Consider the following 115,343-nt stretch of genomic DNA (forward strand, 5'->3'; position numbering starts at 1 on the left):
GGGCGGGTTTGGGCTTGCGGGAGACGGGGACCGCCTTTTCGGGTGTCGGCTTGTCGAGTGCCGGCGCGGCCGGCGCAACCACGGGCTTGGCAGGCTTGGGTGCACTGGCCTTGCGCGGCGCGCGGCGGCGCGTGACGACGGGCTTCTTGGCGTCCGTTTCAGGCGGGTCGGTGTCGGCCACGGCTATGCTCCCTCACAAAATGATCCCGCGGGCGTAACGCATCGGCATGCGATGCGCTCCGAAAATCGCGCGGCAGGCCTTACCGGAACGGCGGCTCGTCGAACGCCCGCAGCTTGCGGCTGTGGAGCTTGGCACCCTCCTGGCGAAGCTGCTCACAGGTTTCGATCCCGATCCGCAGATGCTCGCTGATCGCGCGTTCGTAGAAGCGGTTGGCCTGACCCGGCAGCTTCAGCTCGCCGTGGAGCGGCTTGTCCGAGACGCAGAGCAACGTGCCGTAGGGAACGCGGAAGCGATAGCCCTGCGCGGCGATCGTCGCCGATTCCATGTCGATGCCGACCGCGCGCGACAGCGAGAACCGCAGCGCCGATTTCGAATAGCGCAGCTCCCAGTTGCGGTCGTCGGTGGTGACGATCGTCCCCGTACGCAGCCGGCGCTTCAGGTCCTCGCCCGACTGGCCCGAGACGATCTCGGCGGCCTTGGCCATCGCCACCTGGACTTCGGCGATCGCGGGGACGGGAATCTCGGGCGGGAGCACGTCGTCCAGCACATGGTCGTCACGCAGATAGGCATGCGCGAGCACATAGTCGCCGATCCGCTGGCTGGGTCGCAGACCGCCGCAATGCCCAATCATCAGCCAGGCCTCGGGACGCAGCACCGCAAGATGGTCGCAGATCGTCTTGGCGTTGGACGGGCCGACGCCGATGTTGACGAGCGTGATCCCGGTGCGGTCGTCCGCCATCAGGTGATAAGCGGGCATCTGATGCCGCCGCCATGCGCTGTCCGAGATGATCTTGTCGATATCGTCCCCTGACGTGATCGTGATCCCGCCTGCGCCCGACAGCGTCGTGAAGCGGCTGCCTTCGCCAAGCTGGGTACCCGCCCAGCGAACGAATTCATCGACATAGCGGTGATAGTTCGTAAACAATACGAAGCGCTGCGCGTGTTCGGCGGGTGTGCCCATGTAATGGCGCAGCCGTGCGAGACTGAAATCGGTGCGCAAGCCATCGAACAGCGCGAGCGGGCGGGTGTCGTCCTGCGCGACCCACAGTCCGTCGGCGATCTCGTCACCGATATGCGCGAGCTCGGTGGCGGGAAAGAACCGTGCGAGCTCGGTCGCGGAGACTTCGTCGAGGCTCAGCGCGTGGCCGGGATCGATGACGTACGGGAAGGGGATCTCCTGCCGCCCTTCGACGGCTTCGACCTCCACGTCATAGTCCTCGATCAGCAGGGTGAGCTGTTCGGTCAGATAATCGGCGAAGATCGCGGGTTTGGTCGCGCTGATCCGGTATTCTCCGGGATTCACCATCCGCCCGAAGGAGCGGAGCGGGGTCGGGCGGTCAATGCCGCCTTTGTAGATCAGCCGGATTTCGGGATAGGCGAACGAGCCATCGCTGCGGCTTGCCGGATCGGGCACGGTGCCGTCGGCGATATACGCACTCATGGCGGACTGGAGCCGCGCGACGGAGGCGCGGTAGAGGCGGTCGAGTTCGGCGACCAGGTCGGATGCGATTGTCATCGCCCAGTGTTACGCGGGCGAGATTACGGAGGCAAGACTGGCGCGCGTGCGGCGCCAGCTCCGTCATTCCCGCGTGCGCGGGGATGACGGAGCGCGACGCGATCAGATCTCGCTAAGCAGGTACTCGGCGGAGCTCACCTTGAACTCACCGGGGGCCTCGACGTTGAGCTGCTCAACGACGCCGTCATTGACGATCATCGAATAACGCTGGCTGCGCGTGCCCATGCCGAAGCCCGAGCCGTCCATCGTCAGTCCGACCGCCTTGGCGAAATCGCAATTGCCGTCCGCGAGCAGCGTAATGTCGCCGGCACCGGCCGACTTGCCCCATGCATCCATCACGAACGCGTCATTGACCGATGTGCAGGCGACCTCGTCGATGCCCTTGGCCTTCAGCGCGGCTTCCTTTTCAACGAAGCCCGGCAGGTGCTTGGCAGAGCAGGTCGGGGTGAAGGCGCCGGGGACCGCGAAGAGCGCGACCCTGCGGCCCGCGAAGAAGGTCTCGGACTCGACCTGATCGGGGCCGTCCGCGGTGGCCTTGACGAGAGTGGTGTTGGGAAGCCGGTCGCCGACGCTGATCGTCATGGAAATTCTCCTGTCGCCGCGAGATCGTCCCGGGCGGACGGTACCTCGTATGGGAGGCGCGCGATTTCAAGCGTGGCGGCGGAGCCGTCGCGACGCTATGGTCTAGGGCATGGACAAGACGGCTTTTCTTTCCGGGCAACTCCTTCTGGCAATGCCGGGGATGAGCGATCCGCGGTTCGCCCGTGCGGTCATTGCAATGTGCAGTCATGATGAAAACGGCGCGCTCGGGATTGGCCTTGGGGCCACCGTCGACGGGCTTGGCTTCCACGACCTGCTCGACCAGTTCGAGATCGCACCCGGTGACGCGCCCAACGCCCCGGTGCATTTCGGCGGCCCGGTCGAACCCCGTCGCGGCTTCGTCATCCACTCGTGCGACTGGGGGGGGCAGGACACTATCGAGGTCGCAGGCCTCTGGGCCTTGTCGAGCACGATCGACGTGCTCCGCGCGATCGCGGAGGGGAAGGGACCGTCGCGATGGGTCGTCGCGCTCGGCTATGCGGGATGGGACAGCGGACAGATCGAGGGCGAACTCGCGCGTCCCGGCTGGTTCAACGTCGCCGGCGCCGCCGATCTGGTGTTCGACACGAACGCGGATGAGCGCTGGAGCAGGGCGTTCGAGCGGGCCGGCGTCGACCCGCGGCTGCTGGTGGCGGATACCGGTACGGCCTGACCAACGAGGCGCGCATCCGCGGGTCAAGATGACATTCTAGCGCGGCGAGGACCGTCCCGGGCGTCATATAAAGATATCTTTATATTTGATTTGGGCGGTCCGTTCCTCTATGCGGCCCTGCATCCGGCACGGGCATGAGGCCCGCCGATCAAAGATTTCCAGGAGATATCCTCGTGGCCACCACGCTCGCGCCCCAGAAGACGGACGGCAAGACCGATTACGTCGTCGCCGACATCAGCCTTGCCGATTTCGGCCGCGCCGAGATCAACATCGCCGAAACCGAGATGCCGGGCCTGATGTCGCTCCGCGAGGAATTCGGCGCAGCGCAGCCGCTCAAGGGCGCGCGCATCACCGGTTCGCTGCACATGACGATCCAGACCGCGGTGCTGATCGAGACGCTGACCGCACTCGGCGCCGACGTCCGCTGGGCGACGTGCAACATTTTCTCGACGCAGGACCATGCCGCCGCCGCGATCGCCGCGTCGGGCGTGCCGGTGTTCGCGATCAAGGGCGAGACGCTCGCCGACTACTGGAACTATGTCGGCGACATCTTCTCGTGGGATCGCGACGTCGAGGGCCAGACCGCCAACATCATCCTCGATGACGGTGGCGACGCGACGATGTTCGCACTCTGGGGCGCCAAGCTCGAAGCCGGCCACACGATGCCCGAGCCCGAGAATGAGGAAGAGGTCGAGATGCAGCGTGCGCTCAAGGCGTATGTCGCAAAGAACCCTGGCTATCTGACCGAGACCGTGAAGAACCTGAAGGGCGTTTCGGAAGAGACCACCACCGGCGTTCACCGCCTGTACGAGATCGCCAAGAAGGGCGAGCTGCCGTTCCCCGCGATCAACGTCAACGACTCGGTCACCAAGTCGAAGTTCGACAACCTCTACGGCTGCAAGGAATCGCTGGTCGACGCGATCCGTCGCGCGACCGACGTCATGCTCGCGGGCAAGGTCGCCTGCGTCGCCGGTTTCGGTGACGTCGGCAAGGGTTCGGCCCAGTCGCTCCGCAACGGCGGCGCACGCGTGATGGTTACCGAAGTCGATCCAATCTGCGCACTGCAGGCGGCGATGGAGGGCTTCGAGGTCGTGACGATGGAAGACGCCGTGAAGCGCGCGGACATCTTCTGCACCGCGACCGGCAACGCCGACGTCATCACCGCCGATCACATGAAGGCGATGAAGCCGATGTCGATCGTCTGCAACATCGGTCACTTCGACTCGGAGATCCAGATCGCCGCGCTGTCGAACTATGACTGGACCGAAGTGAAGCCCGGCACCGACCTGGTGAAGTTCCCGGACGGCAAGCAGATCATCATCCTGGCGAAGGGTCGCCTCGTGAACCTGGGTTGCGCCACCGGCCATCCGTCGTTCGTGATGTCGGCCTCGTTCACCAACCAGACGCTCGCGCAGATCGAGCTCTGGACCAAGGGCGAGAACTACAAGAACGAAGTCTATGTCCTGCCGAAGCATCTCGACGAGAAGGTCGCAGCGCTGCATCTCGAAAAGCTGGGCGTGAAGTTGTCGCAGCTTACCCCGAAGCAGGCCGGTTACATCGGCGTGCCCGTCGAAGGCCCGTTCAAGCCGGATCACTATCGCTACTGATCGCCCAGGCAATCTGAAGCGGAAAAAGGCCGCGTCTACCGAAGGGTGGACGCGGCCTTTTCTTTTGGATCTAACTGTTGCGCGGCGACTGATATGCCAGTCTTTCCGTTACATCTCGGTCGCTTGCGGTGCTTTCCTGACGTCCGGCTTCAACGCCGGGGCTGTGGCCGCCGCTGGCGTGGCGGGCGTCTTGCGCCGCACACCGTCGAGTTCCTGTGGCGCATCCGCCGGGGATGCAGCCTTGTCCGCTGCCGCGGGGGCCGCGCGCAGCGTCTGTCGCGCGCGCATGCACTGCGACGGATCGGGCCGGCGGACCTGCTGGCAGTTCCACAGCGCCTTTTCGTAATCGGCCGAGCGATCGCGCAGATAGCTGAACGTGATCGCCGCGCTCTGTGCCGGCGTCAGCGGCGTGGACGTTGCGGCCTTGGTTTTGTCGGCCCATGCCATGAACCGGCAAAAGGCGCGATCGCCGCACGCGATCGTCGCAAGCGTCGGGTAGGCGTTGGGGAGAACGCCCGGCGAGAAGGTCATCAGCACCGTATCGCCCTCGGCCGTCGCGAAGGGCGTCGAGGCGGCGTTCGCGCCGTCACCGGCGACCGCATCGTCGCCCAACACGAAGCCGAGCGCGGCGGATGCTTCGGCAATCGCGGCATCGGCTTCGGACAGCGCGGCGGCGGTGCGGTGCGCCTCCGAAATGGGCGCGAGCTGCGCGATGACCGGCTCGCCCTGCTCGAGCGCACGCCGGAAGGCTGGGGGCGTGCCCCACCAGCCCGACCAGCGGAAGAACAGGTGCGACCCGACCGCGACGATCTTGTCGAGGCTCGACTGCCAATAGGGAACGACCCAGTCGGTGTGGTAATGCGTGGCATAGCCGACCGGTCGATAGACATTGCCCGACAGCGCGGCGGCCGCGACGCTGCGCGCCCGGCGCCATGCGTCCTCGGAGGGCTTCCAACGAAGCAGCGCGCCGTCGCAACTGAAGCTGAACTGGCAACCCGTCGCCCGCGTCTCACCTTCGAACACCACCCCGCAGACGGTTTTCGGGAAGGCGGGATGCCGTAGACGGTTGAGCACGACCTGCGCGACGGCGCGTTCGCCGACCGTGTCGTCCCCCGCCTCGTACAGCGTGCCGGCGGCGAGGCAGTCGGTCGCGCGTGCGAGGTCGTCGGCGGCGCCGGCGAAGCGGAACGGCCGTGCAGCTGGGTTCGGATCGGTCGAGAACGGCACCGTGGCGTTGAACGCTCGCGCATCCTCGGGCGCGAGGTCGACGAACCGGACCGGCTCGACCGGGGGCAGCTCTGCCTGGGGCACGACGCGCTGCTTCGGCATCGCGGCGCGCGCCGGGTGGGGCAGCGCCGGGGGATTGGTCACGACGAGCGTCGGTCCGACGATCGCCGCAGCCGCGATCGCGAGTACCGACACGCGCAGATAAACGGCGCCACGCGCATCGGTCATCGTCGTCACTGCTCCGGAAGGAAGTCCGGCACGGACAGATAGCGCTCGCCGGTATCATAGTTGAAGCCGAGGACGCGGACGTCGTCGGGAAGATCAGGGAGCTTCTGCAGGATCGCGGCCAGCGTCGCGCCCGAACTGATCCCGACCAGCATGCCCTCTTCGGCCGCCGATCGGCGTGCCATGTCCTTGGCGACCGCGGCATCGACCTCGATCACGCCGTCGATCGCCTGGGTGTGGAGATTGGCGGGGATGAAGCCTGCGCCGATGCCCTGGATCGGATGCGGGCCCGGCTGGCCACCGGCGATCACGGGCGAGGCGGCGGGCTCGACCGCATAGACCTTCAACTCGGGCCAGTGCGCCTTCAGCGCCTCGGCGACGCCCGTGATGTGGCCGCCGGTGCCGACGCCCGTGATGATCACGTCGATCGGCGTATCCCGGAAATCTTCGAGGATTTCTTGTGCCGTCGTGCGGACATGCACGTCGATGTTCGCAGGATTTTCGAACTGCTGCGGCATCCAGGCGCCGGGCGTTTCGGCGACGCGCTCGCGCGCGCGTTCGATCGCGCCCTTCATGCCCTTCTCGCGCGGGGTGAGGTCGAAGGTCGCACCATAAGCGAGCATCAGACGCCGACGCTCGACGCTCATGCTCTCTGGCATCACGAGGATCAGCTTATAGCCCTTGACCGCTGCCACCATCGCCAGGCCGACGCCGGTGTTGCCGCTGGTCGGCTCGATGATCGTGCCGCCGGGCTTGAGGTCGCCGGCCTTTTCGGCGGCCTCGATCATCGCCAGCGCGATACGGTCCTTGATCGAACCACCCGGGTTCGACCGTTCGGATTTCACCCAGACTTCGGAATCGGGGAAGAGCTTCGACAGGCGGACGTGCGGCGTGTTGCCGATCGTGTCCAGGATCGAGGAGGCTTTCATGGCTTGGCTTCTCCGTGCTGTGGTTCGGTCTCTAGGATCTCGGGGGGATCAAAGGTCTTCGCCGCCCCGAGTTCCGGGAACAGGCGCGCCCAGCCGATCGTGACGGCAATAGCACCAACCCCGCCGAACACCACTGCGCCGACGGGGCCGAGCAGCGACGCCATCACCCCGCTTTCGAATTCGCCGAGCTCGTTCGAGGCCGAGATCGTCAGCTGCGACACCGCGCTGACGCGGCCGCGCATCACGTCGGGCGTGTGCAGCTGGATCAGCGACTGGCGGACATAGACCGAGATCATGTCCGCCCCACCCGCGACGATCAGCGCGACGAAGCTGAGGACGAAGGCGGGGTGGATGGGGAACCCCGCAATCGTGCTGGGGGTGAGCCCGATCAGCTCGACGATCGGCGTCGCGACCCCGAAGGTGAGGATCGCGATGCCGAACACGATCACCGCGACCAGCATCTTGACCCCGACATTGCGGCTCATCGGCCGAATCGAGAACCAGATCGCGGTGACCGCGGCACCGATCCCCATGCCCGCGGCGAGCACGCCGAGCCCCTGCGACCCGACATGCAGGATATCGCGGGCATAGACCGGCAACAGCGACGTGGCACCCGCCAGCAGCACTGCGAACAGGTCGAGCGTGATCGTCGCGAGCACGAGCCGGTTGCGGCGGACATAGGTAAACCCCTCGATGATCCGCGCGAGGGGGCGATGGTCGGTCTGCGCGGCGGGCTGTGCCACCGGGCCGATCAGGAACATGAACACCAGCGCGACGAGGAAGAGCAGCGTCGCCACGCCGTACGCGACCTCGGGATGGATCGCGTAGAGCAGCCCGCCGACGCTGGGGCCTGCGATCGTTCCGACCTGCCACGCGATCGAACTGATCGCGATCGCGGTGGGGAGCACCGCCCGCGGAACCAGATTCGGCGCCAGGGCCGAATAGGCTGGGCCGGAAAATGCGCGCGCGACGCCGAAGGCGACGGCCGCGGCGAACAACGCCCCGAGCGTGAGATGGCCGGACCATGTCAGCAGCCAGAGCGTCGCGGCGGTGAGCACCAGCAGCGTGGTCGTGCCGCGGACGATCCAGCGCCGGTCGAAGCTGTCCGCGACGAGCCCGGTGATCGGGGTCAGCAGGAACAGCGGCACGAACTGCGCAAAGCCGATCATCCCGAGCATGAACGCCGCCTGGCGGATGTCCATCGTTTCGCGCGCCAGGTTGTAGACCTGCCAGCCGATGACGATCGACATCGCGCTGACCGCGATCGTGCCGGCGAACCGCGACAGCCAATAGGCGCGAAAATTGGCGATCCGGAAGGGATGCTGATGCGGGTCGATCGTCGGGTTCATTGTCCCGGGCTTTAGGGGGTCGAGCGCGTGAAGGGCAACCGGAGCTTTGCTTGGGTTGGGGATAGGGGCGGGGGCGACGGCCCGCGTGTCGGGCACGACGGATCGAAGCTCGCGGGACAGTCGCAGAATCGCATACCCCAGACGGGAATTGATGTTCGGCCCCGTCCGCGCCTATAGGCTGCGGCAACTCCCCTACGGAAAACGAGGTTTCCCACATCGTGGCCAAAGCCCCCCCAGCACGTGCAATCGCCGAGCCCCCGATCACCAACCGTGAACGGCCGGCCGAACCCAAGCCCTATGAGGCCAGCAAGGACGAGCTGCTCGCCTTCTACAAGCAGATGCTGCTGATCCGGCGTTTCGAGGAAAAGGCGGGCCAGCTTTACGGTCTCGGCCTGATCGGCGGCTTCTGCCATCTGTACATCGGCCAGGAAGCCGTTGCGGTCGGCCTGCAGTCCGCGCTCGACGGCGAGACCGATTCGGTCATCACCGGCTATCGCGACCACGGCCACATGCTCGCCTACGGGATCGACCCGAAGGTGATCATGGCCGAGCTGACCGGGCGCGGCTCGGGCATCTCGAAGGGCAAGGGCGGGTCGATGCACATGTTCTCGACCGAGCATAAATTCTACGGCGGGCACGGCATCGTCGGTGCTCAGGTGTCGCTGGGCACCGGCCTCGCGTTCAAGCATAAATATTCGAACGACGGCGGCATCTGCATGGCCTATTTCGGCGACGGCGCCGCAAACCAGGGCCAGGTGTATGAGAGCTTCAACATGGCCGAGCTGTGGAAGCTCCCGATCATCTTCGTGATCGAGAACAACCAGTACGCCATGGGCACGAGCGTCAATCGCGCCTCGGCCGAGGACCAGCTCTATCGCCGCGGCGAATCGTTCCGCATTCCCGGCATCCAGGTCGACGGCATGGACGTGCTGGCGTGCCGCGGGGCCGCTGAAGAGGCAATCGCCTGGGTCCGCGCGGGCAAGGGCCCGGTCATCCTCGAGATGAAGACCTATCGCTATCGTGGCCACTCGATGTCCGATCCGGCGAAATACCGTACGCGGGATGAGGTCCAGGCGGTCCGCGACAAGTCCGACCCGATCGATCACATCAAGAAGCTGCTCGACGAGCAGGGCGTGACCGAGGCGGACCTGAAGTCCATCGAACAAGAGATCAGGAAGACCGTGAACGAAGCCGCCGATTTCGCCGAGCAGACCCCCGAGCCGGATGTCGCCGAGCTCTACACCGACGTTCTGGTGGAGTCGTACTGATGGCGATCGAGATCAAGATGCCCGCGCTCTCCCCGACGATGGAAGAGGGCACGCTCGCGAAGTGGCTCGTCAAGGAAGGCGATAGCGTCAAGTCCGGCGACATCATGGCCGAGATCGAGACCGACAAGGCGACGATGGAGTTCGAGGCGGTCGACGAAGGCACGATCGGCAAGATCATGGTTGCCGAAGGTACCGACAATGTGAAGGTCGGCACCGTCATCGCGACGCTGCTCGAAGAGGGCGAAAGCGCTGACAGCGCGCCGACCGAGGCACGCGCGGGCGAGGCCGCCAACGCCGCACCGAAGGAAACGCCGTCGGACGACAAGGCGCCGCCGGTTCCCGAAGGCGCGTCGCCTGCCAAGGCCGAGAGCGGGACGCAGCAGCTCGTCGCGTCGGCGGAGAAGGTCGGCAAGACCGATCCGGCGATCCCGGAGGGTACCGAGATGGTCAAGACGACCGTCCGCGAGGCGCTACGCGATGCGATGGCCGAGGAAATGCGCGAGGACGACCGCGTCTTCGTGATGGGCGAGGAAGTCGCGCAGTATCAGGGCGCGTACAAGGTCACGCAGGGGCTGCTCGACGAGTTTGGCGAGCGTCGCGTGATCGACACGCCGATTACCGAATACGGCTTTGCCGGCATCGGTGCAGGCGCGGCGATGGGTGGCCTCCGCCCGATCGTCGAGTTCATGACCTTCAACTTCGCGTTGCAGGCGATCGATCACATCATCAACTCGGCGGCCAAGACCAACTACATGTCGGGTGGCCAGATGCGTTGCCCGATCGTGTTTCGTGGTCCCAACGGCGCGGCGTCGCGCGTGGGTGCGCAGCATTCGCACAACTTCGCGGCATGGTATGCGAGCGTCCCCGGCCTGATCGTGATCGCGCCCTATGACGCGGCGGATGCCAAGGGCCTGCTGAAGGCGGCGATCCGTACCGACGATCCGGTCGTGTTCCTCGAGAACGAGCTGATGTACGGCCGCAGCTTCGACGTTCCCAAGCTCGACGACCATGTCCTGCCGATCGGCAAGGCGCGCATCGTCCGCGAGGGCAAGGACGTGACGATCGTGAGCTATTCGATCGGCGTGGGCATCAGCCTCGAAGCCGCCGAGAAGCTCGCCGAGGAGGGCATCGAGGCGGAGGTCATCGACCTGCGCACGCTGCGCCCGCTCGACACCGACACGGTGCTGAAAAGCCTCGCCAAGACCAACCGCATGATCATCGTCGAGGAAAACTGGGCAACCTGCTCGATCGCGTCCGAGATCGTGTCGGTGGTGATGGAGCACGGCTTCGACGACCTCGACGCGCCAGTGCTGCGCGTGACCAACGAAGACGTGCCGATGCCCTATGCGGCGAACCTCGAAAAGCTGATGCTGGTCGATGTCGCCAAGGTCGTCGATGCGGCGAAGAAGGTGACGTACCGGTAATCGGTGAGCTGTTGCTGATCGCTCCGACCGGGTTCACCGGTCGGAGCGATCATGCTGCGTAGGTCGAGCACAGACTCGGCGTGACTCCTGCAACGGCGGCCAGGGTCTGGTCGTTGCGTTCTCGCACATTGTACACCGCTTCGGCGCGCAGGACCGGAGCGCCGAAAAATCGCTGCGAGACGAGCGGCTGATATTTGTAGGTCACCTCGATGAAGATCAGCGCGGTTCCGGCGGCCGCCGTAATCTTGCGACTGGCCAGTCCCATATATTGCAGGCTTGCATCGGCCTTGCCCTTGTCCTGCAGGCCATAAGCCGGCTGCGAGGCACTGGTGTTCAGCGCCCCCGTGCACCGCTGCCAACGGATCCACTGCCCCGCCTTCGTGCCGGTCTGACCATTGGGTTCGACGCTCGAGATCACGACGCGGCCGTTATCGGCAAAGTCGATATCGGTCCCTAACAACTTCGGGCTGAGGAGGACCTCGTTGACATCGGCCTCGTTGATCGAATCCCGCACGCGGGCGACGTTGTCGGACGCGGTCGTGGCGATCTGGTTGACGCGCATCTTGGCGATCGACATGTGCGTCAGTTCGGCACCGGCGAGACCCAGTGTCAGAAGGAACGGCGCAACGATCGCGAATTCGATCATTGCGAGGCCGCGCGTGTCGGCAAGAACCCCTGGCCTTGCGGTGCTGTCGATCCTCGTCATGGCTTGGTACATACGACCGTCGGTGCCGCACGCGAGGTAAAGGGCTGGTTACGTACCAGCGTCGTTTCCGTAACTGTCCGGGTGCGCGTCCAGCCCATCAGCGGTCCGACCGGCGTCAGATTGGGGTATCTCACCGTCGCCGTGTAGAAGATGACGTCGTCCGCGCTACCGACACCGTCATCGCCCGGCGTCGCGTCGTAAATGCCATTGTTGTTCGCATCTTCGAAACAGTCCCCGAGATTGAACGTGCCCCGCGGGTCCGTGTCCGACGTGATCTTCTCGGGCTTGCCGACATTCGAGAAGTTGTAATAGCGGCGCGTCGACACGGTGACATATTCTGCCGGGACGACGGCGCGGACCTCGGCCTTGATCGTTGCGCTCACGTTGGCAGCGGTCGTGTTGCCGACCGTGGTCAGCCGTGATGCCTTTGCGAGCGCGCCCTGTACCATGGCCTCGACATAATTCTGATACCCGACCTCCAGGATCATCATCAGCAACCCGATCAGTAACGGTACGATCAGAGCGAATTCGACGATCGTTGCGCCCGCGACATCTGCCGCAATGCGCCGCCTTGCCGGCGCTAATTGCGCGATCACTGGCTCACCCGTAGCGATCCGACCTTGGTGCCGATTTCCTTGAACTTCTGGATGAGCGCGGCGGAGGTGGTGATGCCCGACGCCATGGAGGGCTGTGTCGCGCAATCCCGCATGTCGTTGGTCAGCGTGGTCGAAAACGCAATGACGTACAGCTGGATACCCTGCGCCCTGGCAGCATTGCAGGCCATGCGAAATCGCTGGAGATGGCGCGACAGCTGCGCTGCGGCGAGCTGGGTGGTATTGCCCGTCGTCGTTCCCAGCACGCGCTTGTCGCGCTCCTCCGCGCCATAGGTCGTATAGACGTCCAGGTAAGGCGACAGGTCGCCGTCGGTCATGAAGATCATGAACTTCCTGACCGAGAAGCCGCGAAGCTTTCTTGGATTGTCCGGATCGCTCTGATTGTTCGTTTCGGGCGTTGCCGATGCGAAGATGCCGTCCGACGAGATAAACCGGGCGCCCCATATCATGCCGATATCATGATAGGTGCCGCCAAGCGGTTGCAGATCATTAAGGTATCTCATGAAGCCAGCCTTGTCGCCGTAATATTCCTTCAGGCGGCTGGCCTCGCTGGCGCAGTATTTCGGGTCGGTATAGATGGCGCGCCGGTCGGGATCGAATTCCGTCTCGGGCCACCACGGCGCCCAACGGCTGGCGTCCGAGTTCGGCAACCGGTTGATGTCGAGGTCCCACGCGTCCGACGGTGCCGTCGTCAGCGATCCGCCGTCGATGGTCGTGTTGTTGGTCTGGCGCTCCTCGATGCACCCGGCCCATTTCGATGTCGCCGTGCTGGGCGATCCGCCAGGCGTCGGTACCGATGCGCCCGTCTTGAACGTCGCGGTGTTCAGCGTCGCCTGCTGGTAGGTCCAGTAGTTCGAGCAGACCCCCCAATAGCTTGAATAGCTGCCGTCATACGCGTTGCACCAGTTCAGCGAGCTGTAGACAGGTCCGCCGGTTCGGGCCCGCGTCTGATAGGGTGCGCTGTTGCGGATATAGCTCGCATCCTTGGCATAGACGAGCCTGCCGACATTGACCGTCGCATTATAGGGCACAAAGCCATAGCGAAGCCTCAGGTTGTTGTTGTGCAGCTGGTTCTGTGCAGACTCCAGGGTGTCGTAGAGGGACTCGGACGCATCGCGCAGCGCCTGCATCTTCGATCCGGATTGTTCGATCTCGCCGCAGGCGTCATTGGGGCGGCTCGTCGGGCAGTTCATCGATCCCGACATGTCGAGGACGAGCACGACGTCCGTGCCGACGAAATCCTGCGTCGCCGCGCAGGTGATCGACAGGGGCAAGGTGTTGAACCCGAAGATCTTCATCACCGTGGTCGGTATCGCGGTCGTCGCGGTGATCTGGACGGTACCAACGGCGGGAACGGTGACCACGGGAGTGAACGGGGTCGTGTCGAAGGCCCCGCTGGGGAAGTTGAAGTTAAAATAGTTTCTGGCTTCGGTTTCGACGTCGCTCGTCAGCGTCGGGCCCGCCAGCAGGCGCCGCGCCGCCAGCGAGCCCGCGTCGCAGGCCTGCTGCAGCCGGTCACGCGCGACATAGGCGCGTGACATGTCCAGCCCGGACCCGACCATGGCCAGCAGCGGCATGATCGCGAAGGCGACGATCACCAAAGTGTTGCCTTTGACGTTCCGTCGCAGACGCGCGAGGAACGTCAGCGCTGCAAATTTCGGGGCAATCGTCTTGGCCATGGATGTCCCAGTGGATCTTGATCGCGCACCCATGCCCGGCAATCCGGTAAGCCCGGCTCAAGAGATATGGTTAACGAGAGCGGGGGCGTGCCCTGCGGCGCGTTCGCAGCTATGGCGGCGCGATGGTCGACCCTGCCAACTTACCCAATCCCGAGCGCGCGCTTGCCCTGAGCTACGCCCCGGCCTCGACCCGGCCCGGGCTCGAGGCGCTGTTCGCGCTCGATACGGCGCTCGGCACGATCCTCAAAACGACGCGCGAGCCGATCGTCGGGCAGATGCGGCTGACCTGGTGGTATGAGGCGCTCGGCCGGCTCGACACCGCGCCGCCGCCGGCCGAGCCCGTGTTGCAGGCGCTCGCACGCCATGTCGTGCCGCAGGTCGGCAGCGCCACGCTCGCGACGATCGCCGAGGGGTGGGAGGCACTGCTTGAAACGCCGCTCGACGATGCAGCGGTCGAACGCTTTGCCCGCCTGCGCGGCGGACAGCTGTTCGCGGCGGCGGCATCTTTGCTGGCGGTGTCGGACGATCGCATCGCGGCGGCGGGCGAGGGATGGGCGCTTGCGGATCTGTCGCTGCGGCTGTCGAATCCGCAACGCGCGGCAGGCGTGGCTGCGATCGCGCGCGGGCGGCTCGACATGGCGCTCCACGGTCGCTGGCCACGACGCGCACGAGCGCTTGGCGCACTAGCATTGCTGGCGCGGGCCGATCTTACCGCGCCGGAGCAACCGGCCGGCAGCCCGAAGCGGGTCGGCCGCCTGCTGCTGCACAGACTGGTTGGATACTGACCGGTTCGTTTGAGATCGGCGCGCGGCGGGATTAGCCTTGCGCCTGGACGGGGACGTCCGGGGGTGGGGGAGACCGGGGATGTGGCGATACCTGACGGGTGGCGCGGCGCTGATCGCGCTGATCGGTGCGGCGATACTGGGTTTTGGCGGCAAGGTGCGATCCGGGCCAGTGCTGGCGCCACAACCGACCGCGCAGGCGCAGACCAAGGCACAGGCGGATGGCGGGACCGATCCTTTGCCGAGCATGGCACCGCGTGCGACCGATGCAACGCGCGAACAGCGGCGATTTCAACGGTATGACAAGGATCGCGACGGCGCGGTGACACGCGACGAATATCTGGTCGCGCGGCGCAAGGCCTATACGAAGCTCGACGTCGATGGCGACGGGCGGCTGTCGTTCGACGAATGGGCGGTCAAGGCGACGACCAAGTTCGCCGGTGCGGATGCGGACAAATCGGGCGCGATGACCGCGCCCGAATTCGCCACCACCGCGGTCAGGCGGAAGCCGTCGTCTCGGGCTGCCTGTCCGCCGGTTCCGCCGTCGTCTGAGGAGAGTTGAGCCACGCCGCCAGCGCCGCGCGGCCACGATCGGTGTACATCCGCTTGCGATCGGTCTTTTTAGTGCGGCCGGGGATCGGCGGGAACAGCCCGAAATTGACGTTCATCGGCTGATAGGTCTCGGCCTCCGCCCCACCGGTGATGTGGCCGAGCAACGCGCCGAGCGCGGTCGCAAAGGGTGGCGGCGTCAGCGTCTGGCCGGTCAGTTCGGCGGCGGCGAACCGGCCCGCGAGCAGGCCGATGCCGCAGCTTTCAATATAGCCCTCGCAGCCCGTGATCTGCCCGGCGAAGCGGATGTTCGGCCGCGATTTCAGCCGCAGCGTCGCGTCGAGCAGCTCGGGCGAGCGGATGAAGGTGTTGCGGTGCAGGCCACCCAGCCGTGCGAACTCGGCATTCTCCAGGCCGGGGATCGTGCGGAACAGCCGGACCTGATCGGCATGCTTCAGCTTGGTCTGGAAGCCGACGATGTTCCACAGCGTGCCCTGCGCATTGTCCTGGCGCAGCTGGACGACCGCATAGGGCCAGCGCCCGGTCTTGGGATTGTCGAGCCCGACGGGCTTCATCGGGCCATAGCGCAGCGTGTCGACGCCGCGCTCCGCCATCACCTCGATCGGCATGCAGCCATCGAAATAGGGCGTGTCCTTCTCCCAGTCCTTGAACGGCGTCTTCTCGCCATCAACCAAGCCCTGATGGAAGGCGAGATACTGGTCCTTGTCCATCGGGCAGTTGATGTAATCTTTGCCCTCGCCCTTGTCCCAGCGCGAGGCGAACCACGCCGTCTCCATGTCGATCGAGTCGCGGTGGACGATCGGGGCAAGCGCGTCGAAAAAGGCGAGCGCCTCGCGGCCGGTTTCGGCGCCGATCCCGGCGGCGAGCGAGGCGGCGGTGAGCGGGCCGGTGGCGATGATCGTCGGGCCGTCGGGCAGCGCGTCGATACGTTCGCGGACGAGCGTGATGTTCGGATGCTGGTCGATCGCCTCCGTCACGCTGTTCGAGAAATTGTCGCGGTCGACCGCGAGCGCGGAGCCCGCGGGGACGCGGTGGATATCGGCCTGGCGCATGATCAGCGAGCCGAGCGTGCGGAGTTCCTGGTGGAGCAGGCCGACTGCGTTGCTCTCCGCATCGTCCGAGCGGAAGCTGTTCGAGCAGACGAGCTCGGCGAGGCCGTCGGTCTGGTGCGCGGGCGTGGCTTCGCCGCTGCCGCGCATTTCGGAGAGGCGGACCTTGAGGCCGGCTTCGGCAAGCTGCCAGGCGGCTTCGGATCCGGCGAGGCCGCCGCCGATAACATGGATGTCGTGGGTCATTCCCGCCAGATAGCGCCGGACGCTTGCCGTGTCAGCGGTCCAATCCCACTTCGTTCTTATGAAGATCTTCACGATCGGCTATGAAGCCACCACGATGACGGACTTTCTTGCGGCGCTGACGCGGGCCGGGGTCGAGCGGGTGATCGACGTCCGCGCGCTGCCGCTGTCGCGTCGGCCGGGATTTTCAAAGACGTCGCTTGCGGCATCGTTGCGCGAGGCGGGGATCGATTACACGCATCTGAAGGCGCTCGGGACGCCGAAGCGCGGGCGCGACGCGGCCAAGAAGGGTGACGTCGCAACGCTGACCGCGGTGTATGACGAACAGCTGGAACTGCCCGAGGCGCAGGCGCAGGCGGCGATCATGCTCGCGCTCGCGGCGGAGAAGCCGAGCGCGCTGCTGTGTTACGAGCGCGACCCCTGCCATTGCCACCGGACCCTGCTGTTGCAGGCGGTGGGCGAGGGGGCCGAGGTGGTGGACCTGTTTACGTGATTTTCGGGAACCTCATTTATTCGCCATCCTGACGAAAGTCAGGATCTAGAGCCAGGAACGGCGCGGTTTAGTAACTCTGGATCCTGACTTTCGTCAGGATGACGGGGTTGTGGAGGAAGAGTGGCAGACCGTGTTGCAATGCAGCACCTGATCCGCTAGCAGGCCCGCATTCGCTTGGACCCGGTGCAATTCCGGGTGGCTATTCCGGCCGCCGATCCGCCGGACAACGCAACGACGCCATTTTGAACACCCGCGACCGACAGGGTCGCCGCGGTTCGTGCGTCCTATGCGGACACATCCATGACAATTTCTGCTTTTTCTCGTTACCGCGCCGAGTGGTATAGCGGCCCGACGGCCGCGCGGCGTGACATTCTCGCCGGCATGGTGGGTACTTTCGCGCTGATCCCCGAGGTCATCGCCTTTTCCTTCGTCGCCGGCATCGATCCCGAGGTCGGCCTGTTCGCCTCGTTCGTGATCGGCATCGTCATCTCCTTTGCGGGCGGTCGCCCCGCGATGATATCGGGGGCTGCGGGGTCCGTCGCGCTGGTCGCCGCCGCGCTCGTTCATGCGCACGGGCTGCAATATCTCCTCGTCGCGACGATCCTCGCGGGCATGCTGCAGATCGCGTTCGGGCTCGCCAAGCTCGATGTGCTGATGCGGTTCGTCTCGCGCTCGGTCCATGCGGGGTTCGTCAACGCACTCGCGATCCTGATCTTCTCGGCTCAGGTGCCGCAGATGGTGGGGGTCAGCTGGCAAGCCTATGCGATGATCGCGGGCGGGCTTGCGATCATCTATCTCGTGCCGCGGGTCTCGAGTGCGATCCCGTCGCCGCTGATCTGCATCGTCGTGCTGACCGCAATCGCGATGTGGTTTCCGATGCCGCTGAAGACGGTCGGCGATCTCGGGCGGCTGCCCGATTCGCTGCCGTCGTTCGGCTTGCCCGACGTGCCGCTCAGCTGGGATACGCTGCGCATCGTTGCCCCCTATGCGCTTGCGATGGCGGCGGTTGGGCTGCTCGAATCGATGATGACCGCCAATGTCGTCGACGAGCTGACCGAGACGCGCAGCTCGAAGGCGCGCGAATGCACCGGGCTCGGGCTCGCCAACATCGCCGCGGGCGCGTTCGGCGGGATCGCCGGGTGCGGGATGATCGGCCAGACGGTCGGCAATGTCCGCTATGGCGGCACCGGACGGCTTTCGACGATGGTCGCCGGCGTGTTCCTGCTCGTCGTGATGGTGCCGTTGCGTCCCTGGGTCGCGCAGGTGCCGGTCGCGGCGCTGGTCGCGATCATGATCATGGTGTCGATCAGCACCTTCTCCTGGGGGTCGCTGCGCGATCTGGTGCGGCATCCCAAGGTGTCGAGCGTCGTCATGCTGGCGACGGTCGTCGTCACCGTTGCGACCCACGACCTGTCGCTCGGCGTCGGGGTGGGCGTGCTACTGAGCGGCGTGTTCTTCGCGTGGAAGGTCACGCGGATGATGGACGTGGCGGTCGAGTACGACGCGGCGAGCGATACGCGCATCTACAGCGTGACGGGGCAGGTGTTCTTTGCCAGCGCGGATATCTTCGCGGACCGTTTCGACCTGCGCGAGGAGGCCAAGCATGTGCGGATCGACCTGACGGGGGCGCATCTCTGGGACGTCACCGCGGTCGGCGTGCTCGACGATGTGGTCGCCAAGCTGCGGCGGCATGGTGCGGTGGTCGAGGTCGTCGGGCTGAACCAGGCGAGTGCGGTGCTCGTCGACCGACATGCGCCGTTGATGCGCGATCTGGCGGCGTGATCGGGTAGCGGGGGCGGATAAATGACGGTCGTCGTTGCCGCCCCCTCCGTCAGGCTCTGCCTGCCACCTCCCCCGGGCGGGGGAGGATGGTCACGGCTTCAGCCGGCTACGGGCAGCTTAACCTGGCCGGCATCGTCGCGTTCGAGCGGGCTGTAGGACAGCACCGTCTCGAGCAGCAGTGGACCGTTATAGATGTGCGGGAAGAGCTGGCCGCCGCGCGACTCTTCCCATGTCACGTCGTCGCCGATCGCTTCGAGATCGACTGCGGCGACGTACAGGTCGGACTGGCCGGTGAAATGCTTGTCGACCGTCTCGGTCAGCTGCGCCGCGGTCGACAGGTGGATATAGCCATCGGCCAGATCGACCGGCGCGCCGGCGAAGCTGCCGCTTTCCAGCGACGCCAGCTGCTCGCCCGTCAGCACCTTGTAGGCGATAGGGTCGCGGCTCATTCGCCGTCCCCCTGGCCTTCGGTCGGATCGCCCGCCGCCGTGTCCTCGCCGATCGTCGCGCCGGTGTCGGGCGCCAGCTCTGGCGTTGCGTCAGCCAGGTTCACTTCGGCGTCTTCCTCGGTCTCCTCGATCCGCGCGGCCGAGACCACATGCTCGCCCTTCGCCACGTCGAACAGCTTCACGCCCGCCGAGTTGCGGCTGATGACGCGCAGTGACGCGAGCGTCGTGCGGATCAGCTTGGCCTGGTTGGTCACCAGCATCAGCTGATGGCCCTTGGCCGCGGCGAAGCTCGCCACGACCTGACCGTTGCGCGCGATGTTGTCGATGTTGGTGATACCCTGACCACCACGCCCCGTGCGACGATAGTCGTACGCGCTCGACAGCTTGCCATAGCCGTTCTCGCAGACCGTCAGGATGAACTGCTCGCGGTCCTTGAGATCGTTGTAGCGCTCGTCGCCCATCCCGTGATCGCCCTCGCGCTCGCCCTTCCAGGGGGCGAATTTGAGATACGTCTCGCGCTCTTCGGGCGTCGCGCCGACGCGGTGGAGGACCGACAGCGAGATGACCTCGTCGTCGCCCTTTAGCGTCACGCCGCGCACACCTGTCGAGGTGCGGCTCTGGAACTCGCGGACGTCGTCGCCGGCAAAGCGGATCGCTTTTCCGAGCCGCGTCGCGAGCAGGACATCGTCATGCTCGGTGAGCAACGCGACGCCGATCAGCTTGTCCTCGGAGCCTTCTTCAAAACGCATCGCGATCTTGCCGTTCGACGGCACGTTGGTGAACGCGTCCATCGCGTTGCGGCGCACCAGCCCGCGCTGCGTCGCGAACATCACGTGCAGACGGCTCCACTCGCCCAGATCCTCCGGCAGCGGGAGCACGGTCGAGATCGTCTCGCCCGGCGCCAGCGGCAGCAGGTTGATCATCGGGCGCCCTCGGGTTGCTGGACCACCCTCGGGCAGGCGCCAGACCTTGTAGCGATAGACCTTGCCGAGGTTCGAGAAGAACAGCACCGGCGTGTGCGTCGAGGTGACGAACAGCTCGGTGACGACATCCTCGTCCTTGGTCGACATGCCCGCGCGGCCCTTGCCGCCGCGTGCCTGAGCGCGGAACGTGTCGAGGCTGGTGCGCTTGATATAGCCCTGCATGGTCACGGTGACGACCATGTCCTCGCGCTCGATCAGATCCTCGTCGTCGATGCCGTTGGCGGCAGCGGCGATCTCGGACCGGCGCGGGGTCGCGAATTCGTCGCGGATCGCGATCAGCTCGCCGCGCATCACCTCGTACAGCTTGGCGCGGTCGGCGAGGATGTGGAGCAGTTCGGCGATCGATGCCGCGAGCGTCTTCAGCTCGTCGCCGATCTCGTCGCGGCCGAGCGCGGTGAGGCGGTGCAGGCGAAGATCGAGGATCGCGCGGACCTGCGGCTCGGACAGCTTGTAGATGCCCTCCTGCTGCTTGTCCTCGACCGCCTCGACCAACGCGATGTACGGCGCGATTTCAGCGACCGGCCATTCGCGCGCGAGCAGCTTGCCGCGTGCTTCGGCGGGGCTCGACGATCCGCGGATGATGCGGACGACTTCGTCGAGATTGGTGACCGCGATGACGAGGCCGAGCAACAGATGCGCGCGCTCGCGGGCCTTGGCGAGCTCGAACTTCGAGCGGCGCGTGATGACCTGTTCGCGGAACGTGATGAACGCGCCGATGATGTCGCGCAGGTTCAGCAGCTCGGGGCGGCCGCCGCGGATCGCGAGCATGTTGGCGGGGAAGCTCGACTGCGCAGGCGTGTGCCGCCAGAGCTGGTTGAGTACCACGTCGGGGGTCGCGTCGCGCTTCAGGTCGATGACGATGCGCACGCCCATGCGGCTCGATTCGTCGCGAATGTCGCTGACGCCTTCGATGCGCTTGTCCTTGGCGGCTTCCGCGATCTTCTCGACCAGGCCGTTCTTGCCGGTCTGGAACGGGATCTCGGTCAGGACGATCGAACGGCGATCACCCTTGCCCTCTTCGACGACGTGGCGCGAGCGGACGATGATCGAGCCGCGGCCGGTCTCGTAGGCGGACTTGGCGCCTGCGCGGCCGAGGATGATCGCGCCGGTCGGGAAATCGGGACCGGGGACGATCTCGAACAGTTCCTCGGTCGTGATCGCGCCATTGTCCATATAGGCGAGGCACGCGGCGATCACTTCGCCGAGGTTATGCGGCGGGATGTTGGTCGCCATGCCGACCGCGATGCCGCCGGCGCCGTTGACGAGCAGATTGGGGAAGCGCGCCGGCAGCACCGACGGCTCGCGCTCCGAGCCGTCATAGTTGGGCGTGAAGTCGACCGTGTCCTTGTCGAGATCGCCAAGCAGCGCGTTGGCGACCTTGCCGAGGCGTGCCTCGGTGTAGCGCATCGCCGCGGGTGGATCGGGATCCATCGAGCCGAAGTTGCCCTGACCGTCGATCAGCGGCACGCGCATCGACCAGTCCTGGGTCATGCGGGCCAACGCGTCGTAGATCGAGCTGTCGCCGTGCGGGTGATATTTACCCATCACGTCACCGACGATACGCGCCGACTTGCGATAGGGCTTGCCCGCGACGAAGCCGCTTTCGTGCGCGCCATAGAGGATGCGGCGATGAACGGGTTTCAGGCCGTCACGGACGTCGGGGAGCGCGCGCGCGACGATCACGCTCATCGCATAGTCGAGATAGCTCGACTTCATCTCGTCGACGATCGAGATGGTGGCAATGCCGGCTGGCTCGCCGCCGGTGGGTTCGGCGAGCATGGTCTCGTCGGTCAAATCTGAAGGCTTTCGGCTTGTTTCGGTACGATGACACACCTTAGCCGAGGGGGGACCACCTTACTACCCCCGCGCACGCGTACGCGCGGGGAGAGGAGAGGTTTCATCGGTATTTGCGGGTGATTGCCGGTTGTCGGCACGATGCGTTTTACCATCGTTCGCCGGGGTGACGGACTTCAAGGCGGGCGAAGGCCCGGGTCAGGGGGTAATCTCGACCCCGTCCCAGGCGAACAGCTTCCCGCTGTCGGGCGCACGGAGGCCGTCGATCACGTCGAGCAGCTGGACCGCCGCCCGGTCCGGCTTGAACAGCGTGCCGGGCGTCACATTGCCCTGGAACGGCTGCGACAGGCCGGTGTCGACCGTGCCTGGATGCAGCCCGACGACGATGCCGCTCGAATTGCGCCGCTTGTCCTCGATCGCGATCGTCCGGACGAGCTGGTTGAGTGCCGCCTTCGACGCGCGATAGCCGTACCAGCCGCCGAGCTTGTTGTCGCCGATGCTGCCGACCCGCGCCGACAGGACCGCGAACACGATCCGCCCCGCCTTGGGCATCGTCGGCAGGAAATGCTTGGCGACCAAAGCGGGACCGATCGCGTTGATCGCGAAGTTGTGCGCCATCCATGCCGGATCGAGATCGCGTATCGCCTTTTCAGGCCCCTTGTCGCCCGCATGGAGCAGGCCCGTCGCTACGATCACGAGCGTCGGCGATCCGACCTTCGTTGCAGCCGCGACAATGCTCGCTTCATCCTCCAGGTCCAGATGGCGATCACCATCGGCCGACCGCGAGAAGCCGTGGACGGCATCGAATGTGCCCTCGTCGCGCAGCGCCTCTTCCAGCGCTTTGCCGATCCCGCCCGAGGCGCCGATGACGACAGCGCTGCTCATCGGCGAACGAACCGCCACTGCGCGTCGGTACTGCCAGCCGCGTCATAGGCATAGCCGTCGGTGTCGAAGCCCTTCATCCCCTCGATTTCGTCGATGCGGTGCTCGAGCATCCAGCGCGCCGCCATCCCTCGCGCCTTCTTGGCGTGGAAGCTGACGAATTTCTGGGCCTCCCCCTCGCGGAAATCGAACGCGACGACGCGGATCCCGGCGGGCAGCTTGCCATCGGCCGCCGCCCAATATTCCTGGCTGGCGAGATTGAGGATCGTCCCCGAGCCTTCGGCCTCGACGTCCTCGGCCAGAAGCTTTGCGATCCGATCGCGCCACCAGTCGGTCAGCTTCTTCTGACGGGGCGCCCAGCGAGTCCCCATTTCGAGCCGATAGGGGCGCATCGCGTCGAGCGGTCGGAGCAGGCCGTAGAGCCCGGAGAGCATACGCAGATGATCCTGCGCATAGTCCACCGCCGCCTCGTCGAGCGTCTTCGCGTCGAGCCCGGTATAGACGTCGCCCGCGAACGCGAACAGCGCGGGGCGTTCGGGCAGCGTGTCGAAATCGCCGAACCGGTCGGCATTGAGCTTCGCGAGCGCCGGCGAGATGTGCATCAGCTCGCTCAGCCGCTTCTGCGTCAGATGCGCCGCCGCATGCGCGAGCGTCGTCGCCTCGTCGGCGAACCGCGGCTGGGTGGGGGTGACGGAGGGCAGGGCGGTCTCATAGTCGAGCGTCTTGGCGGGCGAGAGGACGGCGATCATGCGGGTCACCTAGCCGTGCAACCCGGCGCGTTCAATCGGCGTTCAGTGCGCGGGACACATAAGGCGTGTCTTCACCCTGATTCCCGCTGCTTGCTTGAACGCAATCGGCCACACCCATATAGCGTCGCGCCAAGTCGCAGATACGCACGAGGAGAGTTCCCGCATGAAGACCATTTCGAAACTCGCACTGGCCGCGGTGCTCGCCACCGGGGTGAGCGGCATGGCACTTAGCGTTCCGGCCATGGCCAAAGACAAGAAGGAAGAGGCCAAGGGCGGTCTCAAGCTGAGCCCCGAGGTCCTGAAGGCGGCGCAGGTCGCACAGCCCGCGATCGCCGCGAAGGATTTTGCCACCGCAGAGCCCGCGCTCGCGCAGATCGACGCAGCCGCGAAGACCGACGACGACAAATATATCGGCGCCGCGCTGCGCTATGATCTTGAGCAGCAGAAGCTGGCCGCCGCACAGGCCGCCAACCCCAATGCTCCGATCAACGAGACGGTCCTGGCCGGGCCGCTCGACGTGCTGATCGCCAATCCGAGCACGCCTGCCGACATGCGCGGGCGCTATACCTATCGTCGCGGCGCGCTCGCGTTCAACGGCAAGCAGTATCCGGTCGCGATCCAGTATTTCCAGAAGGCCAAGGCGCTCGGCTTCACCGATCCCAACCTCGACCTCCAGATCGTCAAGGCGAAGATGGAAAGCGGCGACGTGAAGAGCGGCCTCGCCGATCTCGACGCGTCGGTGACGGCATCGACCGCGGCCGGCCAGAAGGCACCCGAGGATTTCTATCGCTATGCGATCAGCAAGGCCAATGCCGCCAAGCTGAAGCCCGAGACGTTCGCCTGGTTGCAGAAATATGCGGTCGCCTATCCGTCCCCCAAGACGTGGCGCGACGTGATCGTGACGTTCGGTCTCCAGCAGAACGGCGTTGTCACGCTCGACGAGACGCAGAAGATCGACCTGTTCCGGCTGATGCGCCAGACCAAGTCGCTGGCTGATCAGAACGACTATCTTGAATATGCCGACAGCGTGAACCGTCGCGGTCTGCCGAGCGAGGCGCAGGCCGTGCTCAAGGAAGGCATGGCTGCGGGCAAGATCCCCGCGACCAACACCATGGCGAAGACCCTGTTGGCGGATACCGGCACCGCGATCCGCAACGACGGCCCCCTGTCCGGGCTCGAGAAGAAGGCGGCGAGCAACGCCGATGGCAAGCTGGCTGCCGGCACCGCTGACGCCTATCTGGGTCAGGACAATTACGCCAAGGCGATCGAACTCTATCGCCTCGCGCTCAGCAAGGGCGGCGTGAATGCCGACGACGTCAACCTGCATCTCGGCATCGCGCAGGCGAAGTCGGGCGACAAGGCTGGTGCGGCAACCTCGTTCGCAGCGGTGAAGACCACGCCGCGTCTGGAGACGGCGCAGCTCTGGACGGCCTGGATGAACGCTCCCGCCGCCTGAGCGGGTGGCAGAAATGGAAAAGGGGGCGGCAGCGATGCCGTCCCCTTTTTTTGTGCCCCGCGTCGGAGGGGTCGCCGCGGATGCAGCGTTGAGCTTGAGTCTAGTCGAGCGTGACGGGAATGCCCGACAGCGCCTTGGCGGTGCGGATCGTCAGCGAGGTCTTCACGCTGGCGACATTGGGGGCGGGGGTAAGGTGCGTGGTCAGGATTTCCTGGAAACTCTTCAGGTCGGCGGCGACGATCTTCAGGATGAAGTCGATCTCGCCGTTGAGCATGTGGCACTCGCGGATCTCGGGGATGTCGGCGATGTGCGTTTCGAACGCGGCGAGGTCGTGCTCGGCCTGGCTGCGCAAACTGACCATCGCGAAGACGGTGATCGGGAAGCCAAGGCGGCCGGCGTCGAGATCGGCATGATAGCCGCGGATCGCGCCCGCTTCTTCCAGCGCTCGGACGCGGCGCAGGCATGGCGGCGCGGTCAGCCCGACCTGGTCTGCTAGGTCGACATTGGTCATCCGACCGTCGGCCTGCAGAAGCGACAGGATCTGACGATCGATCCGGTCAAAACTCATTACGTGTAACTCCCATGAAACGCGTCAAACACGGCGATCGACCCTCCATAGCGATAAGATTGTTGCGGCGAAACGCAATTGTCCCACATCGCCACGGCATAACCATGCACGCCAATTCTGTTGTTCCTTCCAAGGCCGCCTCAGGGTATGACACCTTGATGACGCAGGCGGTGCAGCGTCCATTCGGGGAACTCCGTGCGCTTCGACGACAGCCTGAAGACCGTGCTATCTGCCGACATGGCCACGGATTTCGGTGCTCAATCGGCGTGGCGTCAGATGGTCGACCTGATCGGACGCGGGCGTAGCCCGGCCGATGCTGAGTCGCTGGCCCGGTTGCAGGCGCTGCGCAAGCTGGTCCCCGACACGGTTCGCGCGGCAAGCGCGCGCGCGCTGGCGTTTGCGAAGCCCGATGTCGCACTGGTAAGGTTCTTTGCCGAAGACACCTTGGCGATCGCCGCCCCCGTGTTGCGGACCGCGATGCTGCCTGCGGATGACTGGCTTGCTCTGCTGCCTCAGCTGACGCCGGCGGGCCGATCCGTTCTGCGGCATCGGAAAGATCTGCCCGACCCCGTCTGTCGCGGTCTTGAGAGTTTCGGATCGACTGATTTCGTCCTCGCGCATCATCCGGCGCCGTCCGACGTTGCTCCCGCAATCAACCCCGGCGGGCCGGCGGAGCCTCCGGCCGATGACGCCGTGCCCGCACCGGTCGTCGAGGCTCCAGCGGAATCGCCGTCCTGTCCGACCATGCCGCACACCGCGTCGCCCTTTGTCACGCTCGGCGCGATCGCGCGCGGTCTGCCGGTCGTGGCCGAAGCGCTGCGTCACGCGGCGGTACCGGCGACCGACGCCGCGCCCGAGCCCGTCGCGAAGCCCGAGCGGTTCGAGATTTCGGACCTCGTCAAACGAATCGACGCGTTCAATCGCGACCGGATCGTGCCTGACGCGACGGACTTTGCCGCGGAGGTTGCCGACAGCTTCCGCTACGAAACCGATCCGACGGGCGTGATCCGCTGGGTCGACGGCGTGTCGCGCACGGCGCTGGTTGGCGCCTCGCTGGCCTATGCCGCCGTTCAGGGTGAGGTTCAGATCGACGGAGTCGCGGCAGGCGCCTACCGGCGGCGCTCCGCCTTCGACGCGGCGCGGCTCCAGATCGGCGGTTTGTCGAGCGCTGCCGGTGCATGGCGTATTTCGGGTGTCCCGGCCTTCGATCCCGCATCGGGGCGGTTTACCGGGTTTCGCGGCACCGCCCGCCGGCCGCGGCGCGATGAGGTTGCGTCGCTCGGTGAGCCGTTGGCCGCGCCCAAGTCGCCGGTTTCCGATTCGTTGCGGCAACTGGTGCACGAACTGCGCACGCCGACCAATGCGATTGCGGGCTTCGCCGAACTGATCGAGACCGAATTGCTCGGCCCGGTCCCTGCAACCTATCGCGAACGCGCGGCGATGATCCGGAGCCAGGCGTCCGAACTGCTGGCCGCGATCGAGGATCTGGATACCGCGGCACGGATCGAAGGCGATGCGCTCGAGCTGCGCCCGACGATCGTGCCCGTCCTGCCGTTGCTCGACGGCGTGGTGCGTGACCTCGCACCGCTAGCGGCGTTGCGCGGCGCCCAGGTCGTCATCGATCCGTCGGCGGCCCATTGCGACATCGCCGGTGACGACCTTGCGGTCGAACGGCTGGTGGGGCGCCTGCTGGCGACCCTCGTATCGGCCTGCAGCGCGGACGAGATGCTGATGGTCGCGGTCCTGTGCTGCGGCGATACGGTGGCGCTGCGCTTCGATCGGCCTCGTGCGATGGCGGTGCACGACACGAACATCCTGCTGAGCATCGACAACGACCGCGGTCACGAGCGCGATGGTGCCCCGTTGCTGGGCACCGGATTTGCGCTGCGGCTGGCGCAGAATTTTGCGGTCGAACTGGGTGGGCACATGGCGTTCGAGTCCGAACACATCATCCTCACGCTACCCGCCGTTGCGGCCGAACGGATGGAGCGCGTTCTCGACCGGTTTCGGTGAACGACGCGCGGTACAGGCTGGCTTCACCGCCGGAGCCCATCGTCTGGCGTCCAAGTTTCGGACCGCGCTACACGCTGTTCGTCGATGTCGAGGAGCAGTTCGACTGGAATGCGCCATTCGAGCGCTCGGGACATTCGACAAGTGCAATGGCGGCATTCCCCGAGGCGCATGCGCGGTTCCGCGAGCAGGGCGTCGCGCTGACCTGTCTGGTCGATTATCCGATCGTCGACGACCCCGCCGCCGTCGAGATCCTGCGCGACGTCGGTGCCGATGGCCGGTCTGAGATCGGCGCGCAGCTGCACCCCTGGGTCAACCCGCCCTTTGGTGAGCCGCTGACCCCGGCGATGAGCTTTGCGGGCAATCTTCCCGAAGGCCTCGAAGCCGCGAAGCTCCGCTTTCTCACCGATGCGATCGCCACGGCGTTCGGTCGACGCCCGCGCGCGTATCGCGCCGGTCGCTACGGGGTTGGCCCGGACACGGTCGCGACGCTCACGGCGCTCGGCTATCGCCTCGATAGCTCGGTCCGGCCCGGCTATGACTATTCGGCCGAAGGAGGACCCGACTTTTCGTCGAGCGACTCGCGTCCCTGCCGCCGGGGCGCGCTTCTCAGCGTGCCGTTGTCGACGCTGTACGTCGGCGCGCTGCGTGGTCACGGTGCGGGACTGTACCGCGCGCTGGGGCGAGTGCCCTATGCGCGCGGTGTCGCGTCGCGACTGGGCCTGTTGTCGCGGATTGCTTTGACGCCAGAGGACATGCCGATCGGCGCCGCGCTGGAGGCGGTGACGATCGCGGTGGGCGAGGGGGTCGAACTGCTCAACTTTGCGTTCCATTCACCGTCGCTCGTCCCCGGCAATACGCCCTATGTCCGCGACGCCGCCGATCTGCGCGCGTTCCATGACTGGTGGTCGGCGATGCTGACCCGGCTCGACCGGCTTGGCGTGCGCAATGCGTCGCTCGACGAAATCCTGGAGAATGCCCGGTGACGACGCCCCCTTCGCGCTGTGGCTGGGCGGGGCACGATCCGCTGATGTGCGCCTATCACGACACCGACTGGGGCGTTCCCGAACGCGACGGACGCGCGCTGTGGGAAAAGCTGATGCTCGACGGTTTCCAGGCGGGACTTGCCTGGATCACCGTGTTGCGCAAGCGCGAGGCGTTTCGCGCCGCCTTTGCCGGGTTCGACCCGGAACAGGTCGCGCGCTTCGACGAGGCAGACATCGCCCGGCTGATGGGGAACGCCGGCATCATCCGGTCGCGTGCCAAGATCGAGTCGACGATCGGCGGCGCGCGCGCGGTCCTCGCGATGCGCGACGCGGATCTGAATTTCGCGACCTATTGCTGGTCGTTTACCGATGGCAAGGTACTGATCGGCGACGGTGCCAAGCTGGTCACGCAATCACCGCTATCGGCCCAAATCGCAGCCGATCTCAAAAGTCGCGGGTTCAAGTTCGTCGGTCCGACGATCGTCTATGCCTGGATGCAGGCGGTCGGGATCGTCAATGATCACGAAACCAAGTGCTTCCGACGCGCGGAGCTCGGCGGCTAGGACGCGACAGGTCGGCGCGGTCAGAACGCGCGACGGTGCTTTCCGCCATAGCGACGGCCGATATAGTCGCCGATGTGCGCGACCTCTATCGCCGCTTCGCGCACTGCGCCGTTCTGGCAAGGCATCGGGTCGCTGGCCGGTTCGGCGGCGCGGCGCTGGACCGTGGCGCAAAGCTCCTCGATGTCGGCGCGCGACAGGATGTTCTTCTCGCGCAACAGGCAGATCAGGCTTTGCAGGATGACGAGGTTCTTGTCCTCGGGATCGGCTTCGAGCCGTAGCGGCGTCGTCACTGTCTCTCTCCTTATGTTTATCCAGTGATGATATGCTCATGAGGTTCAGGCGCAAGGATTGATTTTCGCTGTGTTGCAAAGGCTTGCCGGTAACGGGTGACGCATCGCCCAACGCACCCTATCTGGTGGGGATGTACAAACCGAAAGCCGGTCTTCCGACCCGCCAGCAGATCCTGGACTTCATCGCGTCGTCGGACGTCCCCGCGGGCAAACGCGAGATCGCCAAGGGCTTCGGCCTGAGTGCGCAGGACAAGATCGGACTGAAGGCGTTGCTGAAGGACATGGCGGACGAGGGGTTGATCGACAGCGCCCCCGGCCGCGCGTTTCACAAGATGGGCGGCGTGCCCAAGGTCACCGTGCTGCGGATCGCCAACGTCGACGATGCCGGCAATGTTTGGGCGGTCCCCGAGCGCTGGGAGGCCGAGGGCGTGTCACCGCCGCGGCTGCGCGTGCGCGAACGCAAGCGCGGTGCGCTGGGGGTCGGCGAGCGGATCCTCGCGCGGACCGAGGAAGCCGGCAATGGCTGGACCGCGCATCCGATGAAGGTGCTTGCGCCCGCGTCCGAGCAGGTGCTCGGCGTACTGCGCGAGGAGGCGGGGCGGCTGTGGCTGACCGGCGTCGACAAGCGCGAGCGGCGTGAGTTCGCGGTTGCCGATGCCGGCGGCGCCGCGCCGGGCGATCTGGTGCTGGCCGAACTGGCGGGCAAGCCGCCGCGGATCGCCGCGCGGGTCGTCAACAAGCTGGGCGACCCGTTCGCCGCGCGCAGTTTCTCGCTGATCGCGATCCACAAGCATGGCATCCCCGACGTCTTCGCGGTCGAGGCGATCGACGAGGCCAAGCGCGTCGCACAACTTCCGCTCGGCGACGACCGCGAGGATCTGCGCCACCTGCCGATCGTGGCGATCGACCCGGAGGATGCACGCGATCACGACGACGCGGTCTGGGCGCAGGCGGACGAGGATCCGGCCAATGCCGGTGGCTGGAAGGCGATCGTCGCGATCGCCGATGTCAGCTTCTATGTCCGACCCAAATCCGAGATCGACCGCGAGGCGCGGCGGCGCGGAAATTCGGTCTATTTCCCCGACCGCGTCGTGCCGATGCTGCCCGAGATCCTGTCGGCGGACGTCTGTTCGCTGAAGGAAGGCGAGGATCGCGCTGCGCTCGCCTGTCACCTGGTGATCGGCAAGGATGGGTCGCTCAAGTCGTGGCGCTTCACCCGCGCGGTGGTGCGGATCGCGGCGAATCTCGCCTATGAGAAGGCGCAGGCCGCGATCGACGGGACGCTGGCGCTCGACATGACCGAGACGGTGCTGAAGCCGCTCTGGGGATGCTGGGCGTCGCTGGCAAAGGCCCGCGATGCGCGCGCGCCGCTCGACCTCGACCTCCCCGAGCGGCGGGTGGTGCTCGACGAAAAGGGGCGGATCATGTCGGTCGCACCGCGCGAACGGCTCGATGCGCACCGGCTGATCGAGGACTACATGATCGCGGCCAACGTCGCCGCGGCCAAGGCGTTGGAGGGCAAGAAGGCGCCGGTGATGTACCGCGACCACGAGCCGCCGAGCCGCGAGAAGCTGATGGCGCTGAAGGATTATCTCGAGACGTTCGGGGTGCCCTTCGCGCTGGGGCAGGTCATCCGGCCAGCGACGTTCAACCATGTGCTCGAGCGGATCGGCGACGCCGACTTCCGGCCGCAGGTGATGGAGCAGGTGCTGCGCACGCAGACCCAGGCCTATTACAGCCCCGCCAATCACGGGCATTTCGGGCTGGGGCTCGGCAGCTACGCGCACTTCACCTCGCCGATCCGCCGTTATGCCGATCTGATCGTGCATCGATCGCTGGTCGCGGCCTATGGCCTGGGGGCAGGCGGTCTGCCTGCCGAGGATGCAGCCGGGATGGAGGCGATCGGCGAGACGATCAGCCGACTCGAACGCCGCGCGATGGAGGCCGAGCGCGACACGATCGACCGCTATGTCGCCTCGTTCCTGTCCGAGCGCGTCGGTCAGATCATGGAAGTGCGGATTACCGGCGTCACCAATTTCGGATTCTTCGCGACCGTCGAGGGAATCGGCGGCGACGGGCTGATGCCGGTGCGCGACCTTGGCGGCGAGTATTTCCGTTTCGACGAGGCGGCGCGGACGCTGGTCGGCGAGGATAGCGGCGACGTCTATGCGCAGGGGCAGATGCTCGACCTCAAGCTCGCCGAGGCGAACCCGGTATCGGGCGCGCTGCGCTTCGAAATGCCCGAGGGGAAAGGGGCCGCGGGACCAGCACGCGCGCGCAAGCCGGGCCGCGAGATCAAGCGGCGCGGGCGTCCGGCGAACATCCGGCACCAGGGAAAGCGACGCTGATTGTGATCCCGTTGCCACAGATGATGCGGAAGCTTTGGCATAAGCCCGGCGAGGTGCTAACGGCGCGCGCATGACGACCGAATTGTCCCGCATCCGCAACTTCTCCATCATCGCGCATATCGACCATGGCAAGTCGACGCTCGCCGATCGACTGATCCAGCAAACCGGCGGTCTGACCGCGCGCGAAATGTCCGAGCAGGTGCTCGACAACATGGACATCGAGAAGGAACGCGGGATCACGATCAAGGCGCAGACCGTGCGCCTGGCTTACCGCGCGAAGGACGGCGAGGATTACGTCCTCAACCTGATGGACACGCCGGGGCATGTCGACTTCGCCTATGAAGTGAGCCGCAGCCTCGCCGCGTGCGAGGGCGCGCTGCTCGTGGTCGACGCGGCGCAGGGCGTCGAGGCGCAGACGCTCGCCAACGTCTATCAGTCGATCGAACATGATCACGAGATCGTGCCGGTCATCAACAAGATCGATCTGCCCGCCGCCGAACCCGAGAAGGTCCGCAAGGAAATCGAGGACGTGATCGGCATCGACGCGTCCGGCGCGGTGCTCGCATCGGCCAAGTCGGGCATCGGTATCGAGGACATCCTCGAGGCGATCGTCACGAAGATCCCGCCGCCCAAGGGCGATCCGGAGGCACCGCTGAAGGCCATGCTGGTCGACAGCTGGTACGATCCGTATCTCGGCGTCGTCATCCTCGTCCGCGTGATCGACGGCGTCCTGAAGAAGGGCCAGCAGATCAAGTTCATGCAGACCGGCACGATGCATCTGGTCGACCGGGTTGGCTGTTTCCGCCCCAAGATCGAGCAGCTGATCGAGCTCGGCACGGGCGAGATGGGCTTCATCACCGCGCAGATCAAAGAGGTCGCGCAGACCCGCGTCGGCGACACGATCACCGATGCGAAGCGGCCTGCGCTTGAGGCGCTGGCGGGCTTCAAGGAAGTCCAGCCGGTGGTGTTTTGCGGCATGTTCCCGGTCGACGCCGCCGAGTTCGAGAAGCTGCGCGAGAGCATCAGCAAGCTGCGCCTCAACGACGCGAGCTTCTCGTTCGAGATGGAGACGTCGGCGGCCTTGGGCTTCGGCTTCCGCTGCGGGTTCTTGGGCCTGCTTCATCTGGAGATCATCCAGGAGCGGCTGACGCGCGAATATGACCTCGACCTCATCACCACCGCGCCGTCGGTGGTGTACGAGATCGAGCTGACCCACCCCGATCCCGCGGGCACGACGCATATCGAGCTGCACAACCCCGCCGACATGCCCGAGCCGAACAAGATCGCAACGATCAGCGAGCCGTGGATCGAGGCCACGATCTACGTCCCCGACGAATATCTCGGCAGCGTGCTCAAGCTCTGCCAGGACCGCCGCGGCATTCAGAAGAACCTGACCTATGTCGGCGGCCGCGCGCAGGCGACCTACGAACTTCCGCTGAACGAGGTCGTGTTCGATTTCTACGACCGGCTGAAGTCGATGTCGAAGGGCTATGCGAGCTTCGACTATCACCAGATCGGCTATCGCGAGGGCGACCTCGTCAAGATGGGCATCCTGGTCAACGAGGAGCCGGTCGACGCTCTGAGCATGATCGTCCACCGCGGCACCGCCGAGGTACGGGGTCGCGGCATGGTCGAGCGGCTGAAGGACCTGATCCCGCGTCACCTGTTCAAGATCCCGATCCAGGCAGCGATCGGCGGCAAGGTGATCGCACGCGAGACGATCAGCGCGATGCGCAAGGACGTGACCGCCAAATGCTATGGCGGCGATGCGAGCCGCAAGAAGAAGCTTCTGGAAAAGCAGAAGAAGGGCAAGCTGAAGATGCGCGAATATGGGTCGGTCAGCATCCCGCAGGAGGCATTCATCGCCGCGCTGCGGATGGGCGACGACTCCTGATCGGGTGTTCTCTTTCGGGCTGACGTGACGGATTTGTCATCGTCCCGATCGTTCGCGGGCATGAATGGTGGTGCATGGCGCGCGATCCTGGGGTCGGATAGCGTTGGTCATGGCACTGCATCCTGTTTTCTACGACGCTAGCGGGCGGCGTCGTCGCCGTTTCGCATTGGGTGTCATCGCCTTCGTAGCGCTCGTTTTATTGTCGGTGGCGGTGTTCGCCGTGTCGATCGGCGCGGTCCCGGCGGCACCGTTGCTGCCGTTCGAGCCCGAGCATCCCGGGCTTCACCGCTTGCCCGCACCGCATAGCGGCGTGATCGGACGGGCGCAGCGCAGCATCGATTATTACGGCAAGGCGCTGTTCGGTGGCCCCACCGCGGGCGCCGGCAAGGCGGGTGCGAAGGGGGGCGTCGGACAGGCACCGCGCGCGACCAACCCGCGGCTGGCCATCGCCTTTTACGTGCCCTGGGACGGATCGAGCGTGGCGAGCCTTGCCCGGCATGTCGAACAACTCGACTGGGTCATTCCCGGCTGGGTGTCGGTGACCGGGGCCGACCACCGGATCACCGTGTTCCGCGATGTCGCGGGCCGCGCGGTGCTCAATCGCGCGATCCACCGCCCGGTGATCCTGCCCATGGTTCAGAACGCCAAGGACGGCGACTGGGACGGCGCGGGCAGCGCCGCGCTGTTTGCGGATGTGACCGCCCGGCGCGCCTTCCTCGATCGGCTGGTCCCGTTCCTCGCAGCGAACCATGCAGGCGGCGCCTTTTTCGATTTCGAGAGCCTGCCCGCGGGGGCGCAGGCGAACTACCGCCTATTCCTTGCCGAGGCGAAAGCGCGGTTCTCACCGCGCGGCTGGGTCGTCGCGATCGCCGCGCCGGTCGGGAACGCCGACTGGAACATGCGCGCCTATGCGCGCGTGACCGACAAGATCTTCCTGATGGCCTATGACGAGCACGAGACGAGCGGCCCGGCCGGGCCGATCGCATCGCAGCGCTGGTTCGCGCGGTCGGTCGCGGATGCCGCGCGCGGCGTCGCCCCCTCAAAGCTGGTCGTCGCGTTCGGCTCCTATGCCTATGACTGGCATGACCGTGGCGGCGATGCGCTGGGCGTCGAGGAGGCGTGGCAGGCCGCATCCGATTCGGGCACCGTTCCGACGTTCGACAAGGGCAGCGGCACCAGCAGCTTCGCCTATGCCGATGGCGGGACCCGGCATCAGGTATGGCTGCTCGATGCGGCGAGCGCGTATAACGAGCTGGCCTTTCTTCAAAAGGCGGGGGTTCAAAGCTTTGCGCTGTGGCGGCTTGGGTCGGAGGATCCGGCGCTCTGGTCGATCTTCGGGCGCGACCATCGCCGATTGCCCGACCTGCGTGCGATCAACACGACCCCGGCCGGGACGAATGTCGATATCGAGGGCAATGGCGAGATCCTGAAGATCGGGTCGACGCCGGTGTCCGGGCTGCGCGATACGGTCGCGGCAGCCGATGGGACGATCGCGGACGTCCGCTTCACGCGCATGCCCTCGCCCTACGTCGTCCAGCGTACGGGCTACAGCCCGCGGGCGCTTGCGCTCACTTTCGACGATGGGCCCGACGCCGAATGGACGCCGCAGATCCTCGACATCCTCAAGCGCAAGCACGTGCCGGCGACGTTCTTCGTGGTGGGCGAGAATGCGCTGACGCAGCGGAGCCTGCTCGAACGCATGGTGGCCGAAGGGCATGAGGTCGGCAGCCACACCTATACGCACCCCAATCTGGCCACCGTATCGGGGCGGCAGGTCGGGTTCGAGCTCAACACGACGCAGCGGCTGTTCCAGGCGTTCACCGGGCGATCGCTCCGCCTGTTCCGCGCGCCCTATTTCGGCGATGCCGAGCCGAGCACCGCGGACGAGATCAAGCCGGCGCTCGAGGCGCAGCAGCGTGGCCATGTGTCGGTAGGCCTGCACGTCGATCCCGACGACTGGAAGCGTCCGGGTACCGCGGCGATCATCGACCGCACGATCGCACAGGTCGTGGAAGGATCGCCCGAACGCAGCGCCAACATTATCCTGCTGCACGATGCGGGGGGCAACCGCGCGCAGACCGTCGCGGCGCTGCCGGTGATCATCGACCGGCTGCAGGCGATGGGCTATCATTTCGTGCCCGTCTCCGCGCTGGCCGGGCTGACGCGCGATGCGGCGATGCCGGTGATATCGTCGAGCGACCGGGTCGCGGCGGTCGCGGATCTTGCGCTGTTCAGCACGCTGGGTGGACTGGTAATCGGCCTGCGCTGGATCTTCGGGATCGCGATCACGATCGGCATCCTTCGCGCGCTCGCGCTGTCGGCGCTGGCACTGATCCAGGCACGCCGCGAATTGCGGACGGTGTTCCCGGCGATCGATCCGGCTCGATTCGTCACGGTGATGATCCCGGCGTTCAATGAGGAACGCGTGATCGTCCGCGCGGTCGAGGGCGTGCTGGCCTCGACCGACGTCGTGGTCGAGGTGATTGTGATCGATGACGGGTCGAGCGATGGCACGAGCCAGGCCGTCGCCACCGCCTTTGCCGGCGACGCGCGGGTGCGGCTCATGACTCTGGCGAACGGCGGCAAGGCGCGTGCGCTGAACCGCGGGCTGGCCGCGGCGCGGGGCGATATCGTGATCGCGCTCGACGCCGATACGCAGTTCGAGCCGCTGACGATCGCGCGGCTGGCGCGGTGGTTCGACGACCCGGCGCTGGGGGCGGTTGCGGGCAATGCGAAGGTCGGCAACCGGGTCAATCTGATCACCCGCTGGCAAGCGCTCGAATATATCACCGCCCAGAACCTCGAACGGCGCGCGCTCGCGCGGCTGAACGCGATGACGGTCGTGCCGGGCGCGGTCGGCGCGTGGCGACTGGCGGCAATTCGCGCGGTCGGCGGCTATCCCGATGATACGCTGGCCGAGGATCAGGATCTGACGATCGCGATCCAGCGCGCAGGGTGGACGGTCCAGTATGACCAGTTCGCGATCGCGTGGACCGAAGCCCCCGAGACGCTGCGCGCGCTTGCCAAGCAGCGGTTCCGCTGGGCGTTCGGGACGCTCCAGTGCCTGTGGAAGCACCGGTCGGCGATCGGCCGCAGCCAGCCGCGCGGGCTTGGCTGGGTCGGGCTGCCCCAGGCGATCGTGTTCCAGATCCTGCTGGCGGCGATCTCGCCGATCATCGACCTCGCGCTGCTCGTCAGTGTCGCGACGACCTACGTCGCGGTGTCGGCGCATGGCTGGGCACAGAGCAGCCATGATCTGCAGACCATGCTGACCTATTGGCTGGTCTTCACCGCGATCGACCTGCTCGCGGCGACGATCGCGTTCGCACTCGAGCGGCGCGAGCGGTGGAGGCTGCTCTGGCTGCTGATTCCGCAGCGGATCGGCTATCGCCAGGTCATGTACTATGTCGTGCTCAAGGCGCTCGCCCAGGCTTTGCGGGGGCCGATGGTCGGCTGGGGCAAGCTGGCCCGGACGGGGCGCGTGACGGCGCCCTCCGGGGCGGAATGAACCCCATGTCCGTTGTGGCGTTCAGCGGGCGGCATACTATAGCGCCGTGGTGATTGGCGGGCTCGAGGGGACATGATGAAGTATCCGGTATTGCTCGCCATGCTGGCCGTCGGCGGCGTCGCGACGGGCGCCGACGCCGCGCAGCGCGCGGCACCGCTCGTGCTGGCGGCGGCGAGCCTGCAGGAATCGATGACCGCGGCCGCCGATGCGTGGGCGGCGAAGGGGCATGTGCGACCGACGATCTCGTTTGCGGCCTCGTCGGCGCTGGCACGGCAGGTCGAGGCCGGCGCGACAGCGGACCTGTTCGTGTCCGCGGATGAGGACTGGATGAACGAGCTGGCAAAGCGCCGCCTGATCGTCCCTGCGTCGCGCGTGACGTTCCTGGGAAACCGGCTGGTCGTCGCGGCGGCGTCGGGGACGACGGTGCGGATCCCGTCACGCCCGCCTGCAGCGCTCGTGCGGGTCCTGACCGCAGGGCCACTCGCGATGGCGGATACGCCCGTCCCTGCGGGGCGGTACGGCCAGGAGGCGCTGGAGGCGCTCGGCGTATGGAAACAGGTCGCGCCGCGCGTCGTGCGCGCCGAAAACGTCCGCGCGACGTTGGCGCTCGTCGAACGCGGCGCGGCACCCCTGGGGATCGTTTATGCGACCGACGCCAAGGCATCGACGCGTGTCAGGATCGCAGGCGTATTTCCCGCATCGACGCATCCCGCCATCACCTATCCGATCGCCCGGTTGTCGACGTCGCGCAATCCGGAGGCCGAGGCGTTCCGCCGGTTCCTGACGTCGCGTCAGGGCAAGGCGATCTTCGTGCGTTACGGCTTTTCGGCGCGCTGAGTGACGGATGGGTTCGTCCTGACACCGGCGGAATGGGGGATCGTCGGTCTGTCGCTGAAGGTCGGCGCCGTCGCCATGCTGATCACATTGCCGATCGCGTTCGGCTTTGCCTGGCTGCTGGCGCGCGTACGGTTTCCCGGGCGGATCCTCGTCGATGCGGTGATCCACCTGCCGCTCGTCGTGCCGCCGGTCGTGACGGGGTGGCTGCTGCTGCTCGCCTTTGCGCCGAACGGGCCGGTCGGTGGGTGGCTGCAGTCGTGGTTCGGGGTCAGCGTGTTGTTCCGCTGGACCGGTGCGGCGATCGCAGCGGGGGTCATGGCGCTGCCCTTGATGGTGCGTGCGATGCGGCTGTCGATCGAGGCGGTCGATGCACGGCTTGAGAGTGCGGCGCGGACGCTGGGCGCGGGGCCGTGGCGGGTATTCTGGACGGTCACGCTGCCGCTGAGCGTACCGGGCGTGCTCGCGGGCGCGGTGCTGGGCTTTGCGCGATCGATCGGCGAGTTCGGGGCGACGATCACCTTCGTCTCCAATGTGCCGGGCGAGACGCAGACGCTGCCGCTGGCGATCTACTCGGCGCTTCAGCAGCCGGGCGCGGAGATGCTGGTATGGCGGCTCTCGGCGATTTCCGTCGCGTTGTCGCTGATCGCACTGGTCGCGTCCGAGCTCCTGACGCGGCGCGCGGGCAGGGGGCTTCATGTCCTTTGAGATCAACGTCCGCAAGCGTCTGGGCGATGCCGAGGTCGCACTGACGATGGCGGCGGGGGACGGCGCGACCGTGCTGTTCGGACCGTCCGGCGTCGGCAAGACCAGCATCCTGAAGATGGTCGCCGGGCTGCTCACGCCCGACAATGGCCGGATCGTCGTCGATGGCGTCACGCTGTTCGGGGAGGGCATTAACCTGCCACCGGAACACCGCCGTGCGGGCTATGTGTTTCAGGAAGCGCGGCTTTTTCCGCATCTGAAGGTGCGGGCGAACCTGCTTTACGGCGCCGGCCGAGACACGTCGGGGTTCGAGGAGCGGATCGGCTTCCTGGGGATCGGGCATCTGCTCGACCGCTGGCCGCGGTCGCTCTCGGGGGGCGAAGCGCAGCGCGTGGCGATCGGACGGGCATTGCTCAGCAACCCGCGCTTCCTGTTGCTCGACGAGCCGTTGGCGTCGCTCGACCGACCGCGCCGCGAGGAGATCGTCCGCGTGATCGAGCATCTGCGCGATACGATGCGCCTGCCGATCCTGATGGTGACCCACGACCCCGACGAGGCCGCACGAATCGGCACCCGCGTCGTACGGATGTAGCGCAGGCATGAAAAAGGCGGCCCGGGAAAACCCGGACCGCCCTTTTCCGTAGTTCGGTAAAGCGTTTAGCGCTTCGAGAACTGGAAGCTACGACGGGCTTTCGCCTTGCCGTACTTCTTGCGCTCGACGACGCGGCTGTCGCGCGTCAGGAAGCCTGCAGCCTTGACCGATGCACGCAGCACCGGCTCGAAGCGGGTCAGCGCCTGGCTGATGCCATGCTTGACCGCGCCGGCCTGGCCCGAAAGGCCGCCGCCCTTGACGGTGCAGACTACGTCATACTGACCTTCGCGCTCGGTGATACCGAACACCTGGTTGATGACGAGACGCAGCGTCGGACGTGCGAAATACACTTCCTGGTCACGACCGTTGATCGTGATCTTGCCGGTGCCGGGCTTGACCCAGACGCGGGCAACGGCGTCCTTGCGACGGCCGGTCGCATAGGCGCGGCCCTGCTTGTCGAGGATCTGCTCGCGGAGCGGCATCGGCTCGCGGACCGGCTCGTTCGAGACGGGCGCTGCGATGTCGCCTTCGCTGGTCGGCAGCGACTGTGCGGCCGGAGCAGCCGGTGCGGGCTGGTTGGTCAGGCTCGCGAGATCGGCGAGCGACTGGCGGTTGTCGGTCATTTACGCACCCACCTTGTTCTTGCGATTCATGCTGGCGATGTCGAGAACCTCGGGGTTCTGTGCCTCATGCGGATGCTCGGTACCCTTGAAGATACGCAGGTTGCGCATCTGCTCACGGCCAAGCGGGCCGCGCGGGATCATGCGCTCAACGGCCTTTTCGAGAACGCGCTCCGGGAAGCGGCCGTCGAGAACCTTGGCGGCAGTGATGCCCTTGATGCCGCCGGCATAACCGGTGTGCTTGTAATAGACCTTCTTCGCGGCCTTGTTGCCGGTGAAGCGGATCTTGTCGGCGTTGATCACGACGACGTTGTCACCGCAATCGACATGCGGGGTGAACGACGTCTTGTGCTTGCCGCGCAGGACGTTGGCGATGATCGACGCTGCGCGACCGACCACCAGATCCTCGGCATCGACGATATGCCATTTCTTCTCCACCTCGTGCGGCTTGGCCGACTTGGTGGTCTTCATGAGCGCCTTCATGGGGCTGAGACCTTTGCTGAAACGATATGCGCCGCCACGACGGACGGCGCTAACGAGGCGGCAATGGCGAAAAGAGGTGTTTAAGTCAAGCTTTCCGCCGGTTTCATGGCGGGTATTATAATACCTTGGGCGGATTGCCGAGGCGATGCGCGGCAAATACCATGGCGATCAGCAACAGCGCCGCGTTGGCTTGGTGTGCGACGGCGACAGGGATGGCGACACCGGTCATGAGCGTTGCGATCCCCAGAAAGACCTGAAGCGTGACGAGCCCGACCACCCAGAAGCCGGCGCGCGAACCATGCTGCGTCGCGCGGACCGCGAGCCAGACGAGCCCGGCGGCGGTGGCGAAGGCGAGCCACCGGTGAATGAACTGGACGACAATCGGGTTGTCGACGGCGTTGATCCAGCCGGGTGACAGCATCGGGACGCCGCCCGGGAACAGGCTGTCGCCCATCAGCGGCCAACTCGAAAAGGCGTAGCCTGCGTTGAGCCCTGCGGTGAACGCGCCATAGACAAGCTGGACGAACAGCAACGCGAACGCGGTGACCGCGATCGGCACGAGGCGGGCCGGGGCCGCAAGCTTCGAGCGGTGGAGTGCGAGGAGGTCCAGCGCCGTCCAGACGATGCCGGCGAGCGTGACGAGCGCGGTCATCAGATGGACTGCGAGACGAATGTGGCTGACGTCGGTGCGGACGGACAGCCCGGACTTCACCATCCACCAGCCGACAGCGCCCTGAAGCGCGCCGAGCGCCAGCAGCGCGCCGAGTCGCCAGCCATAGCCGACCGGGATTGCCCGGCGCAGCGCGAACCACAAGAGCGGGATCGCGAACGCCGCGCCGATCGTCCGTGCCAGCGCGCGGTGGAGATATTCCCAGAAGAAGATCGCCTTGAACCCGTCGAGCGTCATGCCGCTGTTGAGCTGGCTATATTCGGGGATCTGTCTGTAGTTCGCGAATTCCGCCTGCCACTGCGCAAGCGTGAGTGGCGGAATGATGCCGGTGATCGGCTTCCATTCGGTGATCGAGAGCCCCGAATTGGTAAGCCGCGTTATGCCCCCCACGATAACGATGCCGACGATCATCGCCGCAACGAGAAGAAGCCAGGTCGCGACCGCTCGCGGGCGCGCTGTGGACAGGAAGGCGGCACTGGGCTGGAGCATCGCACGGCTCTACGCCTGTCTGACTGGGGCGTCGAGTATCAGGGGTTATCGGCCGCCGGGTTTCTGCTGGCCCGAGACACACGCGCGATGCGTTGGGAACGAGCGCGAGCGCAGGATTGATCACGACGTCGATCGAGCGTCCTTTTCCTGAAAAAAAAGCGAGCGGACGACGGGCGTTCGGCCGAATGTGATGTTGTATCCTTTCCTGAGATGGACTATCTAATCGGAACGATGTCGACGACCGCCCACCACCATACCCATGCGCATCCGTCCTGGATCGCAGGCCTGGATCGCTATGCGATCGGGCTGTCGGGTCTGTGCATGGTGCACTGTCTGGCAACGTCGGTGCTGGTTGCGCTGATGTCGACCGCGGGCGGCGTGCTGCTCGATCCCATCTTCCACGAAGTCGGACTGACGATCGCGATCCTATTCGGTGCGGTCGCGCTGGGGCGCGGGATCCTTCATCATGGCTATGCGATGCCGGCGGCGATGGGTGCGTTCGGGCTCGGGATCATGGCGGGGGCGATGACGCTGCCGCATGATTCGGGAAGCGGTGAGACGCTCTGGACGATCATCGGCGTCGCGTTGCTCGCGTTCGGGCACGATCTGAACCGTCGCGCCGAAAGCTGAGCCGGGCCGCACGATCGCCCCGGCGCGGTCGCTGCTTGTCGCCGGTCCTGCGGCACCCTAGATTCACGGCATAATGGCAACGCACTCGCATTCACATCATGAGCCGCAAGGCGCCGACCTCAACGTTGCCGCGCAGGCGACGCTGGAAAAATCGGGAGAGCAGTGGACGACGATGCGCGCCAGCGTGTTTTCCGCGCTGGCTGGCTTCGACAAGCCGGCCTCGGCCTATGACATCGCGGAAGCCGTGTCGAAGGCGGAGGGGCGGCGCGTCGCTGCCAACAGCGTTTACCGAATTCTCGACCTCTTCGTGGGTGCGAACCTGGCGCGACGGGTCGAGAGTGCGAACGCGTACGTCGCCAATGCCCATCCCGATTGCCTTCACGACTGCATCTTCCTGGTATGTGATTCGTGCGGGCAGACGACGCATATCGACAATGACGTGATCACTCGCGGTGTGCGGAATGCGGCTATTTCGGCCGGTTTCGTGCCTGTCCGCCCGGTCATCGAAGTCCGCGGCCGGTGTGCCGCATGCGAGGCGCAGCGCTGATCGGGGAAGGCTGCCAGCGCCATGACGGGGTAACCAATCTGGCGTCGCTGCGTAGAAATATCCGCGGATGGCGGGGTTTCGTTCGGTAACAATCGACACCAAACCTGTGCTGCGATAAGCCGGCGGGATGGCAGATACTCCTGTAACCCCGTTGCTCGACACGGTTTCGACCCCCGATGACCTGCGCAAGCTGAAACCCGACCAGCTTCGCCAGCTTGCCGATGAACTGCGGACCGAGACGATCTCGGCCGTCGGGACGACCGGTGGCCACCTCGGATCGGGGCTCGGCGTCGTCGAACTGACGACCGCGATTCATTATGTGTTCGATACGCCGCGCGACCGTCTGGTCTGGGACGTCGGGCATCAATGCTATCCGCACAAGATCCTGACGGGCCGCCGCGACCGGATCCGGACGTTGCGCCAGGGTGGCGGCCTCAGCGGCTTCACCAAGCGGAGCGAGAGCGAATACGACCCGTTCGGCGCTGCGCATTCCTCGACATCGATCTCGGCCGCGCTCGGCTTCGCGGTCGCCAACAAGATCGCGGGCACGCCGGGCAAGGGCATTGCCGTTATCGGCGACGGCGCGATGTCGGCGGGCATGGCCTATGAGGCGATGAACAATGCCGAGCAGGCGGGTAATCGCCTCGTCGTGATCCTGAACGACAATGACATGTCGATCGCGCCGCCGGTTGGCGGTCTGTCGGCCTATCTCAGCCGGATCGTGTCGAGCCGCGAATTCCTGGGCATTCGCGAGCTTGCCAAGAAGCTCGCTCGGCGCCTGCCGCGGCCGTTCCACAACGCCGCGCGGAAGACCGACGAGTTCGCCCGCGGCATGACGATGGGCGGTACGCTGTTCGAGGAACTCGGCTTTTATTATGTCGGGCCGATCGACGGTCATAATCTCGAGCATCTGATCCCCGTGCTCGAGAATGTGCGCGACGCGGAGGAGGGCCCGATCCTCGTCCATGTCGTGACCAAGAAGGGCAAGGGCTATGCGCCCGCCGAGGCCGCGGCCGACAAATATCACGGCGTGCAGAAGTTCGACGTGATCTCGGGCGTGCAGACCAAGGCGCCGCCGGGACCGCCGCAATATCAGAACGTGTTCGGTGCGCAGCTCGTCGCCGAGGCCGCCAAGGACGACCGGATCTGTGCGATCACCGCGGCGATGCCGTCGGGCACCGGCCTCGATGCCTTCGCCAAGGCCTATCCCGATCGCTTCTTCGATGTCGGCATCGCCGAACAGCACGGCGTGACCTTCGCGGCGGGGCTTGCCGCGCAGGGGATGCGGCCGTTCTGCGCGATCTATTCGACGTTCCTGCAGCGGGCCTATGACCAGGTCGTCCATGACGTCGCGATCCAGAACCTGCCGGTGCGCTTTGCGATCGATCGCGCCGGGCTGGTCGGAGCGGATGGCGCGACGCATGCCGGATCGTTCGACGTGACCTATCTCGCGACGCTGCCGAATTTCGTCGTGATGGCGGCGGCGGACGAAGCCGAGCTGGTCCATATGACACACACCGCGGCGCAGTATGACACCGGCCCGATCGCGGTGCGCTACCCGCGCGGCAACGGCACGGGCGTCGCCTTGCCTGCCACGCCCGAACTGCTCGAGATCGGCAAGGGCCGGATCGTTCGCGAGGGCAAGGCCGTGGCGATCCTGTCGCTCGGCACGCGGCTCGAGGAAGCGTTGAAGGCCGCCGATGTGCTCGAGGCCAAGGGGCTGTCGACCACCGTTGCCGATCTGCGATTCGCCAAGCCGCTCGACGTTGAGATGATCCGCAAGCTGCTCACCACGCACGAGGTCGCGGTCACGATCGAGGAGGGCGCGGTCGGCGGTTTCGGCGCGCATGTGCTGACGCTGGCCAGCGACGAGGGGCTGATCGACGGCGGGCTGAAGCTGCGCACGCTGCGTCTGCCGGATCTCTTCCAGGATCAGGACAAGCCCGACGCGCAATATGCCGAGGCCGGGCTCGATTCGGCGGCGCTGGTGGAAACCGTGCTCAAGGCGCTGCGCCATAATTCGGGCGGGGTTGCCGAAGCGCGCGCATGAGCGGGCCGACCAAGGCCATCGTGATCATTGCGCTCGCGGTGATCGTGATGGTGTCGCTGAACATCGCCATGTGGCGGCGGATGCGCGCCGGGTTGCCCGCGGCGCGTGCCGCGGACGAGCAGGATCAGCAGTCGCAGGTGCCGGCAGACGACACACTGCGCGGCTGATCCGGAACGACTGCCGGACGCGCGCCCTGCCTATCTGCCCAGATAGTGGGAGTGGGCCGCGTCGGTTGCGCTGACGGCGAGGATCGATCGCGCCTGGCTCGGCGGCAGCGCTTGCCCGTGACCGTCGCCACTCGCGGCGATCACCCGCTCGAGCAGATCCTGTCCCTCGCGCCACCAGCCGATACCGCTCGCGGCATTGAGATGCCCCTGCGGGCCGGCATCGACGAAATGACTACCCCAGTCGGCGGCCATGCTGTGCGCGCGGTCGGGCGTGACCCAGGGATCGTCGCTGCTCGCGACGACGATCGAGGGGAAGGGCAGGGGGCCGCGCGGGGTCGGTGAAAAGCCCTTGAGCTCGGCCTGGGCGCCGCCCCGGTCGACATCGGCGGGCGCGACGAGCAATGCCCCCGCGACGGGCCATCCATAGGGTTGCGGACTGAGTTCGGCCCACCACGCGACAGCAAGGCACCCCAGGCTGTGGGCGGCGAGGATGACGGGCGCCTGCGCGCGCCGGATCGCCTCGTCGAGCCGCGTGACCCAGGCGTTGCGATGCGGCGTGTTCCACATCCCCAGTTCGACACGGACGGTGTCCGGCCGGGCATCTTCCCACAGGGGCTGCCAGTGTGACGGGCCGGAGCCACCGAGCCCGGGGACCGTCAGGATGGTCGGTTGAACGCTATCATATGGTGCAAAAGAACCCACGACGCTTCTCCTTCTCCATTCCCCCGGAGCCCGGGGGTGGGATCGTGATCGGTCGACGCTCTAGGGGACGTCGGCCGATCACGATCCCTGTCCGCAAGATAATCCTACCAGTTCAGTGGGCAATGGACATTGCGGCGAAAGGAAGGCAGCTTGCGATGATCGGACGCCGGGGCGATAGGCTGGGCGTATGGCAAAGCAACGCGCGGATCAGATGCTGGTCGACAGGGGACTGGTCGAGTCGCGGACGCGCGCGCAGGCGCTGATCATGGCGGGGCTGGTCTTTGCCGGCACGCGCAAGGTCGACAAACCGGGGCAGACGCTCGCAGAAGACGTCGTCCTCGACGTGCGCGGCCGCGATCACCCCTGGGTGTCGCGCGGCGGGATCAAGCTCGCGCACGGGCTCTCACATTTCGGCTGGACGGTCACGGACGCGGTGGCGATCGACGTCGGCTCGTCGACCGGCGGGTTTACCGACGTGCTGCTCAGCAACGGGGTCGCTCGCGTGTATGCCGTCGACAGCGGGACCAACCAGCTTGCGTGGAAACTCCGCCAGGACCCGCGCGTGATCGTCCATGAACAGACCAGCGCGCGCATCCTGACCGACGCGCATATCCCCGAGCCGGTCGACCTGATCGTCTGCGATGCGAGCTTTATCGGGCTGGCCAAGGTGCTCGAGCGCCCGATCGGGTTCGCACGTCCCGGCGCGCGGTTGCTCGCGCTCGTCAAGCCGCAGTTCGAGGCGGGGCGCGAAGAGGTCGGAAAGGGCGGCGTGATCCGCGATCCGGCCGTCCATGCGCGCGTCTGCGGCGAGGTCGCGGCCTGGCTCGAGGCACAGGGCTGGCAGGTCGAGGGCGTCGTCGAGAGCCCGATCACCGGCCCCGAGGGCAATATCGAGTTCCTGATCGCCGCGCATGCGGTCGCCGCGCCACGCGGCTGAGGTTTCGAAGACTGTCCGCGCCGGACCCGGATCGGCCGTCGCAGAATGACGCACTTCCCGATCGGTCCATGCATGTTGCGGTTTACGGCAGGGCGTTCCCGCGGCAGGACTAAGCCGATCAGTCTTGAAAGGACGTATGTGGGAGGCATCGCTTCGAAGGGCCAGCTGAGGATGTCGTTCCTGCGCTGGGCGATCGTGACCGTTCCGTTGATCGTCCTGCTGGGCTTTCTGGCCGGACGCGCCGTCCCGGTGGGGAGCGAAAGTGCCTGGTACACCAGCCTGGTGAAGCCCGCGCTCACCCCGCCAGGCTGGGTGTTTCCGGTCGCCTGGTCGACGCTCTACGTGCTGCTCGGCCTGGCTCTCGCAATGATCCTCAATGCGCGCGGCGCGCGGGGGCGAGGGCGCGCGATCGCCTTGTTTGCCGCACAGTTCGTGTTGAATCTTGCCTGGACGCCATTGTTCTTCGGCGCGCACCGAATCGGGGCGTCGGTGCTTGTCATCGTCGCGATGCTGCTGCTCTCGATCGCCGCGACATTCCTGTTCGCGCGCATCCGGCGCGGGGCGGCGTGGCTGATGGTGCCCTATATGGTGTGGATCAGCTTTGCGGGAATGCTCACATACGGTATAGGCCGGCTCAACCCCGATGCCGAAACCCTTGTGCCGACGACGCGTACCTCCCAGATGTTGTGACGGGGCGCGCGGCGCAAGTTACTAGCAGGATGATGATGATGCAGTCCGAAAACCGGATGTTCGACGATTTCGTGAAGGTCCTCAACGGCGCCGCAGGAACCTTTGCCGGTGTCGGCCGCGAAGCGCAGTTTGGAGTTCGCGAGCGTGCCCGTGAATGGCTCGGCGGCCTCGATTTCGTGAGCCGCGAAGAGTTCGACGCGGTCAAGTCGATGGCGGCTGCGGCGCGTGACGAAAATGACGCGCTGAAGGCCCGGCTCGACGCTCTCGAAGCAAAAATGCAGGTCGGCGTCTGACTTTTCCACAGATTTCTGGGCATTCGGATCGAACGGGGTTGTCGGAGCATTTTTGCCCCGGCACCCTTTGTCGCGTGACAGGGAGTGCCAGGACGTAATGATGCTCGACCACGCCGACCATGACCAAGACGATGCTGCGCCCATCGACATGCTCGAAGCCTATTATGCTGCGCATGGATGGGAACATGAACGTCACGACGACGAGATCGTCGCGACCGTAAAGGGCAGCTGGACGACGTACGAGCTGCGCGCCTTGTGGCGCGAGGACGACAGCGTGCTGCAGTTCCTGGCGTTTCCGGACATCAAGGTGCCCGACGAACGGCGTCAGGCGGTCTACGAGACGATCGGGCTCGCCAACGAGCAGCTCTGGATCGGCCATTTCGAACTCTGGTCGACGAGTGGGATCCTGCTGTTCCGCCACGCGGCGATGGTCGATGGCGGCGAGGATGGGACGATGTCGCTGTCGGCCGCCGAACTCCTTGTCGAGTCGGCGATCGAGGAGTGCGAGCGCTTTTATCCAGTGTTCCAGTTCGTTCTGTGGGGCGGGAAAACGCCGGCGGACGCGCTTGCCTCGGCATTGATCGAAACCCAGGGCGAGGCGTGATCGCGCCCGTTTTCTTGGGCGCGGCGTGCCGATGACCGGGCGGATCCTGATGATCGGCTGTGGCAATATGGGCGGGGCGATGCTGGCCCGCTGGCTTGCCGACGGCCTTTCCCCTGACAGCGTGACCGTCGTCAGCCCCAGTATGCGCGTGATGCCACCCGGTGTGCACGTCGTCGCCGCGGTGCCCGACCCCGACGACTTTTCCGCTGAAACCGTCATGCTCGCGCTGAAGCCGCAGCAGCTTGGCGCGCTGAAGACGCCTGTGTTCGCGCGCTATGCGCCAAAACTGCTGATTTCGATCCTTGCAGGGGTCGAGATCGCCGCACTCGACCGTCTGTCCCAGGCGCAGGCGGTGGTTCGAGCGATGCCCAACCTGCCGGTTGCAATCGGCTGCGGCGTGGTTGCGCTGCACGGCGCGACGGATGACGGCGCGGCGCGTGCGACCGCGGAGGCGTTGATGACGCCGCTCGGTCTCGTCGAGTGGATCGCCGCAGAGGCGCAGTTCGATGCCGTTACCGCGCTGGCGGGATGCGGGCCGGGATTCGTGTTCCGTTTTGCCGACGCGCTGGCCAAGGCGGGGCAGGCGCTCGGCCTGCCGGCGGATCAGGCGGCTCGGCTCGCGATCGCGACGCTAGAGGGCTCAGCGCGGATGGCCGGCGCCGCGGACGTTTCGCCGGCGGTGTTGGCGGACCGGGTCGCGAGCCCGGGTGGATCGACACGCGAAGGGCTGAACGTGCTCGACGACGGCGATGCACTGGTCTCCCTGATGTCCCGCACGCTGACGGCGTCGGCACGGCGGAATGCGGAGATGGCGGCAAACGCCCGCGGCGACCTCGCGCCGCTTTAGTCAGCCGCGCAGCTTTATGACCTGCTCGCGTTCCTCTTCCGGAATCAGGCCTTCGAGCACCGCCCAATAGCCCGCAACCGCGCCGTGGCCGGCGTGATTATAGGCTGCGGACATCTTCTGTCGCGCGGCTTCGAACAGGTCGCTCTCCATCTTGCTGCCGACCGGCGTCAAGCGCAGCAGCCGCTGACGCCGGTCACGATCGCCGGGACGAACCTCGATAAAGCCACGATCGCTAAGTTCGTTCAGCACGCGGCCGAGCGACTGTTTGGTGATCGCCAGCAGCGACAGCAGCTCGCTGACCGTCATGTCCGGCTTGCGGGCGATGAAATACAGGGCGCGGTGGTGGGCGCGCCCCAGCCCCTGTTCCGCGAGCCCCGCATCGATCGACCGGACCAGATGGCTCTGACCGAAGTACAGGAGTTCCATGCCGCGACGCAGTTCGGGCTCGCGAAGAAACAGGGGTGAAGCGGGTGATGCTGAGGCAGCCATGTTGACCGGTTTAGTCTTCGGTCCTAGTCGACGGCAAGCCGTGGAAAGAGAGAAAAATTCAATGCATCCTCCGTTGTCGCAGGCCTCATCGTCCCCAGACGCGAGCATGACATTTTCGTTCGAACCGTGTGGCGATCCGGTCGCTGCGAACGAGCGTGCGCAGCGCCTGATCGATCCCGGCTTCGGCCGGGTCTTCACCGACCATATGGCGATGATCCGCTTCAGCGACGCGAAGGGCTGGCACGATGCCAGGATCACGACGCGCGCGCCGATCATGATGGATCCCGCATCGTCGGTTCTGCACTATGCGCAGGAAATCTTCGAGGGGATGAAGGCCTATCGACTCGCCGATGGCGGCACCGCGCTCTTCCGGCCCGAAGCCAATGCGCGGCGTTTCCAGGATTCGGCCCGCCGGATGGCGATGCCCGAGCTTCCCGAATCGCTGTTCCTCGAATCGGTCGAGCGGCTGGTCCGGACGGATCAGGACTGGATTCCCGACAGCGACGGCGGCGCGCTGTATCTGCGACCGTTCATGTTCGCGAGCGAGGTGTTTCTGGGAGTCAAGCCGAGCGCCGAATATCTCTACATGGTGCTCGCCTCGTCGGTCGGTGCCTATTTCAAGGGCGGTGCCTCCGCGGTCTCGATCTGGGTCAGCCAGCATTATACGCGTGCGGCACAGGGCGGCACGGGCGCGGCGAAGTGCGGCGGCAACTACGCCGCCAGCCTGCTCGCTCAGAAGGAAGCGATCAGCCAGGGCTGTGACCAGGTCGTCTTCCTCGATGCGGTCGAGCGCCGCTGGGTCGAGGAACTCGGCGGCATGAACGTCTTCTTCGTGTTTGCGGACGGCAGCCTGTCGACTCCCGCGCTCACGGGCACGATCCTGCCCGGCATCACCCGCGATTCGATCCTGACGCTCGCGCGGGCGCAGGGGATCACCGTGCGCGAGGAGCCCTATGCGATCGATCAGTGGCGCGCCGACGCGGCGAGCGGCAAGCTTGTCGAGGCGTTCGCCTGCGGCACCGCTGCGGTCGTGACCCCGATCGGGACCGTCGCGTCGCCCGAGGGCCGCTTCACGATCGGCGGCGGCGAGCCGGGCGCGATGACGCTGCGGATCCGCGATTCGCTCGTCGCGATCCAGCGCGGTCTGGCGCCGGATGCCAATGGGTGGGTCCATCGACTCGATTAAGACGCGATAGGGCTTTTCTCGTCGGGGCGCGCCGCTATAAGGCCGCCTCTGCTGGGGCGTCGCCAAGTGGTAAGGCAGCGGCTTTTGATGCCGCCATGCGCAGGTTCGAACCCTGCCGCCCCAGCCAATCCTTCCTGCGTCTATCGGTTCTGCCATATATGGGGAGCCGAGGATTGAGTGAAAGCAGGCGGTGATGACCCATCCTTATGATCTTGAACGGTTCGTCACTGCGCAGGCGGCAATCTACGAGTCCGCGCTTGCCGAGATAAGCGGCGGCGCCAAGCGTGGGCATTGGATGTGGTTCATCTTCCCGCAGATTGCCGGGCTCGGTCGAAGTGCGATGGCGCAGCATTATGCGATCGTGTCGCTGGAGGAGGCGCGGGCCTATCTCGCGCATCCGGTGCTCGGGGCGCGTCTGCGGCAGTGCGTGGAAGCGCTCGGCGCGCTGACGGGGACGAGTGCCCGGGCCGTTTTCGGTGAGATCGATGCGATGAAGCTGCGATCGTCGCTGACGCTGTTCCGCGAGGCGGGGAACGATCCGCGGTTCGGCGCGGCGCTCGATCGCTGGTTTGCCGGGACGAGCGACGCGGCCACCCTCGGCCTCATCAACAGACCAAGCTGACGACGATCTGCGCCGCGCCGTTCAGTCCTCGGCCCAGCGCCGGAGCAGGTTGGATTGCGTCTTGGCGAGCAGGTCCAGTTCGGGCGTCTTGCCCAGCCGCTCGAACAGCGCGTGGCGGGCGGTTTCAAGATCGAACAGCAGTTCCCGCGCATCCGCGTCCCGAACGAGGCTCCGGACCCAGGTCACCGCGGCAAGCCGCTCGCCCGACACGACCGGCGCCACGCGGTGCAGCGAGGTCGTCGGATAGCAGACCGCCGAGCCCGCGGGCAGCTTGACGTCCTGTTCGCCGGCGGCGGACTCGATCACCAGTTCGCCGCCTTCATAATCGTCAGGCTCGCTGAGGAAGACCGTCACCGACACATCGGTCCGCATCCCGCCCATGATCGCATCGTCGACATGGCTGCCATAGGCCATGCCCGCATCATAGCGGCTGAAGAGCGGCGGGCGGACGACATGCGGCCGCGTCGCCATGCGGAACAGGGCATTGTCGAGCAGCCGGTCGACGACGAGGTCCTGCATCTCGGCAAGCAACGGGTCGCCGCGGTCGACCTGTTCGTTGCGTTTGACCGTGCGTGCCTCGCGCCCCGCGGTCCGTCGTCCGTCGACATAGCGGGTCTTGCGCATATTATCTCGCAGCCACTGGAGATTGTCCGCATCCAGGACGTTGGCAATCATGATCATCATGGGAAATCTCGCAAATCCGGCATGGAGCCGGGTGATGCGCCCCTAACAGTTCAGTGCCCTCCCGGCCAACGCGTCGGGACCAAGGAGATAGTATGCGTACAAAATTATGGATGGGCGTCGGCGCCTTTGTGATCGCGCAATCGGGCCAAGCCGCCATCGCCGACGCGGTCGCCAAGCCAATGCCGTCGCCAGCTCAGCAGGTTGGTGAAGGCGAGGGTGAAGGTGAAGGACGGCGGGTCGTCCGGTCGGGCAAGGCTCGGCATGCGGTGACGTCGCCGCGGCGCGCGCGGGCTGCGCAGCAGCAGCGTGGCCAGCGCGGCGAAGGCGAATATGAGGGTGGTGAGAACGAGCGCGGCGAGGGTGGCGAAAACGAGGGTGGCGAGGGCGAACGATGAGCCGGCTACGCCCTTTGGCGTGACCAGCACTGCCGCACGGATCGGCATGATCCGTGCGGCAGTCACGAGACTGCACCATAGGCATCGCCCCGGCGGTGACGAACGGACGGTCAGTCGGTTCGTGGTCCGCTCGGCCTGGCGCGATAGCGATCGAACCATGCGATGATCGCGGAGGCCTTTGCCGCGGATTGCGACGGCCGTGCGGTGAAGCCGCCGTGGCTCGCACCCGGCACCTTGACGAGCGCGGTCGGTATGCCGCGGATCTGCAGCGCGGCGTAATATTGCTCGGATTCCGAAACGGGCGTGCGGTAGTCGTCACTACCCACCACGACCAGGGTCGGTGTCTTGACGTTGCCGACGAGACTGAGCGGCGAGCGGTTCCAGTAACTCATCGGATCCTCCCATGGCAGCTTGGTGAACCAGTAGCGCGAGGTAAACAGCGTGTTGTCCATCGTCAGCGCCTCGCTTGCCCAGTTGATCACCGGCTTTTGCGTCGCCGCGGCCCTGAACCGGTCGGTCTTGCCGACGATCCAGGCGGTCAGGACGCCGCCGCCCGATCCGCCGGTGACGAACAGATTGTCTGCATCCGCGGTCCCGTCCGCGATCGCCGCATCAACCGCGGCGATCAGGTCGCCATAATCGTCGGACGGGTATTTCTTGTCGATCAGATTGGCGAATTCGGCACCGTAGGAGGTCGAGCCGCGCGGGTTGGTCCACAGCACCGCATAGCCCGCCGCGGCATAGAGTTGCATGTCGGTGGCAAACCCAGGGCCATAGGCGCTGTTCGGCCCACCATGGATTTCCAGGATCAGCGGCACGCGCTGGCCGAGCGTGCGATTGGCGGGCGTTGCGAGCCACGCGTCGATCGCGCGGCCATCGGGCGCGGTCACCGCGATCTTGCGGATCGGTGCGAGCGTCTTGGCGCCGGTCATCACCGCGTTGAGTTGCGTCAGCCGCCGGGACTTGCCACCGCTCGACACCCAGACATCGGCGGGGGCGCTTCCGTCGCCGCCGGTATATGCGATCGTTCCGCCCCTCGCGACGGAAAACTCGCCCCCGGTATAGGGCCGGTCGAGCCCGCCGCCCGCGACATTGTCGACCAGCGGCGTCGTCCGGCCGTCGAGGCCGATGCGCGCGATCCGGCGCTGGCCGTGATCGTCATAGCTCGCATAGAGGCTGCGCCCGTCGGCGGCCCACACTGCATCCTCGATCCCGCGATCGAGCGCGGCGGTCAGCGAGCGGGCACTGCCGGCGTTGCGGTCGCCGAGGTAAAGCTGGGTATTCTCGTAACTGCGCCGCTTGTCATCGAAGCCGAGCCACGCGATCCGCGTGCCGTCGGGAGAGATCCGCGGCTGCGCATCGGGGCCGTCGCGGGTCGTCAGCGTCCGCATCGCGCCGCTCGTCGTGTCGACCGCAATGACATCCGAGTTCATCACCTGCCGCTCGGCATCGGGCCCGCGGATCGCGGCGAACACGATCCCGCGGCCGTCGGGCGTCCATGACAAAGGTCCGCCGTCATCGAACGCGCCGAAGGTCAGCTGTTGCGGTGCGCCGCCGTCGGCCGCGACGACGAACAGATGATCGCGGCCGGGCTTCACATAGCCGGGGCCATCGTTGCGATAGTTGACGCGGTCGATTATCGTCAGCGGCTCGGCCCATTTTGCGCCCTCGGGCTTGGGCGGTGCCTTGCCGAGCATCGTCGCCTCGCCCGCGACGGTCGCGACATAGGCGAGCCGGGTGCCGTCGGGCGACCAGGCGAGCGCCTGAGGATCGCCGGGAAAGCCCGTCACCCGCGCGCTCGTCCCGGTCGCGATCCAGCGGACGAACAGTTGCGACTGCTCGCCGTCGCGCGCGGCATAGGCGACGCGCGTGCCGTCGGGGGACCAGCGCGGGTCGGACCCTTGCGCGGCGAACGGCGACTGGCGACCGGTCGCAACGTCGATCAGCCACAGCGACGACTGCACACGGTCGGTCATGACGTCGGCGGTGCGGCGGACATAGACGATCGTGCGTCCGTCAGGGCTGATCTGCGGGTCCGCTGCGATCGACAGGCCGAAGAGGTCGGCGCCGGTGAAGCGCCGCGTCGGGGCGTCGGCGGGGGCCGCGATCGGCTGCTGCTGCGCGACGGCGGGGGTAGCCGACAGCAGGGCGAGAACGAGGGTGAGGCGCAAGCACGGCTCCTTTGACGATGATCGAGGCGCGATCATGCCCGATCCCCCGGCCCGTGCAAGGGCAGGGGCGGGGGCGTCACCGGTCGGGTAATCGTCAGCCGGTCGGCGCGAGGAACACCGCCTCGGGGACGCGCAGGGTCTGATCGGTCGGCGCGAGACGGCCGTCCTTGCCAAGCGCCATGACCGCGATCGTGCCCGACCGCTCATTCGCGACGAGCATCTGCCGCTGATCCTCGAGCAGCAGGAAGATGCGCGGCCAATGTCCGCCGGCGGCGATGTGCTGGACGAGGGTCGGCACTCCGTCGCGATCGAGCGCGAACACCGCGATGCTGTCAGAGCCGCGGTTCGAGACGTAGAGGTGCCGGCCGGCGCGATCGATCGCGATGTGCGCGGCCTGGGACGACCCGACATGGTCGCCGGGCAGGGTGGACAGCTGCGTGCGGGTGGTGAAACGCCCGTCCGGCTGTGCATCGAGCATGGTCACGGTATTGGCGAGTTCGGCGACGACATAGGCGCGTGGCAGGCGGGGATGCCAGACGAGGTGGCGCGGTCCCGTTCCCGGCGGCGCGCGCCAGGCCGGGACCGGTGCTGCAAGGCTGCGCGCTCCCGGATCGAACCGATAGGCGAAGATCGTGTCGGCGCCGAGGTCGACCGAATGCAGCCAGCGCCGATCGGGGCTGAACCCGACCCAGTGCGCATGCGGCCCCTCCTGACGGCTCTTGTCGGGACCGGTCCCCTCATGGCGGAAGATCGTCGGTTCGCCCGGCGCACCGGTCGCGGGATCGATGCGGTAGAAGCCGACGCTGCCGCTCGAATAATTGGCGATGGCGAGGCAGCCGGACGCGTCGTCGAACGCGGCATGGCAGGGATCGGCACCACCCGACGGCATCGTGCCGCGCGCTTTCCAGCCGGGCGCAAAGCCGGTCACCGACCCTTTCGCCTGCTCGCGCAGGACATACCATAGCCCCGTGCGGGGTGCCCGCACCGCGAACGACGCGTCGTCGATCCCGGCGACCGGCGGCTCGACCTGCCAGCGATTGCGCGCGCGGTCATGCGACAGCGTGTACAAGCCCTTGCCGCCCTCGCGCGCATAGGTGCCGACGAGCACGCGGGCGTCGCGCGGCGATGTCGGCGCGGCGCGCAGACCGGTGGCGAGCGTCGCGGTCGCCATGCCGCAGAGCAGTGTTCGGCGGGTGATGTTATTGAAAACAGGTGGCGTCATGGATGGCGGTCCGATGGTTGATCCTCCACCCCAGCTTACCATCTAAGAAGCGGTCTCGCGCAAGGGGCTCTCCAGACCGAGGATAGACCGACGAGCGAAGATCCTGTCATGCCCGGTACAAAGCTGGGCGCTGAACGAAATCCACACGCTGATGACGAGTCCGGCTTCGACGCGGGATCGCAACCGCGTGGCGGGCGCTCGATCCCGCGGGGCCGGCTGTCGCGGCTGGGCGTGTTCGGACGGCTTGCCGGTGGCGTGGCCGGCGGGGTGGTGGCCGAGGGGGCCCGGCGGCTCGCGAGTGGCGAGCGTCCGCGCATGTCGGACCTGCTGCTGACTCCCGCCAATGCGGTGCGCGTCGCGGACCAGCTATCGCATCTGCGCGGTGCGGCGATGAAGCTCGGCCAGATAGTGTCGATGGACGCGGGCGACATGCTGCCGCCCGAACTGGCGACGATCCTCGCCAGGCTGCGCAACGATGCGCATCACATGCCGCCCGCGCAGCTCGACCGGGTGCTCACGGCCGAATGGGGGAAAGACTGGCGCCGCCGCTTCGCCCATTTTCAGGCGCATCCGGTCGCGGCCGCATCGATCGGCCAGGTTCACCGGGCACGGCTCCCCGACGGACGCGTGCTGGCGATCAAGGTGCAATATCCGGGCGTGAAGGACAGCATCGACGCGGATGTCGACAATGTCGCGACGCTGCTGCGCGTGTCGGGGCTGTTGCCCAAGGAACTCGACATCACGCGGCTGCTCGGTGATGCGAAACAGCAATTGCACGACGAGGCGGATTATGTCCGCGAGGGCGAGATGCTGGAACGCTATCGCGCGCTGGTGGGCGACGATGCGGGGCTGCTGGTTCCACAACTCGAGCCGACATTGTCGACCCCGCGCGTGCTGGCGATGGAGTATATCGACTGTACGCCGATCGAGAGCCTTGAGACCGCACCCCAGGATGTACGCGATGCGGCGATGGAGCGGCTGATCAGGCTCACGCTGCACGAACTGCTCGACTGGCGGCTGATGCAGACTGATCCCAATTTCGCGAATTATCGCTGGCAGGCCGAGACGGGACGGATCGTCCTGCTCGACTTCGGGGCCGCGCGCGCGGTGCCGCAGGTCGTGGCGGACGGGTATCGCCGGCTGCTGGCCGCGGGGCTCGCCGGACAGCGCGACGCGGTCCGCGACGCCGCCGTGCAGGCGGGCTTTCTGGGCGAGGCCGCGGTCGTGGGGCATCGGCCGCAGATCGACCGCATGATCGACGTGATCCTGGCAGAGATGAACCAGACGGGGCCGTTCGACTTCGGCGATCGCAGCTTCGTCTCGGTGCTGCGGGACGAGGGAGCGGCGATCGCACGCGACCGGTCGACCTGGCATATCCCGTCGGCCGACATGCTGTTCGTGCAGCGGAAGATCAGCGGTACCGCGCTGCTCGCGGCACGGCTGAAGGCGCGCGTGGACGTGCGAGCAATGGTCGAACCTTATTGTGAGTCAAATGAAAGCCGTACTGACCTATAAAGGCGATCACCGGCTGCGATTTTCCTGTTTTGGCACTTATGCTGCGGCGCGGTATCGCGACTCCAAACGTTAAGGCTGCATGGACCCGGGCAATTTCCGCGGTGACACGCCCGATTTGGAGATTTGAGTATGCGTAACAAGCGTCCCGACGGGATTGTCGACTATACCGGCCCGGCCGGTGGCTGGGGTGCGCTCAAGGCGGTCGCGACGTCGCTGAAGGCCCAGCAGATCGTGGTGCGCGGCGGGCAGACGCTGCTCAAATCCAACCAGCCCGACGGGTTCGACTGTCCGAGCTGCGCCTGGCCCGACCCCAAGCATACCTCGTCGTTCGAATTCTGCGAGAACGGCGCCAAGGCGGTGGCGTGGGAATCCACGGCGAAGCTGATCGGCGCCGACTTCTTCGCCAAGCACAGCGTCGCCGAGATCTGGAAGCAGAGCGATCACTGGATCGAGGATCAGGGACGCGTCACCGAACCGCTGCGCTACAACGCCGCAACCGACCATTATGAGGTCGTGACCTGGGCGGAGGCGATGGCCGCGATCGGTGCGGGTCTGGCCGCGGTGCCGGATCCGAACCAGGCTGAATTCTATACCTCGGGCCGCTGCTCGAACGAGGCGGCGTTCCTCTATCAGCTGTTCGTGCGGCTGTACGGGACCAACAACTTCCCCGACTGTTCGAACATGTGCCACGAGGCGACGTCGGTCGGCCTCCCCAAGTCGATCGGGATCGGCAAGGGTACGGTCAGTCTCGAGGATTTCGACCATACCGACCTGATCCTGTCGATCGGCCATAATCCGGGGACGAACCATCCTCGGATGATGGCGACGCTGCGCGAGGTGTCGCGCCGCGGTGGCAAGATCATCGTGTTCAACCCGCTCAAGGAGCGCTCGCTCGAACGCTTCGAATCGCCGCAGTCGGTGGTCGAGATGGCGACGATGTCGGCGACCCAGATCGCCAGCTCCTATCTGCAGGTGAAGGTCGGCGGTGACGCCGCGGCGCTCAAGGGTATCGCCAAGGCACTCGTGGCGCTCGACGAGGCAGCGCGCGCCAGCGGCGGCGAACCCGCGCTCGACCATGCGTTCATCGCCGAACATACCGACGGGCTCGAGCCCTATATCGCCGATCTTGCACAGACCGACTGGGCCGATATCGAACAGGCGAGCGGCCTGCGCCGGGCGGATCTCGAGGACGTCGCGCGGATCTATGCGTCGTCCAAGGCGACGATCGCCTGTTACGGCATGGGGATCACCCAGCACCGCACCGGGACCAGCAACGTCCAGCAGCTCGCCAACCTGTTGCTGCTGCGCGGCAATATGGGCCGCCCCGGCGCCGGGATCTGTCCGCTGCGCGGGCACAGCAACGTGCAGGGCGACCGGACGGTCGGCATTACCGAACGCCCGATGCCGCTGCTGCTCGACCAGATGAAGAAGGTCTTCAACTTCGAACCGCCGCGCGAGCATGGCCATTCGGTGGTCGAGAGCATCGCGGCGATGCGCGACGGCAAGGCCAAGGCGATCGTCTGTCTCGGCGGCAACCTCGCCATCGCGTCGTCCGATCCGCAGGCCTGCGCCGAAGGGTTTCGCAATCTCGATCTGGCGGTGCACATCACCACCAAGCTTAACCGCACCATGCTGTTGATGGCGAAGGACACCTATATCCTGCCATGCCTGGGCCGGACCGAGCTCGATACGCAGGCCGGTGGCCCACAGTCGGTCACCGTCGAGGATTCGATGTCGATGGTCCACTCGTCGCGCGGCTTCCTGATGCCGCCGGGCGAGAATGTGAAGTCCGAGATCTGGATCGTCGGCGAGATCGCCAAGGCGACGCTCAAGGGCAAGGGCGATATCGACTGGGATGCCTATGTCGCCAATTACGACCTGATCCGCGACAAGATCGAGGCCGTGTTCCCAGATTTCGCCGATTACAACGCGCGCATTCGCAAGCCCGGCGGGTTCCATCTGCCCAATTCCGCCGCGATGCGGATCTGGAAGACGAGCAGCGGCAAGGCGAACTTCATCGTCGCCGAGGGGATCGAGGAAGACGAGACCGCAAACACGCCGGACGTGCTGCGTCTGACGACGCTGCGGGCGCATGATCAGTATAACACGACCGTCTACAGCCTCGACGACCGGTATCGCGGTGTCTTCGGCCGTCGCGACATCCTGTTCATGAACGAGCGGGACATGGCGCGGCTTGGCTATGCGGAGGGCGATGTCGTCGATGTCGCCACCGCGTTGCAATATGCGCATCCCGACCGCGTCGTGCAGAAGCTGACGCTGGTCCGCTATGCGCTGCCGGACGGGTGCATCGCGTCCTATTATCCCGAGACGCAGCCGCTGATCGCGCTCGAGGATCATGATCCGCAGAGTTTCACGCCGTCCTACAAGTCGGTGCCGGTCACGGTGCGGCGGGCCGGCGGGGACGTTGGTGCGGAGCGCGGCGTGGCGCGCGCGGGGGTCGTCGGTCAGAGCCAGGCCGCGATGGCATGAGCGCGGGATACGCGCCGACGATCGACACCTATGCGACGCTCGCGGCGGCCAAGGCCGCGGCGTGGCGTCGCTCACCGGTGGGCTTCTTCGCGGGCGCGATCCTGGCGGGAACTTATATCGGAATCGCGATGATCCTGGCGATCAGCGCGGCGGCGGGGCTTCCTTCCGGCGTCCGGCCGCTGGTGATGGGCGCGACGTTCGGCATCGGCCTGATCCTGACGGTATTCGCCGGCGCCGAGCTGTTCACCGGCTATGTCATGTATCTTGGCTTCGGCCTGGCGAAGCGGACCATCAGCTATGGTGAAGCAATCACGCTGGCGGCTGTCGTCTGGCTCGGCAATCTGGTCGGCGGCGTCCTGTTATCGGCAATCTTCGCAATCGGCGGGGGCGGCGCCGTGTTCGCCAATGCCGACACGATGTTCAACGCCTATGTACAGCACAAGGTCGAGGCGGACGGTATCGCGTTGTTCGCGCGGGCGATCCTGTGCAACTGGCTCGTCTGTCTCGCGATCTGGACGGCGGCGCGGATGAAGGGCGATGCGGCCAAGTGCATCGCGATGGCCTGGATCCTGCTCGCGTTCGTTGCTGCCGGCTTCGAGCATTCGGTCGCCAACATGACCGCGCTCACGCTCGGCCTCATGGCGCCGCATCCGGTGATCGATCTGGCGGGCACGGTGCACAATCTCGTTGTTGTGACCGCGGGAAACACCGTCGGCGGGCTGGTCTTCGTCGTCTTCGGGTACATGCTCGCGGCCAGGACGGATGCCGCGGCCGCGCCAGCGGCGGACTGACGCGCACTTGGCGAAGAAGCATTATCTCACCGCGACGCTGCCCGATGGCTATGTGAAGACGATCGGGCCTACGGCGACTGCGTTCACGCACTACTGGCGGATCGTCGCGGTGCTCGCCAACGGTAAGACCGAAGTGTTCTGGGGGCACAGTAAGTCATTGGCCGAGGCGAAGAAGAAGCGCGTCGCGGCCGAGGAGGCGTCGATCCAACGCGGCTGGCGGTCGCATGCATTCGAAATCGTCGAGCTCGTTCGCTCGTAGACCGTCAGCCCGTACAGTTGGGCCAAACGCGAAACGGCCGCCCCGCACATGATGTGCGGGGCGGCCGTTCTTTTATGCCCCGAATGAGACCACGCGCGAACGGCGTGATCTCGTCCTCGTGCCGGTCAGGCGAGCATGCGGACGCTGGGCTCACGATCCCAATAGCGCTTTGCACCCGCGGTCGCGATGTCGGCCAGCGCCACCACACCCGCATCGGGCTCTACGCCGGCCTTGTCGAGAAGCGGCTTGGCCGCATCGCTGGCGCCGATCGCCTTCAGATGACCGAACGCATCCATGACCCACTGGACCGCCGCGCCTTCCTTCAGGAGCATCTTGCACCCGTCGGCCGACAGGACGACCGCCACCGCGTCGAAGATCTGCGACGGGCTGCCCGCAAGCTGGCCCTGTGCCTTCTTCATGCTGCCATCGGCGAGCTTCGCGCCACCGACCTTGGGCGCGACCAGCACCGGCTTGCCGCCTGCACCCTCGACCGCCGCGACGACCGCGTCGATCTCCGCGCCATCCGACCCGTCGGCAATCAGGATCCCGACCTGACGGCCCTCGAGCGTCTCCTTCATGTTCTTCTGAATCGACAATGCCGGGCTCGGTGGCATGTCGACCGGAGCGCGGAACGCCGGATTGGCCGCCGGCAGGGGGATGCCGAGACCATCGGCAACGCGCGTGGCCAGTTCCTCGTTCACGTTGCGGAGGTTGGCGACGGTGCGCTCCTGAACATGTGCCAGACCGACCTTCGACAGCTCGAAGGTGAAGGCCGACGCGATATGCGCCTTCTCATTGTCGGTCGCCGACACCCAGAACAGCCGTGCCTGGCTATAATGATCGCCGAACAGTTCGGCGCGCATGCGCAGCTTCTCGCCCTGCTCGTCGGCACCGGTCGGGTTGGTGGTCGTCACGAAGCCGTTCGGCGACTCGCGCGGGCCACCGTCTTCGCTGACAACCGACAGGCTGTTCGGCTCGTAATTGGCGCGACCCTTGGGCACCTTGGTCTGCATCATTCCGTCACGCTGGAAATTGCCAGCGGGGCTGCGCGGTGCGTTGACCGGGATCTGATGGAAGTTGGTTGTGCCGAGACGTGACTTCTGCGTGTCGAGATAGCTGAACAGGCGGCCCTGAAGCAGCGGATCGTTCGAGAAATCGATGCCGGGGACGATGTTCGTCGGCAGGAACGCGACCTGCTCGGTCTCAGCGAAGAAGTTGTCGACATTGCGGTCGAGCACCATCCGGCCGATGATCCGGACGGGAACGTCCTCCTCAGGGATCAGCTTGGTCGAATCGAGCACGTCATAAGGCTGTGCCTCGGCGAATGCCTTGTCGAACACCTGGATGCCGAGCTCCCACTCGGGGAAGTCGCCGGTGTCGATCGCTTCCCACAGGTCGCGACGATGATAGTCGTTGTCCGCGGCCTGGAGCTTGAGCGTCTCGTCCCAGATCGTCGACTGGAGACCAAGTTTCGGCTTCCAGTGGAACTTGACGAAGCTCGACTTGCCTTCCTCGTTCACGAGCTGGAACGTGTGAACGCCGAAGCCTTCCATCATCCGCAGCGAACGCGGCAGGGTGCGGTCGGACATCGCCCACATCTGCATGTGCGTCGATTCCGGAGTCAGCGATGCCCAGTCCCAGAAGGTGTCGTGCGCCGAACCCGCCTGCGGATAGGCACGGTCGGCCTCCATCTTCACCGAATGGATCAGGTCCGGGAACTTGATCGCGTCCTGGATGAAGAACACCGGGATGTTGTTGCCAACGAGATCCCAATTGCCCTCGGTTGTGTAGAACTTGACCGCGAAGCCGCGCACGTCGCGCGGGGTGTCGACCGAACCGGCGCCGCCGGCGACCGTCGAGAAGCGCGTGAAGAGCTCGGTCTTCGTGCCCTTCTTGAACACCGCCGCCTTGGTCAGGTCGGAAATATCGTCGGTCGCCTCGAAATAGCCGTGCGCACCCGTTCCGCGCGCGTGGACGATCCGCTCGGGGATCCGCTCGTGATCGAAATGGAAGATCTTCTCGCGGAGCACGAAATCCTCGAGCAGCGTGGGACCACGCGCGCCGGATTTCAGGCTGTTCTGGTTGTCGGACACGGGCACGCCGTGATTGGTGGTCAGGACGGGGACGTCGCCGCCTGCCTGCTGATGCGTCTCACCACCGTTGCCGGGGTTGCGCTGTTCGATGTCGCTCATTGCGGATCCTTGCTGTCGAGGACGAAGTTCGGGGGCTCAACGTGCGATCCACCAGACCGGGTCCATGCAGACGGCAAGGAATCGGCCTGCTTCATGTTAGGGGATCAGGTCGTGGGCGACGGATGTTGCCCGGACCACGCCGAACCGAGTCCGTTTCCAGCAGGTGCCCGGAATCGCCGGAGTTTTTTCGCCGACCGCCAGAGCAGAAGCAGGCCGATCGCGAACAGGAACAGCGCACCGAACAGGAATGCGAGGTAGAAACCTGGTGCGAGCCAAGCCGATCGTATCACCGGCGCGACCTCCGCACCGTCCATGGCGGCCCCTGCGATCGTGGTCATCGGCACTGTACTGGTTTCGATCGCTGTCATGGCGTGTCCCCGGCCGAACCGGCGCCGTGGCGGCACCGCATCCGACCTGGGGTATGCGCGCGATTTATTGCACGCGTGGGACAGACCGTATCATTGCGTCACCCGCTGCGGGGCCGGAACGCGCCGATCCCGGCGATTGCGAGGCGACGGGCAGGAATCGCGGTCTCGGCAAAGCTGAGGCGGAGCAGACGGGCGGTGACCGGGGTCGCAAAGGCGATCCGCTGAGTCGCGAGCGCATAGGCGATGTTGGGCAGTTCGCCCTTGCCGGCCTCTTGCCAGTTGGTGCCGTCGGTGCTCGTCTCGATCCGGTAGTCCTTTGGCGGCGCAGTGTCTGCCATCACCGCGCGCGACGGCGTCAGGCTGAACCCGGCAAGCGTCTCGGTCGCGCCAAGGTCGATCGTCACCGAGGCGGGGGCGCCGGGTTTGGGGGCGGGCAGCGCCCAGCTCGTCGCGGTGTCGTTGTCGAGCAGTGCCTGCGCGCCGGGGGCGGAGGCGGCGGCGATCGACCAGCGCGTCGTGGCCACGATGCTCGGGTCCGACGCGACGACGGTGGCGACCGCGGCGGGCGCGACCTGGCGGAAGAGCGCGATTTCGCGGATCGCGGGACAGGCCGGCGCCTCAAGGATTCGCAGGCGCAGGCGGCGGGCTGTGACCGGCGCGGGCAGGCGGATGATCCGCTGCGCGCCGATGCAGGCGTGCTGTGCCAGTTCACGCCACCGGCCGTCCACTTCGGCATCGACCGCAAACCGCGTCACGCGCAGCCCGAGCGGGAGATATTCGCGCAGGCGGATGAGGTCGAAGGTTCGGCCGGGGGGAAGGTCGAGCACGAGGCTGGGCGTCGTGATGCCGTCGGCGGTCGACCAATAGCTGTCGGCGCGACCGTCGAGAACGTTTGCCGGCGAAAAGCCTGCGCCGCGGCTCTGGCTGGCGGTCGCGACCGCGCCCTGGGCGAGGTCGCGCGCGAAGGTGGCGGCCTGCGCGGTGCCGAAGGATTTCAGCACGGCGACGTCGATATCGGCGAGGCGGCCGCGCCGGTCGGGCGGCAGGTTGAGGTTTAGGTTGGTGCCGCGACCGACCGACTCGTCGTACAGCTTTACCAGCCGCGCGGGCGTCTTGACCTTCGCATCCTCGTCCGCGTGATAGAACCAGCCCGGGCGGATCGAGACGTCGGTCTCGGCCGGCCACCAGAGCGGCGCACCCCGCACGCCCGAATTGCCCTCGCTCTGGACATAGGGATGGTTCGGCATGGTCGGCCAGCAGGGATCGCCCGCGACGCCGTCCTCATTGCCGACCCAGCGGACATCAGCGCCGAGCGGATCGAAGGTGCAGGCCATCGGCTGATGCTGATGGACCAGCGCGACGATCGACGGCCAATTGTAATATTTCGGCGCATCGATCTTCCGCGTGTCGCGCGCGCCGCCATAATAGCCGTCGCCGCCATTGGCGCCGTCGAACCAGAATTCGAACAGCGTTCCATAGCGCGTGCAGAGCTCGACCACCTGCTTGCGGAAATACTCGACATAGGCCGGCCGGCCATATTCCGCGTGGTTGCGATCCCAGGGCGAGAGGTACAGGCCGAAATCGAGCCCGGCCCGCCTGGTTGCGCGCTCCATCTCGCCGACGACATCGCCCTTGCCGTTCTTGTACGGGCTGTTGCGGATGCAATGCTCGGTCAGCATCGTCGGCCACAGGCAGAACCCGTCATGATGCTTGGCGGTCAGGATGATGCCGCGCATGCCGCCTGCCTTGGCCGCCGCAACGATCTGGTCGGGGTCGAAATCGGTCGGATCGAAGAGCTTGGGATCCTCGTCGCCATAGCCCCATTCGCGATCGGTGAAGGTGTTGATCGAGAAATGGACAAAGGCATATTGCTCGCGCGCATGCCAGGCGAGCTGGCGTTTCGACGGCGTCGCACCCCATGGCCTGGGGGCGGCCGCGCGGGTCGCCGCGAGCGCAGGCGTCGCGGTTGCGGCCAGGCCCGATGCGAGCAGGAGGCGGCGGGAAACTTCGGTCATCAACGTCTCCATGGGAATTCAGGCGGCGGGGCGGCCGAACGAGGGGGGGCGGTCAGCGAGCTTCGCGCCGAACGCGGGATCAGGGGTGGCGGACATGGTGAAGCGCAGCGTACCGCCCGCGACGAGATCGGCATGCGCGATCCAGCTTTTCGTCCAGGGCTTGCCGTTCCAAGTGACCGCGGTGACATAGGGCGTATCGGCGCGGTTGCCCGGCGCCTCGATCACGACCTTACGCTTGCCCCCGACCTTGAGTTCGGCGCGGGTGAAGAGCGGCGAGCCGAACACATAGACCGCCGCGACCGGATCGACCGGGTAGAGGCCGAGCGCTGACATCACGAACCATGCGCTCATCTGGCCGCAATCGTCATTGCCGATGATCCCGTCGGGCGCGCGCTTGTACATCGTCGTCAGGATCTTGCGGACCAGCGCCTGCGTCTTCCAGGGCTGGCCGACATAGGCGTAGAGATAGGGCACGTGCTGATCGGGTTCGTTGCCGTGCGCATATTGGCCGATCAGCCCCGAAATGTCGGGCGGCGCGTCCTTGGGCAGCGTCGAAGGCGCGGCGAACAGCGCGTCGAGGCGCGCAGCGAACTTCGCATCGCCGCCGAAATGCGCGATCTGGCCGTAGAGGTCATGCTGGTTGAGGAAGGTCGTCTGCCAGCCATTGGCTTCGGTGAAGTCGTGGTAGCGCTTGATATGGCCGAGCTGGATCGGGTCATAGGGTGTCAGCCAGCTCCCATCGGCAAGCTTAGGCCGTGCAAGCCCAATCGTCGGGTCGAGCACGTTGCGATAGTTCCGGCTGCGTTCGCGCAGGCGGGCGGCGTCGTCGGTCGCCCCGGCCTTCGCGGCGAGGGCGGCCATCGCCCAGTCGTCATAGGCATATTCCTGCGTCCGGCTGACCGACTCGTCGACCTGATCGGCGGGCAGATAGCCACGCGCGATATAGGTGCCCCGCGCGCGGCTGTTGACGAGGTCGGGGGCCTTGGCGTCGAACGCGCGCGTGCGGATCGCGGGCCAGGCGGCGGCATAGTCGGCGTCGATGCCCTTGGCCGCGGCCTCCGCCATGATCGCGACCGAATGCCAGCCGATCATCGTGCCGGTCTCGACCCCCTGGAGCGGCCAGCAGGGCGGGCCATAGGCGCTCTGCTGCGTCTGGCGGACCAGGTCACGGACGAGTGACCGCGCGCGATCGGGCGCGACCAACGTCAGCAGCGGGTGGAGCGTCCGATAGGTGTCCCAGGTCGAATAGGTGCTGTAGGCCTGTTCGCCCTTGGGCACGCTGTGGACCAGCCGGTCGAGCCCGATATAGCGGTCGTCGACATCCGAAAAGAGCGTCGGCGCGAGCATCGCATGATAGAGCGCGGTGGCCATGACGACGCGCTGGTCGTCGCTGCCACCGTCGATCTTCACGGTCTTGAGCGCGTCGGCCCAGTCGCCGATGGCCTGGCGCCGCGCGGCATCGAAGTCGCGCGAGGCCGAGGCTGCGAGGTTGGTCCGTGCGCCCGCCATGTCGACCGCGGAGACCGCAGTGCGCACGACGATCGGGGCGGAGCCCGCATCGTCGTAGTGCAATACCGCGCGCACGCGGTCGGCGGTCGCGATCGCGCCGTTGACGACTTGGTCGCCCGCATGGAGCGTGATCCGGTCCGGCTTGCGCGAGACCTGCATCGCGAAGTGGATGCGGCGCCCCTTGGCCCAGCGGAAGGTGCGGCGGCTGCCGATCAGGATGCCGTCCGATTCGAGCTCGATCCGGCTGTCGTCGATCAGCGGGCCTTCGCCCGGGCGGCTGTCGCGGTAATTGCCGAGGTCGATCAGGAGATGCCCGGGGCCGGCGGGAAAGCGGTGCCGCTGCCAGCCGACGCGCGCTTCGGCGGTGAGTTCGGAGCGAACGCCGTTGCCGAGCGTGCAGGCATAATAGCCGGGCTCGGCACTCTCCTGTGCATAGGTCTGGCGATAGCCTTCGCCAGGCTTGTCGGGTGCGCCGGGGCGCAGCTTGACCGGGCCGCGGGCAGGCACGACGAGCACGTCCATCATGTCGGCGATGCCGGTGCCCGACAGATGCGTGTGCGAAAAGCCCATGATCGACGGGTCACCGCGATGATAGCCCGAGCAGTTCGCCCAGTTCTCCGTATCCGTGTCGGGACTGACCTGGACCATGCCGAACGGCACGGTCGCGCCGGGATAGGTATGGCCGTCGCCGCCGGTCCCGATCCACAGATCGGGCACCGCGCGCGACCGGCCGGCAAAGGCCGGCATCGCGCCGGTCAGCGCCAGCGCACCGGTCGAGCCGAGCAACGCGCGTCGCGTGAGCCTCATAACGGCGCCGCCAGCAGCGCAGGGCGGGTATCGGCAAGATGGACGAGCAGTTCCCCGAACAGTCCGTTCGTCCAGGCGAACCAGCTGCGCGTGAACTTGGCCGGATCGTCCTTGTCGAACGCCTCGTGCATGAAGCCGGTGTCGGCATCCGTATCGCGCAGCATTCTGACGCAGCTGCGGACGGTCGCGTCGTCGGCGCCGGCAAGCGCGCGGATGATCAGCGACATCGGCCAGATCTGGCCGAGCCCGACATGCGGGCCTCCGATCCCCTCCGCCTTGGTGCCCTTGAAGAAATAGGGATTGGCGTCGCTCCAGGCCGCGTCCGAGGTGCGGCGCCAGAGCGGGTCGGTGGCGGGAACGCAGCCCATATAGGCGAGCGCGGACAGCGACGGCACGTTGGCGTCGTCCATGAAGACCGCGTTGCCGAACCCGTCGACCTCATAGGCCCACACCTCGCGGCCGTCGCGCAGCCGCATCTTGCCATGCGCGTTGAGCGCGGTCTCGACCTCGGCCGCGAGCGCGGTGGCATCAGCGGCGAGCGCGGTATCGTTGCGCGCCTCCTTCGCAACGACGGCCAGTTCACGCAGCGTCGTCACCGCGAAATGATTGGCGGGGATCAGATAGGGATAAAGGCAGGCATCGTCGGACGGACGAAAACCGCACTGGATCAGGCCGTTCGGCTTGGCGGGATTGCCCCAGCCCTCGAGCGCCATCGTCTCGGTATTACGGTTCGAGGCGCGCAGGAAGCTATAGGGTCCGCGGCCGTCCTTGCGCTGCTGCTCGCGGTAGGTGCGCAGGCTGGCGCGTGCTGCCTCGGCCCAGGTCGCGTCGAACGGGGTTGCGTCGCGCGTCGCCTGCCAATAGCCATAAGCGAGACGCATCGGGTAGCAGAGCGAGTCGATCTCCCATTTGCGCTCGGCGACACCCGGTTTCATCTCGGTCTGGTCGTGCAACGCCCAGCTCAGCTCGGTCTTGCCGGCGGGATCCTCGAGAAACGCATTGGCATAGGGATCGAGCAGAATCGATCGCGACTGGCGGGCGATCAGCCCGCGGAACACCGTGCGCAGCGCGGGATCGTTGCGGACGAGGTGAAGATAGGGGCGGAGCTGCGCCGAGCTGTCGCGCAGCCACAGGCACGGAATGTCACCGGTGATGACGAACGCGTCGGGGGCACCGCCGATGGTCGACATCCGCACGGTCGTGTCGAGCGTGTTGGGATAGCAGTTGCCGAACATCCAGCGCAGCTTCGGATCGGCGATCCGGGCCGAGACGCGGGCGATCTCGCGTTCCACCGCCCGGCTCTTGAACAGACGGTCGGCGACGGCGGGGCGCTTGGAGGGCAGGTTCGGGCGGGCGGCAAAAGCAGGGGTGCCGACGAGCGCGAGCCCGCCGGCGATCAACGAACGGCGATCGATCATTTGGGCAGCCCCACCGCTGCGCCTGTGATCGTCAGGTCGGTCCATTGTCCCTCGCCGTCGCCGGGCTGGCCGCCGCCGACATAGAGGCGATAGGCGCCGGGCTGGATCGTGCGCGTGCCGTCCCGCGCGACGCTGCTCATCGAGCGGGGATCGAGCGCGAACGAGACGGTGCGCGACTGGCCGGGCTTGAGCGCGACGCGGTCGAAGCCGACGAGCTGGCGCTGGAGCACCGCGGTGGTCGGACCGCCTCCGGTGGTCGGGGTCGGGACGAGATAGGCCTGAACCACCTCTTCGCCCGCGCGCACGCCGGTGTTCGAGACCTTCGCCGCGAGCGTGAGCGGCTGGCCGGCGGCGACGGTGAGGCTGGGTTTTGCCGCGGCATAGCCGAAGCTGGTATAGCTCAGCCCGTGGCCGAAGCCCCAGAGCGGCTTGCCGGTGAAGTAGCGGTAGGTGCGCTCCTTCATCGTATAATCGATGAAGGCGGGCAGGTCGCTGGCGGACTTGTAGACGGTGACGGGGAGACGACCCGAGGGGTTGTTGAGCCCCGCCAGCGTCTCGGCAATCGCGGTGCCGCCGGCCTGGCCCGGATACCAGGCGGTCAGGATCGAGTCGGCGAGCGACGGATCGACCGCCACCGCGCTGCCGCTGGTCAGGACGAGGATCACGGGTTTGCCGGTCGCGCGCAGTGCTTTCAGCAGCGCCTGTTGCGCAAGCGGAAGCCCGATGTCGGTGCGGTCGCCGCCGACGAAGCCGGGGACACTGACCGACAGCGCCTCGCCCTCGAGATCGGGCGACAGGCCCATCACCGCGACGACGACATCCGAAGCGTTCGCGGCGGCGACGGCGGCGGCGAGCATCGGCGCGGCGGGCGGCGTCCAGAGCAGGCGGATGCCTTCGTCGTCGCTGCGGTGATCGAGTTCGAGCCGGAAGGCGGCGGGCTTGCCGTCGCTGGAGACCGGGATCTCGACGCGGCCCTTCTTGATCTCGCCGGAGGTGAGCTGGCGGTCGCCGATCCAGAGGCGTGCGACGTCATGGACCGAACAGTCCTTCCAGCACGCCGGGACGTCGATCACCAGCGTATAGTCACCCGCGGCGGGCGGAGTGAAGACGCCCGACCAGCGGACGCCGAAGCTGCGGCCAAGCCCAGGCGCCGGACTGACGCGGTTGAGGTCCGCATCGATACGGCGTTCGGTTCGCGTCAGGACGGGCGTGCCGCCGGTCGTCCCGGTTCCGGCGAAATACTCCGCCTTCAGACCCTGTGGGAAGACGGTCTCGGGCACCACCACCGGCGCGCCGTCGGCGAGCACCGAGCCCTGGGCATAGCGGACATTGGCGGCACCGAACTGCTTGCGGATACCGTCGAGCGGGGTGACCGGGGCGACGGCGGTGCCGTGATAATTGCCCTGGAGCACGCCGATATCGTCGGCATTGGTGCCGATCACCGCGATCCGGCTGCCGGTCTTGAGCGGCAGGCGGCTGGCGTCGTTCTTGAGCAGCACGATCGACTTGCGCGCCGCCTCGAGCGCGAGCGCACGGTGCGCGGGGGTGTCGACCTGATCGGTGCCGATCTTGCTCCACGGGCTGTCGCCGCCGAACGCGATGCCCAGCGCGCGGCGGGCACGGAAGGCGCGCGTCAGCGCGGTGTCGACCTCCGCCTCGCTCACCAAGCCCTGGCGGACCGCGGCGGGGAGGCCGGCATAGGCGGTGCCGCAATTGAGATCGGTGCCGCCCCTGATCGCCGCTGCCGCGGCGCCGGGCGTGTCGAGCCGGTAGTGGTGATAGGTGCTGATATTACCGACCGCGTCGCAATCCGAGACGGTGAAGCCGGTAAAGCCCCAGTCGCGCCGCAGCCGGTCGACCATCAGCGGCGACGATGCGCAGGCGGGCACCCCGTGGATCGAGTTGTACGCGCACATCAGCGAGAGCGCCTTGCCCTCGGTCACCGCCAGACGGAAGGCGGGCAGGTAGGTTGCTTCCAGATCCTGCGGGCTGGGGTCGACGTCGAAACTGTCGCGCCCGGCCTCGGGGCCGCTGTGCACCGCGAAATGCTTTGGCGTGGCGACGACCTTGGGGTGGAGCGGGTCGGGGCCCTGAAGGCCGCCGATGAACGCGACACCGAGCCGCCCGGTCAGATACGGATCCTCGCCATAGGTTTCCTGCCCGCGCCCCCAGCGGGGATCCCGGAAGATGTTGATGTTGGGCGACCAGATCGTCAGCCCTTCATAGATGTGGCGATCGGCATTGGCGGGCTTCGCATTGAAGCGCGCGCGTGCCTCGGTTGCGACGACGTCGCCGATCTTGCGGACGAGCACCGGATCCCAGGTCGCGGCCATGCCGATCGCCTGCGGGAACACGGTCGCATGACCGTTGCGCGCGAGACCGTGCAGTCCCTCGTTCCACCAGTCATAGGCGGGCAGGCCGAGCTTCGCATCGGCGGGCGCGGTGCTCTGCAACTGTGCAGCCTTTTCCTCCATCGACATGGTGGCGACCGCGGTGGCGACGGGATCGGCGGAGGCGAGCAGGAGCCAGATCATCGGGCAAGGGTCCTCAAGGTGAGCGCTTTGCGCAGTGTGGCAGGCGACGCGTCCGACGCAACGGCGACGGTCCGCGTCTCGCCCGGCAGAAGGTCGAACCCGTCATCGGCGGGCTGCGCCGCCACGTCCCCGAAATCGAGCATGACCGCGCGGGCGAAGTGGCTGGCGGTGATCGTCGCGGTCGAGCCCGACCAGGTGACGCTCAGGCCCGGATCGGGATAGGCCATGTCCTTGGGCAACGCGCGTTCGATGATCGCCCGGCTGACGACCGTGTCGCCGACGATCAGCTCGGCGACCGCATAGCTGGCCCCCGGCGCGGCGCTGCCGAACAGCGTCGCATCGGGCAGCGTCGCGGCGAGCGTCGACGAGAGCGGCGGCAGCGTCGCGGGCGTGGTGGTGTCGTTCAGCACGGTGCCCGCCATGTCCATCGCGCGCACCCGCCAGCGCGCGGCGATCGGCGTGGTCGCGTCGGAGATCAGCGAGATCCGCGTCGCGCCGTCCTTGTGCTCCGCGGCGATCGCCTGGGGTGCGAAGAAGCGCCGCGCGGCATAGTTCAGCAGCTTCCACTGGCCGTCATGATCGATGCTCGCCCAGCTGATCGAGGGCCAGACGTCGTTCAGCTGCCAGTAGAGCGATCCCATCGTCACCGGGCGGCACGCACGGTGATGCAGCGCGGCGATGCGGATCGCCTCGGCCTGGTTGACCTGCGTCAGGTACACGAGATCGGCGAAATCCTTCGCCGGGCGCAGGCGATCGCGCAGATACATCAGCAGCCGCTCATTGCCCTCGCCGGCGAGGAACTTCTGATGCGCCTTCATCACCGGACTGTCGGCGGCAAGCGGTCCCTTGCCCGCGAAGGCGCGGATCGTCGCGAGGTCCGGCATCGCCTGGAAGCCATATTCCGACATGAAGCGCGGGCAGCTGTCGAGATAGCGTTCGACCGGTTTCGATCCGGACCAGACATCCCAGAAATGGCGGTCGCCATTCTTGTCGGTGTCGGTCGGGCCCATATAATCGGTCGAGGGGGAGCCCGGCCAATAAGGCGTGCCGGGCGAATATTGCGTCACCGCCTGGCGCAGCACGCGGTCGAACAGCACCGCCATGCCCGCGCCGATCCGCTCCTGCTCATCCGCGCCGACCGCCTTCTTGAACGCCTTGCGATCGGACCAGTTCTCCCAGCCCGATAGCACTTCGTTGCCGCCGGCCCAAATCACGACCGAGGGATGCGAGCCGATCCGCGCGACCTGCTGCTCGGCCTCGATCCGGACATTCTCGCGGAACGCAGCATCGGGCGGCGTGACGCTGCCGCCGAACATGAAGTCCTGCCACACCATCAGCCCCATGCGGTCGGCCAGGTCGTAAAAGGCGTCGTCGAGATAATAGCCGCCGCCCCAGACGCGGATCATGTTCATGTTGGCGTCCGCTGCGCCCTTCAGGATTGTCTGCATATAGGCGGGGGTGACGCGCGACGGGAACATGTCGAACGGGATGAGGTTCGCGCCCTTGGCGAAGATCGGCGTGCCGTTGACCTTGAAGCCGAAGCTGCCGTCCTTGCGGATCAGTTCGACCGTGCGCAGGCCGATCCGCCGCGTGACACTGTCCTCGGCGGTCGCTTGCGCGCCCGCGAGCGAGGCGGTGACGGTATAGAGCGGTTGCGCGCCATAGCCGATCGGCTGCCAACGCTGCGGCGCGGCGATCGTCAGCGGGAGCGAGACGCTGTTGCCGCCGGCGGCGAGCGTGACGCTACGGTCGACCGTGACGGCCTTGCCGTCGGGACCCGTGACAACGGCGTGCACAGTCGTGCGACCGGGCGTGTCGGCGACGATGTCGAGCTTCGCCGCGATCCGCGCCTCGGCGTCGCTCAGATCCTCCTGCTCGACCCGGAACGTCTCGATCCGCGCCTCGTCCCAGATTTCGAGACGGACCGGGCGCCAGATGCCGATATTGACGATCCGGGGACCCCAGTCCCAGCTGTAATGATATTTGGGTTTGCGAATATAGGGCGAGGTCTGCTTGCCCTTGGGCTCGTCGCCGAACGCGCTGTCATATTCGCCGGGAAGCGGATTCTTTTCCGCGAGCACCATCGGCTGCAGCGTGCGGATCGGCGAAGCGATCGTCACCAGCACCTCGTTGCGGCCAGGCTTCAACGCCGATTTCGCGTCCACCCGCCAGCGACGGTGCGCGTTGTCGGTCTTCAGCAGCGGCGTGCCGTTGACGGTGACGGTCGCAAAGGTGTCGAGACCGTCGAATACGAGATCGAGATGGTCGCGCGCGAGCATCGCGGGCGTGACGTCGAGCACGCGGCGGAACTGCCACCGGGTCAGCCCGGCCCACTGGATTGCGCCCTCGTTCATGCCCTTATAGGGATCGGGGACGCGGCGCGCGGCGATCAGGTCCTGCTGGACCGACCCCGGCACCGTGGCCGCGAGCCATTTCGCCTCGCGCTTGTGCGCGGCGACCGCGCTCGTGTCGGTCGGATCGATCCGCACCTGCCAGTCGCGGTCGAGCGTGACCACCGTCTTCGGGGCCGAGATCGCGGGCGAGGCGAGCGCGAGGAGAGGGAGAAGGAACCAGCGACGCATCAGCGTGTCTCCGTGAGTTGCATCCGCTCGACCGCATAATAGGGATCGGACGTGGGGGAGGTGAATTGCAGGCAGATGTCGCGGTCGCCGGTCAGCGCGGGCAGGCGGCCCCTGATGCTGAACCGGGTGGCGGCGGTTGCCGGATCGGGGAGCGGGAAGGTGCCGGCGACGACCGGCTTGGCACCCGCCACGGTGCAGCCGACGAGCACGATCAGCTCGCCGTGCGGGGTGACGTTATAGTGCCGGCGCAGCTTGGTATCTTCATGCGCCAGCGCATAATGACGCGGCAGGCGGGCGATATCGATCGTGAAGCCCTTTGCGACGTCCATCGGCGCGGCGGGATAGGCGGTGCACAGGTCGAACAGGTCGATATTGTACACCGGCGCGTTCGCCTGCGCCTCGGGCGTCAACGGCACGCGTAGCGCGAGCGATCCCTTTGGACAGGCGACCATGTCGGAAGCAGTTCGCGTCAGCAGTGCCTCGCGGCCGGTATCGAACAGGCGTGGCTCGGCGATCTGCTGACCGGCGGCGTCGAACGCGGCGGCGCGGATCTTGACCCCCGGTTTGATCGACAGCGGTGCCGTATAGGCGGGCGACCGCGGGCCGGGGGCCTTGCCGTCGAGCGTGTAGCGGATCGTGCCATAGGGCGCCTGCGTCGCCAGCGAGACCTTGGCGCTTTTGGTGCGCAGCGCATCGCCGCGCGTGCCAGCGAGCGTATAGTCGACCGCGAACGCGCTGTCCGCGACCTGCATGCCGGAGGTGCGCCAGCGGCCGATCTGCGGCTGGACCCGCTCGAGGAAACTGCCGAAGTCGCGCTTGTCCTTGCCCGACCAGGTGATCTCGGCGAGCGCGGCGGCGCGTGGGAAGATCAGATGCTGCATCTGATAGGGCGTGACGATATATTCGCTCCACAGATTGCCCTGTGCACCGAGCACGTGATGCGCCTTTTCGGCGGGGATCCCCGCGGGCATCGGCTCGTATTTGTAGACGGTCTCGAGAGACTGGATCTCGATCCGGCCCGGCGGTTCGTCGCTGCGATCGCTTTGCAGGCTGTTGAGGTAGAGCGTCGGTGCGGGTGAGAGGACGACGTCGTGGTTCTGGTTCGCGGCCTCGACCGCGCCCTTCTCGCCCCGCCACGACATCACCGATGCGGAGGCGGGGAGGCCGCCTTCGAGGATTTCGTCCCAGCCGATCAGGCGGCGGCCCTTGCTGGCGAGATATTCGCCGAACTGGTCGATCATCCAGCTCTGCAGGCCATTCTCGTCCTTGATCCCGAGCTTAACCATCTGCGCCTGGACTTCGGGGCTGCGTTCCCACTGATCCTTGACCGCCTCGTCACCGCCGAGATGGACATAGGTGCCAGGGAAGACCGCCATGATCTCGTCGAGCACCGTCTTGACGAAGGCGATGCCCTTGGGGCCGGGATTGAAGAGATAGGGGTTCACGCCCCAGTCGCTGCTGACCTTCGGCGTGTCGCCGAGGACGCCGAGGTCGGGATAGGCCGCGACGAGCGCCTGCGCGTGGCCGGGCAGGTCGATCTCGGGGACGACGACGATGCCGCGCTCGGTCGCATAGGCGACGAGCTTGCGCAGCTCGTCCTGCGTGTAGAAGCCGCCGACCTGCGTGCCAGGCGCCTTGCCGGTCGAGGGGGACGTCCGGACGCTGCCGATCGCGGTCAGCCGGGGATAGGCCTTGACCTCGAACCGCCAGCCCTGATCGTCGGTGAGGTGGAGATGGAGCGTGTTGAGCTTCACCGACGCCATCTGGTCGACGATCGCATAGAGCGAGGGCAGCGACTGGAAATGCCGCGCGGTATCGATCATCAGCCCGCGCCAGCCGAAGCGGGGGGCATCGTCGATCGTGACCGCTTGAATCCGGACGGGCTGGCCGAACGCGCGATCGGGGCTGATCAGCTGCGCCAGCGTCATCGCGCCATAGACGAGCCCGGCATCGCCCGACGCCGCGATCCGCACGCCGGACGCATCGACCGTCAGGCGATAGGCTTCCGCACCCTTGATCGTCGGATCGCGGTCGATGCGGATCATGCCGCGCGCGCCGGTCGCCAGCGTCAGGCCGCGTTCGGTCTTCACATGGGCGAGGAGCAGACGGGCGGCGGCGGTGGTGCCGGCATCGCCGGGATCGGCGGACACCGTGCTGCCCGTCGCGATCGTCACGGTGCCGGTTCCGCGCGTCATCGCTGCGGGTTGCGGGACGAGTGGCAGGCGGTCCTGGGCATCGGCCAAACCGGTGGTGCCGAGCATCATGCCGGTCGCGATAAGCGCGCATCCGAAACGAGGGGGTGCGTTTGACCGCATGATTTCTGCTCCCGGTAACCGGCTCCTCACGGCCGCTGGTCGGGGAATGTAACCAATATAGGTCCAGACACAAGCCGTTGATTGGCCGGCGTCCTGAAAGCAGGTCCCGAGCCTCCGCAAAGTTTGCCAGGGTTTCAGCCGATCTGACAGCATCGACCCGTTTTGGACGGAAATACCAATATAATCCTTGGCGTCGGTCTGGTTGCCGCGCGGCTGTGCTTTGGCTATCCTCCCGCGCCAGGACAGGGTGTGGCGCGCTTCGGGCTGCCAGTCAAAGGGGGGTACATGGCGTTTTCCGATGATATCGGACGCTTTCGCAAGGGCAATCCGTCGCCGCTCTATCTTCAGTTGCAGGATCTGATCCGCAACGCGATCGGCGAGAAGCTGCTCGTCCAGGGCAATGCGATCCCCGCCGAACGCGATCTGGCGATCGAATATGACGTCTCGCGCATCACCGTGCGCAAGGCGATCGGCGGGCTCGTCGAGGAAGGGCTGCTGACGCGGCGCCGGGGTGCGGGCACGTTCGTCGCCGGTCGCGTCGAAAAGAGCTTCTCGAAACTGTCGTCGTTCAGCGAGGACATGGCGGCACGCGGCCGGACATCGAGCAGCACCTGGATCTCGCGATCGGCGGGCCAGGTGAACCCCGAAGAGGCGATGGCGCTCGGCCTGTCGCCGGGCGCGCCGGTGTTCCGCTTCAACCGCATCCGCTATGCCGACGAGGAGGCGATGGCGCTCGAATTCTCGACCATCGCGGGCTATTGCCTGACCTCGGTCGATGGCGTGACGGACTCGCTCTATGCCGCCCTCGAAGCGGCGGGGAGCCGACCGGTGCGCGCGCTGCAGCGGCTGCGGGCGGTGCCGTTCGGCGGCGAGCATGCGCGGATGCTGGGGGTCGATGCCGGTCATGCCGGGCTGCTGATCGAACGCCGCGGCTTCCTGCGCGACGGACGCGCGGCTGAATTCACGCGCTCCTATTACCGCGGCGACGCCTATGACTTCGTCGCCGAACTGGCCGACATCTGATCCGTTACACCGAAAGACTGCCATGAACCGACGCCAGCTCCTCATCGGCACGGCGGGCGCCGGTGTCGGCTTCGTCGTCCGCCCGACCGACGCCTTTGCCGCTGCCGGGGCGGGCCCAGGTCGGCAGGCAGGCGAGGCCGGCGCGTTGCCGATGCCCGCGCCGTCGCGGATACTGCCGCCCGCGATGCATGTTCAGGATCCGTCCTGCACCCGGATCGAACGCGGCTGGGTGTTTCATGAAGGCGATGTCGCGACGCCCGCGCCCGAGGGGCATAATGCGACCTATCTGAGCGTGAAGGCGGGCAATGCGCTTGGCGCCGCGGCGATGGCGTTCGACGATTCGGACTGGACGCCGGTCCGGTTGCCGCACGACTGGGCGTCCGCGCAGCCGTTCGAGCGCGATGCGAATATCTCGCAGGGCTATCGCCGGCGCGGGATCGGCTGGTACCGGCGAACGCTGCGGCTGGAGGCGGACGATCGCGGCAAGACGATCGCGCTGCGGTTCGACGGGATCGCGAGCAACGCGACGATCTGGGTCAATGGCAGCGTCGTCGCGCACAACTGGTCCGCCTATAACAGCGTCGAGATCGACTTGACCCCGTTTGCGCGGTTCGACGACGACCTGAACATGATCGTCGTGCGCGTCGACGCGACCGCGATGGAAGGCTGGTGGTACGAAGGCGCTGGCCTGTACCGGCATGTCTGGCTGATCCGGCGCGGGCCGGTCGCGATCGTCACCGACGGCGTGCACTGCGATCCGCGACGCGACCCGGCGGGGGGCTGGCACGTGCCGGTCGCGGTGACGATCGGCAGCATCGCGCGGGCTGCGGTCGGCGTGACGATCGAGACGATCTTGCTCGACCCGGACGGCAAGCCGGTTGCGACGGCACGCGCGGCGGCGACCGTCGCGCCGCTCGATCCGGTGGTGACGACGCTGACGATGCCGGTGACGGCGCCCCGCTTGTGGTCGATCGAGACCCCGACGCTTTACACTGTCCTCACGCGCGTGATGCGAGACGGCAGCGTCATTGACGAGCGGCGGACACGCGTGGGGTTCCGGACGATCCGCTTCGATGCGGACAGGGGCTTCTTCCTGAATGCTCAGCCGGTGAAGCTGAAGGGCGTGTGCCTGCATCAGGATCACGCGGGCGTCGGCACCGCTATTCCCGACGGGCTGGTCCGCTGGCGGCTCGAACGGCTCAAGGCGATGGGCTGCAACGCGATCCGCTGTTCGCACAATGCCCCGGCGGCCGAACTGCTCGACCTCTGCGACGAGATGGGGTTCGTCGTGATGGACGAGAACCGCCAGTTCAATCCCGCGCCCGACTATATGGCGCAACTCGAATGGATGGTGCGGCGCGATCGCAACCATCCGAGCGTGATCCTGTGGTCGGTGTTCAACGAGGAGCCGATGCAGGGGACGGAGGCCGGCGTCGAGATGCTCCGGCGGATGGTCCATGCGACGCACGCGCTCGACGACAGCCGGCCGGTGACCGCTGCGATGAACGGCGCCTTTTTCGATCCCGTCAACGTCTCGAGCGAAATCGATGTGACGGGGTTCAATTACTATCAGGGCGATTATGATCGCTTCCACCAGCTCAACCCGACCAAGCCGATCACGAGCTCGGAGGATACGAGCGCCTATGAGACGCGTGGGGCCTTTGCCAGCGATCCTGCGCGGCATGTCCAGTCGTCCTATGACGTCGAGGCGGCAAGCTGGGGGGATACGCATCGCGGTACCTGGAAGAAGATCGCCGAGCGGCCGTTCGTCGCGGGCGGCTTCGTGTGGACGGGGTTCGATTATCACGGCGAGCCGACCCCGCATGAATGGCCGACGATCTCGAGCTTCTTCGGCATCCTCGACCTGTGCGGTTTTCCCAAGACCGCGTTCGACATCCACCGCGCGCACTGGGTCGATACCGCGCCGGTGGTGAGCATCACCCCGCACTGGACCTGGCCGGGGCGGGAAGGCCAGCCGGTCACGCTGCTGGTGATGAGCAACGCCGAGCGCGTCGAGGTCCGGCTGAACGGCCGGGTGGTCGGGGAGGCGGCGATCGACCGGATCATGGGGAATGAATTCGTCGTGCCCTATGCGCCCGGGCGGATCGAGGTGATCGCGCGGCGCGGCGGTTCGCAGGTAGCGCGCGCGGCGCATGAGACCGCCGGGCCGCCGGTCGCGTTGCGGCTGACCCCGGCGCGGACCGTGATGGCAGGCGATGGCGAGGACGCGCAGCCGGTGACGATCGATGCGGTCGATGCGGCAGGACGCCATGTGCCGACCGCCAACCTGCCGACGCGGTTCGCGGTCGAGGGGGCGGCGATCATCGGGATCGGCAATGGCGATCCGAACAGCCATGAGAGCGAGAAGGGCAATGCCCGATCACTGTTCAACGGCCTCGCGCAGGTCATCGTCCAGGCGGGCGAGGGGCGAGGGCGGATCGTGATGACCGCGACCGCGCCGGGCCTGAAGCCGGCGCGGCTGACGATCGACCGCGCGGGTCTCGCACCGCCTGCGCAGGTTGCCGTGACGCTAGCTGCGATGGCGATCCGCGAGTGGCGGCGTTCGCCGGCGATGACGGCGCGGCCCGATCCGGCGCTGGCACCGGTCGATGGCGATAATAACAGCTGGGCGTTCGTACGCAGCGGGACGCGAGTCGACCCGGATCGTGCGGGCCGCTGGCGCATCTATCGCACGACGGTCACGCCGTGGCGGCGGGTTGCGCAGGAGGGGGGCGTGATCCGCTTTGCAGCGATCGCCGGGCGTGCGGAGCTATGGGTCGACGGCACGCGGCTTGCGGTAAAGGACGCCGCATCGGTCGGACCGTTGGAGGCGGCGGTGCCGCCGGGCGGCGGCGTGCGGACGATCGCGGTGCTGGTCGAGGCGGCGCCGGGCGTCGTGTCCGGGCTCGTCGGCGGCGTGACGCTGGAGCCGCGCGCACGATAACGAGGGCGGTGCCGTGCCGCCCGTCCCCCGGCCGATGCCGCAGGGACAGGCGGAATGGGCGTCAGGCGGCTGTGTGGATCAGCGTCGCGAGCGTCGCGTCGGTCCCGAGCAGGTGCAACTGACCGGCAGCGGGGCGTGCGGTGGCGCGGAGCCCGAGCCGTGCAAGCCGCGGTTCGTCGATCGCCGCAGCGTCGGCCACTTCGATCCGCACCCGACCGGGGTGGCGGCTCGCGGTGACGACATTGCCCTCGCCCCCGAGTGCGGCAAAGGCCGCTTCCGACAGCCGCACCGCGGTGGTGTCTGGCACGGGTGCGGCAGTCGCAGCGGGCGCAGCGCTGGCGATAACCGCCGGACCGCCCAAGGCCAGCGCATCGCGGATCTCGACCGCGACCACATCCGCGATCGGGCCGAGCACGACCTGCAGCGCGGCGTTCGATGGGCGCAGGATACCGCGCGCGCCGAGCGCCTTGAGAGCCGCGTCGTCGACCGCGGACTGATCGACGACGATCAGACGCAGTCGCGTCGTGCAGGCGCTGACGGTGGTCAGGTTCCCACCGCCGCCAAGCGCCTGTGCGAATGCCGCGCCACGACCGCCTGCTACCGGTGCGGCAGCTGCAACGCTGGCCTCTGCTTCCCGGCCCGGGGTGGCGAGGTCGAACTTGCGGATGAAGAAACGGAACAGCCCGTAATACAGCGCGAAATAGACCGCACCGACGGGGAGCAGCAGCAACGGCCGCGTCGCCTTGCCATAGTTGAGGACATAATCGAGCAGTCCCGCCGAGAAGCCGAAGCCGAGCTTCACGCCCAGCGCGTTCATCAACGCCATCGACAGCCCGGTCAGCACCGCATGGACCGCATAGAGAAGCGGTGCGAGGAACATGAAGCTGAACTCGATCGGCTCGGTCACGCCGGTCAGCGCGGAGGTCAGCGCGAGGCTGAACAACATGCCGCCGACGGCCTTGCGCCGTTCGGGAAGCGCGGCGTGGTACATGGCGAGACACGCGGCGGGCAGGCCGAACATCATGACCGGGAAGAACCCGGCCATGAACGCGCCGGCATCGGGATCGCCTGCGAAGAAGCGCCGCAGATCGCCGGTCGTGCCTTGATAATCTCCGGCGACGAACCAGACGATGTTGTTGACCAGATGATGCAGGCCGGTGACGAGCAGCAGCCGGTTGAACAGGCCGAAGAGGAACAAGCCGATCGCACCGCTGCCGCTGACCGCCAGGCTAAGCTGATCGACGCCCGCGTTCAGGATGCCGAAGCCCATCCCGAAGATGACCGCGAAAACCAGCCCGGCAACGCCGCTGACGATCGGAACGAACCGACGTCCGCCGAAAAAGGCGAGATATTCCGGCAGTTTGATCGCCGAGAATCGATTGTAGAGCAGCCCGCCAGCGAGCCCGGACAGGATCCCGATCGGCACGTCGAGCCGCGCGATCGCCTTGGCCTTCCAGGCTGCGGCGACAATCTCGAGCGTCGGGGTCGCTATCCCCGCGACGACGTCGGCGGGGACGGATAGGAACACCTTGCCCGCTTCGGTCGCGACGAGGAAGCACACGACACCCGCCAGACAGGCCGCCCCGTTGCCGTCACGTGCGAAGCCGGTCGCGACACCGATCGCGAACAACAGCCCGAGATGCGAGAAGATCGCGTCCCCGGCTGCGCTCAGGAACGCGATGTCGAGCAGATCGGGCTGGCCGAGACGCAGCAACAGGCCGGCGATCGGCAACACCGCGATCGGCAGCATGAGCGCACGGCCGAGCGGCTGCAGGGCTTCGAGTATCGACTTCATGCGGCAAACTCCCGGGCGAGCGTTCGGACTTGGGCGGCGGAGGTGCAGGCGAGGCACGCGGTCGCGTGCGCGCGGCAGGCATCCATGCCGAGCGTGGCGACCAGCGCCTTGATCTCCGGAATGATCGCCGGTGCGCAGGAGAGTTCGGTGACGCCGAGGCCGATCAGGATCGGTACGGCAAGCGGTTCGGAGGCCAACCCCCCGCAGACGCCGGTCCAGCGTCCATGGACCGCGCCACCCTTGCAGGTCTGCGCGATGAGGCGGAGGACGGCGGGATGGAGCCCGTCGATACCCGACGCGACCGCCGGATTTCCGCGATCCATCGCCAGCGTATATTGGGTGAGATCATTGGTGCCGACCGACAGGAACTCCGCCTCGCTGGCGATCAGATCCGCGGTCACCGCCGCGGCGGGAGTCTCGATCATGACGCCAACCGGGACGCGATCGGGCAGATCGAGCTCGGCGGCGATCCGGTCGACCGCGGCGCGGACTGCGCGCAGCTCGTCGAGGCTGGCGATCATCGGCACCATGATCCGGCACTGACCCGTGGGGCGTACCGAAAGAATCGCGCGAACCTGATCCTCGAGCATCTGCGGATAGGCGAGCCCGACGCGGATGCCGCGCAGGCCCAGCGCTGGGTTTTCCTCGGCATCCATCGGCAGATAGGGCGCGGGCTTGTCGCCGCCGATATCGAGCAGCCGGACGATCAGCGGGCGACCGTCGAGCGCGTCGGCGATCGCCTGATAGTCGGCGGTCTGTTCGGCAACGCTCGGCGCGGACTCGCGTTCGAGGAACAGGAATTCGGTGCGGAGAAGGCCGGAGCCCTCCGCCCCGTTGTCGCGCGCGAGACGGGCATCGCCGATCGATCCGAGATTGGCGAACGCCTCGATCCGCGTCCCGTCGGCCATGCGGCAGAGTTCGCCGGCGCGCGCGAGCATGTCGGCGCGGCGCATCTCGGCCTGCGCAAGCCGGACCTGTGCGGCGACAAGCGTGTCCGCGTCGGGATCGACGCGCATGAGCCCTTCGCTCGCCTCGAGGATGACGGGCGTGCCGTCCGCCAGCGGGGCAAGCGCGGGGCCGACCGCGACCAGAGCGGGCAGGCCGATCGTCGCGGCGAGGATGGCGACATGCGACGTCGGCCCACCGCGCGCGACGCACAGGCCGATGACCGTCGCGCGGTCGAGCGCGAGAATGTCGGATGGCAGCAGGTCGTCGGCGAGCAGGATCGTCTCAGGCGGAAAGACCGGGACGGTCGTCTCGACGCCTTCGAGGACCGCCAGCAGCTGGCGTTCGAGGTCGAGCATGTCGTCCGCGCGCTCGGCAAGCCGTGCATCGGTGCCGGCACGCAACGCGTCGGCAAGCGGCCGGATCGTGGCGCGCCAGGCGTGGCCCGCGCTCTTGCCCGCGGCGATCTGCGACTGCGTCCCGTCGCGGAGCGCGGGATCGTCGAGCATCGCCGCATGCGCCTCGACGATCGCCTTCTGCGCGCCCGCGCTATGGCGGGTCTGCTCGGCAAGCCGCGCGGCGAGCGTCGTGATCGCGCTCGCGAACCGCTCATTCTCGACGGCGATGCCCTGGCCCTGTTCGGAAACCACGATCTCGGCATGGCGGAACCAGCGCGCCTTGCCGACCGCGAGGCCCGGTGCAGCGGTCACGCCGAGCAGTGCGCCGTCGATCGCCGCACGCACCGGGCTGGCTGCTGCCGGGGCCGGGGCGGGTGCGGGAGTGGTCTCGTCCATGCCGCTGAGGATCAGCGCCGCGATCGCGTCGAGCGCGTCGGCGGCGTCGGGGCCCCGCGCACCGAGCGTGATCGGGTCGTTGTACCGCACCCCGAGCGCGAGCAGCCCGATCGGGCTGAGAATGCTGGACGTGTTCGCATCGCGCGTGACCGTGACGTCCGCGGTATAGCGTTTCGCGAGCGCCCCGACCCGCGCGGCGGGGCGCGCGTGAATCCCGTGCGCAAGCGGCACAGTGATCGTCCGCGTCAGGATTTCGCCCGAGGCCGCGCCACCTGCGACTGCGTCGGGCCGGATGTCGGCTACCGGTTCGATCGTCATCAGCGGGTCGCCGAGCGCGACCTCCCGGTCGGTCGTGCACTGCGTGATGGCGAACCGGTCGGGGTTTACGACGATAATCGGCGTGACGACGGCGCGTGCCTCGCGGACGAGCAGGTCGAGATCGAAGCGGATCAGCGGCGCGCCCGTAACGACCCTGTCGCCGACCGCGACGCAGGGCGAGAAGCCCCGACCACCGAGCGCGACGGTATCGAGCCCGATATGGATCAGGATCTCCGCGCCTTCCGCAGTGCGCAGCGTGATCGCATGGCCGCTGTCGAGCAGCGTCAGCACGGTCGCGTCACAGGGCGCGTAGAGCCCGTCGCCGGTCGGATCGATCGCGACGCCGTCCCCCAGCATGCGGTCGGCGAAGACCGCGTCGGGGACCTGATCGATGGGCAGCGCCCAACCCTGCATCGGCGCGCTCAGGAGGATGGGAGCCATGGGGTCGTCCTTGGTGCCGTAAGGGGGGTAAAGCGGGGCGCGGTCAGGCGGACGGAACGCCGCCGAACCAGGTGCCCAGGGGGTGGAGATCGTGCGTCAGCCGCACCCAGTCGGCACGCTGCCCGGGCGCAAGCGCCCCGCGCGTGTCCGACAGGCCGAGAAACGCAGCCGGATAGGTCGACGCCATCGCGGCGGCGACTTCGGGCGCAAGGTCGAGCCGCGCGACCGCATTGCGAACAGCACCGGTCATGTCGAGATCCGATCCCGCCAGCGTGCCGTCCGCGCCGACGCAGCGGCCATCCTCGACATGGATCGGCCGCCCCTGGATCGTGAAGGACTTATCCGCCGCGCCGACACAGGGCATCGCGTCGGAGACGAGCATGAACCGGTCATGCGGGCGGCTGCGCAATGCGATCCGCAACGCGGCGTCATCGACGTGAAAGCCGTCGACGATGATCCCGCAATAGACCGACTGGTCGTCGAGCGCTGCGCCGACCACGCCGGGCGCGCGGTGGATCAGCGGCGACATCGCGTTGAACAGATGCGTGACGCCGGTGATGCCCGCAGCGATGCCCGCGGCGGCGGTTGCGTAGCTCGCGTCGCTGTGACCGATGCTGACCAGCACTCCGGCGGCGGTGAGCGCGGCGACCTGATCGGCGGTGACGCGTTCGGGCGCGAGTGTCAGCATGACGCGGCCGCGGCGGGGACGCGTCATCAGTTCCATCAGATCGTCGTCGAGATCCTGGAAGCGCGACGCATCATGGATGCCCTTGCGGGCCGCACTGATGACCGGACCCTCGACATGAATGCCGACCACGCCCGGCACGCCGGCATCGATCGCGGCGTCAACCGCATCGAGCGCACGCGCGATCACGTCGGGCGTGTCGCTGATCAGCGTCACCATGAACGCGGTCGTGCCGTAACGGGCATGCGCCGCACCGATGGCGGCGATCCCCTCGACCGTGGTGGCATCGTTGAACAGCACGCCGCCGCCGCCATTGACCTGCGTGTCGACGAAGCCGGGCATGATCCAGCCCCCGTCGAGGTCGATCGTCTCCACGGCCGTGCCCGTAGCGGGCGCCGCGTCGAGGCTGACGATCCGGCCGTCTTCGACGACCATCGTCGCGTCGGTGAGAACAGCGGCCGGCGTGACGATATGGCCGTTGGAAAACCGGAAAGTCGTCATAGCGTGCGCGTGACCTTGGCAAGATGCGAGGGCGCGTCGGGATCGAACCCGCGCGCCACGGAAAGGGCGTTGACGAGCTTGTAGAAGCTCTGGATCATCAGGACCGGCTCGATTGCCGGATGCGCGGTGAGCGCGGGCAGCGTCGCGTCGCCAGCCTGCGCGTCGCGTGCGGCATCGGCCAGCAGAACGCAGGCGCCGCGCCCCGCAAACTCTGCCGCGGCGTCGCGCACGCCGTCGCCGGCCGCGTCGGAGGTCGCCAGCGCGAGTAAGGGGAAACCATCCTCGACGAGCTGCATCGGGCCGTGGCGCACCTCGGCCGAGCTGAAGCTCTCGGCGTGAAGCGCGCAGGTTTCCTTCATCTTCAGCGCCGCCTCGTTGGCGATGCCGAAGCCCGGTCCGCGCGCGATGACGAAGAGGTTGGTGGCGGTACGCAACGGTGCGATCGCGCTTGACCAGTCGAGCGCCCATGCGCGCTCCAGGTCAGCGGGGAGTGCCGCCACCGCGTCGCGCAACGCATCGTCGTCGGCCCATTCCGCGGTGAGTGCCGCCAGCGCCGCCAGCGCGCAGATATAGGATTTGGTCGCAGCGACCGAGCGCTCGGGACCGGCCTTGAGCGCGATCAGCGTGTCGGCGGCGGCGGCGAGCGGCGACGTCTCGTCATTGACCAGCGCGACGACATGCGCGCCGCCTGCCTTCATCGAGGCGACCGTCGCGAGCAGATCGGGGCTGCGGCCGCTTTGCGAGATGGCGATGCAAAGCGTCGTCTGCGCGGAAAGCTCTGCGTCATACAGCGACACGACCGAGGGGGCGGCGGCCGCGACCGGGATGCCGGTCTTCGTCCAGATCAGGTATTTGCCGTAAACCGCGGCGTGATCGGACGATCCGCGGGCGCAGGTAACGACCACCGCGGGCGGTGCGGCCCGCAGCTTTGCGCCGAGTGTCGTGAAGGCGTCGGCATTGGCCGCGAGCAGCCGGGCAACCGCGGCACCCGATTCCGCCGCTTCGCTGAACATCAGCGTGGCTTCCGGGTCGCGTGCCGCCAAGGGGGCGGGGGGGGCGTTGGTCATGACAGCTCGCTCTCAGGATCTTGCACGGTGACCGTATGGCGGCCTTCGTCGTTGGATTATGCCAAGCGTAAGTTATAGATTGGTCTTATTCAAGCGTGTGTTTCTGCGTAAGCATATGTGACAGCTGGCGGATGCGGTCCGTACTGGTCGCGGTGCGGTTCGGCGCGGCGAAACCGAATCGCACGTCCACCGGATCGGCACCGCCGGCGATCGGCTGACGGCACGAGGCGTGGACTTCGGTGATGCCGGTGCGCAGCAGTGCAGGCAGTGATTGCGGGGAAACGCCGCTGCCCGCGAGGATGATGATGCGTCCGGCGGCTTGGCGATGCAGGTCAGCCACTGCCTCGACCCCGTCGATCGCCTTGGGCGTCCCACCCGAGGTGAGAACCCGGTCGAAGCCGAGTTCGATCGCGGTGTCGAGCGCGGCGCCAAGATCGGAGCACACATCGAAGGCGCGGTGCAGCGTCAGCGACAGCGGTCTGCCGCGCTCGCTGCCGAGCATCCGTGCGTGCGCGATCAGCTTGGCCAGAGTTGCCGCGTCGAGCCGGTGGTCGGCCAGGGTTGCGCCGATCACGATGCCCGCGAGCCCGGCGTGCGCAGCGGTGACGATATCGTCGGCGATCAGCGCGATTTCGCGCGGGGTGTAGGCGAAACCGCCCTCACGCGGGCGCACGAGCAGGTGCGCGGGGAGGGGGCCCTGCGCCGCCGCGCGGATCAGCGACGCAGGCGGCGTCAAGCCGCCGACTGCGAGCGCGGCGCACAGCTCGATCCGGTCGGCGCCGCCCTCCACCGCGGCATCGATGCCGTCGAGATCCTCGACACAGACTTCGAGCGTCATGGCGTCGCGCATCATGTGGTCAGCTCGCGAACAAGGCGCGCGCCTTCAGCACCGTGGTGCTGCCGCGCGCGTCGGTGACGGCGTAGGTAAAGCCCGGCAACAGGCAGAAGGCCCCGACCGCGCCCTTTGTATCGAGCGCGAGGAAGCCGACCTGCACGCCGCGTATCGCGTCGCCGCGCAGCCGCGCGATGTGGCGGACCACCTCTTCGCAGGCCTGTTGCGGTGACGCGCCCGCGCGCATCGATGCGACGACGCGCGCCGACCCTGCGACACGCGTGACCTCCTCGCCCAGCCCGGTCGAGGTCGCGCCGCCGACGCCGGCCTCTACATAGAGTCCCGATCCGACCTGTGGCGAATCACCGACCCGGCCGCGCATCTTGAACGCCATGCCCGATGTGGTGCAGGCGCCGGCCATCCGCCCCGTCGGATCGCGCATCAGCAGGCCGATCGTGTCATGGTCGAGCGCGCCACCGGGCGTCCGCGTGATGCGGTTCTCGCTATTGGCCTCGGGGCGATAATCCGCGGTCTTCAGCCAGTCGCGCCACGCCTTTTCCGCCTCGGGCGTCAGCAGCGACTCTTGCTTAAAGCCCTGGTCACGCGCGAACCGCGTCGCGCCTTCGCCGACGAGCATGGTATGCGGTGTCCGCTCCATCACCCGCCGCGCGACGGAGATCGCGTGCATCGTGTTCTCGAGCGCTGCGACTGCGCCGACGCCGCCCGCATCATCCATGATGACCGCATCGAGCGTGACATGGCCGTCGCGGTCGGGATAGCCCGAATAGCCGACGCTGTGATTGTCCGGATCGGCTTCGGGGACCATCGCGCCGGCCTCGACCGAGTCGATCAGCGATCCGCCGGCGCGTCTGCGGGCAAAAGCGGCGGCGTTGGCTGCAGCACCGAAATCCCAGGTCGACACGATCAGCGCAGGCGCAGGGCCGCCGGTTGCGGCGCGCGCGCGGGCGATCGGCGCAACAAAGGGCAGGGCCGCTCCAATACCACCAAACGCGGTCAGCAACGATCGTCTCGTCTTCATCAGCAGCCCCCTGTTGTCACCCTGGCGCCCAGTCGTATCGCAAGTCACGGCAGTCGACCAGTCGTATGGCCATTTTACAACATCCGGTCCGAAACGTTACACAGTGGTCTTACTAAGGTATTGACTGAGACCCGATTATGACCAAAACCTTACGAAGGAGACGGGGGCAGGCGACAACGCTGGCCCAAACAAGGGTTTTTAGTATGAACGTGCGTAATTCGGCGTCTTATATGGCGCTTGCGGGGGCACTGATGGTGTCCGCGACCCCGGCGATTGGACAGGTCACGCCGGCACAGGCCGAGGCTACCACGCCCGCGGAGGCCAAGGTCGAGGCGGATGCGGCGACCGCGACCAGCGCCGTCGACGCGCCGCCTGCCGAAGACCGCGCTGGCGGGGGCGACATCGTCGTGACCGGATCGCGCATCCAGCGTCCGAACATGACCTCCGCCGCACCGATCACCTCGGTCACCTCGCAGGACATCCGCGCCCAGGCTGCGGTCAATGTCGAGGACGTCCTCAACCGCCTGCCGCAGGTCGCGCCCGACAGCCAGCAGACCTATAATGATTCGGACGGCCGGCAGCGGATCAAGCTGCGCAGCCTCGGGTTCGAGCGGACGCTCGTCCTCATCGACGGCAAGCGCCTCGGCACGCAGAACGGGCAGGACGTGGGCATCATCCCGCCGTCGCTGCTTGAGCGCGTCGACGTCCTGACCGGTGGTGCGTCGTCGGTCTACGGGTCCGATGCCGTCGCCGGCGTCGTCAACTTCGTCCTGAAGAAGGATTTCGAAGGCATCCAGCTCGACGGAAACTATAATTTCTACAACCACAACAACAAGGACACGGTGGTCTCGTCGCTGGCACGCGCAGCCGGCTTCAACAGCCCGCGCGGCCTGACCAACGATGGCGGCCGCGCCGACGTCACGCTGACCGCGGGCAAGAAGTTCTTCGACGGGGCGCTGCGGATAAACGGCTTCGTCAACTACAAGCATACCGACGAGGTCCTGCTGTCCGAGCGGTCTAACTCGGGCTGCTACCTTACGCAGACGAGCCTCAACGCGCCGATCTCGTGCGGCCTGACGCCGAGCAGCTCGACGAGCGGCCTGATTTCGCCGCTCGACAGCAAGGGCGTCGCGACGGGGCAGTATGTCAACAACCCCAATGGCACGCGCACCTTCGTGCCGTTCGGCACCGGCGCGGGCAATGCGTCGAACTATTTCAGCAACTATGCCTATCAGCGCCCGTCCGAGCGCGTGAATGCGGGTGGCTTCGTCAGCCTCGACGTCGCGCCGGACGCCGAAGTCTATGCATCGGGCATCTGGTTCCGCGACAAGTCGTATAACAACTACCCGGCGATCGCGGGCGGCAACGTCCAGGTGAACTGCAACAATCCGTTCCTGTCGGCTTCGCAGGCCAGCACGATCTGCGGTGCGGCAGCGGGTACCGCGGCGTTTGCGCCGATCGACATCCGCTATCGCCTTGGCGAGGGCAATGACCAGCCGGACAGCTATCTGAACACCGGTCTGCGCCTGACCGGCGGCCTGCGCGGCAAGGCTGGCGATGCATGGACCTATGACATTGGCGGCGTCTATGCGCGCAACAAGCAGGACTACACGCCGAGCTTCGTCAACGCGGCCAATCTGCGGAATTCGCTGAACGTGGGCGGGACGCTCGCGGCACCGACCTGCGCAGGGACCACGGACGCCGCCTGCGTGCCGTTCGACGCGTTCAGCGCGGGCAACACTAATCCGGCGCTGATCGACTATCTCTACGACCGCGGCACGTCGACCACGATCGGTACGCTGTATGACGTGCAGGCGAACATCACCGGCGATCTCGGCAAGTACGGTGTCACCTCGCCGTTCGCCGAGCAGGGCGTCGCAATCGCGCTCGGCACCGAATATCGCAAGGATACGCTGAAATCGACCGCCGACAGCGTCTACCGCGCCGGGCTTGGTGGCAATGACACCTATCTCAAGCAGGACGTCTGGGAGGCCAATATCGAGGTCCAGGCGCCGCTGATCGAGCACAAGCCGTTCGCGGAACTTTTGCAGGCCAATGGTGGCTATCGCGTTTCGAAGTACAGCAGCAATTCGAGCAGCTTCAACACGTGGAAGATCGAGGGCATTTACGCCCCGGTCAGCGACCTGACGTTCCGCGCCTCGTTCAACAAGGCGCAGCGCGCGCCGACCGTGACCGAGATCCGGCAGGCGACCAATGTCGATTTTGCCCGTGGCGGATCGGGCACGTTCAACGATTTCTGCGCACCGACCGTGACGACCAACGCCGCTGGCGGCGTGACCTATGGCACGCCCGTCGCCTCGCGTGAGGTCTGCCGCGCGACCGGCCTGTCCGACGCGCTGTACGGCAGCCCGACGCTGATCTGTCCGGGGGATGCATCGACGGGGGCGACCGGATGTACGGTTCGCTCGGGCGGTTTCGAAGCCGATCCCGAAACGGCTTATACCCAGACCTATGGCCTGATCGTGAAGCCGCGCTTCGTGCCCGGGCTCGTCTTCTCGGTCGATCGCTACAAGATCAAGATCGACGACTCGCTCGGCTATAACGACTTCAGCTATTACACCGATGGCTGTCAGCGTTCGAACGGCGACGCGTTCTTCTGCCAGGGCATCGTCCGCAATCCCGGCACCGGCACGCTCTACTCGAACGCGGCGAGCAACCCGACGACCGGCTTCATCCGCCAGGGCACGACCAACTTCTACAAGTCGATCGCCCGCGGCTATGACTTCCAGGCGCAGTACACGCTCGATCTCGCCAGCGTCGGCAAGATCGACTGGAACTTCAACGGCTCGCTGACGACCTTTGCAGGTGGTCAGGACTCGCCGGTCCAGCCGACCCGCAACTGCGCAGGCTATTACGGCAATGGCTGCGGTCAGCTGATCCCGAAATGGTCGCACGGCCTGCGCGCGACCTATACGACGGTCGACAAGGGGTTCAGCGCGTCGTTCAACTGGCGCTATGTCGGTTCGCTGACGAATGCGGACAATTCGGGTGATCCGGCGATCGGCGGCACGCCCGAGCGCGAGCGGACCAGCTATTTCCGCGTCTCGCCGAAGAGCTATTTCGATCTCGCGCTCAACTTTGCGATCGACAAGGCGTTCTCGCTGCGCCTGATCGCGAACAACCTGCTCGACAAGAGCGCGCCGATCGTCCCCGATTCCTACAATGTCGCGCTGGCACGGACCAACACGATCCCGCAGCGCTACGACTCGCTTGGTCGCAACCTGGCGGTTGGTGCCACCGTCCGGTTCTGATCCCGTACCCCCACCTCAAGGCCCGCCGGAAACGGCGGGCCTTTTTTTATGCGCGCGTTCGGGGATGAAGAGGCGGGTTCGTGCTTGCGGGCGTGGATCGCATGGTCTAGCGAAACCGCCGCTGCCCGGGGCTTGAAGCCTGCAGGGCGGTCGTGCGGGTGTGGTGGAATTGGTAGACGCGCTGGACTCAAAATCCTGTTCCGAAAGGAGTGCCGGTTCGACCCCGGCCACCCGCACCACCTTTACTGTTTAAGAGCCCGGGCGACCGAGACCAGTCGGCCCGGCTCCACGGCTACGAAGCCGGAAAAATCTGAACATCGTCGAAGCGAAGCCCCGCACGAGCGCCACGCTCGGGCAAGCGACCGCTCGTGTCGATCTCGACGGCGATGTCGTCGACACGCGCCTCGACGCGCCACGTACCACCCCGCTTGTGCACGGCGCCGACGACGATCGACAGCGCACCGGGATCGCCATCCCCCAATAGCGCCTCGTGCGGGCGGAAGTGCAGTTCGGCCGGTCCGTTGGCGAGCGCCTTCGGAGAAACGTCGAGCGCCTGTCCGTGATGCAGGACGCGGCCATCGACGACCGTCACCGGGATACGGTTGGTCTCCCCGACGAATTCGGAGACGAACGGCGTGGCGGGCATGTCATAGACTTCGCGCGGGGTCCCGATCTGTTCGATGACACCGCGGTTCATGATGACGACGCGGTCGGCAAGCTCGAGCGCCTCCTCCTGGTCATGCGTGACGAACACCGAGGTCAGGCCAAGCCGGTCGTGCAGCTCGCGCAGCCAGCGGCGCAGGTCCTTGCGGACCTTGGCATCGAGCGCGCCAAAGGGTTCGTCGAGCAGCAGCAGGCGGGGCTCGACTGCGAGCGCCCGCGCCAGCGCGACACGCTGGCGCTGACCGCCCGAGAGTTGTGCTGGATAGCGATGGCCAAGATCGGGCAGCTGGATCAGGTCGAGCAGTTCGGTGACGCGCGCGCGGATGTCTGCCTTTGCCGGGCGATCGCGGCGGGCACGGACGGTCAGGCCGAACGCGATGTTGTCGGCGACGGTCATGTGACGGAACAGCGCGTAGTTCTGGAACACGAAGCCGATCTGGCGTTCGGCAGCGGGCGTCCCGGTCATGTCGGCGCCGTCGAACAGGACATGGCCGCTATCGGGGAAGTCGAGCCCCGCGATCATGCGGAGCAGCGTCGTCTTGCCCGAGCCTGACGGGCCCAGCAGCGCGAGGAACTCGCCCGGACGCGCTTCCAGGCTGACGTCGTTCAGCGCGGCGAACTGGCCGAACCGCTTAGATACGGCGTCGATGACGATACTCAATGCGCACTCCTTGCCTGATGATAGCCGAACCGCCATTCGAGCAGGCTCTTCAACACGAGCGTGACGAGCGCGAGCGACGCGAGCAGCGATGCCACCGCAAACGCGCCGACGAAGTCATATTCGTTGTACAGGATCTCGACGTGGAGCGGCATGGTGTTGGTCAGGCCGCGGATATGGCCCGACACCACCGACACCGCGCCGAATTCGCCCATCGCACGCGCGTTGCAGAGCAGCACGCCGTAGAGCAGGCCCCAGCGGATATTGGGCAGGGTGACATGCCAGAAGGTCTGCCACCCCGACGCGCCGAGCGACACCGCGGCCTCTTCGTCGTCGCGACCCTGCTCGGCCATCAGCGGGATGATCTCGCGCGCGACGAACGGAAAGGTGACGAACACGGTGGCGAGCACGATGCCCGGCACCGCGAAGATGACCTTCCAGTTGTGCGCGATCAGCCACGGCCCGAACCAGCCCTGAGCGCCGAACATCAGTACGAAGATGAGGCCGGCGACGACGGGCGACACCGAGAAGGGCAGGTCGATGAGCGAGATCAGCAGGCTTTTCCCACGGAAGTCGAACTTGGTGATCGCCCAGGACGCGACGACGCCGAACACGCAGTTGAGCGGCACCGAAATCGCCGCGACCAGCAGGGTCAGCCGGATCGCCGCACGCGCGTCGGGCTGGCCGATTGCGTCGACGAACATCGGCCAGCCCTTGGCAAAGGCCTGAACGAACACGACGACGAGCGGCAGCGCGAGGAAGAGTGCGAGGAAGAGGAGACCGACGCCGATCAGGATCCGCCGGGCGACGGGGCTTTCGCTGGACGCGGCGCGGGTCATTTCGCGCTCCGCTTCGTACGCCACGCCTGGAGCAGATTGACCAGCAGCAGCATCGAGAAGGAGGCGACCAGCATGACGCACGCGATCGCGGTCGCGCCGGGATAGTCGAACTGTTCGAGCTGGGTGACGATCAGCAACGGCGCGATCTCCGACTTGTACGGCATGTTGCCCGCGATGAAGATGACCGAGCCATATTCGCCGACGCCGCGCGCGAAGGCGAGCGCGAAGCCGGTCAGGAGCGCGGGTGCGATGGCGGGCAGGATGACCCGGCTGAACGTCTGCCACCGGGTTGCCCCGAGCGTCGCTGCGGCTTCCTCGACATCGGCGCCGAGGTCGGCGAGCACGGGCTGGACCGAGCGCACGATGAACGGCAGGCCGATGAAGATGAGCGCGACGACGACGCCGAGCGGGGTGTAGGCGACGCGGATGCCGAGCGGTGCGAGCAGCGACCCGATCCAGCCGTTTTCGGCATAGAGCGACACCAGCGCGATGCCCGCGACCGCGGTCGGCAGCGCAAAGGGCAGGTCGACCGCGGCGTCGACGAACTTCTTGCCCGGAAACTCATAGCGCGCGAGGATCCAGGCGATCAGCAGGCCGAACACCGCGTTGACCGACGCGGCCAGCAGCGCGGTACCGAAGCTGAGCTTGTAGGCGGACAGCGCGCGCGCCGAGAGCCCGACCGCGACGAACCCGTCCCAGCCAAGCCCCGCCGCGCGCAGGAAGATCGTCGACAGCGGGATGAGCACGATCAGGCATAGCCAGACGATCGTCAGCCCCATCGTCAGCCCGAACCCGGGAATGACCGACCGTCGCGCGCGGCGAGCGCGGCCGGGCCTGGCGCCGAGGCGCGCGACGTCAGCCACCGACGAGGATCCGAACGATCGCATTCCCGATCAGCGCTTCGGACCCGAATAGATCCGGTCGAACACGCCGCCGTCTGCAAAGAAGCGGGGCTGCGCAACCTTCCATCCACCGAAATCGCGAATGGTGCGCATCTCGATCTTCGGGAACAACGTCGCATAGCGCGCCAGCACCGCAGGATCGCGGGGGCGATAATAGTTCTTGGCGACGATGTCCTGGCCCTCGGGCGTGTAGAGGAACCGGAGATAGGCCTCAGCGACCTTCTCGGTACCGTGCGCCTTGGCATTGGCGTCGACGACCGCGACCGATGGCTCGGCGAGCACCGAGATCGACGGCACGACGATGTCGAACTTGCCGCTGCCGAGTTCCTTTTCGGACAGGAACGCCTCGTTCTCCCAGGCGATCAGCACGTCGCCGAGCCCGCGCTCGACGAAGGTGGTGGTGGCGCCGCGTGCGCCCGAATCGAGGACCGGGACATGGCCGTAGAGCTGCGAGACATAGGCCTGCGCGGCGGCGTCGGATCCGCCCCCGGCCTTCTTCCCATAGGCCCAGGCCGCGAGGAAGTTCCAGCGTGCACCGCCGCTGGTCTTGGGGTTGGGCGTGATCACCTGGACGCCGGGTTTGACCAGATCGCTCCAGTCGCGAATCTGCTTGGGATTGCCCTTGCGGACCAGGAACACGATCGTCGACGTATAGGGCGCGCTGTTGTCGGGCAGGCGCGTTTCCCAGTTGGCGGGCAGCAGCTTCGCACGCTCGGCAATCGCATCGACGTCATAGGCGAGCGCCAGCGTGACGACGTCGGCGCCCAGGCCGTCGATCACCGCGCGCGACTGCTTGCCCGATCCGCCATGGCTCATGTTGAACCGCACCGTCTGGCCGGTGTCCTGCTTCCACTTGGCGGCGAACGCGGTGTTCACCGCCTTGTAGAGTTCGCGGGTCGGATCGTAGCTGACGTTGAGCAACTCGACCGATCCGTCCTTGCCCGTGCTCGAGGGCGACGAGCAGCCCGCGACGATCGCAGCAAGCGCCAGGCCGATATGCGTGCGGTTCAGTCTCATCCAGTCCCTCCGGTTCGCGTAATCCCTATCGCGTCGGTAGTGGTGGGGAATAGCCGCAAAGCTTGGCCATGCCAAAGCCTGGGTATCCGGCAGGCGTCACATCTGCAGCGGATCGGCATAGCCGGTGAGCTCGAGATAGCCGCTGCCGCCCGCCGTGCGGACCGCGCCTTCCCAGTAGACGGGCATGCCGCTGCGGCGGGCATCGAGCTCCTGATCGGCGAACAGCGGATCGAGGCGGAAGCGGCGGACCCCTTCGGGGAGGCGAATGGTGAGGCGTTGCGTCACGGGGTAGAGCGCCCCGGTGCGCGGCGAGCGCCACTGGCGGAGCGGATCGAACCGGACGTCGGCGGGCGCGAACCGGACGACGCGACCATCCGCACGCCGCAGCGATCCACCCGCCCAGAGCGGCTTGCCGTCGCGGCCACGAATGCGGAACGCCATCAGCGCCCCCCCGTCATCGAGATTGAGCCCGGTCCAGTCCCAGCCTACCGCGCCGCCGCCCAGATAGTCCGACGACCATTCCCGGTCGAGCCACGCCTGTCCGGTAACGCGTTGCGGTGTGCCGTTCCGCACCAGCTGCCCCGCCACCGCGAGATGCGGGATCGAGTAATAATAGCTCGCCTGTTCGGGCCGCGGACCCTTCTGGCTGTACCCCGCGTTCCCCTGGAGCAGGGGCGGCTGGCGCGGTGTCAGCGTCAGCGTCAGCGCGAAATCGCCGGTGGTAACGGTGGTCGTGAACCGGCCGTCGGGTCGCCTGCGGATATGCCAGTCCTTGAGTGTGACGTCGGTATCGCCGATGCGTGCCTGGGCCAGGCCGAACCCCGCCCGTGCCGCCCGCTCCCCGTGCAGAAGATGGCCGAGCTTCGGGTCGGAGAGCGCTGCGTGCGCGAACAGGATCTGCTTGGGGGCAAAGCGGCTGGGGTTCGCCGCGTCGGTGCCCGGGGTGGTCCGGAAGAAGGTGATCTGGAAGCCGAGGTTGCGACCCTCCTGCGTCTTCAGCAGACCGGTGACATACCACCATTCGGTGCGGAAGGCCGGATGCGCGCCGTGTTCGCGCGGGAAGGTGAAGGAGGCGCCGGGACGGACGACGGGATAGCCGGTCGCGGCCGGCGTCGCGGCGGTCAGCGCCAGCGCTGCAAACGTAAACACGGGGCGCATCACCAGTCCTCCCTGACCATGCGGACCGCATCGGCGGCGATCGCGCGCCGGCCGGCAAGCACCGCGGTACCCGCCGCCGCAACGATCAGCGCAAGTGCTACTCCGCCGACGCTACCCCAGGGGATGCGCGTCGCCATCGTCCAGTTGAACGACTGCGGATTGATCACATGGACGAGCACCTGTGCCATCACCCCGCCGAGCGTGATCCCGGCGATGCCACCGACGAGACCGAGCAACGCCCCCTCGGTCGCCAGCATCGCGACGATCTGCCGCTTTGCGACGCCGATATGCCGGAGCATCCCGAATTCGCGCGTGCGGGCGATCGTCTGCGCGGACATGGTCGCGGCGACGCCCGCCAGCCCGACGAGGATCGCGACCCCCTCGAGCAGATAGGTGACGGCGAAACTGCGATCGAAGAGTTCGAGGGCATAGCGGCGCAGGGTGGCCGGGCGCGCGATCGAGACGAGGCCGGCGAGCGCCGGGGGCGCCGCCGCGGTCAGCGCGCGCTCGACGGTGCGGGGATCCGCGCCGCGGGCGAGCGTGATCGCCGCCTCGGCCCGCGTGCGGTCGCCGGTGGCGCGCGTATAGTCGGTGTCGCGGACGATGATCGCGCCTTGCTGGCGGGCATAGTCGCGCCAGATCCCCGCGACGACGTACCGGCCGGCGATCGGCAGCGTGACGCTGTCGCCGACCGACCAGCCGTAGAGCCGCGCGGCGGGCTCCGAGATCCACATCGGCGCGGTGCCGGCGGGGCGGGCGCGTCCGCTTTCGAGCAGCACGAGGCTGGGGTCGGGGCCATCGGTCTCAACCGGGCGTGCGATCAGCGAGACGGGCGGCCGGTCCGGCGCGAGCGTCAGCGGGATCTGCCGGCTATACGCGATCGCCGCGATGCCGGGTACTGTGCGCAACCGGGCCTGCGCCGTGGGATCGAGACCGGTGCCACCCTCGACCCGGAGATAGAGATCGTCCGAGAGGACCTGACCCAGCCATTCGTCGACCGCGCCGCGAAAGCTGGTGACCATCACCGCCATCGCGATCATCAGCGCGGTGCTTGCGACGATCCCGCACAGCGCGGTGGCGGCCTGGGCGGGGGCACCGTGGAGGTGGCGGATCGCGAGGTCGACGGGGACGGACCGCCCGGCACCGCGGCTGAGCGGTGCGAGCAGCGTGCGCGCGAGCCAGGGCATGCCGGCGATGCCGCCTGCGAGTATCAGCGCCATGCTCGCAAACCCGAACAGGGGCAGGCCGCCGATCGCCGGGAGCAGCGCCGCGCCACCACCGAGCAGGATCAGGATGGCCGCGGGGCGGACGGGCATGGGGGTCCGGGGGTCGATGACGTCGCCGGCGTTGCGCAGCGCCGCGGCGGGGGCGGCACGCGCCGCGATCCGCGCCGGCAGGACGCTGCCCGCGACCGCAGCCAGCAGGCCAAGCGCGAAGAAGCCGATCGCGGCAGCGGGCGCGAAGGCCAGCCGCACGCGGCCATCGGCGAAATAGCCTGCGCCAAGGTCCGCGCCGAACCGGGCGAGCGCGGCATAGGCCAGCGCATAGCCGAGCAGCAGACCGAGCGCGGCGCCGATCACGCCGATCGCCAGCCCCTCCAGCGCGACGGTCGCGACGATCCCGTTGCGCGGCAGGCCGAGCGTGCGGACGAGCGCAAAGGCCCGCAACCGGCGGGCCACCGACAGCGACTGCGCGGAAAAGACGAGGAACCCGCCGGTCAGCAATGCGACCAGCGCGAGCATGTCGAGATTGACGCGGTACGCGCGGGACAGCGCGTCGCTGCGGGTCGCATCACTGGCGTCGCTGCCGATCGCCGCGTCGCGCGGAAGGATGGTGGCAAGGCGTGGAGGGGCGGCGCCGTCCTGCTGTTTCACGTCGATCCGGTCGAGGCGGCCGAGCCGGTCGAAGCGCCACTGCGCCGCGGCGATGTCGATCACGCCGATCGCCTCGCCCTCGGCTACTCCCGGCAACCGGCCGGCGACGCGCATCGTCGCGGTTCGTCCGTTCGCGGCGACGACGAGCATCGCGCCGGGACGGGCATTCACGTTGCGCATCGCCGCGGCGGACAGATAGAGCGCGGCGTCGTCGAACGCCGCGTCGCCCCGCCGGTCGATGCCGGCGGGGGCGACGCCGACCAGCGACGGCGTGACCTGTGCCGCGCGGATCACGTCGAGACCGAGCAGGGTGACGGGCCGCCTCCCGATCGTCGCGCGCAGGATGACGACCGGGCTTGCGTCCGCGACGCCGGCCGCGGTCGCGACTCTGGGATAAAGCGCCTCGTCGAAGCCGAGCGGGCTGGTCGCGTTGACCTGAAGATCCGCGCTACCCTTGACGGTGCGCAATGCGCCTTCGAACGACGACAGCGCCGATCCGTTGACGAGGTGGACCGCGAAGCCGAGCGCGACACCGATGGCGATCGCGATCGCGGTGAGGGCAAGCCGCGCGGGATGGGCGCGCCACTCGCCACCGATCATCCAGCCCAGCGCGAGCCGCGCCGACAGGATGCTCATCGCGCGTGTTCCAGCCCGCTTGCGGTCAGCGTCAGAACGTCGTCGGCGATCGCGGCGGCGGCCGCCGAGTGGGTGACGATGATCGCGGCGACGCCCTGTTCGCGAACCGCGTCGGAAAACAGCGTCAGTATCTTCGCGGCGGTGTCGGGGTCGAGATTGCCCGTCGGCTCGTCCGCGAGGATCAGCGCGGGACGATGGACGAGCGCGCGCGCGATCGCGACGCGCTGCAGCTCGCCGCCCGACAGGTCGCGGGCATAGCCGTCGCCGCGGGTGCCGAGCCCGACCCGCGCGAGCATCGCCTGTGCCTGGTCGGCGATCGCGCGGCGGTCGGTCGACACGAGCGCGAGCGGGAGCGCGACGTTCTGGCGCAGGGTCAGATAGGGCAGGACGTGGAAGGCCTGGAACACGAACCCGATCCGCGTCGCGCGCAGCCGCGTCAGCGCGGCCTCGTCGAGCGTGTCGAGGATCGTGTCCTCGATCGCGACATGCCCCGCATCGGGCGCGTCGAGCCCGGCAAGGATGTTGAGCAGCGTCGATTTGCCGACGCCGCTTTCGCCGACGATCGCGATCAGCTGGCCGGCACGCGCGGTGAGGTCGAGTCCGCGGAAGAGCTGACGGCCGCCGGGGACCGACTTTTCGAGCGCGGTGACGCGGAGCAGGGCGCGGTCTTGCATGGGGGGCTCATGCCACGGTGCGCGGCCGGGGGACAGCGCGGCGGTGTTGCCATGGGTTGTCTTGGGGGCTGGTTTTAGTGGGAGCGTGGCTGCGAAGGGGTGAGCTTTGGGTTGGCCGATACCGCGTGCTCCCGCGGCGCCCTTAATAGCGCCTCCCCGGCGGAGGCCGGGGTCCAGTTGGAGAGGTGGGAGTAACGAAAGGCGACGCCTGCCATAACCGTCCCCCAACTGGGCCCCGGCCTTCGCCGGGGAGGTGTCTTTGGGTAGGCATGCGCGTCTTTACTGGGCGTTGGAACAGGCCAGCGCCGCGGCAAAGCCGCGGCGTCGGACGGGGCTTTTGGCCCCGCCGGCCGGGCCTGACGCGGGTCCGCGCCGGAGCTTGCGCTCCGGCTTGGGCGTCAGGCCGCGAACTGGTTCATCGTGTTGTGGACGCCGCCGGCCTTCAGCGCCGCCTCGCCCGCGAAATACTCCTTGTGATCGTCGCCGAGATCGGAGCCCGACATGTTCTGGTGCTTCACACAGGCGATGCCCTCGCGGATTTCCTTGCGCTGGACGCCCTTCACATAGCCGAGCATCCCTGCATCGCCGAAATACTCCTTGGCGAGATTGTCGGTCGAGAGCGCCGCGGTGTGATAGGTCGGCAGCGTGATCAGGTGGTGGAAGATCCCCGCGCGCTTCGCCGAATCCGCCTGGAAGGTGCGGATGCGCTCGTCCGCCTCGTCGCCGAGCGGCGTGCCGTCATAGTCGACACTCATCAGGCGCGTCCGGTCATAGGCCGACACGTCGCGGCCGGCTTCGCTCCATGCATCGAACACCTGCTGGCGGAAGTTCAGCGTCCAGTTGAAGCTGGGCGAGTTGTTGTAGACGAGCTTCGCGTTGGGAACGACCTCGCGGATGCGGTCGACCATCCCGGCAATCTGTTCGATGTGCGGCTTCTCGGTCTCGATCCAGAGCAGGTCGGCGCCGTTCTGCAAGCTTGCTATGCAGTCCATCACACAGCGATCCTCGCCGCTGCCGGCACGGAACTGGAACAGGTTGGAGGGCAGGCGCTTCGGGCGGAGCAGCTTGCCGTCGCGGTTGAGGATGACGTCGCCATTCTGCGCGGTCGCGGGGTCGATCTCCTCGCAATCGAGATAGGAGTTATACTGGTCGCCGAGATCGCCGGGCGTCTTGCTGACTGCGATCTGCTTGGTCAGGCCAGCCCCGAGCGAGTCGGTGCGCGTGACGATGATGCCGTCCTCGACGCCGAGCTCGAGGAATGCGTAACGGCAGGCGCGGACCTTGGCGAGAAAGTCCTCGTGCGGGACGGTAACCTTGCCGTCCTGATGCCCGCACTGCTTCTCGTCGCTGACCTGGTTCTCGATCTGAAGCGCGCAGGCGCCCGCTTCGATCATCTTGCGCGCGAGCAGGTATGTCGCCTCGGCATTGCCGAAGCCTGCGTCGATATCGGCGATGACGGGGACGACGTGCGTCTGGTGGTTCTCGATCGCGTTGAGCAGGCGCTTCTCCTCGATCGCGTTGCCCGCCGCGCGCGCCGTATCGACGTCGCGGAACAGCATGCCGAGTTCGCGCGCATCCGCCTGGCGCAGGAAGGTGTAGAGTTCCTCGATCAGCGCGGGGACGCTCGTCTTCTCGTGCATCGACTGGTCGGGAAGGGGCCCGAATTCGCTGCGGAGCGCGGCGACCATCCAGCCCGAGAGGTAGAGATAGCGGCGGTCGGTGGTGCCGAAATGCTTCTTGATGCTGATCATCTTCTGCTGCGCAATGAAGCCGTGCCAACAGCCGAGCGACTGGGTGTAGTTCGCCGGGTCGGTGTCATAGGCGGCCATGTCGCGGCGCATGATCCCCGCGGTGTAGCGGGCGATGTCGAGACCCGAGCGGAAGCGGTTCTGCGCGCGCATCCGGGCGACCGATTCGGCGGAAATTCCGTCCCAGGTGCCGTTCCGCGCGGCGATCAGCTGGTCGATCTGGGTAAGGTCGGTCTGGAAGGTCATGCTGCATCCTCGTTCCGCGTTTGATGACGGATCGGTACACAAAATGACAACGAACTGCCCGGGTCGAGGGAGTAGCTACAGCGTCGCGCTGTCAAACTCCTGCGCGTGCCTGAGTCTTCTTGTCACGTTTGTGACAGCACGCGGTTATGCCGTGGCGGCCTGTGCCGTGCCGGCGCCGTGCAGTGCCGGGTCGAGCAGGCCCTGCCGCTTGGCGACGATCGTCGGGACGAGCGCCTGCCCGGCGACGTTGACCGCAGTACGGCCCATGTCGAGGATCGGGTCGATCGCGAGCAGCAGGCCTGCGCCCTCGAGCGGGAGGCCGAGCGTCGACAGCGTGAGCGTCAGCATGACGACCGCGCCGGTCAACCCTGCGGTGGCGGAGGACCCTAGCACCGACACGAGCACGATCAGCACATAGTCGGCGGCATGCAGCGGAATGCCGTAATATTGGGCGACGAAGATCGCCGAGACCGCAGGATAGATCGCGGCGCACCCGTCCATCTTGGTCGTGGCAGCGAGCGGCACGGCGAAGGCGGCATAGGTGCGGGGGACGCCGAGGCCGCGTTCGACGACATCCTCGGTCACCGGCAGCGCGGCGATCGACGAGCGCGACACGAAGCCGAGCTGGATTGCGGGCCAGGCGGCGGCGAAGAACCGCCGCGGGCTGAGCCCGTTGGCGAGCAGGAGCAGTGGGTAGACCACGAACAGTACGATCGCGAGCCCGGCATAGACCGCGATGCTGAACGCGCCGAGCGCCGACAGCGATTGCCAGCCATAGCGGACGATCGCGTTGCTGAGCAGTGCACCCGTACCGATCGGCGTCAACCGTATCACCCAGCGCAGGATGCGGCGGAAAAGCGCGAGCGCCGATGCGTTGAAGGCCAGGAACGGCGCGCCCGCATCGCCGATCCGGACCGCGGCGATCCCGATCGTGATCGCGATGACGATGATCTGCAGGACGTTGAACGACAGCGCAGTCCGCGCGGTCTCGTCGGTCAGCTTGGTCGACGCCTCGAGCCCGAGGATATTGGCAGGGACGAGCCCGCGCAGGAAGTCGAGCCACGACCCGGCGGTCGTCGGCGCGACCGCGCTGGCGGCACTGACCCCCGCGGTCACGCCGGGCTGGATCACCAGCGCGAGGACGATGCCGATCGACACCGCGATCAGCGCGGTGATCGCGAACCAGGCGAGCGTGCTGATGACCAACCGGCGTGCATTGTCGAGATCGCGCAGCGCGGCGATCGACGCGATGATCGCCGTGAAGACGAGCGGGACGACAAGCGTCTTGAGCAACTGCACGAAGATCTCGCCGACGATGCGCAGCGTCTCAGCAAGGCCCGATCCCGCGCCGGTCCCGCGCGCGACGAAGCCGAGCGCGAGCCCGGCGATCATCCCGATCAGAACCTGTAATCCGAACGATCGCCGTAATGTCTGCATGGCCGCTGTCCCGTATGAACCGGACGAAATACAGCTTCTGCACGGTGCGGTGCAACGAAGACGCTGTCCGTGCCGGGATAGCCGAGCTTGTCGATCGCGCGGCGCGCCAATCAGCGGATGATCGGGAATTCCTCGCGAAACCGGTCGACGAGTGTCTCGATCCGGTCGATGTCCTCGGCACTGCCCGAGGGCGTGACCGACCAGTTGCAATGCGCGTGCGTGTCGGTCGAATAGACCCGGACCTCGCCGACCGCCATGCGCCAGCGACGCCGGTCGCCGAGATGGTCGCGGGTCAGAACGGTCACGAGCCGATCGCGCAATTCGCTGGCGGTCAGCATCGCGGTGCGAAGCGGGTAACGGGGCAGGGCAGGTGGAGCAGCATGGCACGGGCGTTACCGCGCCCGTCGCGTCGTGGCACCCCCCAAAGGGCTATCAGGTCGGATCGCTTTCCTCTGAAATCGAAACGACCGGCAGCGGGGCGCCGCCGCCAAGCACCGGGCCGGCATGTGCCGAACCGATATGAATGCGGACACCCGACGCCAGATGCACGCGTGGTGTTGCGGCGGAGGACTCAGATGGTGTCGACAGCGCAGTCTCCACCCCCGGCATGGTCCGGCCGCGATGGACGGTGACGCCGGATCCCGCCGTACCGGGTTCGGTGGAGGCGGACGGGGACGCGGCGAGGATCGTATCGGGCGCAGCAACGCGCGTCGGTTCGACGCCCGCATAGGTCTGGCGGAAGCTCAGCGCGCGCTCCATCGCGCCGCGCCAGCGATAGAAGATATGGGCGCCGACCGCGCCGACCCGGCTGAGGCTTGGCGCCCACCAGGGCAGGATCGAAGCGGCGTGGTAGGAGGTCGAGGCGCCGACCGGGGCGAAGACGCTGCCGTCGAACGCGGCGCGCGCGACCGATGCGGCCCTTGCCCAGGCGGCACCGTCGCGGGGGTGGTTCATCGAACCGTCGCAGGTGAAGCTGAACTGGCAGCCGGTGCGCCGTGTCGACCCCTGATAGACGACCCCGCAGACGCTGTGCGGAAAGGCACGGTCGCGCACGCGGTTGAGCACGACCTGTGCGACCGCGCGCTGGCCATCGGTCGGTTCGGATCGCGCCTCGTAATAGACCGCGGCGGTCAGGCAGGCGATCGCGCGCTGGCGGTCGTCGTCACTTTGCGCGGCGCCGGGAAAAGCGGGCGCGGCGGCGAGGGTGCGCGGGGTGTCGTCGGTGGAGGCTGCAGAGCCGGCAAAAGCGCGGTCGAGCGGTTCGGCGGGCGCCTCGAGCGCGAGCCCGGCGAGCAGGTTGCGCGCTTCTGCTGCGTCACGGACAGGGACGTCCGCAAGCGGTCCAGCCACGCGCGTCGACGGGGGAACGCACGAGGTACTGGCGGCGATCGCGGCGAAACCGAGCACTGTTCTCTTGAGCATGGGGTAGGTCGCGCGTCGTGACAGGAAGCCTGCGCGTACCACCCGGATGTTAGATAGTGGTTAAGCCCCCGGCGTGGCGCCGACGAGGCTAAGTCCGACCGCCTCGGCGACCTTGATGCCGTCGACGCCGGCCGACAGGATCCCGCCCGCATAGCCCGCGCCTTCGCCGGCGGGAAACAGGCCGATCGTGTTCAGGCTCTGAAAATCGTCGCCGCGCGTGATCCGGACGGGGGACGAGGTACGCGTCTCGACCCCGGTGAGGACCGCGTCGGGGTGATCATAGCCGGGAATGTCGCGACCAAATACCGGCAGCGCCTCGCGCATCGCGGTGACCGCGAACTCAGGGAGGCATTCGGCGAGATCGGTGAGGTGGACGCCGGGGCGGTAGGACGGGATGACCGAGCCGAGCGCGCTCGACGGGCGGCCGGCGAGGAAATCGCCGAGGCGCTGCGCGGGGGCCTTATAGTCCGAACCACCCGCGACATAGGCGCGCGACTCCCAATGGCGCTGCAACTCGATGCCCGCCAGTGGATTGCCGGGATAGTCACGCGCAGGATCGATGCCGACGACGAGTCCCGAATTGGCGTTGCGCTCGTTTCGCGAATATTGGCTCATGCCGTTGGTGGCGACGCGGCCTTCCTCGGACGTCGCCGCGACGACGGTACCGCCCGGGCACATGCAGAAGCTGTAGACGGTGCGCCCGTTCGTGCAGTGATGCGACAGGCTGTACGCGGCGGCGCCGAGATCGGGGTGGCCGGCACAGGGGCCGAACCGCGCCTCGTCGATCCAGGATTGCGGATGTTCGATGCGGACGCCGATCGAGAAGGGCTTCGCCTCAAGGAAGACGCCGCGGTCATGGAGCATGTGAAAGGTGTCGCGCGCGCTGTGCCCGACCGCGAGCACGACATGATCCGCCTCGAGATAGTCGCCGGTATGCAGATGGAGCCCGCGGATGCGGCGCGTGCCGTCCGCATCGACCGCGATGTCGAGATCGTCGACGCGGTGCTCGAAGCGATATTCACCGCCGAGCGACTCGATCGTCGCGCGCATCGCCTCGACCATCGTCACCAGCCGGAACGTGCCGATATGCGGATGCGCCTCGGTCAGGATCTCGGGGGGAGCGCCGGCCTTGACGAACTCGGTGATGACCTTGCGGCCGAGATGGCGGGGATCCTTGATCTGGCTCCACAGCTTGCCGTCGGAGAAGGTGCCCGCGCCGCCCTCGCCGAACTGGACGTTGGACTCGGGGTTGAGGACGCTGCGGCGCCACAGACCCCAGGTGTCCTTGGTGCGTTCGCGGACCAGCTTGCCGCGGTCGAGGATGATCGGGCGGAACCCCATCTGCGCGAGGATGAGGCCGGCGAACAGGCCGCACGGCCCTGTTCCCACGACGACCGGGCGACGCGCGCCCGGCGTCTCGGGTGCCTTGGCGACGTGGCGGTAGCCGGTATCGGGCGTCGTGTTGACGTGACGGTCCTTGCGGAACCGCGCGAGGATCGTCGCCTCGTTCTTCGCGGTGACGTCGATCGAATAGACGAGCTGGATGTCCATCTTGTCGCGCGCGTCATGCGCGCGCCGCGCGACGGTATAGCGGATCAATTCGCGGGGGGTGATGCGCAGCCGCTTGCAGACCGCGGCGGGGATCGCTTCGTCGGCATGGTTGAGCGGCAGCTTGAGTTCGGTGATGCGGAGCATGGGGCCCTGTAACGCGGGCCGCGTGGTTTCGCCATGAGCTGTGGTACCGAAGCGCAGACCGTGCAGGCCTTGCCCTGGAACGGCCCGGACTGCACGGTATCGGCATCCGGGAACAAGGGAGCTAGCCGATCAACAGCGCCGTCGTCATCGTCGCGATGCTTACCTATGGCACCGCGTTGTTCGGGATCGCCTGGGTCGTCGATCGGCGCGGGCTTTCGCCGCGCATGGCGCGGATCGCCTATCCCTTGTCGCTGGCCGTCTATTGCAGCAGCTGGACGTTCTTCGGCGGCGTCGGCACCGCGGCGACGCGCGGCTGGGATTATCTGTCGATCTATCTCGGCCCGGCGCTGGTGTTCCTGCTCGCGCCGGGATTCCTGACGAAGCTCGTCCGGCTGGCGCGCGACGAAGGGTCGAGCTCGATCGCCGACTTCATCTCGGCGCGTTATGGTCGCAGCCGGAGTACCGCGGCGATCGTCGCGGGAACCGCGCTGGTCGCGTCGATCCCCTATATCGCGCTGCAGCTGCGATCGGTGACGCTCAGCTTCGGCGCGCTGGTCGGGATCGGCGGATCGGTGCTGGTCGGGCCGCTCGTCGCGCTGCTGCTGGCGACGTTCGCGATCAGCTTCGGCGCGCGACGCTATGAAGTGGCGGGTGGCAATACCGGCGTGGTCGCGGCGATCGCGGCGGAGTCGCTGATCAAGCTGCTCTGCTTCGTGGCGCTCGGCGGATTTGCGCTGACGCTGCTCGCGACGATGCCGGCCGCGCGGATCACGCTGCCGCTGACCGGGTTCGTCGAGGGTTTCGCGCCCGGCGCGCTGACCCCCGACTTCTTCGTCCGCACGCTGCTATCCGCCTGCGCGATTCTGTGTCTGCCGCGTCAATTCTATGTCGGGATACTAGAAGCGAGCGGCCCGGCGGCGGTGCGGCGCGCGCGCTGGCCGTTCATCGCCTATCTCGCGGTGATCTCGGTGATGGTCCTGCCGCTCGTGCTCGCGGGGTTGGCGGTGCTGCCCGCCGATACGCGACCCGACCTCTATGTGCTGGCGGTCCCGCTGGCGCGCGACAACGATCCGATGGCGCTGCTCGCGTTCATCGGCGGGTTTTCCGCCGCGACCGCGATGGTCGTCGCCGAGACGATCGCGCTGTCGACGATGGCGACCAACGACCTGCTGGCCCCATTACTGCTGCGGCGGCAGACCGATGGCGGGGAGGGCGATCTGGGGCGGCGGCTGCTGCGTGTCCGGCGCGTGATCATCGCCGCGATCGTCGCCGCGGCTTTGTGGTACGGCACGAGCATCGGCGACGAGCTGTCGCTCGCATCGATCGGGCTGATCGCGTTTGCCGGCGTTGCGCAGTTCGCGCCCGCGCTGATCGCAACCGTCGGCTGGGGCTTTGCCGATACCCGGGCGGCACGCGGCGGGTTAATCGGCGGCGTCGTCGTCTGGGCCTATTGCCTGTTGATGCCCTCGGTATTGGGTGGTTTCGGCGCCAGTCTTGCGAAAGCGAGCGGCGGACTGCTCGACCCCGATGCGCTGATGCGGGTCGCGCTCGGGTCCCCACTGGTCAACGGCACGATCTGGAGCCTGGGCGTGAATATCGCGCTGATGGCGGGGCTGCACCTGTACGCGGCGCGGCGGCGGGTGTTCGGGGGACGGCACAGCGTGCTGGATCACGTTACGACCTTTGGCGAGCTGAAGATCCTGGTCGCGCGCTTCGTCGGCGATGCCGAAGCCGCAGAGGGGCTGGACCCGCTGTCACGCGATCCGGGCGCGCCGATCGACGGACGCGCGGCCCGTCAGGCGGAGCGGCTGATCGCGGGCGTGATCGGCGCACCCTCGGCGCGGCTGATCGTGACGTCGAGCCTGGCGGGTTCGGCGATGGACGTAGGCGACGTCGTCCGGCTGCTCGACCAGCGGGGGCGCAGCCTGCGCTTCTCGCGGTCGCTGCTGTCGGCAACGCTGGAGACGATCGACCCGGGCGTCAGCGTGATCGACGCCAATCTGAGGCTGGTCGCGTGGAATCCGCGCTATGTCGAGATGTTCGACTATCCCGAGGACTATGTGATCGCCGGACGGCCGATCGCCGATCTGATCCGCTACAATGCCGAGCGCGGCGAATGCGGGCCGGGTGGCGTCGAAGCGCATGTGTCGCGCAGGCTCGCACATCTCGAACGCGGCCTTCCGCACAGTTTCGAGCGGCTTCGACCGTCGGGGCGGTGGATCAAGACAGTGGGTCAGGCAATGCCGGGCGGCGGCTATGTCCAGAGCTTCACCGACATCACCGCGGAGAAGACCGCGCAGGCGGAATTGGAGGCCCGGGTCGAGGCGCGGACGCATGATCTGGCGCAGTCGAATACGATGCTCGACGAGGCGCGGCGGCATGCCGAGACCGCGACGCGCGACAAGACCCGGTTCCTCGCGGCGGCAAGCCATGACCTGCTTCAGCCGCTTCATGCCGCCCGGCTCTTCTGCGCGGCGCTCGACGAGGGCAAGGCGCCGCACCAAGCCGACCTGGTTCGCGCGATCGATGGCGCGATCGGGTCGGCGGATACGCTGCTGCGGGCCTTGCTCGACGTGTCGCGGCTCGATGCGGGCGGGGTCGTGCCGAAGATCGAGCAGTTCGTGCTCGGGGACCTGATCGAGGAACTGGCCGCCGAGTTCCGGCCGCTTGCCGGCGAACGCGCGTTGAACCTCGCCTCGCACCCGGGGGCGCACATCGTTGCCACCGACCGGTCGCTGCTGCGCTCGATCCTGCAGAACTTCCTATCAAACGCGGTACGCTACACGCCGTCGGGGCGGATCTGGATCGGCGCGCGGCGGCGCGGCGGTGACGTCCTGGTCGAGGTGCGGGATAGCGGGCCGGGCATCGCGGCGGGTGACCGTGAACGGATTTTTGCCGAGTTCGAGCGGGTGGAGAGCAAGGGCAGCGCGGGCGGCGGTGTCGGCCTGGGGCTGGCGATCGTGCAGCGGATCGCGCAACTGCTCGACCTGCGGATCGAATTGCGGTCGCAGCCGGGTGCGGGATCGACCTTCGCCGTTCGCGTTCCGCTGGCGGCGCATGCGACGCTGCCCGACCGTGCCAGGACGGCCCCGGTCCTGCGCGACCTGCCGCCGGGGCTGCGCGTGCTGTGCCTCGACAATGATGCCGCCATTCTCGCGGCGCTCGACGCGGCGCTCCGGTCGCGGCGCTGCGTCCCGCTGCTGGCGGCGACGATCGAGGAGGCGATGACACTGGCGGCGGACGAGGAGCCCGACGTCGCGCTGATCGATTTCCATCTCGAGGTGGCGCAGGACGGACTGGACGTTGCCGAACGCCTGTCGGCGATGGCGCCGGCGCCCGCGATCGCGCTGGTGACCGCGGACCGCAGCGCGGCGGACGATCCGCGCTGTGCCGGGATCACCGTCCTGACCAAGCCGGTGGTGCCAGGCGAGCTATGGGCATTCCTCGAACAGGCATCAGCGGCCGCGGCTGCGGTTTGAGGTGCTGACCCAGCGCGCCTATTTGGTCGGGGCGCTGGTGAAGTCGATCTTGATGCGGACCCAGGCGCCGATCATCTTCTTGCCGCCGACCCGGGGCGGCAGCACGCGGAACTGCCATGCGGCCTGGCGCATTGCGCGGGCCAGCCCCGAGCCGACCGGGGATTCGCCGAGCGACCGGCAATTCTCGACCCTGTAATTCTCCGCGGTCCGGCAGGCGATGAGCGCCCAGCTGCCCGGGGGGGCGCCATTGGGAACATAGCCCGCAAGTTCGGCATGGCTCGGTTCGGTATACCATTCGGCATTGTAGAGCCGCTCGCCACTTGGACCTTCGCCTGGGCCGTAGGCAGAGCCGCTGTCCTTGCCGGCGCCCGCGCCATCGGTGTCGGATCCGCCAGCCTGGCGATCGCCCGGGTGCGACGGGATTTTCGATATGTCCGCCGAATCGAACAACTCCATGCCGCCCGCCAGCATCTTGGGGAAGGCCGGGGCAGGCGTGACGGGGCGCGGGTCGGATGCCGGCGCGGTCGATGGCGGGCGGGGCGATCTGGGCGAGGCGCCGCCGGCGACCTTCTTCGCCTTTTCGATCACCGGGCGTTGCGGGGTCTCGGGTTTCGTCTCGCGGTCGGGTAGCAGGCGGAAGCTGCTGGGCGGGGGCGTCGGCTCGGGCTTGGTCGGCGTTGGCGCGAGCCGCAGCAGCAGGAGAATGACGACGACATGCGCGGCGATCGCCAGCAGGAATGAACGCGCGCGCCGCCAAAGCGGCTGGCGCGATCGGTTCGACGCGGACAGGTAGGACGTCGAAGCCATTGATGGTCGCCTAGACCGCGCAGGAGGGTGTCGCAAGACGTCGATTGCCGTGCGGCTAGTCTTGCGAGTGGGAGGCGGTCGGCTAGTCGGCGAAGCGAATGTCGAGCGCGCGCGCGGCAAGCACCGCCTGGGTGCGGTTCTGGACGCCGAGCTTGCGCAGGATCGCGGTCATGTGGCCCTTTACGGTCGCCTCCGACACGCCGAGATCGAACGCGATCTGCTTGTTAAGGCGCCCCGCAAGGACGCCGAGCAGCACTTTCAATTCGGTCGGGGTAAGGCTGGCGACGCGATTGGAGATGTCGTCGGCCGGTAGGGCGGCGACGGGGGCGTCGCGGTCGCCCGCCAGCGCGCGGGCGACCGCATTTTCGAGCGTGGCGAGATCGGCGGTCTTCGACACGAAGCCGACCGCGCCATAGGCGCGCGCGCGCGGCGCGGCCTCCGCCTCGTCGGCGGACGAGATGACGACGATCGGCGTGTCGGGACGCTCAGCATGCAGCAGCGCGACACCCGCAAAGCCCTCCGACCCCGGCATCCGCAGATCGAGCAGGATGAGATCGAGGCGGGCGGCGCCGCGCGCCGCCTCGATCGCCTCGCCGAGCTGCCCCGCCTCGAGGATCGTCGCATCGGGGGCCGCGCGACCGACCGCCAGCTTCAACGCCTGGCGAAACAGCGGGTGGTCGTCGGCGATCAGGATCGTGCTCGCGGTCATGCGAAGGCGGCGGTGGCCTTTTCGCGACCCGTGATCAGCGCGTCGACGACCGTCGGATCGGCGAGCGTCGAGGTATCGCCCAGACCGTCGAGCTGGTTCTCGGCGATCTTGCGCAGGATCCGGCGCATGATCTTGCCCGAGCGCGTCTTGGGCAGGCCGCGGGCGAACTGCAGGACATCGGGCGTCGCGATCGGACCGATCTCGCGGCGGACCCATTGCACGAGTTCCTTGCGCAGCTCCTCGCTGGGTTCGGCATTCGCGTTGAGCATGACATAGGCATAGATGCCCTGGCCCTTCACGTCGTGCGGCATGCCGACGACCGCGGCTTCGGCAACCTTCGAATGCGCGACCAGCGCGCTCTCGACCTCGGCAGTGCCCATGCGGTGGCCGCTGACGTTGATGACGTCGTCGACGCGGCCGGTGATCCAGTAATAGCCGTCCGCGTCGCGGCGGCAGCCGTCACCGGTGAAATACTTGCCCGGATAGGTCGAGAAATAGGTCTGGAAGAAGCGCGCATGATCGTTCCACACGGTCCGGATCTGCCCGGGCCAGCTGTCGGCGATCACGAGATTGCCCTCGACCGCGCCGTCCAGCACCTTGCCGTCGGCATCGACCAGCTCGGGCACCACGCCGAACAATGGCTTGGTCGCGCTGCCGGGCTTGAGCGCGGTCGCGCCGGGGAGCGGGCTGATCATGTGTCCGCCGGTCTCGGTCTGCCACCAGGTGTCGACGATCGGGCAGCGGCCTTCACCGACGACATTGTGATACCAGTTCCAGGCCTCGGGGTTGATCGGCTCGCCGACCGACCCGAGCAGCCGGAGCGACTTGCGGCTGGTCCGCGTGACCCAGTCGTCCCCTTCGCGCATCAGCGCGCGCAGCGCGGTCGGCGCGGTGTAGAGCGTGCTGACCTGATATTTGTCGACGATTTGCCAGAAGCGGCTGTGGTCGGGGTAATTGGGGACGCCCTCGAACATCACCGTCGTCGCGCCGTTGGCGAGCGCGCCGTACAGCGAATAGGTGTGCCCCGTGACCCAGCCGACATCGGCGGCGCACCAGAAGACTTCGCCTTCTCGGTAGTCGAACACATATTCATGCGTCATCGACGCCCAGATGAGATAGCCGCCGGTGGTGTGGAGCACGCCCTTGGGCTGGCCGGTCGATCCGCTGGTGTAGAGGATGAACAGCGGATCCTCGGCGTTCATTGGCTCGGGCGCGCAGTCGGTCGACTGGTCCGCGACGCACTCGTGATACCAGCAATCGCGGCCGTCGGTCATTGCGATGTCGCCGCCGGTGCGGCGGACAACGATGACCGTCTCGACGCCGAGATCGCCCTGATCGAGCGCGGCATCGACATTGGCCTTCAGCGGAATCGTCTTGCCGCCGCGCAGCCCTTCGTCCGCAGTAATGACGACGCGACTGTCGCAATCGTGAATCCGGTTGCACAGGCTGTCGGGCGAGAAGCCGCCGAACACAACCGAATGGATCGCGCCGATCCGTGCGCAGGCGAGCATCGCGAACGCGGCTTCGGGGATCATCGGCAGATAGATCGTGACGCGGTCGCCCTTCGCAACGCCGCGTGCCTTCAGCGCATTGGCGAGCCGCGAGACTTCGTCGCGCAGCTCGGCGTAGCTGATCGTGCGCGAGTCGGCGGGGTCGTCGCCTTCCCAGAGGATCGCGGTCGCGTCTGGGCGTGTATCGGCGTGGCGATCGACGCAATTGGCGGCGACGTTGAGCTGGCCGTCCTCGAACCAGCGGATGCGGAAATCGGCCTCGTCGAACGATGTGTCCTTGATCTTGGTCGGGGGAACGATCCAGTCGAGCCGCTGCGCCTCTTTCGCCCAGAAGGCATCGGGATCAGTCGCGGCCTCGGCATACATCCGGTCATAGGCGGCGGCATCTATCCGTGCGTCCTTGGCCCATGCTGCGGGAACGGGATAGCTGGCCTCGGTCATCACACTCTCCTTTTGCCGCCGTTCTAGACGGTCGCGCGGTACGCGGCACCCCCAACCAAAGTCAGGGATGATCCCGCCCGGGCGATCCGCCATCGTCGTGTTGCTTGCATCTACGCGTCAGACCGGTGGAGCAACCAGGAGGTTGGGATGAGACGATCGGTATTCACGACGTTGCTGCTGGGCACGGCCCTTGCCGGGCTGACGCCGGGCGCCGCCTTCGGCCAGACCGCGCGAGAGGCGGAACTCGAAGCACGGCTCAAGGCGCTCGAAGCAGCGGTCCAGGACCTTCGCGGTGAGTTGACCGCAGCGCGTGCAACCGCCGCCGCGGCCCCGACTGTGCCCCCACAGACCGCCGTCGCTGCGTCGCAGGTGACGGCGCCGGCCGCATCGCCCGGCGGATCGCCCGGCGCGACCAATGTGGCCCAGGCCAAGCCTGTCGCAACAAATTCGGCACCGACCGATGGTTTTCGCATGGGGAACACGACGGTCAAGCTGGGCGGCTTCGTTCGCCTCAACGCCATTGCCAGCCGCTACAGCGGTGGCGAGGTCGCGGTCGGGGGGCTGGGCAAGGAGTTCTTCCTGCCGCAGCAGATTCCGGTCGGCGGCGGGTTCTCCAGCCAGGACCTGTTGCTCTCCGCGCGCCAGACCCGCCTGCAGTTCAGCACGGCAACCCCGATGAACGGTACCGACATAAAGACGCTGGTGGAGTTTGATTTTGCGCTCGCGACGGCGCCGGTCGGTGCCCAGCGCGCGACCAACCCCTACACGCCCACTTTCCGCCGTGGCTTCATCGAATATGGCAATCTGCTGGTCGGGCAGGAATGGTCCACCTTCCAGAACATCGCGGTGCTGCCCGAGACGACCGATTTCGTCGGCCCGCTGGATGGCACGGTGTTCAACCGCCAGGCGCTGATCCGCTACTCCATCCCCTTGCGAACCGGGCTGACGTTGCAGGTCGCGGTTGAGAATCC

92 protein-coding genes, 2 tRNA genes and 1 other annotated feature (2 of these 95 running past the window's edge) are annotated in these 115,343 nt (G+C 67.0%); of the genes, 41 read left to right on the forward strand and 53 right to left on the reverse strand.

Annotation, left to right across the window (positions count from 1 at the left end; translation table 11 throughout):
* The 3 genes from IFT87_RS20475 to IFT87_RS11910 all read right to left on the reverse strand — a co-directional run.
* Positions 1–181, reverse strand: partial view of a hypothetical protein gene (locus IFT87_RS20475; protein WP_249403324.1) — the beginning only. The gene continues 284 nt to the left of window position 1, outside the view; only the first 181 of its 465 coding nucleotides appear in the window; its start codon is at positions 179–181; the stop codon falls past the left edge of the window.
* A 79-nt stretch (positions 182–260) separates the two neighbouring features.
* A complete protein-coding gene (locus IFT87_RS11905; protein WP_037530110.1) occupies positions 261–1,697 on the reverse strand; it encodes an AMP nucleosidase in 1,437 nt (478 codons plus the stop codon).
* 102 nt (positions 1,698–1,799) lie between these two features.
* Complete coding sequence (locus IFT87_RS11910; protein WP_192008605.1) at positions 1,800–2,279, reverse strand: peroxiredoxin; 480 nt, start codon at positions 2,277–2,279, stop codon at positions 1,800–1,802.
* A 109-nt stretch (positions 2,280–2,388) separates the two neighbouring features.
* Here IFT87_RS11910 and IFT87_RS11915 point away from each other — a divergent pair, with 109 nt between their 5' ends.
* Together IFT87_RS11915 and ahcY are read left to right on the forward strand one after the other, a co-directional pair.
* A complete protein-coding gene (locus IFT87_RS11915; protein ID WP_037530114.1) occupies positions 2,389–2,949 on the forward strand; it encodes a YqgE/AlgH family protein in 561 nt (186 codons plus the stop codon).
* Between the two features lie 173 nt (positions 2,950–3,122).
* Positions 3,123–4,556 (forward strand): adenosylhomocysteinase, encoded by a 1,434-nt coding sequence (gene ahcY / locus IFT87_RS11920; protein WP_037530116.1) that lies wholly within the window; start codon positions 3,123–3,125, stop codon positions 4,554–4,556.
* Between the two features lie 108 nt (positions 4,557–4,664).
* On the opposite strand, the gene IFT87_RS11925 is transcribed toward ahcY, so the two are convergent.
* From IFT87_RS11925 to IFT87_RS11935, 3 genes are read right to left on the reverse strand one after another with little or no spacing between them, the layout of a single operon-like run.
* Positions 4,665–6,011, reverse strand: a complete 1,347-nt coding sequence (locus IFT87_RS11925; RefSeq protein ID WP_192008607.1) for a cell wall hydrolase — start codon at positions 6,009–6,011, stop codon at positions 4,665–4,667.
* 5 nt (positions 6,012–6,016) lie between these two features.
* Positions 6,017–6,937: a cysteine synthase A gene (gene cysK, locus IFT87_RS11930; RefSeq protein ID WP_031439897.1), complete on the reverse strand. Its 921-nt coding sequence runs from the start codon at positions 6,935–6,937 to the stop codon at positions 6,017–6,019.
* Positions 6,934–8,286 carry an MFS transporter gene (locus IFT87_RS11935; RefSeq protein WP_031439898.1) on the reverse strand — a complete coding sequence of 451 codons (1,353 nt, stop codon included), beginning with the start codon at positions 8,284–8,286 and terminating at the stop codon, positions 6,934–6,936. The genes cysK and IFT87_RS11935 overlap by 4 nt, the downstream gene beginning before the upstream one ends.
* A 218-nt stretch (positions 8,287–8,504) precedes the next feature.
* Here IFT87_RS11935 and pdhA point away from each other — a divergent pair, with 218 nt between their 5' ends.
* Together pdhA and IFT87_RS11945 are read left to right on the forward strand one after the other, a co-directional pair.
* A complete protein-coding gene (pdhA, locus tag IFT87_RS11940; RefSeq protein WP_031394777.1) occupies positions 8,505–9,554 on the forward strand; it encodes a pyruvate dehydrogenase (acetyl-transferring) E1 component subunit alpha in 1,050 nt (349 codons plus the stop codon).
* A complete protein-coding gene (locus IFT87_RS11945) occupies positions 9,554–10,978 on the forward strand; it encodes a pyruvate dehydrogenase complex E1 component subunit beta (RefSeq protein ID WP_031439899.1) in 1,425 nt (474 codons plus the stop codon). The genes pdhA and IFT87_RS11945 overlap by 1 nt, the downstream gene beginning before the upstream one ends.
* A 49-nt stretch (positions 10,979–11,027) precedes the next feature.
* On the opposite strand, the gene IFT87_RS11950 is transcribed toward IFT87_RS11945, so the two are convergent.
* The 3 genes from IFT87_RS11950 to IFT87_RS11960 are packed head-to-tail and all read right to left on the reverse strand — an operon-like array spanning position 11,028 to position 13,977.
* Positions 11,028–11,624 (reverse strand): TadE/TadG family type IV pilus assembly protein, encoded by a 597-nt coding sequence (locus IFT87_RS11950; protein WP_052380859.1) that lies wholly within the window; start codon positions 11,622–11,624, stop codon positions 11,028–11,030.
* A gap of 56 nt (positions 11,625–11,680) precedes the next feature.
* A complete protein-coding gene (locus tag IFT87_RS11955) occupies positions 11,681–12,280 on the reverse strand; it encodes a TadE/TadG family type IV pilus assembly protein (protein WP_042466695.1) in 600 nt (199 codons plus the stop codon).
* On the reverse strand, positions 12,277–13,977 hold the full coding sequence (locus tag IFT87_RS11960) for a TadE/TadG family type IV pilus assembly protein (protein WP_192008609.1): 1,701 nt from the start codon (positions 13,975–13,977) through the stop codon (positions 12,277–12,279). Before IFT87_RS11960 ends, IFT87_RS11955 begins: the two co-directional genes overlap by 4 nt.
* A gap of 122 nt (positions 13,978–14,099) precedes the next feature.
* Between IFT87_RS11960 and IFT87_RS11965 the strand changes: the two genes are divergently transcribed.
* Both IFT87_RS11965 and IFT87_RS11970 read left to right on the forward strand, forming a co-directional pair.
* Entirely contained in the window at positions 14,100–14,762 is a 663-nt protein-coding gene (locus IFT87_RS11965; protein WP_031439902.1) for a squalene/phytoene synthase family protein, read from the forward strand.
* A 79-nt stretch (positions 14,763–14,841) separates the two neighbouring features.
* Positions 14,842–15,321, forward strand: a complete 480-nt coding sequence (locus tag IFT87_RS11970; protein WP_031439903.1) for an EF-hand domain-containing protein — start codon at positions 14,842–14,844, stop codon at positions 15,319–15,321.
* Here IFT87_RS11970 and trmFO read toward each other — a convergent pair.
* Positions 15,257–16,624: a methylenetetrahydrofolate--tRNA-(uracil(54)-C(5))-methyltransferase (FADH(2)-oxidizing) TrmFO gene (trmFO, locus tag IFT87_RS11975; RefSeq protein ID WP_031439904.1), complete on the reverse strand. Its 1,368-nt coding sequence runs from the start codon at positions 16,622–16,624 to the stop codon at positions 15,257–15,259. The genes IFT87_RS11970 and trmFO overlap by 65 nt on opposite strands.
* A 58-nt stretch (positions 16,625–16,682) precedes the next feature.
* Here trmFO and IFT87_RS11980 point away from each other — a divergent pair, with 58 nt between their 5' ends.
* Together IFT87_RS11980 and IFT87_RS11985 are read left to right on the forward strand one after the other, a co-directional pair.
* A complete protein-coding gene (locus IFT87_RS11980) occupies positions 16,683–17,114 on the forward strand; it encodes a DUF488 domain-containing protein (RefSeq protein ID WP_031439905.1) in 432 nt (143 codons plus the stop codon).
* 173 nt (positions 17,115–17,287) lie between these two features.
* Positions 17,288–17,343 (forward strand) — a sequence feature (sul1 is cis-regulatory element that is thought to sense ions involved in sulfur or methionine metabolism; They are found in Alphaproteobacteria).
* A gap of 71 nt (positions 17,344–17,414) precedes the next feature.
* The gene (locus IFT87_RS11985; protein ID WP_031439906.1) at positions 17,415–18,896 is read left to right on the forward strand and encodes a SulP family inorganic anion transporter; all 1,482 of its coding nucleotides are present in this window, start codon (positions 17,415–17,417) and stop codon (positions 18,894–18,896) included.
* A gap of 98 nt (positions 18,897–18,994) precedes the next feature.
* Here IFT87_RS11985 and IFT87_RS11990 read toward each other — a convergent pair whose 3' ends face one another.
* The 4 genes from IFT87_RS11990 to yaaA form a co-directional block, all read right to left on the reverse strand.
* On the reverse strand, positions 18,995–19,345 hold the full coding sequence (locus IFT87_RS11990; protein WP_031439907.1) for a DUF952 domain-containing protein: 351 nt from the start codon (positions 19,343–19,345) through the stop codon (positions 18,995–18,997).
* Positions 19,342–22,122, reverse strand: coding sequence for a DNA gyrase subunit A (gene gyrA, locus IFT87_RS11995; RefSeq protein ID WP_192008611.1), 2,781 nt, complete (start codon positions 22,120–22,122; stop codon positions 19,342–19,344). Before gyrA ends, IFT87_RS11990 begins: the two co-directional genes overlap by 4 nt.
* 198 nt (positions 22,123–22,320) lie before the next feature.
* Complete coding sequence (locus IFT87_RS12000) at positions 22,321–23,007, reverse strand: SDR family NAD(P)-dependent oxidoreductase (protein WP_037530121.1); 687 nt, start codon at positions 23,005–23,007, stop codon at positions 22,321–22,323.
* Complete coding sequence (gene yaaA / locus IFT87_RS12005) at positions 23,004–23,753, reverse strand: peroxide stress protein YaaA (protein WP_031439910.1); 750 nt, start codon at positions 23,751–23,753, stop codon at positions 23,004–23,006. Before yaaA ends, IFT87_RS12000 begins: the two co-directional genes overlap by 4 nt.
* Before the next feature lie 163 nt (positions 23,754–23,916).
* On the opposite strand from yaaA, the gene IFT87_RS12010 reads away from it, so the two are divergent.
* Positions 23,917–25,209 carry a hypothetical protein gene (locus IFT87_RS12010; protein ID WP_031439911.1) on the forward strand — a complete coding sequence of 431 codons (1,293 nt, stop codon included), beginning with the start codon at positions 23,917–23,919 and terminating at the stop codon, positions 25,207–25,209.
* A gap of 100 nt (positions 25,210–25,309) precedes the next feature.
* Here the strand turns inward: IFT87_RS12010 and IFT87_RS12015 are convergent, their stop codons facing one another.
* A complete protein-coding gene (locus IFT87_RS12015) occupies positions 25,310–25,777 on the reverse strand; it encodes an Lrp/AsnC family transcriptional regulator (protein WP_031393257.1) in 468 nt (155 codons plus the stop codon).
* A 237-nt stretch (positions 25,778–26,014) separates the two neighbouring features.
* Here IFT87_RS12015 and IFT87_RS12020 point away from each other — a divergent pair, with 237 nt between their 5' ends.
* The 3 genes from IFT87_RS12020 to IFT87_RS12030 are packed head-to-tail and all read left to right on the forward strand — an operon-like array spanning position 26,015 to position 29,336.
* Positions 26,015–27,790 carry a histidine kinase dimerization/phospho-acceptor domain-containing protein gene (locus IFT87_RS12020; RefSeq protein ID WP_052149177.1) on the forward strand — a complete coding sequence of 592 codons (1,776 nt, stop codon included), beginning with the start codon at positions 26,015–26,017 and terminating at the stop codon, positions 27,788–27,790.
* Positions 27,787–28,773, forward strand: a complete 987-nt coding sequence (locus IFT87_RS12025) for a polysaccharide deacetylase family protein (RefSeq protein WP_192008613.1) — start codon at positions 27,787–27,789, stop codon at positions 28,771–28,773. Before IFT87_RS12020 ends, IFT87_RS12025 begins: the two co-directional genes overlap by 4 nt.
* Positions 28,770–29,336 (forward strand): DNA-3-methyladenine glycosylase I, encoded by a 567-nt coding sequence (locus IFT87_RS12030; RefSeq protein WP_037530127.1) that lies wholly within the window; start codon positions 28,770–28,772, stop codon positions 29,334–29,336. The genes IFT87_RS12025 and IFT87_RS12030 overlap by 4 nt, the downstream gene beginning before the upstream one ends.
* Positions 29,337–29,356: 20 nt before the next feature.
* On the opposite strand, the gene IFT87_RS12035 is transcribed toward IFT87_RS12030, so the two are convergent.
* Positions 29,357–29,626, reverse strand: coding sequence for a hypothetical protein (locus IFT87_RS12035; protein ID WP_031439915.1), 270 nt, complete (start codon positions 29,624–29,626; stop codon positions 29,357–29,359).
* 131 nt (positions 29,627–29,757) lie between these two features.
* On the opposite strand from IFT87_RS12035, the gene IFT87_RS12040 reads away from it, so the two are divergent.
* The 6 genes from IFT87_RS12040 to IFT87_RS12065 all read left to right on the forward strand — a co-directional run bounded on the left by IFT87_RS12040 (position 29,758) and on the right by IFT87_RS12065 (position 39,507).
* Positions 29,758–31,974: a ribonuclease R family protein gene (locus IFT87_RS12040; protein WP_192008615.1), complete on the forward strand. Its 2,217-nt coding sequence runs from the start codon at positions 29,758–29,760 to the stop codon at positions 31,972–31,974.
* Between the two features lie 70 nt (positions 31,975–32,044).
* Complete coding sequence (gene lepA, locus IFT87_RS12045) at positions 32,045–33,868, forward strand: translation elongation factor 4 (protein ID WP_037530131.1); 1,824 nt, start codon at positions 32,045–32,047, stop codon at positions 33,866–33,868.
* A gap of 109 nt (positions 33,869–33,977) precedes the next feature.
* Complete coding sequence (locus IFT87_RS12050) at positions 33,978–37,376, forward strand: polysaccharide deacetylase family protein (RefSeq protein WP_192008617.1); 3,399 nt, start codon at positions 33,978–33,980, stop codon at positions 37,374–37,376.
* A 75-nt stretch (positions 37,377–37,451) separates the two neighbouring features.
* Complete coding sequence (modA, locus tag IFT87_RS12055) at positions 37,452–38,213, forward strand: molybdate ABC transporter substrate-binding protein (RefSeq protein WP_192008619.1); 762 nt, start codon at positions 37,452–37,454, stop codon at positions 38,211–38,213.
* On the forward strand, positions 38,214–38,918 hold the full coding sequence (gene modB, locus IFT87_RS12060) for a molybdate ABC transporter permease subunit (protein WP_037530133.1): 705 nt from the start codon (positions 38,214–38,216) through the stop codon (positions 38,916–38,918).
* Positions 38,908–39,507: an ATP-binding cassette domain-containing protein gene (locus tag IFT87_RS12065; protein WP_031439319.1), complete on the forward strand. Its 600-nt coding sequence runs from the start codon at positions 38,908–38,910 to the stop codon at positions 39,505–39,507. Before modB ends, IFT87_RS12065 begins: the two co-directional genes overlap by 11 nt.
* Positions 39,508–39,572: 65 nt before the next feature.
* On the opposite strand, the gene rpsI is transcribed toward IFT87_RS12065, so the two are convergent.
* From rpsI to IFT87_RS12080, 3 genes are all read right to left on the reverse strand, one after another.
* Complete coding sequence (gene rpsI, locus IFT87_RS12070) at positions 39,573–40,130, reverse strand: 30S ribosomal protein S9 (RefSeq protein ID WP_043157976.1); 558 nt, start codon at positions 40,128–40,130, stop codon at positions 39,573–39,575.
* Positions 40,131–40,610: a 50S ribosomal protein L13 gene (gene rplM, locus IFT87_RS12075; protein ID WP_037530138.1), complete on the reverse strand. Its 480-nt coding sequence runs from the start codon at positions 40,608–40,610 to the stop codon at positions 40,131–40,133. It lies immediately after the preceding gene.
* 115 nt (positions 40,611–40,725) lie between these two features.
* Positions 40,726–41,769 carry a COX15/CtaA family protein gene (locus tag IFT87_RS12080; RefSeq protein ID WP_031439320.1) on the reverse strand — a complete coding sequence of 348 codons (1,044 nt, stop codon included), beginning with the start codon at positions 41,767–41,769 and terminating at the stop codon, positions 40,726–40,728.
* A 231-nt stretch (positions 41,770–42,000) separates the two neighbouring features.
* Between IFT87_RS12080 and IFT87_RS12085 the strand changes: the two genes are divergently transcribed.
* The 4 genes from IFT87_RS12085 (at position 42,001) to IFT87_RS12100 (ending at position 45,163) form a co-directional block, all read left to right on the forward strand.
* Positions 42,001–42,399, forward strand: coding sequence for a MerC domain-containing protein (locus IFT87_RS12085; protein WP_042466454.1), 399 nt, complete (start codon positions 42,001–42,003; stop codon positions 42,397–42,399).
* A 73-nt stretch (positions 42,400–42,472) separates the two neighbouring features.
* Positions 42,473–42,946, forward strand: coding sequence for a Fur family transcriptional regulator (locus IFT87_RS12090; RefSeq protein ID WP_031439322.1), 474 nt, complete (start codon positions 42,473–42,475; stop codon positions 42,944–42,946).
* A 127-nt stretch (positions 42,947–43,073) separates the two neighbouring features.
* Positions 43,074–44,996 carry a 1-deoxy-D-xylulose-5-phosphate synthase gene (dxs, locus tag IFT87_RS12095; RefSeq protein WP_031439323.1) on the forward strand — a complete coding sequence of 641 codons (1,923 nt, stop codon included), beginning with the start codon at positions 43,074–43,076 and terminating at the stop codon, positions 44,994–44,996.
* On the forward strand, positions 44,993–45,163 hold the full coding sequence (locus IFT87_RS12100) for a hypothetical protein (protein ID WP_157840526.1): 171 nt from the start codon (positions 44,993–44,995) through the stop codon (positions 45,161–45,163). Before dxs ends, IFT87_RS12100 begins: the two co-directional genes overlap by 4 nt.
* A 30-nt stretch (positions 45,164–45,193) precedes the next feature.
* On the opposite strand, the gene IFT87_RS12105 is transcribed toward IFT87_RS12100, so the two are convergent.
* On the reverse strand, positions 45,194–45,865 hold the full coding sequence (locus tag IFT87_RS12105; protein ID WP_192008621.1) for an alpha/beta hydrolase: 672 nt from the start codon (positions 45,863–45,865) through the stop codon (positions 45,194–45,196).
* Between the two features lie 187 nt (positions 45,866–46,052).
* Here IFT87_RS12105 and IFT87_RS12110 point away from each other — a divergent pair, with 187 nt between their 5' ends.
* The 5 genes from IFT87_RS12110 to IFT87_RS12130 all read left to right on the forward strand — a co-directional run bounded on the left by IFT87_RS12110 (position 46,053) and on the right by IFT87_RS12130 (position 49,236).
* A complete protein-coding gene (locus IFT87_RS12110; protein ID WP_192008623.1) occupies positions 46,053–46,802 on the forward strand; it encodes a TlyA family RNA methyltransferase in 750 nt (249 codons plus the stop codon).
* Between the two features lie 171 nt (positions 46,803–46,973).
* Positions 46,974–47,492, forward strand: a complete 519-nt coding sequence (locus IFT87_RS12115) for a TspO/MBR family protein (RefSeq protein ID WP_031395658.1) — start codon at positions 46,974–46,976, stop codon at positions 47,490–47,492.
* Between the two features lie 38 nt (positions 47,493–47,530).
* Positions 47,531–47,785, forward strand: coding sequence for an accessory factor UbiK family protein (locus IFT87_RS12120; protein WP_192008830.1), 255 nt, complete (start codon positions 47,531–47,533; stop codon positions 47,783–47,785).
* A 97-nt stretch (positions 47,786–47,882) separates the two neighbouring features.
* Positions 47,883–48,389 carry a YbjN domain-containing protein gene (locus tag IFT87_RS12125; protein ID WP_031395656.1) on the forward strand — a complete coding sequence of 169 codons (507 nt, stop codon included), beginning with the start codon at positions 47,883–47,885 and terminating at the stop codon, positions 48,387–48,389.
* Positions 48,390–48,420: 31 nt separating this feature from the next.
* Positions 48,421–49,236, forward strand: a complete 816-nt coding sequence (locus IFT87_RS12130) for a pyrroline-5-carboxylate reductase family protein (protein WP_192008625.1) — start codon at positions 48,421–48,423, stop codon at positions 49,234–49,236.
* Here the strand turns inward: IFT87_RS12130 and IFT87_RS12135 are convergent, their stop codons facing one another.
* Entirely contained in the window at positions 49,237–49,725 is a 489-nt protein-coding gene (locus tag IFT87_RS12135) for a MarR family transcriptional regulator (protein ID WP_031395654.1), read from the reverse strand.
* A gap of 106 nt (positions 49,726–49,831) precedes the next feature.
* On the opposite strand from IFT87_RS12135, the gene IFT87_RS12140 reads away from it, so the two are divergent.
* From IFT87_RS12140 to IFT87_RS12150, 3 genes are all read left to right on the forward strand, one after another.
* Complete coding sequence (locus IFT87_RS12140; protein WP_031395653.1) at positions 49,832–50,911, forward strand: branched-chain amino acid aminotransferase; 1,080 nt, start codon at positions 49,832–49,834, stop codon at positions 50,909–50,911.
* Between the two features lie 52 nt (positions 50,912–50,963).
* Positions 50,964–51,038 (forward strand) — tRNA-Gln (locus tag IFT87_RS12145).
* Between the two features lie 66 nt (positions 51,039–51,104).
* On the forward strand, positions 51,105–51,533 hold the full coding sequence (locus tag IFT87_RS12150) for a DUF1810 domain-containing protein (RefSeq protein ID WP_192008627.1): 429 nt from the start codon (positions 51,105–51,107) through the stop codon (positions 51,531–51,533).
* Positions 51,534–51,554: 21 nt separating this feature from the next.
* Here the strand turns inward: IFT87_RS12150 and IFT87_RS12155 are convergent, their stop codons facing one another.
* Positions 51,555–52,217 carry a Fe2+-dependent dioxygenase gene (locus tag IFT87_RS12155; RefSeq protein WP_037530143.1) on the reverse strand — a complete coding sequence of 221 codons (663 nt, stop codon included), beginning with the start codon at positions 52,215–52,217 and terminating at the stop codon, positions 51,555–51,557.
* Between the two features lie 92 nt (positions 52,218–52,309).
* Between IFT87_RS12155 and IFT87_RS12160 the strand changes: the two genes are divergently transcribed.
* A complete protein-coding gene (locus IFT87_RS12160; RefSeq protein ID WP_192008629.1) occupies positions 52,310–52,612 on the forward strand; it encodes a hypothetical protein in 303 nt (100 codons plus the stop codon).
* A gap of 110 nt (positions 52,613–52,722) precedes the next feature.
* Here IFT87_RS12160 and IFT87_RS12165 read toward each other — a convergent pair whose 3' ends face one another.
* Together IFT87_RS12165 and IFT87_RS12170 are read right to left on the reverse strand one after the other, a co-directional pair.
* Positions 52,723–54,783, reverse strand: coding sequence for an alpha/beta hydrolase family protein (locus tag IFT87_RS12165; protein WP_249403325.1), 2,061 nt, complete (start codon positions 54,781–54,783; stop codon positions 52,723–52,725).
* Between the two features lie 94 nt (positions 54,784–54,877).
* Positions 54,878–56,005: a lactonase family protein gene (locus IFT87_RS12170; RefSeq protein WP_249403326.1), complete on the reverse strand. Its 1,128-nt coding sequence runs from the start codon at positions 56,003–56,005 to the stop codon at positions 54,878–54,880.
* Between the two features lie 108 nt (positions 56,006–56,113).
* Here IFT87_RS12170 and IFT87_RS12175 point away from each other — a divergent pair, with 108 nt between their 5' ends.
* The 4 genes from IFT87_RS12175 to IFT87_RS12190 all read left to right on the forward strand — a co-directional run bounded on the left by IFT87_RS12175 (position 56,114) and on the right by IFT87_RS12190 (position 61,060).
* Entirely contained in the window at positions 56,114–57,520 is a 1,407-nt protein-coding gene (locus IFT87_RS12175) for an ABC1 kinase family protein (protein WP_192008633.1), read from the forward strand.
* Positions 57,521–57,649: 129 nt separating this feature from the next.
* Positions 57,650–60,010 carry an FdhF/YdeP family oxidoreductase gene (locus IFT87_RS12180; protein WP_192008635.1) on the forward strand — a complete coding sequence of 787 codons (2,361 nt, stop codon included), beginning with the start codon at positions 57,650–57,652 and terminating at the stop codon, positions 60,008–60,010.
* The gene (locus tag IFT87_RS12185; RefSeq protein WP_037532220.1) at positions 60,007–60,801 is read left to right on the forward strand and encodes a formate/nitrite transporter family protein; all 795 of its coding nucleotides are present in this window, start codon (positions 60,007–60,009) and stop codon (positions 60,799–60,801) included. Before IFT87_RS12180 ends, IFT87_RS12185 begins: the two co-directional genes overlap by 4 nt.
* 7 nt (positions 60,802–60,808) lie before the next feature.
* Positions 60,809–61,060, forward strand: a complete 252-nt coding sequence (locus IFT87_RS12190) for a hypothetical protein (protein WP_037532225.1) — start codon at positions 60,809–60,811, stop codon at positions 61,058–61,060.
* A gap of 125 nt (positions 61,061–61,185) precedes the next feature.
* On the opposite strand, the gene IFT87_RS12195 is transcribed toward IFT87_RS12190, so the two are convergent.
* The 8 genes from IFT87_RS12195 to IFT87_RS12230 all read right to left on the reverse strand — a co-directional run bounded on the left by IFT87_RS12195 (position 61,186) and on the right by IFT87_RS12230 (position 76,749).
* A complete protein-coding gene (locus tag IFT87_RS12195; protein WP_037532218.1) occupies positions 61,186–63,252 on the reverse strand; it encodes a catalase in 2,067 nt (688 codons plus the stop codon).
* Positions 63,253–63,356: 104 nt separating this feature from the next.
* Positions 63,357–63,620 (reverse strand): hypothetical protein, encoded by a 264-nt coding sequence (locus IFT87_RS12200; RefSeq protein ID WP_156360406.1) that lies wholly within the window; start codon positions 63,618–63,620, stop codon positions 63,357–63,359.
* Positions 63,621–63,718: 98 nt separating this feature from the next.
* The gene (locus tag IFT87_RS12205) at positions 63,719–65,635 is read right to left on the reverse strand and encodes an alpha-L-fucosidase (protein WP_192008637.1); all 1,917 of its coding nucleotides are present in this window, start codon (positions 65,633–65,635) and stop codon (positions 63,719–63,721) included.
* Positions 65,636–65,653: 18 nt separating this feature from the next.
* Positions 65,654–67,951, reverse strand: coding sequence for a GH92 family glycosyl hydrolase (locus IFT87_RS12210; RefSeq protein ID WP_037527958.1), 2,298 nt, complete (start codon positions 67,949–67,951; stop codon positions 65,654–65,656).
* Positions 67,948–69,369, reverse strand: coding sequence for a glycoside hydrolase family 125 protein (locus IFT87_RS12215; RefSeq protein ID WP_192008639.1), 1,422 nt, complete (start codon positions 69,367–69,369; stop codon positions 67,948–67,950). The genes IFT87_RS12210 and IFT87_RS12215 overlap by 4 nt, the downstream gene beginning before the upstream one ends.
* Positions 69,366–71,903 carry a glycoside hydrolase family 3 C-terminal domain-containing protein gene (locus IFT87_RS12220; RefSeq protein WP_192008641.1) on the reverse strand — a complete coding sequence of 846 codons (2,538 nt, stop codon included), beginning with the start codon at positions 71,901–71,903 and terminating at the stop codon, positions 69,366–69,368. The genes IFT87_RS12215 and IFT87_RS12220 overlap by 4 nt, the downstream gene beginning before the upstream one ends.
* Positions 71,900–74,485 carry a beta-mannosidase gene (locus IFT87_RS12225; protein ID WP_037527957.1) on the reverse strand — a complete coding sequence of 862 codons (2,586 nt, stop codon included), beginning with the start codon at positions 74,483–74,485 and terminating at the stop codon, positions 71,900–71,902. Before IFT87_RS12225 ends, IFT87_RS12220 begins: the two co-directional genes overlap by 4 nt.
* A complete protein-coding gene (locus tag IFT87_RS12230) occupies positions 74,485–76,749 on the reverse strand; it encodes a beta-N-acetylhexosaminidase (RefSeq protein WP_249403327.1) in 2,265 nt (754 codons plus the stop codon). Before IFT87_RS12230 ends, IFT87_RS12225 begins: the two co-directional genes overlap by 1 nt.
* A gap of 336 nt (positions 76,750–77,085) precedes the next feature.
* Here IFT87_RS12230 and IFT87_RS12235 point away from each other — a divergent pair, with 336 nt between their 5' ends.
* Positions 77,086–77,823 (forward strand): GntR family transcriptional regulator, encoded by a 738-nt coding sequence (locus tag IFT87_RS12235; protein ID WP_031396151.1) that lies wholly within the window; start codon positions 77,086–77,088, stop codon positions 77,821–77,823.
* Between the two features lie 22 nt (positions 77,824–77,845).
* Complete coding sequence (gene galA, locus IFT87_RS12240; RefSeq protein WP_192008645.1) at positions 77,846–80,767, forward strand: beta-galactosidase GalA; 2,922 nt, start codon at positions 77,846–77,848, stop codon at positions 80,765–80,767.
* Between the two features lie 61 nt (positions 80,768–80,828).
* Here galA and nagE read toward each other — a convergent pair whose 3' ends face one another.
* From nagE to IFT87_RS12270, 6 genes are all read right to left on the reverse strand, one after another.
* Positions 80,829–82,562 carry an N-acetylglucosamine-specific PTS transporter subunit IIBC gene (nagE, locus tag IFT87_RS12245; RefSeq protein WP_192008648.1) on the reverse strand — a complete coding sequence of 578 codons (1,734 nt, stop codon included), beginning with the start codon at positions 82,560–82,562 and terminating at the stop codon, positions 80,829–80,831.
* Positions 82,559–85,060, reverse strand: a complete 2,502-nt coding sequence (gene ptsP, locus IFT87_RS12250) for a phosphoenolpyruvate--protein phosphotransferase (protein ID WP_192008650.1) — start codon at positions 85,058–85,060, stop codon at positions 82,559–82,561. Before ptsP ends, nagE begins: the two co-directional genes overlap by 4 nt.
* Before the next feature lie 43 nt (positions 85,061–85,103).
* Positions 85,104–86,246 (reverse strand): N-acetylglucosamine-6-phosphate deacetylase, encoded by a 1,143-nt coding sequence (gene nagA, locus IFT87_RS12255; protein WP_031439249.1) that lies wholly within the window; start codon positions 86,244–86,246, stop codon positions 85,104–85,106.
* Positions 86,243–87,313, reverse strand: a complete 1,071-nt coding sequence (locus IFT87_RS12260; protein WP_042466387.1) for an SIS domain-containing protein — start codon at positions 87,311–87,313, stop codon at positions 86,243–86,245. Before IFT87_RS12260 ends, nagA begins: the two co-directional genes overlap by 4 nt.
* A gap of 85 nt (positions 87,314–87,398) precedes the next feature.
* Positions 87,399–88,166 (reverse strand): copper homeostasis protein CutC, encoded by a 768-nt coding sequence (locus IFT87_RS12265; RefSeq protein ID WP_042466384.1) that lies wholly within the window; start codon positions 88,164–88,166, stop codon positions 87,399–87,401.
* Between the two features lie 4 nt (positions 88,167–88,170).
* The gene (locus IFT87_RS12270) at positions 88,171–89,184 is read right to left on the reverse strand and encodes a N(4)-(beta-N-acetylglucosaminyl)-L-asparaginase (RefSeq protein WP_031439246.1); all 1,014 of its coding nucleotides are present in this window, start codon (positions 89,182–89,184) and stop codon (positions 88,171–88,173) included.
* Positions 89,185–89,387: 203 nt separating this feature from the next.
* On the opposite strand from IFT87_RS12270, the gene IFT87_RS12275 reads away from it, so the two are divergent.
* Together IFT87_RS12275 and IFT87_RS12280 are read left to right on the forward strand one after the other, a co-directional pair.
* A complete protein-coding gene (locus IFT87_RS12275; protein ID WP_031439245.1) occupies positions 89,388–92,456 on the forward strand; it encodes a TonB-dependent receptor domain-containing protein in 3,069 nt (1,022 codons plus the stop codon).
* A 154-nt stretch (positions 92,457–92,610) separates the two neighbouring features.
* A tRNA-Leu gene (locus IFT87_RS12280) sits at positions 92,611–92,695 on the forward strand.
* A 53-nt stretch (positions 92,696–92,748) separates the two neighbouring features.
* Here the strand turns inward: IFT87_RS12280 and IFT87_RS12285 are convergent.
* From IFT87_RS12285 to IFT87_RS12340, 12 genes are all read right to left on the reverse strand, one after another.
* The gene (locus IFT87_RS12285) at positions 92,749–93,780 is read right to left on the reverse strand and encodes a sulfate/molybdate ABC transporter ATP-binding protein (protein WP_197975251.1); all 1,032 of its coding nucleotides are present in this window, start codon (positions 93,778–93,780) and stop codon (positions 92,749–92,751) included.
* Positions 93,777–94,616 carry a sulfate ABC transporter permease subunit CysW gene (gene cysW, locus IFT87_RS12290; protein ID WP_031395573.1) on the reverse strand — a complete coding sequence of 280 codons (840 nt, stop codon included), beginning with the start codon at positions 94,614–94,616 and terminating at the stop codon, positions 93,777–93,779. Before cysW ends, IFT87_RS12285 begins: the two co-directional genes overlap by 4 nt.
* Positions 94,613–95,479 carry a sulfate ABC transporter permease subunit CysT gene (gene cysT, locus IFT87_RS12295; protein WP_037527960.1) on the reverse strand — a complete coding sequence of 289 codons (867 nt, stop codon included), beginning with the start codon at positions 95,477–95,479 and terminating at the stop codon, positions 94,613–94,615. The genes cysW and cysT overlap by 4 nt, the downstream gene beginning before the upstream one ends.
* Positions 95,480–95,509: 30 nt before the next feature.
* On the reverse strand, positions 95,510–96,535 hold the full coding sequence (locus tag IFT87_RS12300) for a sulfate ABC transporter substrate-binding protein (RefSeq protein WP_192008654.1): 1,026 nt from the start codon (positions 96,533–96,535) through the stop codon (positions 95,510–95,512).
* A gap of 96 nt (positions 96,536–96,631) precedes the next feature.
* Positions 96,632–97,693, reverse strand: a complete 1,062-nt coding sequence (locus IFT87_RS12305; RefSeq protein WP_037527959.1) for a lipocalin-like domain-containing protein — start codon at positions 97,691–97,693, stop codon at positions 96,632–96,634.
* The gene (locus tag IFT87_RS12310) at positions 97,693–100,203 is read right to left on the reverse strand and encodes an FtsX-like permease family protein (protein ID WP_192008656.1); all 2,511 of its coding nucleotides are present in this window, start codon (positions 100,201–100,203) and stop codon (positions 97,693–97,695) included. Before IFT87_RS12310 ends, IFT87_RS12305 begins: the two co-directional genes overlap by 1 nt.
* Complete coding sequence (locus IFT87_RS12315) at positions 100,200–100,877, reverse strand: ABC transporter ATP-binding protein (RefSeq protein ID WP_192008658.1); 678 nt, start codon at positions 100,875–100,877, stop codon at positions 100,200–100,202. Before IFT87_RS12315 ends, IFT87_RS12310 begins: the two co-directional genes overlap by 4 nt.
* Before the next feature lie 398 nt (positions 100,878–101,275).
* On the reverse strand, positions 101,276–102,871 hold the full coding sequence (locus IFT87_RS12320; RefSeq protein WP_037528735.1) for an isocitrate lyase: 1,596 nt from the start codon (positions 102,869–102,871) through the stop codon (positions 101,276–101,278).
* A gap of 144 nt (positions 102,872–103,015) precedes the next feature.
* On the reverse strand, positions 103,016–104,308 hold the full coding sequence (locus tag IFT87_RS12325; protein ID WP_192008660.1) for a dicarboxylate/amino acid:cation symporter: 1,293 nt from the start codon (positions 104,306–104,308) through the stop codon (positions 103,016–103,018).
* Between the two features lie 110 nt (positions 104,309–104,418).
* On the reverse strand, positions 104,419–104,613 hold the full coding sequence (locus IFT87_RS12330; protein WP_333952831.1) for a hypothetical protein: 195 nt from the start codon (positions 104,611–104,613) through the stop codon (positions 104,419–104,421).
* Positions 104,614–104,740: 127 nt separating this feature from the next.
* Positions 104,741–105,730, reverse strand: coding sequence for a cell wall hydrolase (locus tag IFT87_RS12335; RefSeq protein WP_084215055.1), 990 nt, complete (start codon positions 105,728–105,730; stop codon positions 104,741–104,743).
* Between the two features lie 60 nt (positions 105,731–105,790).
* Complete coding sequence (locus IFT87_RS12340; protein ID WP_031439479.1) at positions 105,791–107,425, reverse strand: NAD(P)/FAD-dependent oxidoreductase; 1,635 nt, start codon at positions 107,423–107,425, stop codon at positions 105,791–105,793.
* 155 nt (positions 107,426–107,580) lie between these two features.
* On the opposite strand from IFT87_RS12340, the gene IFT87_RS12345 reads away from it, so the two are divergent.
* The gene (locus IFT87_RS12345; protein ID WP_192008662.1) at positions 107,581–110,904 is read left to right on the forward strand and encodes a hybrid sensor histidine kinase/response regulator; all 3,324 of its coding nucleotides are present in this window, start codon (positions 107,581–107,583) and stop codon (positions 110,902–110,904) included.
* Between the two features lie 18 nt (positions 110,905–110,922).
* On the opposite strand, the gene IFT87_RS12350 is transcribed toward IFT87_RS12345, so the two are convergent.
* From IFT87_RS12350 to acs, 3 genes are all read right to left on the reverse strand, one after another.
* A complete protein-coding gene (locus tag IFT87_RS12350; RefSeq protein WP_031439477.1) occupies positions 110,923–111,711 on the reverse strand; it encodes a hypothetical protein in 789 nt (262 codons plus the stop codon).
* 82 nt (positions 111,712–111,793) lie between these two features.
* Positions 111,794–112,420, reverse strand: coding sequence for a response regulator transcription factor (locus IFT87_RS12355; RefSeq protein ID WP_037528739.1), 627 nt, complete (start codon positions 112,418–112,420; stop codon positions 111,794–111,796).
* Positions 112,417–114,372, reverse strand: coding sequence for an acetate--CoA ligase (gene acs, locus IFT87_RS12360; RefSeq protein ID WP_192008663.1), 1,956 nt, complete (start codon positions 114,370–114,372; stop codon positions 112,417–112,419). The genes IFT87_RS12355 and acs overlap by 4 nt, the downstream gene beginning before the upstream one ends.
* A gap of 147 nt (positions 114,373–114,519) precedes the next feature.
* Here acs and IFT87_RS12365 point away from each other — a divergent pair, with 147 nt between their 5' ends.
* A protein-coding gene (locus IFT87_RS12365) for a DcaP family trimeric outer membrane transporter (RefSeq protein ID WP_152555342.1) crosses the window boundary here: on the forward strand, positions 114,520–115,343 show its 5' portion. The gene runs 604 nt beyond the window's last position; only the first 824 of its 1,428 coding nucleotides appear in the window; its start codon is at positions 114,520–114,522; the stop codon falls past the right edge of the window.

This window comes from Sphingomonas sp. CFBP 8765, from assembly GCF_014841445.1.
Classification (GTDB): domain Bacteria; phylum Pseudomonadota; class Alphaproteobacteria; order Sphingomonadales; family Sphingomonadaceae; genus Sphingomonas; species Sphingomonas aerolata.

Coding starts and splice junctions, on each gene's coding strand:
- cysK (WP_031439897.1), bottom strand. CDS start 6,937: ATGAAAGCCTCCTCGATCCTGGACACGATCGGCAACACGCCGCACGTC.
- IFT87_RS12345 (WP_192008662.1), top strand. CDS start 107,581: ATGCTTACCTATGGCACCGCGTTGTTCGGGATCGCCTGGGTCGTCGAT.
- ptsP (WP_192008650.1), bottom strand. CDS start 85,060: ATGGCTCCCATCCTCCTGAGCGCGCCGATGCAGGGTTGGGCGCTGCCC.
- IFT87_RS11985 (WP_031439906.1), top strand. CDS start 17,415: ATGACAATTTCTGCTTTTTCTCGTTACCGCGCCGAGTGGTATAGCGGC.
- IFT87_RS12205 (WP_192008637.1), bottom strand. CDS start 65,635: ATGACCGAAGTTTCCCGCCGCCTCCTGCTCGCATCGGGCCTGGCCGCA.
- IFT87_RS12065 (WP_031439319.1), top strand. CDS start 38,908: ATGTCCTTTGAGATCAACGTCCGCAAGCGTCTGGGCGATGCCGAGGTC.
- IFT87_RS11915 (WP_037530114.1), top strand. CDS start 2,389: ATGGACAAGACGGCTTTTCTTTCCGGGCAACTCCTTCTGGCAATGCCG.
- IFT87_RS12225 (WP_037527957.1), bottom strand. CDS start 74,485: ATGCGTCGCTGGTTCCTTCTCCCTCTCCTCGCGCTCGCCTCGCCCGCG.
- IFT87_RS12270 (WP_031439246.1), bottom strand. CDS start 89,184: ATGAAGACGAGACGATCGTTGCTGACCGCGTTTGGTGGTATTGGAGCG.
- cysW (WP_031395573.1), bottom strand. CDS start 94,616: ATGACCCGCGCCGCGTCCAGCGAAAGCCCCGTCGCCCGGCGGATCCTG.
- IFT87_RS11950 (WP_052380859.1), bottom strand. CDS start 11,624: ATGATCGAATTCGCGATCGTTGCGCCGTTCCTTCTGACACTGGGTCTC.
- IFT87_RS12175 (WP_192008633.1), top strand. CDS start 56,114: ATGCCCGGTACAAAGCTGGGCGCTGAACGAAATCCACACGCTGATGAC.
- IFT87_RS12305 (WP_037527959.1), bottom strand. CDS start 97,693: ATGCGCCCCGTGTTTACGTTTGCAGCGCTGGCGCTGACCGCCGCGACG.
- rplM (WP_037530138.1), bottom strand. CDS start 40,610: ATGAAGGCGCTCATGAAGACCACCAAGTCGGCCAAGCCGCACGAGGTG.
- IFT87_RS11935 (WP_031439898.1), bottom strand. CDS start 8,286: ATGAACCCGACGATCGACCCGCATCAGCATCCCTTCCGGATCGCCAAT.
- IFT87_RS11925 (WP_192008607.1), bottom strand. CDS start 6,011: ATGACCGATGCGCGTGGCGCCGTTTATCTGCGCGTGTCGGTACTCGCG.
- IFT87_RS12230 (WP_249403327.1), bottom strand. CDS start 76,749: ATGATGCTCGGCACCACCGGTTTGGCCGATGCCCAGGACCGCCTGCCA.
- trmFO (WP_031439904.1), bottom strand. CDS start 16,624: ATGACCCACGACATCCATGTTATCGGCGGCGGCCTCGCCGGATCCGAA.
- IFT87_RS12085 (WP_042466454.1), top strand. CDS start 42,001: ATGTCGACGACCGCCCACCACCATACCCATGCGCATCCGTCCTGGATC.
- IFT87_RS12310 (WP_192008656.1), bottom strand. CDS start 100,203: ATGAGCATCCTGTCGGCGCGGCTCGCGCTGGGCTGGATGATCGGTGGC.
- nagE (WP_192008648.1), bottom strand. CDS start 82,562: ATGAAGTCGATACTCGAAGCCCTGCAGCCGCTCGGCCGTGCGCTCATG.
- IFT87_RS12315 (WP_192008658.1), bottom strand. CDS start 100,877: ATGCAAGACCGCGCCCTGCTCCGCGTCACCGCGCTCGAAAAGTCGGTC.
- IFT87_RS12195 (WP_037532218.1), bottom strand. CDS start 63,252: ATGAGCGACATCGAACAGCGCAACCCCGGCAACGGTGGTGAGACGCAT.
- IFT87_RS12220 (WP_192008641.1), bottom strand. CDS start 71,903: ATGATCTGGCTCCTGCTCGCCTCCGCCGATCCCGTCGCCACCGCGGTC.
- IFT87_RS12210 (WP_037527958.1), bottom strand. CDS start 67,951: ATGAGGCTCACGCGACGCGCGTTGCTCGGCTCGACCGGTGCGCTGGCG.
- lepA (WP_037530131.1), top strand. CDS start 32,045: ATGACGACCGAATTGTCCCGCATCCGCAACTTCTCCATCATCGCGCAT.
- galA (WP_192008645.1), top strand. CDS start 77,846: ATGAACCGACGCCAGCTCCTCATCGGCACGGCGGGCGCCGGTGTCGGC.
- IFT87_RS11990 (WP_031439907.1), bottom strand. CDS start 19,345: ATGAGCCGCGACCCTATCGCCTACAAGGTGCTGACGGGCGAGCAGCTG.
- IFT87_RS12180 (WP_192008635.1), top strand. CDS start 57,650: ATGCGTAACAAGCGTCCCGACGGGATTGTCGACTATACCGGCCCGGCC.
- IFT87_RS12355 (WP_037528739.1), bottom strand. CDS start 112,420: ATGACCGCGAGCACGATCCTGATCGCCGACGACCACCCGCTGTTTCGC.
- IFT87_RS12100 (WP_157840526.1), top strand. CDS start 44,993: ATGAGCGGGCCGACCAAGGCCATCGTGATCATTGCGCTCGCGGTGATC.
- IFT87_RS12015 (WP_031393257.1), bottom strand. CDS start 25,777: ATGAGTTTTGACCGGATCGATCGTCAGATCCTGTCGCTTCTGCAGGCC.
- IFT87_RS12215 (WP_192008639.1), bottom strand. CDS start 69,369: ATGATCGATCGCCGTTCGTTGATCGCCGGCGGGCTCGCGCTCGTCGGC.
- IFT87_RS12260 (WP_042466387.1), bottom strand. CDS start 87,313: ATGACCAACGCCCCCCCCGCCCCCTTGGCGGCACGCGACCCGGAAGCC.
- IFT87_RS12325 (WP_192008660.1), bottom strand. CDS start 104,308: ATGCAGACATTACGGCGATCGTTCGGATTACAGGTTCTGATCGGGATG.
- IFT87_RS12160 (WP_192008629.1), top strand. CDS start 52,310: ATGCGTACAAAATTATGGATGGGCGTCGGCGCCTTTGTGATCGCGCAA.
- IFT87_RS11910 (WP_192008605.1), bottom strand. CDS start 2,279: ATGACGATCAGCGTCGGCGACCGGCTTCCCAACACCACTCTCGTCAAG.
- IFT87_RS11945 (WP_031439899.1), top strand. CDS start 9,554: ATGGCGATCGAGATCAAGATGCCCGCGCTCTCCCCGACGATGGAAGAG.
- nagA (WP_031439249.1), bottom strand. CDS start 86,246: ATGACGACTTTCCGGTTTTCCAACGGCCATATCGTCACGCCGGCCGCT.
- IFT87_RS12130 (WP_192008625.1), top strand. CDS start 48,421: ATGACCGGGCGGATCCTGATGATCGGCTGTGGCAATATGGGCGGGGCG.
- IFT87_RS12235 (WP_031396151.1), top strand. CDS start 77,086: ATGGCGTTTTCCGATGATATCGGACGCTTTCGCAAGGGCAATCCGTCG.
- IFT87_RS12000 (WP_037530121.1), bottom strand. CDS start 23,007: ATGAGCAGCGCTGTCGTCATCGGCGCCTCGGGCGGGATCGGCAAAGCG.
- rpsI (WP_043157976.1), bottom strand. CDS start 40,130: ATGACCGACAACCGCCAGTCGCTCGCCGATCTCGCGAGCCTGACCAAC.
- IFT87_RS12080 (WP_031439320.1), bottom strand. CDS start 41,769: ATGCTCCAGCCCAGTGCCGCCTTCCTGTCCACAGCGCGCCCGCGAGCG.
- IFT87_RS12150 (WP_192008627.1), top strand. CDS start 51,105: ATGACCCATCCTTATGATCTTGAACGGTTCGTCACTGCGCAGGCGGCA.
- IFT87_RS12010 (WP_031439911.1), top strand. CDS start 23,917: ATGAAGACCATTTCGAAACTCGCACTGGCCGCGGTGCTCGCCACCGGG.
- IFT87_RS12200 (WP_156360406.1), bottom strand. CDS start 63,620: ATGACAGCGATCGAAACCAGTACAGTGCCGATGACCACGATCGCAGGG.
- IFT87_RS12135 (WP_031395654.1), bottom strand. CDS start 49,725: ATGGCTGCCTCAGCATCACCCGCTTCACCCCTGTTTCTTCGCGAGCCC.
- IFT87_RS11970 (WP_031439903.1), top strand. CDS start 14,842: ATGTGGCGATACCTGACGGGTGGCGCGGCGCTGATCGCGCTGATCGGT.
- IFT87_RS12050 (WP_192008617.1), top strand. CDS start 33,978: ATGGCACTGCATCCTGTTTTCTACGACGCTAGCGGGCGGCGTCGTCGC.
- IFT87_RS12335 (WP_084215055.1), bottom strand. CDS start 105,730: ATGCTCAAGAGAACAGTGCTCGGTTTCGCCGCGATCGCCGCCAGTACC.
- IFT87_RS12040 (WP_192008615.1), top strand. CDS start 29,758: ATGTACAAACCGAAAGCCGGTCTTCCGACCCGCCAGCAGATCCTGGAC.
- IFT87_RS12300 (WP_192008654.1), bottom strand. CDS start 96,535: ATGAGACTGAACCGCACGCATATCGGCCTGGCGCTTGCTGCGATCGTC.
- IFT87_RS12275 (WP_031439245.1), top strand. CDS start 89,388: ATGAACGTGCGTAATTCGGCGTCTTATATGGCGCTTGCGGGGGCACTG.
- IFT87_RS12185 (WP_037532220.1), top strand. CDS start 60,007: ATGAGCGCGGGATACGCGCCGACGATCGACACCTATGCGACGCTCGCG.
- IFT87_RS12350 (WP_031439477.1), bottom strand. CDS start 111,711: ATGGCTTCGACGTCCTACCTGTCCGCGTCGAACCGATCGCGCCAGCCG.
- yaaA (WP_031439910.1), bottom strand. CDS start 23,753: ATGATCGCCGTCCTCTCGCCCGCCAAGACGCTCGACTATGAGACCGCC.
- dxs (WP_031439323.1), top strand. CDS start 43,074: ATGGCAGATACTCCTGTAACCCCGTTGCTCGACACGGTTTCGACCCCC.
- IFT87_RS12140 (WP_031395653.1), top strand. CDS start 49,832: ATGACATTTTCGTTCGAACCGTGTGGCGATCCGGTCGCTGCGAACGAG.
- IFT87_RS12090 (WP_031439322.1), top strand. CDS start 42,473: ATGGCAACGCACTCGCATTCACATCATGAGCCGCAAGGCGCCGACCTC.
- IFT87_RS11965 (WP_031439902.1), top strand. CDS start 14,100: ATGGTCGACCCTGCCAACTTACCCAATCCCGAGCGCGCGCTTGCCCTG.
- IFT87_RS12340 (WP_031439479.1), bottom strand. CDS start 107,425: ATGCTCCGCATCACCGAACTCAAGCTGCCGCTCAACCATGCCGACGAA.
- IFT87_RS12120 (WP_192008830.1), top strand. CDS start 47,531: ATGCAGTCCGAAAACCGGATGTTCGACGATTTCGTGAAGGTCCTCAAC.
- IFT87_RS12125 (WP_031395656.1), top strand. CDS start 47,883: ATGATGCTCGACCACGCCGACCATGACCAAGACGATGCTGCGCCCATC.
- IFT87_RS12265 (WP_042466384.1), bottom strand. CDS start 88,166: ATGATGCGCGACGCCATGACGCTCGAAGTCTGTGTCGAGGATCTCGAC.
- IFT87_RS12155 (WP_037530143.1), bottom strand. CDS start 52,217: ATGATGATCATGATTGCCAACGTCCTGGATGCGGACAATCTCCAGTGG.
- IFT87_RS11905 (WP_037530110.1), bottom strand. CDS start 1,697: ATGACAATCGCATCCGACCTGGTCGCCGAACTCGACCGCCTCTACCGC.
- IFT87_RS11960 (WP_192008609.1), bottom strand. CDS start 13,977: ATGGCCAAGACGATTGCCCCGAAATTTGCAGCGCTGACGTTCCTCGCG.
- IFT87_RS12115 (WP_031395658.1), top strand. CDS start 46,974: ATGTCGTTCCTGCGCTGGGCGATCGTGACCGTTCCGTTGATCGTCCTG.
- modA (WP_192008619.1), top strand. CDS start 37,452: ATGAAGTATCCGGTATTGCTCGCCATGCTGGCCGTCGGCGGCGTCGCG.
- IFT87_RS12170 (WP_249403326.1), bottom strand. CDS start 56,005: ATGACGCCACCTGTTTTCAATAACATCACCCGCCGAACACTGCTCTGC.
- IFT87_RS12110 (WP_192008623.1), top strand. CDS start 46,053: ATGGCAAAGCAACGCGCGGATCAGATGCTGGTCGACAGGGGACTGGTC.
- acs (WP_192008663.1), bottom strand. CDS start 114,372: ATGACCGAGGCCAGCTATCCCGTTCCCGCAGCATGGGCCAAGGACGCA.
- IFT87_RS11980 (WP_031439905.1), top strand. CDS start 16,683: ATGAAGATCTTCACGATCGGCTATGAAGCCACCACGATGACGGACTTT.
- IFT87_RS12320 (WP_037528735.1), bottom strand. CDS start 102,871: ATGACCTTCCAGACCGACCTTACCCAGATCGACCAGCTGATCGCCGCG.
- IFT87_RS12020 (WP_052149177.1), top strand. CDS start 26,015: ATGGCCACGGATTTCGGTGCTCAATCGGCGTGGCGTCAGATGGTCGAC.